This window comes from Bradyrhizobium sp. SZCCHNR1093, assembly GCF_032381175.1.
In the GTDB taxonomy this organism is placed as follows: Bacteria; Pseudomonadota; Alphaproteobacteria; order Rhizobiales; family Xanthobacteraceae; genus Bradyrhizobium.
The window spans coordinates 1-98440 of the sequence record NZ_JAUHJJ010000016.1 but is presented as its reverse complement, the minus strand read 5'-3'; the positions used below and the strand labels follow the sequence as shown (position 1 = coordinate 98440).

Annotated in this window: 96 protein-coding genes, 1 tRNA gene and 1 pseudogene; 46 read left to right on the top strand and 52 right to left on the bottom strand. The window is 64.9% G+C overall.

Annotated features, from left to right (window positions below):
• Window positions 1-542: 542 nt before the first annotated feature.
• The gene (locus tag QX070_RS30920) at window positions 543-2093 is read left to right on the top strand and encodes an aldehyde dehydrogenase family protein (RefSeq protein WP_315740929.1); all 1551 of its coding nucleotides are present in this window, start codon (window positions 543-545) and stop codon (window positions 2091-2093) included.
• 76 nt (window positions 2094-2169) lie between these two features.
• Window positions 2170-2370 (top strand): DUF3606 domain-containing protein, encoded by a 201-nt coding sequence (locus QX070_RS30915; RefSeq protein WP_315740928.1) that lies wholly within the window; start codon window positions 2170-2172, stop codon window positions 2368-2370.
• A 2-nt stretch (window positions 2371-2372) separates the two neighbouring features.
• On the opposite strand, the gene QX070_RS30910 is transcribed toward QX070_RS30915, so the two are convergent.
• Window positions 2373-2573: a hypothetical protein gene (locus QX070_RS30910; RefSeq protein WP_315740927.1), complete on the bottom strand. Its 201-nt coding sequence runs from the start codon at window positions 2571-2573 to the stop codon at window positions 2373-2375.
• Between the two features lie 59 nt (window positions 2574-2632).
• Window positions 2633-2926, bottom strand: a complete 294-nt coding sequence (locus QX070_RS30905; protein WP_315740926.1) for a hypothetical protein — start codon at window positions 2924-2926, stop codon at window positions 2633-2635.
• A gap of 170 nt (window positions 2927-3096) precedes the next feature.
• Here QX070_RS30905 and pncA point away from each other — a divergent pair, with 170 nt between their 5' ends.
• Window positions 3097-3732 (top strand): bifunctional nicotinamidase/pyrazinamidase, encoded by a 636-nt coding sequence (pncA, locus tag QX070_RS30900; RefSeq protein ID WP_315740934.1) that lies wholly within the window; start codon window positions 3097-3099, stop codon window positions 3730-3732.
• 10 nt (window positions 3733-3742) lie between these two features.
• Here pncA and QX070_RS30895 read toward each other — a convergent pair whose 3' ends face one another.
• The 9 genes from QX070_RS30895 to QX070_RS30855 form a co-directional block, all read right to left on the bottom strand.
• A complete protein-coding gene (locus tag QX070_RS30895; protein WP_315740925.1) occupies window positions 3743-5296 on the bottom strand; it encodes a hydantoinase/oxoprolinase family protein in 1554 nt (517 codons plus the stop codon).
• A 2-nt stretch (window positions 5297-5298) separates the two neighbouring features.
• Window positions 5299-6387 carry a DUF917 domain-containing protein gene (locus tag QX070_RS30890; protein ID WP_409999189.1) on the bottom strand — a complete coding sequence of 363 codons (1089 nt, stop codon included), beginning with the start codon at window positions 6385-6387 and terminating at the stop codon, window positions 5299-5301.
• A gap of 93 nt (window positions 6388-6480) precedes the next feature.
• Window positions 6481-7569, bottom strand: coding sequence for an ABC transporter ATP-binding protein (locus QX070_RS30885; RefSeq protein ID WP_315740923.1), 1089 nt, complete (start codon window positions 7567-7569; stop codon window positions 6481-6483).
• Window positions 7566-8630, bottom strand: coding sequence for an extracellular solute-binding protein (locus tag QX070_RS30880; RefSeq protein WP_315740922.1), 1065 nt, complete (start codon window positions 8628-8630; stop codon window positions 7566-7568). Before QX070_RS30880 ends, QX070_RS30885 begins: the two co-directional genes overlap by 4 nt.
• Window positions 8631-8644: 14 nt before the next feature.
• Entirely contained in the window at window positions 8645-9523 is an 879-nt protein-coding gene (locus tag QX070_RS30875; protein ID WP_315740921.1) for an ABC transporter permease, read from the bottom strand.
• A gap of 8 nt (window positions 9524-9531) precedes the next feature.
• A complete protein-coding gene (locus QX070_RS30870) occupies window positions 9532-10407 on the bottom strand; it encodes an ABC transporter permease (RefSeq protein ID WP_315740920.1) in 876 nt (291 codons plus the stop codon).
• Window positions 10407-11189 carry an IclR family transcriptional regulator gene (locus tag QX070_RS30865; protein ID WP_315740919.1) on the bottom strand — a complete coding sequence of 261 codons (783 nt, stop codon included), beginning with the start codon at window positions 11187-11189 and terminating at the stop codon, window positions 10407-10409. The genes QX070_RS30870 and QX070_RS30865 overlap by 1 nt, the downstream gene beginning before the upstream one ends.
• 153 nt (window positions 11190-11342) lie before the next feature.
• Window positions 11343-14888, bottom strand: coding sequence for a molybdopterin cofactor-binding domain-containing protein (locus QX070_RS30860; protein ID WP_409998921.1), 3546 nt, complete (start codon window positions 14886-14888; stop codon window positions 11343-11345).
• A complete protein-coding gene (locus QX070_RS30855) occupies window positions 14888-15370 on the bottom strand; it encodes a (2Fe-2S)-binding protein (RefSeq protein WP_315740918.1) in 483 nt (160 codons plus the stop codon). The genes QX070_RS30860 and QX070_RS30855 overlap by 1 nt, the downstream gene beginning before the upstream one ends.
• Window positions 15371-15655: 285 nt before the next feature.
• Here QX070_RS30855 and QX070_RS30850 point away from each other — a divergent pair, with 285 nt between their 5' ends.
• The 8 genes from QX070_RS30850 to QX070_RS30815 all read left to right on the top strand — a co-directional run bounded on the left by QX070_RS30850 (window position 15656) and on the right by QX070_RS30815 (window position 23932).
• On the top strand, window positions 15656-17107 hold the full coding sequence (locus QX070_RS30850) for a 6-hydroxynicotinate reductase (RefSeq protein WP_315740917.1): 1452 nt from the start codon (window positions 15656-15658) through the stop codon (window positions 17105-17107).
• A complete protein-coding gene (locus QX070_RS30845; protein WP_315740916.1) occupies window positions 17104-17991 on the top strand; it encodes a UPF0280 family protein in 888 nt (295 codons plus the stop codon). Before QX070_RS30850 ends, QX070_RS30845 begins: the two co-directional genes overlap by 4 nt.
• A gap of 39 nt (window positions 17992-18030) precedes the next feature.
• A complete protein-coding gene (locus QX070_RS30840; protein WP_315715503.1) occupies window positions 18031-18615 on the top strand; it encodes an amino acid synthesis family protein in 585 nt (194 codons plus the stop codon).
• A gap of 26 nt (window positions 18616-18641) precedes the next feature.
• Entirely contained in the window at window positions 18642-19844 is a 1203-nt protein-coding gene (locus QX070_RS30835; protein WP_315740915.1) for an ABC transporter substrate-binding protein, read from the top strand.
• A gap of 183 nt (window positions 19845-20027) precedes the next feature.
• A complete protein-coding gene (locus tag QX070_RS30830) occupies window positions 20028-21914 on the top strand; it encodes an ABC transporter permease (protein ID WP_315740914.1) in 1887 nt (628 codons plus the stop codon).
• Entirely contained in the window at window positions 21911-22702 is a 792-nt protein-coding gene (locus QX070_RS30825; RefSeq protein WP_315740913.1) for an ABC transporter ATP-binding protein, read from the top strand. The genes QX070_RS30830 and QX070_RS30825 overlap by 4 nt, the downstream gene beginning before the upstream one ends.
• Window positions 22699-23403, top strand: a complete 705-nt coding sequence (locus tag QX070_RS30820; RefSeq protein WP_315740912.1) for an ABC transporter ATP-binding protein — start codon at window positions 22699-22701, stop codon at window positions 23401-23403. The genes QX070_RS30825 and QX070_RS30820 overlap by 4 nt, the downstream gene beginning before the upstream one ends.
• Before the next feature lie 13 nt (window positions 23404-23416).
• Window positions 23417-23932 (top strand): MarR family winged helix-turn-helix transcriptional regulator, encoded by a 516-nt coding sequence (locus tag QX070_RS30815; protein ID WP_315740911.1) that lies wholly within the window; start codon window positions 23417-23419, stop codon window positions 23930-23932.
• 272 nt (window positions 23933-24204) lie between these two features.
• Here the strand turns inward: QX070_RS30815 and QX070_RS30810 are convergent, their stop codons facing one another.
• Complete coding sequence (locus tag QX070_RS30810; protein ID WP_315740910.1) at window positions 24205-25401, bottom strand: amidohydrolase family protein; 1197 nt, start codon at window positions 25399-25401, stop codon at window positions 24205-24207.
• Between the two features lie 318 nt (window positions 25402-25719).
• Here QX070_RS30810 and QX070_RS30805 point away from each other — a divergent pair, with 318 nt between their 5' ends.
• The 3 genes from QX070_RS30805 (at window position 25720) to QX070_RS30795 (ending at window position 28348) form a co-directional block, all read left to right on the top strand.
• The gene (locus QX070_RS30805; protein WP_315740932.1) at window positions 25720-26601 is read left to right on the top strand and encodes an aldose 1-epimerase family protein; all 882 of its coding nucleotides are present in this window, start codon (window positions 25720-25722) and stop codon (window positions 26599-26601) included.
• 316 nt (window positions 26602-26917) lie between these two features.
• Window positions 26918-27337: a hypothetical protein gene (locus tag QX070_RS30800; RefSeq protein WP_315740909.1), complete on the top strand. Its 420-nt coding sequence runs from the start codon at window positions 26918-26920 to the stop codon at window positions 27335-27337.
• A gap of 189 nt (window positions 27338-27526) precedes the next feature.
• Window positions 27527-28348, top strand: coding sequence for an aldo/keto reductase (locus tag QX070_RS30795; RefSeq protein WP_315740908.1), 822 nt, complete (start codon window positions 27527-27529; stop codon window positions 28346-28348).
• 80 nt (window positions 28349-28428) lie between these two features.
• Here the strand turns inward: QX070_RS30795 and QX070_RS30790 are convergent, their stop codons facing one another.
• Together QX070_RS30790 and QX070_RS30785 are read right to left on the bottom strand one after the other, a co-directional pair.
• Entirely contained in the window at window positions 28429-28656 is a 228-nt protein-coding gene (locus tag QX070_RS30790) for a hypothetical protein (protein WP_315740907.1), read from the bottom strand.
• Window positions 28657-28794: 138 nt separating this feature from the next.
• Complete coding sequence (locus tag QX070_RS30785; RefSeq protein WP_315740906.1) at window positions 28795-29244, bottom strand: hypothetical protein; 450 nt, start codon at window positions 29242-29244, stop codon at window positions 28795-28797.
• Between the two features lie 170 nt (window positions 29245-29414).
• On the opposite strand from QX070_RS30785, the gene QX070_RS30780 reads away from it, so the two are divergent.
• Window positions 29415-30695: an amidohydrolase/deacetylase family metallohydrolase gene (locus QX070_RS30780; RefSeq protein WP_315740905.1), complete on the top strand. Its 1281-nt coding sequence runs from the start codon at window positions 29415-29417 to the stop codon at window positions 30693-30695.
• Window positions 30696-30706: 11 nt separating this feature from the next.
• Here the strand turns inward: QX070_RS30780 and QX070_RS30775 are convergent, their stop codons facing one another.
• Window positions 30707-31945, bottom strand: coding sequence for a PLP-dependent aminotransferase family protein (locus QX070_RS30775; protein ID WP_315740904.1), 1239 nt, complete (start codon window positions 31943-31945; stop codon window positions 30707-30709).
• Between the two features lie 176 nt (window positions 31946-32121).
• Between QX070_RS30775 and ribB the strand changes: the two genes are divergently transcribed.
• From ribB to QX070_RS30760, 3 genes are all read left to right on the top strand, one after another.
• On the top strand, window positions 32122-33198 hold the full coding sequence (ribB, locus tag QX070_RS30770; protein ID WP_315740903.1) for a 3,4-dihydroxy-2-butanone-4-phosphate synthase: 1077 nt from the start codon (window positions 32122-32124) through the stop codon (window positions 33196-33198).
• A gap of 64 nt (window positions 33199-33262) precedes the next feature.
• Window positions 33263-34477: an acyl-CoA dehydrogenase gene (locus QX070_RS30765; protein ID WP_315715517.1), complete on the top strand. Its 1215-nt coding sequence runs from the start codon at window positions 33263-33265 to the stop codon at window positions 34475-34477.
• Window positions 34478-34696: 219 nt separating this feature from the next.
• Complete coding sequence (locus QX070_RS30760; protein WP_315740902.1) at window positions 34697-35611, top strand: MBL fold metallo-hydrolase; 915 nt, start codon at window positions 34697-34699, stop codon at window positions 35609-35611.
• A 93-nt stretch (window positions 35612-35704) separates the two neighbouring features.
• On the opposite strand, the gene QX070_RS30755 is transcribed toward QX070_RS30760, so the two are convergent.
• The 3 genes from QX070_RS30755 to QX070_RS30745 all read right to left on the bottom strand — a co-directional run bounded on the left by QX070_RS30755 (window position 35705) and on the right by QX070_RS30745 (window position 39676).
• Window positions 35705-36565 carry a DUF1499 domain-containing protein gene (locus QX070_RS30755; RefSeq protein WP_315715519.1) on the bottom strand — a complete coding sequence of 287 codons (861 nt, stop codon included), beginning with the start codon at window positions 36563-36565 and terminating at the stop codon, window positions 35705-35707.
• Between the two features lie 133 nt (window positions 36566-36698).
• Window positions 36699-37916 (bottom strand): MFS transporter, encoded by a 1218-nt coding sequence (locus QX070_RS30750; RefSeq protein WP_315740901.1) that lies wholly within the window; start codon window positions 37914-37916, stop codon window positions 36699-36701.
• 131 nt (window positions 37917-38047) lie between these two features.
• Window positions 38048-39676 (bottom strand): fatty-acid--CoA ligase, encoded by a 1629-nt coding sequence (locus tag QX070_RS30745; RefSeq protein WP_315740900.1) that lies wholly within the window; start codon window positions 39674-39676, stop codon window positions 38048-38050.
• Window positions 39677-39796: 120 nt separating this feature from the next.
• On the opposite strand from QX070_RS30745, the pseudogene QX070_RS30740 reads away from it, so the two are divergent.
• A pseudogene (locus QX070_RS30740) lies at window positions 39797-40861 on the top strand (extensin family protein); the annotation flags it as partial.
• A 579-nt stretch (window positions 40862-41440) separates the two neighbouring features.
• Here QX070_RS30740 and QX070_RS30735 read toward each other — a convergent pair.
• On the bottom strand, window positions 41441-42121 hold the full coding sequence (locus QX070_RS30735; RefSeq protein WP_315740898.1) for a L,D-transpeptidase: 681 nt from the start codon (window positions 42119-42121) through the stop codon (window positions 41441-41443).
• Window positions 42122-42467: 346 nt separating this feature from the next.
• Between QX070_RS30735 and QX070_RS30730 the strand changes: the two genes are divergently transcribed.
• Together QX070_RS30730 and QX070_RS30725 are read left to right on the top strand one after the other, a co-directional pair.
• Complete coding sequence (locus tag QX070_RS30730; protein ID WP_315740897.1) at window positions 42468-43445, top strand: magnesium transporter CorA family protein; 978 nt, start codon at window positions 42468-42470, stop codon at window positions 43443-43445.
• Window positions 43446-43763: 318 nt separating this feature from the next.
• Window positions 43764-44081 (top strand): hypothetical protein, encoded by a 318-nt coding sequence (locus QX070_RS30725; RefSeq protein ID WP_409999188.1) that lies wholly within the window; start codon window positions 43764-43766, stop codon window positions 44079-44081.
• 275 nt (window positions 44082-44356) lie between these two features.
• On the opposite strand, the gene QX070_RS30720 is transcribed toward QX070_RS30725, so the two are convergent.
• Both QX070_RS30720 and pdxH read right to left on the bottom strand, forming a co-directional pair.
• A complete protein-coding gene (locus QX070_RS30720; protein WP_315740896.1) occupies window positions 44357-45109 on the bottom strand; it encodes an SDR family oxidoreductase in 753 nt (250 codons plus the stop codon).
• Between the two features lie 140 nt (window positions 45110-45249).
• Entirely contained in the window at window positions 45250-45900 is a 651-nt protein-coding gene (pdxH, locus tag QX070_RS30715) for a pyridoxamine 5'-phosphate oxidase (RefSeq protein WP_315740895.1), read from the bottom strand.
• 125 nt (window positions 45901-46025) lie between these two features.
• Here pdxH and QX070_RS30710 point away from each other — a divergent pair, with 125 nt between their 5' ends.
• Both QX070_RS30710 and QX070_RS30705 read left to right on the top strand, forming a co-directional pair.
• Window positions 46026-46430, top strand: a complete 405-nt coding sequence (locus tag QX070_RS30710; protein WP_315740894.1) for an RT0821/Lpp0805 family surface protein — start codon at window positions 46026-46028, stop codon at window positions 46428-46430.
• Between the two features lie 112 nt (window positions 46431-46542).
• The gene (locus QX070_RS30705; RefSeq protein WP_315740893.1) at window positions 46543-47502 is read left to right on the top strand and encodes a DnaJ C-terminal domain-containing protein; all 960 of its coding nucleotides are present in this window, start codon (window positions 46543-46545) and stop codon (window positions 47500-47502) included.
• A 370-nt stretch (window positions 47503-47872) separates the two neighbouring features.
• On the opposite strand, the gene QX070_RS30700 is transcribed toward QX070_RS30705, so the two are convergent.
• Window positions 47873-48646, bottom strand: a complete 774-nt coding sequence (locus tag QX070_RS30700) for an anti-sigma factor (RefSeq protein WP_315740892.1) — start codon at window positions 48644-48646, stop codon at window positions 47873-47875.
• 91 nt (window positions 48647-48737) lie between these two features.
• Window positions 48738-49226: a sigma-70 family RNA polymerase sigma factor gene (locus QX070_RS30695; RefSeq protein ID WP_315740891.1), complete on the bottom strand. Its 489-nt coding sequence runs from the start codon at window positions 49224-49226 to the stop codon at window positions 48738-48740.
• Between the two features lie 205 nt (window positions 49227-49431).
• Between QX070_RS30695 and fabI the strand changes: the two genes are divergently transcribed.
• From fabI to aroC, 3 genes are all read left to right on the top strand, one after another.
• Window positions 49432-50265 (top strand): enoyl-ACP reductase FabI, encoded by an 834-nt coding sequence (gene fabI, locus QX070_RS30690; protein WP_315740890.1) that lies wholly within the window; start codon window positions 49432-49434, stop codon window positions 50263-50265.
• 26 nt (window positions 50266-50291) lie between these two features.
• Complete coding sequence (locus QX070_RS30685) at window positions 50292-50891, top strand: histidine phosphatase family protein (RefSeq protein WP_315740889.1); 600 nt, start codon at window positions 50292-50294, stop codon at window positions 50889-50891.
• 114 nt (window positions 50892-51005) lie between these two features.
• The gene (gene aroC, locus QX070_RS30680; protein WP_315740888.1) at window positions 51006-52091 is read left to right on the top strand and encodes a chorismate synthase; all 1086 of its coding nucleotides are present in this window, start codon (window positions 51006-51008) and stop codon (window positions 52089-52091) included.
• Here aroC and QX070_RS30675 read toward each other — a convergent pair whose 3' ends face one another.
• Window positions 52092-52853, bottom strand: coding sequence for a hypothetical protein (locus QX070_RS30675; RefSeq protein WP_315740887.1), 762 nt, complete (start codon window positions 52851-52853; stop codon window positions 52092-52094).
• A 400-nt stretch (window positions 52854-53253) separates the two neighbouring features.
• Between QX070_RS30675 and QX070_RS30670 the strand changes: the two genes are divergently transcribed.
• Window positions 53254-54444 carry an adenylate/guanylate cyclase domain-containing protein gene (locus tag QX070_RS30670; protein WP_315740886.1) on the top strand — a complete coding sequence of 397 codons (1191 nt, stop codon included), beginning with the start codon at window positions 53254-53256 and terminating at the stop codon, window positions 54442-54444.
• Window positions 54445-54453: 9 nt separating this feature from the next.
• Here the strand turns inward: QX070_RS30670 and clpS are convergent, their stop codons facing one another.
• Window positions 54454-54759 (bottom strand): ATP-dependent Clp protease adapter ClpS, encoded by a 306-nt coding sequence (clpS, locus tag QX070_RS30665; RefSeq protein WP_315740885.1) that lies wholly within the window; start codon window positions 54757-54759, stop codon window positions 54454-54456.
• Between the two features lie 225 nt (window positions 54760-54984).
• On the opposite strand from clpS, the gene QX070_RS30660 reads away from it, so the two are divergent.
• Window positions 54985-55839 (top strand): DUF1194 domain-containing protein, encoded by an 855-nt coding sequence (locus QX070_RS30660; RefSeq protein ID WP_315740884.1) that lies wholly within the window; start codon window positions 54985-54987, stop codon window positions 55837-55839.
• 67 nt (window positions 55840-55906) lie between these two features.
• Here the strand turns inward: QX070_RS30660 and QX070_RS30655 are convergent, their stop codons facing one another.
• Window positions 55907-56749 (bottom strand): nucleotidyltransferase domain-containing protein, encoded by an 843-nt coding sequence (locus QX070_RS30655; protein ID WP_315740883.1) that lies wholly within the window; start codon window positions 56747-56749, stop codon window positions 55907-55909.
• A gap of 199 nt (window positions 56750-56948) precedes the next feature.
• Here QX070_RS30655 and QX070_RS30650 point away from each other — a divergent pair, with 199 nt between their 5' ends.
• Window positions 56949-57521 carry a septal ring lytic transglycosylase RlpA family protein gene (locus QX070_RS30650; RefSeq protein ID WP_315740882.1) on the top strand — a complete coding sequence of 191 codons (573 nt, stop codon included), beginning with the start codon at window positions 56949-56951 and terminating at the stop codon, window positions 57519-57521.
• Between the two features lie 105 nt (window positions 57522-57626).
• Here the strand turns inward: QX070_RS30650 and QX070_RS30645 are convergent, their stop codons facing one another.
• The 7 genes from QX070_RS30645 to QX070_RS30615 all read right to left on the bottom strand — a co-directional run bounded on the left by QX070_RS30645 (window position 57627) and on the right by QX070_RS30615 (window position 66522).
• Window positions 57627-58862: a class I SAM-dependent RNA methyltransferase gene (locus tag QX070_RS30645; protein WP_315740881.1), complete on the bottom strand. Its 1236-nt coding sequence runs from the start codon at window positions 58860-58862 to the stop codon at window positions 57627-57629.
• Window positions 58855-59592 (bottom strand): TlyA family RNA methyltransferase, encoded by a 738-nt coding sequence (locus QX070_RS30640; protein WP_315740880.1) that lies wholly within the window; start codon window positions 59590-59592, stop codon window positions 58855-58857. Before QX070_RS30640 ends, QX070_RS30645 begins: the two co-directional genes overlap by 8 nt.
• 392 nt (window positions 59593-59984) lie before the next feature.
• Window positions 59985-60545, bottom strand: a complete 561-nt coding sequence (locus QX070_RS30635; RefSeq protein ID WP_315740879.1) for a nucleoside 2-deoxyribosyltransferase — start codon at window positions 60543-60545, stop codon at window positions 59985-59987.
• A 32-nt stretch (window positions 60546-60577) separates the two neighbouring features.
• Window positions 60578-62503 (bottom strand): 1-deoxy-D-xylulose-5-phosphate synthase, encoded by a 1926-nt coding sequence (gene dxs, locus QX070_RS30630; protein ID WP_315740878.1) that lies wholly within the window; start codon window positions 62501-62503, stop codon window positions 60578-60580.
• Between the two features lie 947 nt (window positions 62504-63450).
• Complete coding sequence (locus QX070_RS30625) at window positions 63451-63702, bottom strand: exodeoxyribonuclease VII small subunit (RefSeq protein WP_315740877.1); 252 nt, start codon at window positions 63700-63702, stop codon at window positions 63451-63453.
• A 102-nt stretch (window positions 63703-63804) separates the two neighbouring features.
• The gene (locus QX070_RS30620; RefSeq protein WP_315740876.1) at window positions 63805-64734 is read right to left on the bottom strand and encodes a histone deacetylase family protein; all 930 of its coding nucleotides are present in this window, start codon (window positions 64732-64734) and stop codon (window positions 63805-63807) included.
• Window positions 64735-64845: 111 nt separating this feature from the next.
• Window positions 64846-66522, bottom strand: coding sequence for a bifunctional metallophosphatase/5'-nucleotidase (locus tag QX070_RS30615; RefSeq protein ID WP_315740875.1), 1677 nt, complete (start codon window positions 66520-66522; stop codon window positions 64846-64848).
• Window positions 66523-66629: 107 nt separating this feature from the next.
• Here QX070_RS30615 and bla point away from each other — a divergent pair, with 107 nt between their 5' ends.
• On the top strand, window positions 66630-67517 hold the full coding sequence (gene bla, locus QX070_RS30610) for a subclass B3 metallo-beta-lactamase (protein WP_315740874.1): 888 nt from the start codon (window positions 66630-66632) through the stop codon (window positions 67515-67517).
• Between the two features lie 12 nt (window positions 67518-67529).
• On the opposite strand, the gene solA is transcribed toward bla, so the two are convergent.
• The gene (gene solA / locus QX070_RS30605; protein ID WP_315740873.1) at window positions 67530-68723 is read right to left on the bottom strand and encodes an N-methyl-L-tryptophan oxidase; all 1194 of its coding nucleotides are present in this window, start codon (window positions 68721-68723) and stop codon (window positions 67530-67532) included.
• 19 nt (window positions 68724-68742) lie between these two features.
• Window positions 68743-69504 carry a crotonase/enoyl-CoA hydratase family protein gene (locus QX070_RS30600; protein ID WP_315740872.1) on the bottom strand — a complete coding sequence of 254 codons (762 nt, stop codon included), beginning with the start codon at window positions 69502-69504 and terminating at the stop codon, window positions 68743-68745.
• A gap of 251 nt (window positions 69505-69755) precedes the next feature.
• Between QX070_RS30600 and QX070_RS30595 the strand changes: the two genes are divergently transcribed.
• Window positions 69756-70571: a hypothetical protein gene (locus tag QX070_RS30595; protein WP_315740871.1), complete on the top strand. Its 816-nt coding sequence runs from the start codon at window positions 69756-69758 to the stop codon at window positions 70569-70571.
• Between the two features lie 26 nt (window positions 70572-70597).
• On the opposite strand, the gene QX070_RS30590 is transcribed toward QX070_RS30595, so the two are convergent.
• On the bottom strand, window positions 70598-70972 hold the full coding sequence (locus QX070_RS30590; RefSeq protein ID WP_315740870.1) for a hypothetical protein: 375 nt from the start codon (window positions 70970-70972) through the stop codon (window positions 70598-70600).
• A complete protein-coding gene (locus tag QX070_RS30585; RefSeq protein ID WP_315740869.1) occupies window positions 70972-71301 on the bottom strand; it encodes a hypothetical protein in 330 nt (109 codons plus the stop codon). Before QX070_RS30585 ends, QX070_RS30590 begins: the two co-directional genes overlap by 1 nt.
• A gap of 462 nt (window positions 71302-71763) precedes the next feature.
• On the opposite strand from QX070_RS30585, the gene QX070_RS30580 reads away from it, so the two are divergent.
• Window positions 71764-73032 carry a DUF892 family protein gene (locus QX070_RS30580; RefSeq protein WP_315740868.1) on the top strand — a complete coding sequence of 423 codons (1269 nt, stop codon included), beginning with the start codon at window positions 71764-71766 and terminating at the stop codon, window positions 73030-73032.
• A 424-nt stretch (window positions 73033-73456) separates the two neighbouring features.
• On the opposite strand, the gene QX070_RS30575 is transcribed toward QX070_RS30580, so the two are convergent.
• From QX070_RS30575 to QX070_RS30565, 3 genes are all read right to left on the bottom strand, one after another.
• Complete coding sequence (locus QX070_RS30575; RefSeq protein WP_315740867.1) at window positions 73457-73714, bottom strand: hypothetical protein; 258 nt, start codon at window positions 73712-73714, stop codon at window positions 73457-73459.
• 288 nt (window positions 73715-74002) lie between these two features.
• Complete coding sequence (locus QX070_RS30570; protein WP_315740866.1) at window positions 74003-74377, bottom strand: hypothetical protein; 375 nt, start codon at window positions 74375-74377, stop codon at window positions 74003-74005.
• A 250-nt stretch (window positions 74378-74627) separates the two neighbouring features.
• Window positions 74628-74921, bottom strand: a complete 294-nt coding sequence (locus tag QX070_RS30565; protein WP_315740865.1) for an HdeA/HdeB family chaperone — start codon at window positions 74919-74921, stop codon at window positions 74628-74630.
• Between the two features lie 315 nt (window positions 74922-75236).
• Between QX070_RS30565 and QX070_RS30560 the strand changes: the two genes are divergently transcribed.
• Window positions 75237-75641 carry a nuclear transport factor 2 family protein gene (locus QX070_RS30560; RefSeq protein ID WP_315740864.1) on the top strand — a complete coding sequence of 135 codons (405 nt, stop codon included), beginning with the start codon at window positions 75237-75239 and terminating at the stop codon, window positions 75639-75641.
• Between the two features lie 869 nt (window positions 75642-76510).
• On the opposite strand, the gene QX070_RS30555 is transcribed toward QX070_RS30560, so the two are convergent.
• On the bottom strand, window positions 76511-78289 hold the full coding sequence (locus QX070_RS30555) for an acyl-CoA dehydrogenase (protein ID WP_315740863.1): 1779 nt from the start codon (window positions 78287-78289) through the stop codon (window positions 76511-76513).
• Between the two features lie 288 nt (window positions 78290-78577).
• Here QX070_RS30555 and QX070_RS30550 point away from each other — a divergent pair.
• A tRNA-Gln gene (locus tag QX070_RS30550) sits at window positions 78578-78652 on the top strand.
• A 24-nt stretch (window positions 78653-78676) separates the two neighbouring features.
• Here the strand turns inward: QX070_RS30550 and QX070_RS30545 are convergent.
• The 4 genes from QX070_RS30545 to QX070_RS30530 form a co-directional block, all read right to left on the bottom strand.
• Window positions 78677-80005: a hypothetical protein gene (locus QX070_RS30545; RefSeq protein ID WP_315740862.1), complete on the bottom strand. Its 1329-nt coding sequence runs from the start codon at window positions 80003-80005 to the stop codon at window positions 78677-78679.
• Between the two features lie 249 nt (window positions 80006-80254).
• On the bottom strand, window positions 80255-80680 hold the full coding sequence (locus QX070_RS30540; RefSeq protein WP_315740861.1) for a hypothetical protein: 426 nt from the start codon (window positions 80678-80680) through the stop codon (window positions 80255-80257).
• Between the two features lie 37 nt (window positions 80681-80717).
• Window positions 80718-81872 (bottom strand): DNA-directed DNA polymerase, encoded by a 1155-nt coding sequence (locus QX070_RS30535; protein ID WP_315740860.1) that lies wholly within the window; start codon window positions 81870-81872, stop codon window positions 80718-80720.
• 103 nt (window positions 81873-81975) lie between these two features.
• On the bottom strand, window positions 81976-82659 hold the full coding sequence (locus QX070_RS30530) for a LexA family transcriptional regulator (RefSeq protein ID WP_315740859.1): 684 nt from the start codon (window positions 82657-82659) through the stop codon (window positions 81976-81978).
• Window positions 82660-82939: 280 nt separating this feature from the next.
• Here QX070_RS30530 and QX070_RS30525 point away from each other — a divergent pair, with 280 nt between their 5' ends.
• The 10 genes from QX070_RS30525 (at window position 82940) to QX070_RS30480 (ending at window position 92021) form a co-directional block, all read left to right on the top strand.
• Window positions 82940-83314, top strand: coding sequence for a helix-turn-helix domain-containing protein (locus QX070_RS30525; protein WP_315740858.1), 375 nt, complete (start codon window positions 82940-82942; stop codon window positions 83312-83314).
• 58 nt (window positions 83315-83372) lie between these two features.
• Complete coding sequence (locus tag QX070_RS30520) at window positions 83373-84104, top strand: ATP-binding protein (protein WP_315740857.1); 732 nt, start codon at window positions 83373-83375, stop codon at window positions 84102-84104.
• Window positions 84105-84145: 41 nt separating this feature from the next.
• Entirely contained in the window at window positions 84146-84772 is a 627-nt protein-coding gene (locus QX070_RS30515; protein ID WP_315740856.1) for a hypothetical protein, read from the top strand.
• 109 nt (window positions 84773-84881) lie between these two features.
• A complete protein-coding gene (locus QX070_RS30510) occupies window positions 84882-86015 on the top strand; it encodes a hypothetical protein (RefSeq protein ID WP_315740855.1) in 1134 nt (377 codons plus the stop codon).
• Window positions 85999-86262 carry a hypothetical protein gene (locus QX070_RS30505; RefSeq protein ID WP_315740854.1) on the top strand — a complete coding sequence of 88 codons (264 nt, stop codon included), beginning with the start codon at window positions 85999-86001 and terminating at the stop codon, window positions 86260-86262. Before QX070_RS30510 ends, QX070_RS30505 begins: the two co-directional genes overlap by 17 nt.
• Window positions 86259-86906 (top strand): MT-A70 family methyltransferase, encoded by a 648-nt coding sequence (locus QX070_RS30500; protein WP_315740853.1) that lies wholly within the window; start codon window positions 86259-86261, stop codon window positions 86904-86906. The genes QX070_RS30505 and QX070_RS30500 overlap by 4 nt, the downstream gene beginning before the upstream one ends.
• A gap of 45 nt (window positions 86907-86951) precedes the next feature.
• A complete protein-coding gene (locus tag QX070_RS30495; RefSeq protein WP_315740852.1) occupies window positions 86952-88895 on the top strand; it encodes a DEAD/DEAH box helicase in 1944 nt (647 codons plus the stop codon).
• 12 nt (window positions 88896-88907) lie between these two features.
• Window positions 88908-89174: a hypothetical protein gene (locus tag QX070_RS30490; RefSeq protein WP_315740851.1), complete on the top strand. Its 267-nt coding sequence runs from the start codon at window positions 88908-88910 to the stop codon at window positions 89172-89174.
• Window positions 89155-89511: a DUF6511 domain-containing protein gene (locus QX070_RS30485; RefSeq protein WP_315740850.1), complete on the top strand. Its 357-nt coding sequence runs from the start codon at window positions 89155-89157 to the stop codon at window positions 89509-89511. Before QX070_RS30490 ends, QX070_RS30485 begins: the two co-directional genes overlap by 20 nt.
• Window positions 89512-89522: 11 nt before the next feature.
• Complete coding sequence (locus QX070_RS30480) at window positions 89523-92021, top strand: bifunctional DNA primase/polymerase (RefSeq protein WP_315740849.1); 2499 nt, start codon at window positions 89523-89525, stop codon at window positions 92019-92021.
• Window positions 92022-92153: 132 nt separating this feature from the next.
• On the opposite strand, the gene QX070_RS30475 is transcribed toward QX070_RS30480, so the two are convergent.
• The 7 genes from QX070_RS30475 to QX070_RS30445 form a co-directional block, all read right to left on the bottom strand.
• Entirely contained in the window at window positions 92154-93629 is a 1476-nt protein-coding gene (locus QX070_RS30475; RefSeq protein WP_315740848.1) for a hypothetical protein, read from the bottom strand.
• 263 nt (window positions 93630-93892) lie between these two features.
• The gene (locus QX070_RS30470) at window positions 93893-94147 is read right to left on the bottom strand and encodes a hypothetical protein (protein ID WP_315740847.1); all 255 of its coding nucleotides are present in this window, start codon (window positions 94145-94147) and stop codon (window positions 93893-93895) included.
• Between the two features lie 347 nt (window positions 94148-94494).
• Window positions 94495-94968 (bottom strand): transglycosylase SLT domain-containing protein, encoded by a 474-nt coding sequence (locus tag QX070_RS30465; RefSeq protein ID WP_315740846.1) that lies wholly within the window; start codon window positions 94966-94968, stop codon window positions 94495-94497.
• A gap of 11 nt (window positions 94969-94979) precedes the next feature.
• The gene (locus QX070_RS30460) at window positions 94980-95327 is read right to left on the bottom strand and encodes an HNH endonuclease signature motif containing protein (protein ID WP_315740845.1); all 348 of its coding nucleotides are present in this window, start codon (window positions 95325-95327) and stop codon (window positions 94980-94982) included.
• Window positions 95324-95551, bottom strand: coding sequence for a hypothetical protein (locus QX070_RS30455; protein ID WP_315740844.1), 228 nt, complete (start codon window positions 95549-95551; stop codon window positions 95324-95326). Before QX070_RS30455 ends, QX070_RS30460 begins: the two co-directional genes overlap by 4 nt.
• A 2-nt stretch (window positions 95552-95553) precedes the next feature.
• Entirely contained in the window at window positions 95554-95793 is a 240-nt protein-coding gene (locus QX070_RS30450) for a hypothetical protein (RefSeq protein ID WP_315740843.1), read from the bottom strand.
• A gap of 11 nt (window positions 95794-95804) precedes the next feature.
• The gene (locus QX070_RS30445) at window positions 95805-96308 is read right to left on the bottom strand and encodes a hypothetical protein (protein ID WP_315740930.1); all 504 of its coding nucleotides are present in this window, start codon (window positions 96306-96308) and stop codon (window positions 95805-95807) included.
• 356 nt (window positions 96309-96664) lie between these two features.
• On the opposite strand from QX070_RS30445, the gene QX070_RS30440 reads away from it, so the two are divergent.
• Together QX070_RS30440 and QX070_RS30435 are read left to right on the top strand one after the other, a co-directional pair.
• A complete protein-coding gene (locus QX070_RS30440) occupies window positions 96665-97522 on the top strand; it encodes a hypothetical protein (protein WP_315740842.1) in 858 nt (285 codons plus the stop codon).
• Between the two features lie 129 nt (window positions 97523-97651).
• Window positions 97652-98440: DUF2971 domain-containing protein (locus QX070_RS30435; RefSeq protein WP_315740841.1), on the top strand; the 789-nt coding region annotated here is incomplete at its 3' end.

Sequence of the window (98440 nt, the reverse complement as noted above, 5' to 3'; positions counted from 1 at the left end):
GTCATAGGCGCATTCTTGTGGACGTCCATCTGGTCTCTCCTTGGAACACTGAAGCTTCGCAACCTCAGCTTCCTCGGATCAGACCGGATGGACAACCTCCTGGAAGACCACAGCTAAAGAGCCGCACACCGGGGAGATCACGATATAATCGTGAAGACCATCGCGCGGGGAATGCCGGGATGTCTCGGCTGAACCTGTGGTTCCTGCCGCCTGCATTTTTTTTCGCAGGCGGGCCATGGGGGCGGCCAGCTCCCGGCATTCCATGCGCCCTCGTGTTTCGCGAGGGCTCATCGATCCGATCAACCCGGGCGCGCTGCGTCGCGGGATCTCGGCGATGCGCGCCAGAAGGCTCAGCCGGCGCGCGCGAGGCAGAACGAGCGGGAGGACGCCTCCGTGCGCCGACGAGCGACCTTCCCAGTGGCCGTTTGCCCAGCGCCCGGGTGCTCGCGCCGCAGCCGGATTTGATCTACACGGGGGCGTTTATGATGGACCATTCATGACGTCTCGCGCGCATCGGCGCGGGGGACAATCCGGAGTTGCATATGTCGCCCAGCCAAGCATCGCCCCTGACCCTCGTTGCGGAAACGGCCGAGATCCTGACCTCGCTCGGCGTTGCGCCGGAGCGGCTGCGCGGTGGGACGCGCGCCGCGCGTTCGCCCGTGACCGGCGAGGTGTTGGCCCATGTGCACGACGACACCAGGGCGGATGCGACCGCGGTGATCGCGCGCGCCCATGCCGCGTTCTTGCAGTGGCGCCTCGTGCCCGCGCCGAAGCGTGGCGAACTGGTACGGCTGTTGGGCGAGGAGCTGCGCGCCCACAAGGCTGCGCTCGGCCGCCTGGTCTCGATCGAGGCCGGCAAGATCGTCTCCGAGGGGCTCGGCGAGGTCCAGGAGATGATCGACATCTGCGACTTCGCCGTCGGCCTGTCGCGCCAGCTCTATGGGCTGACCATCGCGACCGAGCGCGCCGAGCATCGCATGATGGAGACTTGGCATCCCCTCGGCGTCACCGGCGTGATCTCCGCCTTCAACTTCCCAGTGGCGGTGTGGGCCTGGAACGCGGCGATTGCGCTGGTGTGCGGCAATAGCGTCGTCTGGAAGCCGTCGGAGAAGACGCCGCTGACCGCGCTCGCGACCGACGCGCTGCTGGCGCGCGCGCTGCAACGTTATCGCCGCGAGGGCGGTGAGGCGCCGGAGGGGCTTGCCGGCCTGCTGCTCGGCGGCCGCACGGTCGGCGAGATGCTGGTCGACGATGCCAGGGTGCCGCTGGTGTCGGCGACCGGCTCAACCGCCATGGGCCGCGTCGTCGGCGCCTGCCTTGCCGGCCGCTTTGCCCGCGCCATCCTCGAGCTCGGCGGCAACAATGCCGCGATCGTCACGCCCACGGCCGACCTCGATCTCACCCTGCGCGCCGTGGCGTTCGCGGCGATGGGTACCGCGGGCCAGCGCTGCACCAGCCTGCGCCGCCTGTTCGTGCATGCCGACGTCTACGCCCAGCTCGTGCCACGGCTGAAGCAGGCCTACGCCTCGGTGGCGATCGGCAATCCGCTGGAGCAGGGCACCCTGATCGGCCCGCTGATCGATCGCGGCGCCTACGACGCCATGCAGGACGCGCTGAGCGCCGCGCGCGATCACGGCGGCCGCGTGTTCGGCGGCGAGCGTGTCGCCGTCGGCGGCTTCGAGCAGGCCTATTACGTCCGGCCGGCGCTGGTCGAGATCGAAGCGCAATCAGGCCCGGTCGAGCGCGAGACCTTTGCGCCGATTCTCTACGTGATGCCGTATCGTGATCTCGATGCCGCGATCGAGCTGCACAACGCCGTGCCGCAGGGCCTGTCGTCGTCGATCTTCACCAATGATCTGCGCGAGGCCGAATTGTTCGTGTCCTCGCGCGGCTCCGATTGCGGCATCGCCAACGTCAATATCGGTCCCTCGGGCGCCGAGATCGGCGGCGCGTTCGGCGGCGAGAAGGAGACCGGCGGCGGCCGCGAGTCCGGCTCGGATTCGTGGAAGGCCTATATGCGCCGCGCCACCAACACGGTGAACTACGGCCGCAGCCTGCCACTGGCGCAGGGCGTCAAGTTCGACGTCGGCTGATCGATGCGATGGGCCTTCCTCATCGGCGGAACCGCTTCGATGGGTCGCGCGTTGCGCGCTGAGAAGGAGATGCACCATGGCAACGAAGAAGAAGGCCTCGACCGCAAAGTCAGCGCGCGGACGCAAGCAGGATCGCGCCCGCGTCGCGGGTGGACAGGACTACGAAGTCCGCTACGAAGCCAAGAAAAGCGGCCGCTCGGCGTCCGCGGTGAAGAAGGCGGTCAAGAAGGTCGGCAACAGCCGCAAGAAAGTCGAGCGCAAGCTTACGCGCCAGTGACGTCAATGTTGCTTCGGCCGCTCCGGCGGCCGAAGCGATCCCCTCGCCCAGCGGAGCGCCTTGGGCGAGTGCAGCGGATCGGGCCCATCGCAGGTCGGGCAAGTAAGCTCGCGGCGCCCGCCCTTGCCCTCGCGCACCGCGAGCGCGCGACCGCAGGTCGGGCATGGCTTGCGCAGCAGCCACGGGACCGGATGATTCGGCATGATGGCGTCTCCCGCTGGAGGCCTCAGGCTAGGGCATCTTGGGGTAGCTGCGGAATCACTTATTTGAATCGCGGCGGATCTTCCGGCTCTCCGTGCCGTGAACAATCAGGGCAGGTGTCGCCGGTCGCGGCCAGGACGTCCTCGATCGCCGCGACCGCGTCCGAGCTACGCAAGCCGCGTGGCGGATCGTCGCGTGCGATGCGAAGCGCAAGAGACAGCGCATGCGGATCGCCGCGCTCGCGCATCCAGCCGTGCTGTTCGCATTCGACGATCGCGCCGGCCTCGCGCAGGGTGGCGACCGCCCAGCGCTCGAGACGCTGGCTCTTGGAATGGTGTGTGACGGCAGTCTGCATCGGCCACGCTCTCCCGCCGGGAGAATCCATGAATCGGCGGGTGTTTCCAGGCCCATCCTGCAGGGCAGGGATTCCAAAATGGAGGGGCTGGCTTGCCGCGGATTGTTCGGCGGTCCGGCTTGAGATTGCCGCGGGCTGGGGCCATCCTTGACGGAGTACGCGTGAAACGGATGCAGACCGGAATGCAGATCAAGGCCAACGAGGATTTGCTGCTCATCATCGATGTGCAGAACGATTTTTGTCCCGGCGGCGCGCTCGCCGTGGCCGACGGGGATGCCGTGGTGCCGGTGATCAACCGGCTGAGCGGGAAGTTCGATCACATCGTCCTGACCCAGGACTGGCACCCGGAGGGACACAGCTCGTTCGCCTCGAGCCACCCGGGAAAGACGCCGTTCGAGTCCGTCACGATGCCCTACGGGCCGCAGACCTTGTGGCCGGACCATTGCATCCAGGGCACGCCGGGCGCGGCCTTCCATGCCGATCTTGCGACCGACAAGGCGCAGCTCATCATCCGCAAGGGCTTTCGTGCCGCGATCGATTCCTACTCGGCGTTCTTCGAGAACGACAAGACCACGCCCACCGGCCTCGCCGGCTATCTGCGCGAGCGCGGCCTGAAGCGGGTTTTTCTCGTCGGTCTCGCCACCGATTTCTGCGTGCACTATTCGGCGGTCGATGCGCGGCGGCTCGGCTTCGCGGCCATCGTCGTCGACAACGGCTGCCGGGGCATTGACCTCGGCGGCTCGATGGCGGCGGCCAAGGCGCAAGGCGCGGAGGCCGGGGTCGAGCGGATCGCCGAGCTGGCGTGATGACAATGGACTACGCCGCCGCGCCGATGGTCGGCTCGGCGATGGCGCCGGCGACGCGAACACGGACGCGCAGCGCGTTGCCGGGGAGGTAGGCGATGGGCATGTCCTCGACGTCGACCGTCTTGAGCGTATCGGGGGCGGCGCCGGCTTGCACGGCGCGTGCCTCGGCGATGCCGCGCGCGGCGGCGATGGCCTCGTCGCGGGTCAGGTCGCGGAAGACCTGGTCGGCCTCGCCGGAGACCTGGGCGATGGCGGCGCCGACCGCATTGGCGCAGTCGCCATGGTCGACGCGGACGATGTTGGAGATGCCGGCGAGGCGCTCCGGCACCAGGAAGGCACCGCCGCCGACCGCGAGCAGCGGCACGTCGCCGGCCTCGGTCTTCATGCGGTCGATGTCGCCCTCGAGCTTGCGGTGGGCGTCGGCGAGCGCGGCGTCGATCAGGCCTTTCGGCAGATGCGCGACGCGCGATCTGTCGCCGATGTCGATCAGCCCCGCCGCGACCGCGATGTCGGTCGCGGTCAGACGGTCGCCGCCAAATACCAGCGCGTCGGATGTCAGCCGGTATCCGACGCTGAGCGGGCCGACGCGGACCGGATCCTGCTCGACATGGCTGCCGCCACCGAGCCCGATCGAGAGCAAATCGGGCATGCGGAACAGCGTGCGGACGCCGCCGACCTCGACGACGGCGTTGGCCTCGCGCGGAAAGCCGTGGCGCAGCTGGCCGATGTCGCTGGTGGTGCCGCCGACGTCGACGACCATGGCGTCGTCGAGGCCGGAGAGATACGCGGCGCCGCGCATCGAGTTGGTGGCGCCGGAGGCGAAGCTCATGACCGGGAAGGCGGTCGCGATCTCCGCCTGCATCACGGTGCCGTCGTTCTGCGTCAGGAACAGCGGCGCATCGATGCCGGACTCCGCGATCGCCTTGCGGAAGGCGGCGACCGTCGTGACCGCGAGGTCGTGGAGCGCGGCATTGAGCAGGGCGGCGTTCTCGCGCTCCAGCAGTCCGATGCGGCCGAGGTCGTGCGACAGGGTGACGGCGACCTCGGGGCAGATCTCGGCCAGGATCTCGCGCGCAGTGTTTTCGCAGCTCGGGTCGAGCGGCGAGAACGACGAGGCGACCGCGACCGCGCGCAGGCCCTTGGCCTTGATCGCGTGCGCGGCGGCCCTCAGTCCGGCCGTGTCGAGCGGCATGAAGGGGCGGCCATCATAATCGTGGCCGCCTTCGAGCATGAAGGTCTCGGCGCTGACCAGCGCGGCGAGATCGGCCGGCCAGTCGCAGAACGGCGGCAGCGAGGCGGAGGCGGGCATCCCGATTCGGATGGCGCCGATCCTCTGCAGGTGCCGCCGCTGCACCACCGCATTGATGAAATGCGTGGTGCCGATCACGACCGCGTCGACCGGCACGGCCGCGGCGGGATTTTCTCGCAGCGCCCTGAGCGCGGCGAGAATGCCGGAGGTGACGTCGGCGGTGGTTGCGCTCTTGACGGAGTGGACGACCTCGTCGTCGGCAATCAGGACGGCGTCGGTGTTGGTGCCACCGACGTCAATGCCAATCCGCTTCATTCTCAGGGAGCTCCAGGGGTCGCAAACAGCGACCGGAAATCGAGGTCATAGCCGAAGGCGCGCGGGCCGACGAATTCGAGCCCGCGCGGGCTGGTCAGCACGGACGGTGCGGGCAGCGCGATCACGGTAACGCGCTGGCCGTAGCGCACCGTCTCGGTGCCGATGCCGTGGCCGTTGACGCTGTCGAGCACGCAGATCAGGTCCGGCGACATTGCGATGGCTTTGCCATCGCGCCAAGCCACGATCCATTCGTTCTGGAACGACAGCTTGAGCCGGGTGCCGCGATCGTCGTCGCTGCCCTCGATCACGGCGCTGCCGCGCAGAAATCCTTCGGTGGTGCGGCGTTCGACGTCGACGATCTTGCCATTGAAGAGCCGCTGCCCGCCCTCGCAATCGAGGATCGCCGCGATCGGATCGTGGTGGCTCCTGTTGGCGGCCTCGACCGCGCGGCCGATGGCGATGGCCTTGGTGGTGGTGAAATGGATGCCCCAGTCCTTGACCTCGCGGCCGGTGCGCGGCGCCTTGCTGGTCGAGGCGATCGAGCCCATCTCGACGCAGATCTTGCGGCTGGCGCGCTCCATCCACTTCCAGCTCGGCACCTTGGTCACGACGGCCTCGATGCCGCGCGGATCGTAGAGCGTGCAGGGATAGGGCTTGAGGTCGCCGATCGCGACCGACGTCATCTGCGCCTCGGGAAAGGCGCGGCCCATGCAGTCGGCGTCGACCACGGGAATGTTCAGATGCGCCGCCGCCATCAGCGCCTGCATGCCGTTGCCGCCGCCGATCTCGACCGACATCACGGCGCGAAATGTGATGCCGTTGATCTCCTCCTGCATGCGCACCGCACGCGCGATGCTGCGGCTGTCGGCCAGCCGTTCCTGCCCGACCAAGGGGGCGCCCATGTTGGAGACCACCGCGACCCAGTCGTCGTCTGCGAGGTCGAGCGGCGACATCATCTGCACGCGATGTCCTTCCGCATAGAGCCGGCGCAGGTTGAGCAGGCCGAGATAGGGACTGCCGCCGCCGCCGGTGCCGAGGATCCAGGCGCCGACCGCGAGCGACTCGATGTCGTCGAGGCTGATCGTCTCCATGCCGGCCGCGCTCACGGCACGAGCTCCTCGACGGTGCTCTGTGACTGCGGCGCACGGTACTGCTGCGGGAATAAGAATTTAACGTTCACAATATCAATCCTCGAGAATGACGAGATCGGCCGGACGCCAGTCGAGCGTGACCGTTTGACCCGGCGCGTGGAGCGGACCAGCCCCGGAATTCGGCTGTTGCGCCAGCACGTGCTGTCCGCTCTCCAGGGCGATGCGGTACAGCACCGCGCCGCCGAGGAAATTGGTGCTGTCGACGGTGCCGCGCACGGACATGCCCGTCCGCTTGGCATCGGCCACTTCGGCTGGTGACACCGATATCTTCTCCGGCCGCAGCGCGACCGACAGAACCTCGCCCTCGGCTGCTGCGACCGTGTCCGCCAGGGCCAGCACCAGACCGTTGCCGGCGGCTATGCCGACGCCATTGTCCAAGGTCACGCGCTGGCCGCGAAAAATGTTGGTGTCGCCGATGAAATCCGCGACGAAACGCGTTCGCGGCTGATCGTAGATCTCGACCGGGGTACCGATCTGCTCGATGCGGCCGGCGTTCATGACCGCGATACGGTCCGACATGGCCAGCGCCTCTTCCTGGTCGTGGGTGACGAACACGAGGGTGAGGCCGAGCGTCTTCTGCAGCTGCTTGAGTTCGAACTGCATCTGCTGGCGCAGTTTCTTGTCGAGCGCGCCGAGCGGCTCGTCGCAGAGCAGCACGCGCGGCGAGATGACGATGGCGCGGGCGAGCGCGACGCGCTGCTGCTGTCCGCCGGACAGTTGCGCCGGCCTGCGGTTCTCCAGGCCTCCGAGTTCAACCATCGCCAGCGCTGCCTTCACCTTCGCGGCAATCGTCGCCTTGTCGATCTTGCGCATGCGCAGGCCGAAGGCGACGTTCTCGGCCACGGTCCGGTGCGGAAACAGGGCGTAGTTCTGGAACACCATCGCCATGTCGCGCTTGTGCGCCGGCACATGGGTAATGTCGGCGCCGTCGAGGCGGATCTCGCCGGCGCTTGGGCTGTCGAAGCCGGCGATCATGCGCAGGGTGGTGGTCTTGCCGCAGCCGGACGGGCCGAGCAGCGAAAAGAACTCGCCAGGCCTGATGTTCACGGCAACCGCATCGAGTGCGCGTACGCCGCCGTCATAGATCTTGCTGACCGCGGCGATCTCGATGGCAGCGCTCATGCGCGGAAGATCCGGTTGACCCGGCTGTCGATCTCGTCTTTTCGTGCATTGTACCACTTCCAGTCGACCTGGATCAGCTTGCTGACCTTCTCCGGTGTCGTCAGCAGCTTGGCGTCATACTTGGCGTCGAGCTTGACCTTCTTGTTGGCCGGCGAATACCACACCGTCTCGGCGAGGCGCTTTTGGACCTCGGGGCGCAGCATGTAGTTGATATAGGCGTTGGCGAGCTCCTTCACCTTGCTGCCGGGCGTGATGCTCAGCACTTGCTCGAGCGACAGCACGCCCTCGTTCGGCGTGACGAAGTCGACCGGCTGGTTCTGACCGTCGTAACGATAGATGCCGGAATCATGCAGGATGCCGAGGCCGACCTCACCGGACAGGATCAGCTTCTCCATCGCGCCGGTGAAGTCGACCAGCTTGATCGGCTTCAGCTTCTCCAGCGCTCCATAGGCGGCGTCGAGGTCGGTCTGGCCCTTGCCATACAGCGCGCCGCACATCATCACGAACGCCTGTCCCAGGCTATTGGCTGGGATCACATAGCCGCCGCGCGCGCCATTGAATTTCGCATCCCAGTAGTCTTTCCACGACGTGACGCTCCCATAGCCCTTGTCGGTGCGCATGCCGAGACCGATGGCGCTGGTGAAGATGCAGACGCCGACGATCTTGTCGCTGACGGCGTAAGGATAGACGTCGGCGATATTCGGAACCAGCTTGGGGTCGACCTTGGGCTCGACGAGACCCATCGCCACGGCCGCCCACTGCTCGTTGGAGTTGGTGTGCAGCACGTCGTAGACCGGGGCCGAGCGTGAGCTCGCCTGCAGCTTCGGCAGGAACGGCAGCGCGGTGTCGGTCTTGAGCTTGCACTTGAACTCGCTCTCGAAGGCCGGGCCGATCTCGGCCTTCATCACGTCACCCCATTTGCCGCCCCAGCCGGTGACGTTGAGAACGGGCTCGTCCGCACGCGCGACATAGGGAGCAGCGACAACGCCGGCGCCGAGCGACGCAGCCGCGGTCAGCAGGCGGCGGCGGCTCAGAGGAAAACGACGCGATGAGGCGGTCATGTCCGGGATCTCCCTTAGAGTTTGACGTAGGAGCGAAGACCTACGGTGCGGTCGAGCGCGATGACGACGATGAAGGCGAGCAGGATCGAGACCACCGAGGCCGCGCCGATGGTGCCGTCGAGATCGAACTTCAGATAGTTGAACAGCGTGATCGGCAAGGTCTCGCTACCCGGCGCGACCAGGAACAGCGACACCGGAAACTGGTCGAACGAGACGATGAAAGCAAAGATCGCGCCTGCCAGAACGCCGGGCTTCACCAGCGGCAGAGTGATCTCGAAGAAGGCCCGGGTGGGGCTGGCGCCGAGATTTTGCGCGGCTTCCTCCAGCCTGACATCGAAATTATGCAACACCGCGAGCGTGGTGCGCACGACGTAGGGAATCGTCACCAGCGTATGGCCCGCGACGAGGCCCCACAAGGGACGCCCGACATCGAGCAGCACGTAGGACTGGAACAGTGCAAGACCGGTCAGGATCGCGGGCAGCATCAGCGGCGACAGCATGGTCGCCACGATCAGCCGCGAGCCTGGCAGGTTGCCGCGGGCGATCGCCAGCGCGGCCGACGCGCCAAGCACGGTGGCCGCGGCCGTGGTCATGGCCGCAACTTCGATGCTGAAGAGCAGCGCGTGCATGAAGTCGCGCGAGGCGAAAAACTTCTCGAACCAGCGCAAGGAGGCGCCGACTGGCGGAAACTGGATGAAAGGCGTGGGGTTCAGAGCGAACACGATCACGATCGCGATCGGCGCCAGCAGGAAGGCGAGGATGCCGGTATTGGCGGTGAGATAGAGCCTGCGACCCCACCGGAGCGGCCGCGTCTTGCTGCGAAGGGCAGGTGTGGCCGCCAGATCGATCGGCGCAGCAAGCGGCGGCCGCGATCCTGGAGCAAGGCTCGTCATATTGGCCCTCATTGCAGCTCGCGTTGGCCCGAAACGAGGCCGAGCACGTGATTATACGCGACAACGAGCGAGAGCGAAATGATGAGCAGCACCATGCCGAGCGCAGCCGCGAATCCGACGTTGAAGTTCGCGGAGATCTGCTGGTAGATCAGGATCGGCAGGGTCATGATCTGGAAGCCGCCGAGCAGGATCGGCGTGACGTAGGCGCTGATCGCGAGCGCGAAGACGAGCAGCGAACCGGCGAGGATGCCGGGCAGGCTGAGCGGCAGGGTGATTTCGAGAAAAGCGCGCCACGGGCTGGCGCCGAGATTCTCCGCCGCCTGCTCCAGCCGTTCGTCGATGCGGCCGATCACGCCAGTCAGCGTCAGCACCATGAAAGGCACATAGATGTGGACGAGGCCGATGATGATGCCGGTCTCATTGTACATCAGCTGCAACGGCCTGGTGATCAGCCCGAGCGAGGTCAGGATCTGGTTGATGACACCCTTGTCGGACAGCAGCGTCATCCAGGCGAAGGTGCGCACCACGATGCCGGTCAGCATCGGCGCCAGCACGGCCATCAGCAGCAGCGCATGGCCGGTGCGGCTCTTGATCCGCGCCATCCAATGCGCGAGCGGGTAGCCGATCACGAGCGCGGCCAGGGTCGTCCAGAGGCCGATCCGGATCGTGGTCCAGATCACCTCGAGATAGTAGCCGTCATCGCCCATGCGGGCATAGTGCTTGGCGGTGAGGGCGACGTTCGGCATGACCACGGGGTTGCCGGTCAGGACGCTCATCAGCGCCATCAATCCGATCGGCAGGAAGAAGAACAGCGCGAACAGCAACGCGCTCGGCAGGATCAACAGCGCCATGCTGTTGACGCGCGGCGCGCTGCTGCTCGTCATCAGGAGGCCAGTCCGGCCAGTTGCTCGATGGTCTGGCCGAGCGGATCGCCGGTCATGCGCCGCAGCTTGGCTGCCATTGCGCCGAGCTCGCGGCGGACGTTGGCGCGCTCGATCTCGGTGGTCGCCTGCACCGAATAGGAGACGGCGATGCCGATCAGCTCACCGCTCTCGCCGCTCGCCAGCGCAAAGCCCTGCGAGCCGACGCCCTCGATGGCCTCGTCGGCGGCGTCCGAGATGCCGGTCCGGCGGATCTCGTTCAGCCGCGCCATCAGCTCGGTGAAGTTCTGCGGCGAGTTGGCCGGGACCTTCGGGTAGTCGAGCGGCACCCGCGCCCGGATCTCCTGGTCTGACAGACGCGCCAGCATGGCGCGGCCGTTCGAGGTGATGATTGCCGGCGTGCGCTGGCCGGGCGGGTTGACGACGCGCAGCGGATTGGAGCCGGGCACGATCCGCAGCACCACCTGCTGATAGCCGTCGAGCACGGCGATGTAGCCGGTGTGGCCAGTGCGCGCGCAGACATCGCGCAGTTCGCCCTCGGCGGTGGCGATCAGGTCGTCATGGGCACGGTGAAGCCGCCCGAGCTCGAAGGTCAGCAGGCCCGGGCGGTAGCGTCGGCTATGCGGGTCCTGCTCGAGCAGGCCGCAATCGCGCAGCGAGCGGAGCAGACGTGAGGTCGAGCTTTTCGGCTTGCCGGTCAGGACCTGGACGTCGGCAAAGGAGAGGTCGGGTCGCGCGGTCGAAAAGCAGCGCAGGATGTCGATGGCGTTGGTCAGGGCGCTCATGATGATACCGTTTGTTCCATTTTTTGGAACATAGTCTCAAATTCTAGAAGCGGCAGGGCGACTGCCGCAAGGCGAAATTACTGGCAAGGAGGTGCCCGAATGCGCGTCAGGGTGGTGGTCGGGGCGCCGGGCGCTGAAGGAGCATGCTCGGCCTCACTGCGCCACGGCGGACCTGATGCGACCGAGGGCGGCGTCAACGCCCGTCCAGGCCGGCTTGTCCGGGGCAAATTGCTGACGGAGATAGGCGACGAGTTCGGCGAGCTGGACGTCGCTGAGATGCTCCTTGAACGCCGGCATGTAGCCGAGGTCGGACGAGGCCGGCTTCATGATCCCGTGCAGGATCACCTGGATCAGATTGTCGGGTGTGGCGCTGTGCAGGTTGCTGTTCAGCGCCAGCGAGGGGCGGCTGCCGAACATTGGCAGGCCGCCGACCTCATGACAGACCGCGCAGGCGCCGAGATAGAGCCGTGCCGCCGGAGACGGCGTCGAGGTCACCTTGGTGCGCGCTTCCAATTCCGCGGCCATCGCCTCCAGCTTCGCTGCCTCGGGCGAGGGCGTCTGGAACGAGGCGAGATAGATCGCCATGGCCCGAATGTCGGCATCGGGCAGCGTCGCGAGATCCTTGACGATCGGTGCCATCGGACCGGCGGCCACGCCATGGAAGCGCGACTGACCGGAGCGGAGGTAAGTGTAGAGTTCGTCCTCGGTCCACGGGATCGGGGCACTCGAGAGCGAGGTCAGTGCCGGGGCTTCCCAGCCATCGGCGAAGCCGCCAGCGAGATATGCGTTGCGTTGCTCGGCGCCGAGCGCGTTGCGCGGCGAGTGACAGGCGCTGCAATGGCCGAGGCTTTCGACGAGATAGAAGCCGCGATTCCAATGCTCTGATCGTGTTGGATCACGCCTGAACGGCTGCGTGTCGTGAAACAGTGCATTCCACCCGGCGACCAGCGGCCGCAGGTTGAACGGGAAGCGCAGCGCGTTGTCCGGCGCCTGCTGTCGGACCGGTGCCTGTGCCATCAGGTAGGCGTACAGCGCCTGCAGGTCGGCATCATCGGTTCGTGCGAAATGCGTGTAGGGGAACGCCGGATAGAGCTGCCGGCCGTCGCGATGCACGCCCTCGCGCATCGCGCGCTCGAAGGCGGGATAGGACCAGGCGCCGATCCCGGTCTCGACGTCGGGCGTGATATTGGTGCTGAACAGCGTGCCGAACGGCGTCTCCAGCGCACGGCCGCCGGCATTGATCAGGCCGCTGTCCGCGGTGTGGCAGACTGCGCAATTGCCGAGCGCCGCGAGCGCCTCCCCGCGCGCGACCGTCGCAGCGGAATAGACCGAGGGATCGGGGCGGGGGATCGGCGCGATGGCGCGCCAGGGCAGCACGGCTGCCGCGACGCCGATCGCCGCGGCGCAGGCCGCGACGGCGGTGGCGATCACGCCGCCCCGCTTGGCAAAGGGCTTGAGCCACGTGGTCGCCGGTCTTTCGGGGGCGGGCAGCGACTGCGGCGCCGGCGTCTCCACCCGTTCGCCGCGCAGTCCTTTCAGGATGCGCTCCGGCGTGAATGGCGGCTCGCGGAAGCGGACGCCGGTGGCGTCGTAGATCGCATTGGCGATCGCGGCGGCGCTTGGCACGGACGCTGACTCGCCGACGCCGAGCGGCGGCTGATCCGGTCGCGGCAGCATCAGCACGTCGATCTCAGGCACGTCGGGGAAGGTGATGATCGGATAGGCGCCCCATTCCCGCGCCGCGACCTTGCCGCGCGTGAAGGGAATCTCCTCCATCAGCGCCCGGCTGGTGGATTGGATGACGTTGCCTTCGATCTGGTGGCGTACCCCGTCCGGATTGATCATCAGGCCGGAGTCCTGGCCTGCGATCACCCGCGTGACGCTGACATCGCCGGTCGTCGTATTCACGGCGACATCGGCGATCCAGGCCGACCATGCCGCGCCGTAGCCGGGAAACTTGCTGTGGACGTAGAGCGCGTAGGCGAAGCCGCGGCCATGGACGACGCCGTTCTCGGGCGTCTTCTCTTCCCGCACGGGGCGCGGCGTCCAGCCGGCGCGTTCGGCCACGGCGTTCACGAGATCACGCGCGCGCTCGTCTTTCAGATAGCGCAGCCGGTATTCGATCGGGTCGACGCCGGCCTCCGCAGCGAGCTCGTCGATATAGGACTCGTGCGCGAAGGTATTGGGCAGCGCCGAGACGCCGCGGATCCAGGAGGCGCGCACGATCGGCGGCATGTCATGCGCTGTGATGCGCATATGGTCGTAATCATAAGGCGGAATCGCGGTGCGGTCGCCCATCTCGAACACGGCGGGCTCCGGCGCGATGCGGCCGGTGAGCAGCAAGGCCAGCGTCGGCGCGCCGTTCGAGGGATAGCGCGTGGCGAATTCATAGGCCGCAACCGAACCGTCGGCATTGAGGCCGCCATTGACGTCCATCAGCTGCGCGGTGCCTTTGGGCTCCCACAGATGCTCCTGCTCGCGCGTCAGCTGCACGCGCACCGGGCGGCCGACCGCACGCGCCAGCAGCAGCGCATCGGCCGTGACATCGTCGGCGCAGTTGCGGCCATAGCAGCCGGCGGCCTCCAGCCGGACCAGCTCGATGTGATCCTCTGGACAGTCGATCAGCATGGCGAGATCGCCGCGCAGGATGTGCGGATTCTGCGTGCCGGAATAAATGCGGATCTGCCCGTCGCGATAGTCGGCGACAGCGCAGGACGGCCCGATCGAGCCGTGCATCTGATAGGGCCAGAGATAGGTCCTCCGCATCGGCTTGGCGGCGTCGGCGATGGCGGCGTCGACATTGCCCTTGTCGAGCAGCCGGCGCGGAGCGGACGGATTGGCTCGCAGCGCGTTCTCGACATCGTCGAGATCGCGCAAGGTCGGCACCGGCCTCCAATTCACCTCGAGGCGCTCGGCAGCCAGGATCGCGTTCTCCTCGCGCTCGGCGACGACGCCGATGAAATCGCCGATGACGACGACGTCGACCAGACCCGGGATGTCGCGCACCGAGTCTCTGTCGACGTCAAGCAGGCTGGTGCCGATGAACGGTCCGGCATCGACGCCGGCATAGGGTGGGCGCACGACGCGGCCGTGCAGCATGCCGGGCACGCGCACGTCATGTACGTAGATGAGCTCGCCGGTCGCCTTCGCCGGCAGATCGACGCGCGGCACCGAGCGGCCGACGACCTGATAGTCGTTCACCGACTTGACGATGATATCGTCGGCGAGCGCGAGGCTGATCGTCTCATCGCCGATCAGTTCGCCATAGCTGAGGACGCGGTTGTTGGGCCCGCGGATCAGCCCGTCCTCGACCGTCAAATCCTGAACGTCGAGGCCGAGCTGCGTGGCCGCTCGCGCCAAGAGGAAGGCGCGCGCCTGCGCCGCCGCCTTGCGCAGGGGTACGGCGGTGATCTGAATTGTCTCGCTGGCGATGGTCGCGCCCTGGTTCGGCACGACCGCGGTGTCACCGAGCACGACCACGACGCGGGCGAAGGAGACGTCGAGCTCTTCTGCAACGATCTGTCCCAGCGCGGTGCGGATGCCGGTGCCGAGATCGACATGGCCGTTGAAGGCCGAGACCTCGCCTGCCGCCGTGATCCGGATGAAGGTTTCGAACCGGCCATTGTTGCCGGCCATGGGACGCTCGACGACCAGCCAGCCGCGAGGCATGTCTTCGTCCTTGGTGAGGCGATCGTTCATCAGTCCAGCGCCTCGAGCGTGTGGCCGGCCGCCCGCATCGCCGCGCGGAGGATCTCGACATGGGCGCCGCAGCGGCAGAGATTGTAGCGCAGCGCCTGCTTGATCTCATCGCGCGACGGATCGGGCTTGATCGCCAGCAGTGCCTTGGTCGTCATGATCATGCCGTTGAGACAATAGCCGCATTGCGCAGCCTGCTCGGCGATGAAGGCCTGTTGCACCGGATCGGGCGCCTCGCGCGAGCCCAGCCCTTCCAGCGTGGTGACATCGCGGCCGATGCAGCCTTCCACCGGAATGACGCAGGATCGGGCGGCGCGGCCGTCGATCAGCACGGTGCAGGCGCCACATTCCCCCAGGCCGCAGCCGTATTTCGGACCGTTCAGGGCGAGGTCGTTGCGCAGCACATGAAGCAGGGGCGTGCTGGGCGCGGCGGCGACGTCGTGCACCCGTCCGTTCACGGTCAGCCGAATCGTTGCTGGCGTCATGCCCTTCTGTCGTCCGCTATGCTATCGTTAACGAGGATGCGATGGCGATCGCTCCGAGCGTATCGTTTGTGTACTAACATGCAAGTGCCACGTTTTGCGCTGCAGCGTATGCACGATTTGTCGTCATTGTGCAGGGCAAACTGATCGTTTATCCGGCAATCGTGCTTTTCGTTCGCGGTGGCGCTTGACAGCCGACGGAGGGGCGCGACATCATTCGTATACGAACGAATTGCCGCGGCGTGTGGACGTTTGCCGCCAGCTCCGCTTCAAGATAGGCTTCTCTGCATGGTGACCGAAACGGCGAGCGACGGTGCCGCGGACAAGATCCGCTGCGATGCCTGTCCGGTGATGTGCTACATCAAGCCGGGCGCGGCAGGTGCCTGCGACCGTTATGCCAATCAGGACGGTGTGCTGGTGCGCGTCGATCCGCATATCCTGCTGGAGCGCACGGTGTCGCATGGCGGCAAGCTGGTGCCGTTCCAGGCGAGCGGCGACTGGGACGGCAAGATCGTGCATCAGCCCGAGCTGTTCGTTACCGCGATCGGCGCCGGCACCACCTATCCGGACTACAAGCCGGCGCCGTTCATTGTGTCGTCGGTGGTCGATGGCGTCGACATGGTCACGGTCGTGACCGAGGGCATCTTCAGCTATTGCGGCGTCAAGGTGAAGATCGACACCGACCGCTATCTCGGACCGGAAGCGGCGACGGTGCGCGTCGACGGCGAGGCGGTCGGTCACGTCACGACCAGCGAATACGGCTCGCAGATGCTGTCGCTCGGCGGCGTGCATCATCTCACCGGCGGCTCCAAGAAGGAGGGGCGTGTCACCTGTGACGCGCTGATGGACCTCAGCAACCGCAAAGCCGTGGAACTCGTGGTCGACGGGGGCTCCAGCGTGATCGTGCAGGCGGGGCAGCCCCCGATCGTCAACGGCGTCAAGGAAGAGCGCATGCGCGTCGGCTGCGGCTCGGCCACGATCGGCATGTTCGCCAAGCAATGGCAGGGCAAGGTCGACGAGGTCGTCGTGGTTGATGATCACATCACCGGCGTTCTGTCGGAGCACCAGGCCGGCAAGCTGCTCGACATTCCTGCGACCGGCATCAAGATGAAGGGACGCCGCTCGACGCCGGGCCGCTACTTCCAGGTGGCGCAGCCCGGAACCGGCTGGGGCGGCACCGACATCTCCGATCCGCTGTCGATCCTCGGGCCGTTCGATCCCAAGACGGCGAAGCCGGGAACGACGCTGCTGATGGTGTCCACGACGGGCGAGCATGCCGGATACTACGTGCTCGACGAGTCGCTCAGGCCGGTGCAGCGCGAGATGCCGCCGGAGCTGCAGTTCTCGGTCGAGCGCATCCAGGAGAACTGCGAGCCGGCGCTGTGCACCGTGCTGTTCATGGCCGGTGCCGGCGGCTCGCTGCGCGCTGGCGTCACCGACAATCCGGTGCGGCTGACGCGCTCGGTCAAGGATACGCTGACGCGGGTGACGAGCGGCGGTGCGCCGGTCTATGTCTGGCCGGGCGGCGGCATCACCTATATGGTCGACGTGACCCAGATGCCGGCCGGCGCCTTCGGCTATGTGCCGACGCCGGCGATCGTCGCGCCGATCGAGTTCACGCTGAGGCTATCGGACTATGCGGCGCTCGGCGGGCACATGGACTACGTCCAGCCGCTCGCTTCGCTCAAGGATGTCAGCAAGGACATCCGCCAACTGCCGTGGCCGAGGCCGGGCGCATGAGCCGGCGGCCACAGATCGCCTTGTTGCCCGACCGGCGGCTGCATCTGCAGGACGGCCCGATCGATCTGATCATCGGCGCAGATGCGGCCGATGGCGATATTGGTGCGGCCTATCGTGCGGCGGCCGAGCGTTTTACGGGGCTGCTCGACGAGCTGTGTGTGGAACTGTCCGTGCTGCGCAGAGGGGCCGATCAGGATCGCTGCCCGTTGAAGGGCGTCGTCGCGCAGCGGATGCATGCCGCCGTGGTGCCGTTTGCGCGCGAGATGTTCATCACGCCGATGGCGGCTGTCGCGGGTAGTGTCGCCGAGGAGATTCTCGGCGCAATGCGCGGCGCGGCGAAGCTGACGCGGGCTTATGTCAACAATGGCGGTGACATCGCACTCCATCTGCGGGATGCCGCCACGTTCAGCGTCGGGCTGATGGACCGTCCCGACGGCGCGGGCGTGATGCGGAGGATGACGCTTCGTGCTGCCGACGCGATCGGCGGTGTCGCCACATCGGGCCGCCACGGTCGCAGCTTCTCGCTGGGCATTGCCGATGCGGTGACGGTGCTCGCGCGTAGCGCGGCGCAGGCCGATGCGGCTGCGACGGTGATCGGCAACGCGGTCGACCTTCCGGGTCATCCGGCCGTGCTTCGCCGACCTGCGTGCGAGCTGCAACCGGAGAGCGATCTCGGTGACCGCCTCGTCACATGCGAGGTCGGAGAGCTCCGTGATGTCGAGGTTGCCGAAGCGCTGGCCGCGGGCGAGCATCGTGGGCAGTCGCTGCTGTCGGCTGGTCTGATCGAAGGCGCTGTTCTGCAGCTCCGCGGCAACATTCGCGTTGTCGGCCCGCGCGCGGTCGAGATCGTCCGTCGGCCGCAGTTGCGGGCGGCGGCGGCGTGAGGTTTGATGCATGATGTGCCAGAATACGAAGGGTCGACGATGAGCGCCGTCATCAGGAAGATCGTGACCGTGGTCGAGGAAGTCCATCAGGAGATGGGCCGGTCCGTCTCGCCGCCGACGCGGCGGGCTGCGGCAGTGGCGGTGATCGAGAATCCGTTTGCCGGCCGCTATGTCGAGGACCTGTCGCCGCTGATTGCGATCGGCGAGGAGCTGGGCGAGATGCTGGCCAAGCGCGCCGTGGCCGCGCTCGGCATTGAAGGACCGGCCGCGCACAGCTACGGCAAGGCGGCCGCCGTCGGCAGCGACGGCGAGCTGGAGCATGCGGCCGCGATCCTGCATCCAAAGATGGGGGCGCCGGTGCGCAAGGTGCTCGGCAAGGGCGCGGCGCTGATCCCCTCGTCGAAGAAGCGCGGCGGCGTCGGCTGCACGCTCGACATTCCGCTCGGCCATAAAGATGCGGCCTTCGTGCGCAGTCATTTCGACGGCATGGAGGTGCAGATCAACGACGCGCCACGCGCCAATGAGATCATGGTCGCGCTCGCGGTCACCGACAGCGGCCGTCCGCTGCCGCGCGTCGGCGGGCTCACGGTCGCCGAGATCAAGGGCGAGGACGGTCTACGGTAATTCGACTCAACATGGAGGCTGAAGGGATGCGACGGAGAACGATGCTTGCGGCAGGCCTGGGCCTTGCCGTCGCGGGACTGACGGGCGCGGCGCGCGCCGAGGACGTCATCAAGATCGGTGAGATCAACAGCTATTCGCTGCTGCCGGCGTTCACCGAGCCTTATCGCAAGGGCTGGCAGCTCGCGGTCGAGGAGGTCAATGCAGCCGGCGGCATCAACGGCAAGAAGCTCGTCGTCGTCTCCAAGGACGACAGCGGCAAGCCGGCCGATGCGCAGACCGCAGCCAACGAACTGGTGTCGAGCGAGAACGTCGCGATGCTCGCCGGTACGTTCCTGTCGAACATTGGCCTCGCCGTCAGCGACTTCGCCAACCAGAAGAAAGTGTTCTTCCTGGCGGCCGAGCCGCTGACCGACGCCATCACCTGGGCGAAGGGCAACAAATACACCTTCCGCCTGCGCCCGTCGAACTACATGCAGGCGGCGATGCTGGTGGAGGAGGCTGCCAAGCTTCCCGCCAAGCGATGGGCCACCATTGCGCCGAACTACGAATACGGCCAGTCGGCCGTCGCGGTGTTCAAGAAGCTCTTGTCGGAGAAACGGCCCGACATCCAGTGGGTGGACGAGCAGTGGCCGCCGCAGGGCAAGATCGACGCCGGTCCGGTGGTGCAGGCCGTCGCCGCCGCCAATCCGGAGGCGATCCTCAACGTCACCTTCGGCGCCGATCTCGTGAAGCTGGTCCGCGAAGGCAACACCCGCGGCCTGTTCAAGGACCGCAAGGTCGTCAGCTTCCTGACCGGCGAGCCGGAATATCTCGATCCGCTCAAGGAGGAGACGCCCGAGGGCTGGATCGTCACCGGCTATCCCTGGTACTCGATCAAGACGCCCGAGCACGACGCGTTCCTGAAGGCGTATCAGGCCAAGTACAACGACTATCCGCGGCTCGGCTCGATCGTCGGCTACCAGACCATCAAGTCGGCGGCCGCCATTCTCGCCAAGGCCGGCTCGACCGATACCGACAAGCTGATCGCCGCGGCCGAGGGACTGTCCGTGCCGTCGCCCTTCGGTGAAATCACGTTCCGTAAGATCGACCACCAGTCGACGCTCGGCGCTTACGTCGGCAAGACCGCGCTGAAGGACGGCAAGGGCATCATGGTCGACACCGTCTACCGCAAGGGCTCGGACTATCTGCCTGGTGACGCGGAAGTCGGCAAGCTCCGGCCGAAGGACTGATCCACACGATCCTGCTTCTCCCTCTCCCGCAGGGGGAGAGCGGGCGGGGTGAGGGAATACGACGCCTGATCTACAGGTTCGGGCCGAGATCCCTCACCCCACGCTTGCTCGTCAGCTCTCTGAAGGAGCGCCCGAGCGCAAATGCGGCTCATCGATTCGACGATCTCCTCACGCGGACCGCCCATGGCCTTCTACTTCGTCCAGTTCCTGACCGGCCTTGCCAGTGCAGCCTCGCTGTTTCTGGTGGCGTCGGGACTGTCGATCATCTTCGGCGTCACCCGCATCGTGAATTTCGCCCATGGCGCGTTCTACATGCTCGGCGCCTATGTGGCCTTTTCGCTCACCGAGCGGCTGTCCGGTCCGCTCGGCTTCTGGGGCGGCATCATCGTGGCGGCGCTCGCGGTCGCCGCCATCGGCGTGCTCGTCGAGGTCGTGCTGCTGCGCCGGATCTATCACGCGCCGGAGCTGTTCCAGTTGCTCGCGACCTTCGGCTTGACCCTGATGGTCGAAGATCTCGTGGTGCTGATCTGGGGACCGGATGATCTGGTCGGCCGCCGCGCGCCGGGATTGAAAGGTGCGGTCGACTTCTTCGGTCAGAACATCCCGAGCTACGACCTGTTCCTGATCGCGCTCGGTCCGATCGTGCTCGGTGTGCTCTGGTTGCTGTTCCAGCGCACTCGCTGGGGCATCCTGGTGCGCGCGGCGACGCAGGACCGCGACATGGTCGCGGCGCTCGGGGTCAACCAGAAGTGGCTGTTCACCTCGGTGTTTGCCGTCGGCGTCTTCCTCGCCGCGCTCGGCGGCGCGCTGCAGATCCCGCGCGACGCGGTCCATCACGCGATGGATCTGCGCATCATCGTCGAGGTGTTCGTGGTCGTCGTGATCGGCGGCCTCGGCAGCATCCTCGGCGCCTTCGTCGCCGCCGTGCTGGTGTCGGAGCTCAATGCCTTCGGCATTCTCATCTTCCCCACGATCTCGCTGATCCTCGTGTTCCTGGTGATGGCCGTCGTGCTGGTCGTGCGGCCTTGGGGCCTGTTTGGCAAGAAGGAGGCGCCGGCGCGGCGCACACCCGGTCTCACCGTCATTCCCTGGCGTCCGCTGAGCTCGGTCGAGCGGCTGGCGTCTCTCGTCGCGCTGGCGCTGGCGGCGATGCTGCCCTTCATCGCCGGCAACTACGCGCTGACCGTCGGCGCCGAGATCGCGATCTTCGTGATCTTCGCGGCGTCGCTGCATTTCCTGATGGCGGTCGGCGGCCTCGCCTCGTTCGGTCACGCCGCCTATTTCGGCCTCGGCGCTTACGGCGTCGCCTTCCTCGCGAAGATGGCGGGGCTGCCGATGATCGCCTGCCTCTTGCTGGGGCCGCTGCTCGGCGCGCTTGGTGCGGCCGTGTTCGGCGCCTTCGCCGTCCAGCTTTCGGGCGTTTATTTCGCGATGCTTACCTTGGCCTTTGCGCAAATCGTGTGGTCGATCGCGTTCCAATGGGTCGCGGTCACCGGCGGTGACAACGGCATTCTCGGTCTCTGGCCGGAGAAATGGGCCGCGTCGCCGTCGCATTTCTACTGGCTCGCGCTCGGCGTCTCCGCGTTGGTCGTCAGCGTGCTGCGTCTGATCACCTTCTCGCCGTTCGGCTACGCCTTGCGCGGAATGCGCGACTCTCCGCTGCGCAGCGAGTCGATCGGCATCAACGGCAAGCGTATCCAGTGGACGGCGTTCATCATCGCCGGCACGACGGCCGGCCTCGGCGGTGCGCTGTTCGCCTATCTCAAGGGCAGCGTCTTTCCGGACAACATGGGCATCTCGCTGTCGGTCGATGCCCTGGTCATGGTGCTGCTGGGCGGCGTCGAGACGGTGCCCGGCGCGATCTTCGGCGCCATCGTCTACAAGGCGCTCAACATCTGGCTGGTCAGCCAGACCGACTGGTCGAAGCTCGTGCTCGGCATCTTCATCGTGCTGATCGTGGTGGTGTTCCCGAAAGGCATCGTGGGCGTGGTCGAAACCGTCATGCATCGGCGCCGCGCAGCGGCCCCCAAGGGGACTTCGCTGTCGGCCAAGATGGAGGGCGCACAATGAGTCTCGGCGTGTCGCTGCTCTCCGTCGAAGGCCTGTCGAAATCCTATGGCGGCATTCACGCCGTCCGCAACGTGTCGTTCACGCTGCAGGCCGGCGAGATCCTCGCGCTGATCGGTCCGAACGGCGCCGGCAAGAGCACCTGCTTCGACATGCTCAACGGCCAGAACGTGCCGGACAGCGGCCGCATCACCGTGATGGGGCAGGAGACCACGGGGCGCAAGCCGCGCGAAGTCTGGCGGCTCGGAGTCGGGCGGACCTTCCAGATCACCGCGACCTATCCGACCATGACGGTGCGTGAGAACATCCAGGTCGCGCTGGTCTCGCATCATCGCCGCCTGTTCGATTTCTGGAGCCCGATGCTTGCCATCGAGCGGGACGAAGCAGATCGCCTGCTCGATCTCGTCGGCATGGCCGGCTATGCCGAGCGTCCCTGCGGCGAGCTCGCCTATGGCGACCTCAAGCGGCTGGAGCTCGCGATCGCGCTCGCCAACCAGCCGAAGCTGCTGCTCATGGACGAGCCGACCGCCGGCATGGCGCCGCGCGAGCGCGTCGAGCTGATGCGGCTGACCGCCGGAATTGCGCGTGAGCAGTCGATCGGCGTCCTTTTCACGGAGCACGACATGGACGTGGTGTTCGAGCATGCGGACCGCATTCTCGTGCTCAATCGTGGCAGCCTCATTGCCGAGGGATCGCCAGCCGAGGTGCGGGCCAATCGCGAGGTGCAGGCGATCTATCTCGGGGAAGGCCTGCTGTATGATGCCGATCATCGCGAGGGAGCTCCGGCATGAAGCTGTCCGTCGCCAATCTCAACAGCCACTACGGTCCTGCGCATATCCTGTTCGACATCGGCCTCGAGGTCGGCGAGGGCGAGGTGGTGGCGCTGCTCGGGCGCAACGGCGCCGGCAAATCGACAACCTTCCGCTCGATCGTCGGCCTGGTCGAGCTGCGCGAGGGCCAGATCATGTTCGAGGGCAAGGACATCTCGTCCGCGCCGACCCATGAGATCGTCCGCGCCGGCCTCGGCTATGTTCCGGAAGAGCGCAGAATCTTCACCGAGCTGACGGTGGAGGAGAATCTCGAGGTCGGGCGCCAGAAGCCGCGGCCCAATGCCCCGCAATGGACCCGCGAGAAGTTGTATCAGCTGTTTCCCAATCTCGGCGAGATGAAGAGCCGCCCGGGCGGCCGCATGAGCGGTGGTGAGCAGCAGATGCTGACCATCGCCCGCACGCTGATGGGCAATCCGTCGCTGGTCCTGCTCGATGAGCCCTCGGAAGGCCTGTCGCCGAAGATCGTGGAGCAGATGGTCGATGCGATCCTGACCATGAAGAAGGAAGGCGTCTCGCTGGTCGTCTCCGAGCAGAACCTGCATTTCGCGAAGCTGATCTCTGACCGCGCCTACATCATCGAGCGCGGTCGCATCTGCTTCTCCGGCACCATGGCCGAGCTCGACGCGCGGCCCGACATCCGCGACGCGCATCTGTCGATCTGAGGCGAGGAAAGATATGGCCAAGAGCGCCCCGCTGAAGCGATCGACAAAAGCGGCGACCAAGACGACGCCGAAGCCACAGGCCAAGCAAGCCGCGAAGGCTGCGCCAAAGCCGGCCCGGACGGCCTATGTGCTGGACGACCAGATCGGCTTCATCCTGCGGCAGGTATGGCAGCGCCACACCATGATCTTCGCGCGCGATATCGGCAGCAACCTGACGCCGACGCAATGGGCGGCGCTGTCGAAGCTGGTCGAGACCGGACCGTGCTCTCAGAACCAGCTCGGACGGTTCACGGCGATGGATGTCGCGACCATCAAGGGCGTGATCGATCGGCTGACGGCGCGCGGTCTCACTGAAACCAGCCCGGACCCGCAGGATGGTCGCAGGCTGTTAGTCAGCCTGACCCGCGCCGGCCAGCAGCTCGCGGAGAAGACCGCACCGCTCGCGCTGGCGATCTCCAAGGAGACACTGGCGCCGCTCGATGCGAAGGAACGCGAGACGCTGCTGGGGTTGTTGAACAGGCTGCGGTAGTCGCCACGAGCGCAGGTCGTGTGGGGTGGGCAAAGACGCATTCGCGTAGCGAATACGTCGTGCCCACCATCCATGCTGCGACGAAGACGCTGGGTGCGTCGCACACGGCGCTGGCGCGTCGCGCGCGCCTTTGCCCAACCTTGCTACGCAATCTTCATCAAACTCACGGCGTCATTGCGAGGCGCCCTTGCGCCGAAGCAATCCAGAGCTTCACATGCGGCCCTGGATTGCTTCGCTGCGCTCGCAATGACGGCGGAGAAAGCCGGTCGATCCTACTTCGCCACGATCTCCGGGATCTTCGTGGCCGGCGGCGTGTTCCGGCTGCGCTGGGTGCGGACGATGCCGTCGATGATGGTCATGCCGATGCCCGGGAGGTCGCCGAGCTGGACGCTGTCGAGCAGCGTCTTGGCCGGCGAGTGCTGCGCCTTGTCCATGATGACGAAATCGGCGGAGCGGCCGATTTCGATCAGGCCGCAGTCGAGCTCGCGCATCCGCGCGGTGTTGCCGGTGGCGAAGCAGAACGCGATCTCGGCCGGCACGTCGCCGAGCGAGGACAGCAGCGACACCATGCGCAGGATGCCGAGCGGCTGCACGCCGGAGCCGGCCGGCGCGTCGGTGCCGAGGATGACGCGGTTGAGCTCGTTCATCTCGCGCGCGGTGCGCAAGGTGAACAGCGCCGAGCGCTCATTGCCGTTGTGCACGAGCTCGAGCCCGGCCTTGCAGCCCTCGCAGATGCAGCGGATCTGGTCGTCGGGCAGGGCGGTGTGGCCGCCATTGATGTGCCCGATGACGTCGGTGCCGGCCTCCAGCACCACGTCCTTGTCGATCAGGCCCGAGCCGGGGATCGACGGACCGCCGGTGTGGATGGTGCTCTGGATGCCGTATTTGCGTGCCCAGCCGACCATCTTGCGTGCGGTGGGGCCATCCTTGACGCCGCCGAGACCGACCTCGCCGAGCAGCTTGACGCCGGCCGCGGCGAGCTCCTTGAAATCGTCCTCGACCATCTCGCATTCGATCACGGGCGCGCCGGCATGCACCTTCACGCCGCCGGGCCGCAGCGTCCAAAACGCGCGCTGCGCGAAGATCGCCATCGCCTTCAGGCCGACGACGTCGCGCGGACGGCCGGGCATGTGCACCTCGCCGGCGGAGATCATCGTAGTGACGCCGCCATGCAGATAGGAGTCGATCCAGTTGGTCTGGTTCTGCCGCGGCGTCCAGTCGCCGGCGACGGGATGGACGTGGCTGTCGATCAGGCCCGGCGCCACCGTCGTGCCATGGGCATCGACGATCGTGGTCGCACCTTCGGTGTCGACGTCCTTGAAGCGGCCGATTCCCGTGATCTTGCCGTTCTCGGCGACGATCGTGTCGGCATCCAGGATGGGCCGTTCCAGTGCGCCGGACAGCATCAGGCCGATGTTGCGGATGACCAGCTTGCTGGGACCGGTTGCTTGCGGCGCGTCATGGGCCATCGGGATATCCTTCTCTCCTGGCAAAGCATTTGCGGCAGTTTGCGCCTGCACGCGGCGCAGCATCAAGCCGGTTTCGGTCATTCGTACACGAATGATCGGGGCCGGCAAGCTGCGGCCTGCACGAAGATTTGGCGCGGGTTGCCTACCCTTCAGACACAGCGCGGGCCCTATGAGTGCGGCTTCGGTCGCGTGTTCGACATTCCCGTCCCCTGTGCTTGTGGCGGTGGTCTACGCGCTGGTGATGAACCGCACCCCTGGACGTTGCTGCCGCAATCCGGCATCACCTCGTGCGATTCTTTTGCGACGTCGGTGACGGCAATGAGCGACGACCTTCACACGATCAGCGCGGGCGGCATCACTGCCGCGGTCAAGGCTGATGGCGCCGAGCTGTGCTCGTTGAAGACGGGCGGGGGCCTGGAGTTGCTCTGGCAGGCCGGAGCCGTCTGGCCGCGCCATGCGCCATGGTTGTTTCCGATCGTCGGCCGACTCAAGAATGACCACCTCCACCACCGCGGCCAGACCTATCCGATGACGCAGCACGGCTTCGCCCGCGACCTCCGATTCACTTGGCTGGAGCCCGGGGCCGAGTCATGCGTGTTGCAGCTGACCGACAACGAGACGACGCGGGCGCGCTATCCGTTCGCCTTCCGTCTCACGGTGAGCTACCGGATCACCGCTGATGCGCTGGACGTGGCGGTCGAGATCGCCAACCCCGGCGCGGAGGTTCTGCCCGCCTCGTTCGGATGCCATCCCGCCTTCAACTGGCCGCTGCTCCCCGGCCAGCCGAAGGAGAGCTATCGGCTGATTTTTGCAGAGCCGGAGCCGGCGCCGATCCGCCGTCTGACTGGCGGTTTGCTGCGCGAGCGGCCGGAGCCCTCACCGATCGAGGGGCGCGTTCTCCCGTTGAGCGAACGTCTGTTCGACGACGATGCCGTGATCCTCGATCAGCCGGCCAGCCGTTCGGTTCGCCTCGTCGGAACCACAGGACCGGCGCTTGAGTTAACTTGGGATCATTTTCGTCAGCTTGGAATCTGGTCGAAGCCCGGCGGCGTGCCGTTCCTGTGCATCGAGCCGTGGCGCGGTTTCGCCAGTCCGCTCGATTTCGACGGCGAGTTTGCGGCCAAGCCCGGCGTCATGCACATCGCCCCGGACTCTGCAGAGGCGCTGCGATGCCGCATCCGGGTCGACGGATTGCTATGACTGATGCTCGCAGCGCCCATTTGCGTGCACAGCGGTAACTGTGACTCGCAGTTTTGGGCCTGGAAATGACGGCGCCGTGACCTACATCAGAGACGAGCGCGGAACTTTGGCTATGATGCGTCGAACGACCGGCGGTTGGTGGGCGCTTTCTCCGAACTGATAACGGTCGATCACCGAACATGATATGCGGCGTGATGTCAGGCGCTCTTAGCTGGCTCTTGCAGCCGGGCAGCGCTGCGAGTTCGCCATCGGCCGGCGTGCAGAGATCTCGCGGCGGGGCGCGTAAGTGGCGTTACGCGGGGAACGGGAGGATGGGATGGTGTTGAGAGCTGTTATCGGCACGATTACATGCGCCGTGTTGCTCACGGCGAGCGATGCTGTGGCGGGGGCCTATCGGCCGGGTGACTTCCTCAAGCTTGATCTGTCGAAGGCCGTGTTGTCGCCGGAGCCGCTCGGCCCCGAGGCGCATTTCGAACCTGTGCCTATCGAAGCCAAATCAGATCGACCTGCGGTCGCCGTCCGTTCCGCGATCGACCCGGACGAGCGCTCCGCCATCCCGCGCGCCGTCGCCACCCGGCGCGCTCAAGGCACCAGGACGGCCGAGCGGCCCCGCGGCGCCGCTCGCACCAAGCTCGTCCATCGGCGCGGCAATCCGCTGGACGCGCAGGCGATGGATACGCGCATCCAGACCTGGCCGTGCCGGCCCGGCAGCGGCGGCATCTGCAACTGGCGCTGAGCAGACAGGCTCGGCGTGCGCCTGCACGCCGGAACCGACCTCCCGACATCTTGATTGAGGTGGATGCCGGCTCGCTTGAACTCCCAAGCGGAGCGAAGGCAAGCTGAGCGCTTCCCGCCAAGGTCTTGATGTTTCGAGGCTGCCGCCGGCGTTCGCTGGCGAGTGGTTCGCGCGATTCCAGGAGAATTCATGAACGCCATCGACACCCAGGGTATTCGTCTGCCCAAGCTCGGGCTCGGCACCTTTCGCATGCAGGGCACCGTCTGCCGCGAGGCCGTCGAGAGCGCGCTCGCGCTCGGGTACCGCCACATCGATACTGCCGAGATGTACGCCAACGAGGACGCGATCGGTGCTGCACTTGCGGCAACAAATCTGCCGCGCGCCGAATTGCACGTCACCACCAAGGTCTGGCCGGAGAACCTCGCGCCGGACGCGATCCGTCGCGCATTCGACACGAGTCTGAGGAAGCTCAGACTGGAGTTCGTCGACCTCTATCTCATCCACTGGCCGGCCAAGGGAATGGACCTGCCGGCTGCGCTGGAGACACTGTTGAAGCTGAAGGAGGAGGGGCGCACGCGCGCGGTCGGCGTCGCCAATTTCACCGTCGCGCTGCTGAAGCAGGCGGTCGAGGAGATTCGGGCGCCAGTGGCGTGCAATCAGGTCGAGTATCACGTGATGCTCGATCAGTCGAAGCTGATGGCTTACATGGCGAGCCGGTCAATTCCCCTGGTGGCCTATTGCCCGCTGGCGCAGGGACGCGCCGCCGCCGACGAGACGCTGGGGGCCATCGGCAGGAAGCATGGCGCCAGCGCCGCCCAGGTCGCGCTGAAATGGCTGTTGGACCAGGATGGGGTGGCGGCGATCCCCAAGGCAGCGCGCCCGGAAAGTCAGCGGGCGAACTGGGATGCGACGAAGCTTCAACTCGATGATGAGGATCGTGCCACCATCGCGTCCCTCCCGAAGGACAAGCGCTTCGTCAATCCGGCCTTTGCGCCGGACTGGGATCGCTGACGACCGTGCCATCGGGCCGGGGTGAATGGACCACAGAAAATGGCCCCTTGCGGGGCCATTGCTGCGTCGAAGTCCGCGGATCAGTCGCGCTTGATGATCACGGTGCGGTCATGATGGCGGTGGAGCGGCCGGACATAGTGGTGAGGCCGGTACTCACGATGCATGCGGTATTCGGCGTGGGAGCGATCCCAGCCGTGGTGGTAGTGATGGCCACCACGCTTGATGACCACCGTCTCGGCGTTGGCGATCGACGGTGCCGCGAGAGCGACGACTGCAAGGGAAGCGAGCGCGAGAGCGATTTTCTTCATGTTGTCCTCCAGAATGAAAGTGCGGGATCAACTTGAAGTGTGAAAGAACGTTCCGCAGGACCTTCCACGAAGTTGCTGAATACACGTTCAGATTTGGTCTTCACGCTTGCGGGCGAGCTGCGTCTCGAGCCTGCCGCGTCAGTCGCACTTCCTGAGCGCTGGCGTCGGCTTGCCGTTGGCGACGAAGCGCGCCTCGCGAATGGTATAGCTGCCGTCCTCGCCACGATTGAACACCGAGCGGATGCCGCCGTCCGTCGTCTTGATGATCCCATTCTCGCGCGTCTGGCGCGCCCTCGACAGGACGATCGAGAGGACTAGAGTCTGGTCGGGTTCGATCCGCGCGGTGGCGACCTCATTGACGTCGGAGGGATCATGGTCGCGGCGATAGACCAGGCTGCCGTCCGGCGAGATCTCGTAGGAGATGATGGCGCCGCGGCCTCTGACCGGAGGCGCACTGCAATCAGCAGCCCAGGTTCCGATCAGGCCCCACGCACGTGCCACCTCGGCCGTATCGTCCGCCGAGGCGGCCGGCGCAAAGGATGATGCGAGCAGGAGGATTGCGAGCAGGCGTTGGGAGATCGAGGTCATGGGGTCTCGCAGGAATGTCGTCCGTCCATCTTAATGCACCGCGTCAACGGCGCAATGTCGGACCTGCGAGATAGGCCCGAAGCGTCGATCTTCCGGTGCGGGTCTTGCCGGAGCCGCCGACAAGGCGCATGCTATCGGCAACTACAAATAAGATGTGGGGGAGGCTGAGCATGTCCGCGCTGTCGCGCCGTCATTTCCTGTTGTCTTCCGGAGCGGCCGCCATGGCTGCGGTGTCGGGCCCGGCTCACGCGGCGATGGGGCCGGCCGACAAGTTCGACCTTCTCATCAAGGGCGGCGACGTCATCGATCCCAGCCAGGCCCTGCGCGGCCGGCGCGACATCGGGATCCGCTGGGGCGTGGTCGAGGCCCTCGAACCGGACATTCCGGTCGAGCGTGCGCTGCGGTCGATCGACGCTGCCGGCCGGCTGGTGATGCCGGGCCTCATCGACCTCCACAGCCACGTCTATCCCTATGGCTCGGCGATCGGGATTCCGCCGGACGAGCTCGTGCAATTCCAGGGCACCACGACGGTCGTCTCGGCCGGCGATGCCGGGGTGAACAATCTGGCGGCGCTGCGCCGCTTCATCGCCGCCCAGTCGCGCGCCCGCATCTACGCCTTCGTGCATATCGCCAACAATGGTCTGTCGGCATTTCCGGTCGCGGAGCTCTATAACATCGACAACGCCCAGGTGGATGCCTGCGCCATGGCGCTGGCCGAGAACCCGGACTTTCTGCTCGGCGTCAAGGTGCGGATGTCGGAGAACGTGATCTTCAAGCATGGGCTCGAGCCGCTGAAGCGCGGCATCAAGGCCTGCGAGTTGTGCGGCTGGCCGGCGCGGATGATGGTGCATATCGGTGGCGTCGAGACCGGTGAGTTGATGTCGCAGATCCTGGACCTGCTGCGCCCCGGCGACATCCTGACCCATGCCTATTCCGGCGCGCCGAACATGGGCGGCGCCTTCACCAACATCGTCCAGGACGGCAAGCTGCTGCCCGCGGCGCTCGCCGCCAAGCAGCGCGGCGTGCTGTTCGATGTCGGCCATGGCGGCGGCAGCTTCGATTTCACCGTGGCCGAGGTCGCGATCCCCGGCGGCTGCGGCCCGGACACCATCTCCTCCGACATCCACGTGTTCTCCGGCAATAGCCCGGGCATGCCGTTCCTGCCCAACGTGATGGCGAAATTCATGGCGATGGGACTCTCGCTGGAGCAGGTGGTGAGCATGGCGACCTCGGCGCCGGCCAAGATCATCAACCGTGCGCCGAAGATCGGCAGCTTGCAGGTCGGCGCGCCGGCCGACGTCGCAATCATGGACCTGGTCGAGGGTCCCGTCAGCTTCGTCGATACCCGCGGCAACAAGCGCGAGGGCAAGCTGCAGCTCAAGCCGGTGCAGACGGTGATCAATGGCGTGCCGTTCGGACGGCCCTACCAGTCGCCATTTTCGGTGCGATGAGCAGCGCGCGATCACTCGATCGCGCGCGTCCGCTCCACATTGGACGAGCGCAGTGGCACGCCGAACTCCTCCCGGCAGACGTCGGCGAGCACCGCGATGCCCTCGCGGATGTCCTGATGCGAGGGGCTGGCGAAGCACAGCCGCAGGCGGCTCCGCGCATGCGCGGCGTCGGTGGACCATTCCGGTCCCGGATTGATCGACACGCCGCGCTTGAGCGCGGCCTGTGACAGCTTCATCGCGTCAACCTGGTCCGGCAGCTTGAGCCAGAGGAAGATTCCGCCCTTCGGCGCCTCGAACTCGGCGGCGATGCCGAACTCGGCGTTGAGCGCCTCGATCAGGGTGTCCAGCTTGGCGCGCAGGCCCCGCACCAGCTGCGGCACGTGGGTCGCGAAATGCGGCCTGCAATATTCCGCAAGCACCATCTGTTCCAGCGCGCCCGAGCCGGCATCGGTCTTGAGGGACAGCAGCACCGACATGATCTCCCAGGGGGCGACCAGGAAGCCGACCCGCAACGCGGGCGCGACCGACTTCGAGAACGACCCGAGATGGATCACCCCGCCATGGTCGGACATGCCGTGGATCGCGCGGGGCCGTTTGCCATCCCAGATCAGGTCGGCGTAGCAGTCGTCCTCGAACACCGGCACACCATAGGCGCGCGACAGCCATAGCAGCTCGGCCCGGCGGCTTTCCGGCATGATGGTGCCGGTCGGGTTCTGCACCGTCGGAATGGTATAGATGTATTTCGGCCGGATGCCGCGATCCCTTAGATCGGCCAGCACCGTCGCCAGCGCATCCGTTCGCATGCCGTCCTGGTCGAGCGGGATGCCGATGACCTTGACGCCCAGTCGCGCCAGGCGCGTCAGCGTGCCCTGGTAATTGTCCTGCTCGACCAGCACGGTGTCGCCGCGCGTGAGCAGCGCCTGGTTGACGAGGTCGAGGCCCTGCAGCGAGCCCGAGAGGATCATGATGTCGTCGGCGCGCGCCGACATGCCGGCGTCCCGCGTCAGCTTGGCGGCAAGGAATTCCCGTAGCGGCCGGTAACCTTGAGGCCCATGCGCGAGGCCGTAGGTAGCCAGCGCGCGTCCCTCGCGGGCGAGCACGGCGTCGGCGGCCGCGCGCAAGCCCTCCACGGGCACGGCATCGGCGTCGTTGTTGCCACCGACGAAGCTGTATTTTGCGAGTCCCGTCCAGCGCGCGGCCGGTGCGGGCAGGCCGGGGCTGAGGAGGGGTGCAAAATCGAATGCGGCCATGAGGCGCGGCTCCCTTGTTCTCGATTTGAGGCGACTTTAAACAGATACCGGGGCGCTTGTCCTCGCAGGGTAGGTCCTTTTCCCGGGGGAAGGCGACCTTCGAACGGCGGTTCCACCGCTCTGGCGCGCGCCTGCGATCCCGGCTAAAGCAGCCCGGAAAAGCAGCGAGACTTGCAATGGCCGACTCGATCCAGGAAGTTCTGTACGCCTTCGCCAAGGGTGAGATGGTCGTCGTGACCGATGACGACGACCGCGAGGGCGAGGGCGATCTCATCGTCGCCGCCTCGCTCTGCACGCCCGACAAGATGGCGTTCATCATTCGCCATACCTCGGGCATCGTCTGCGCGCCGATCACGGCCGACGACGCGCGGCGGCTGCGGCTCGACCCGATGGTCGCGCACAATGATTCCAACCACACCACGGCCTTCACCGTCTCGATCGACTACAAGCCGGACGGTGGCACCGGCATCTCGGCCGAAGAGCGCGCTTCCTGCTGTCGTGCGCTCGCCAACCCGAATGCCGGCGCCGCTGATTTCGCGCGCCCCGGCCACATCTTCCCATTGATCGCGCGTGACGGCGGCGTGCTGCTGCGCTCCGGCCACACCGAGGCGGCGGTCGATCTCTGCAAGCTCGCGGGGCTCCCGCCGGTCGGCGTCATCTCCGAGTTGATGAACGACGACGGCACGGTGATGAAAGGCGAGCAGGTCGTTCGTTTCGCCGCGGCCCACAATCTCAAGCATGTCACCATCGCCGATCTGATCTCGTACCGGCAGGCGCGCGAGAAGCTGATCGAACGGGTGTCGACCTTCACGACCGACAGCCCGATCGGGCCGCTGCAGGGCTTCGCCTACCGCTCGCCGTTCGATCCGATCACCCACGCCGCGTTCGTCTATAACGGCATCGGCGACGGCAAGAACGTGCTGACGCGGCTGCACAAGCCCAACATCGTGAAGGATCTGATCGCAGGTCCGCAGCGTATCCAGGCGGTGCTGCAGCACTTCAAGCAGGCCGGTCGCGGCGTGCTGATCTATCTGCGCGACGGGGCGGCCGGCGTTCCCGTCGAGCCGGTCGAAGAGCCGCACACCGCGGAGGCCGATCGCCATCGTCAGTGGCGCGAGGTCGGCGTCGGTGCGCAGATCCTGCGTGATCTCGGCGTGACCTCGATCCGGAACCTGACGTCGTCGGCGCATGACTACAAGGGCCTGTCGGGTTTCGGCATCGAGATCGTCGCCAACGAGCGGCTTGAAGGCTGAACTTCCAGGATTTAACCTCTAGACTGCTGCGACCCGTGCGCAGCGAGACGCGAAAGGACCATTCATGAGCGCGCGCCCTCAGGCAAAGGACAAGCCGGCCCAGTCGAGCTTCCAGTGGGACGATCCCTTCCTGCTGGACGATCAGCTGACCGAGGACGAGCGCATGGTGCGTGACACCGCGCGCGCCTACGCCCAGGACAAGCTGCTGCCGCGCGTGACCAAGGCCTATCTCGAAGAGAAAACCGACCGCGAGATATTCAACGAGATGGGCGAGCTCGGCCTGATCGGCATCACCTTGCCGGAGGAATATGGCTGCGCCAATGCGAGCTACGTCGCCTATGGCCTCGTGGCGCGCGAGATCGAGCGGGTCGATTCCGGCTACCGCTCGATGAACTCGGTGCAGTCCTCGCTGGTGATGTATCCGATCTACGCCTATGGCGACGAGAGCCAGCGCAAGAAGTATCTGCCGAAGCTCGCCAGCGGCGAATGGGTCGGCTGCTTCGGCCTCACCGAGCCGGATGCCGGCTCCGATCCGGCCGGCATGAAGACGCGCGCCGAGAAGGTCGCCGACGGCTACCGCCTGACCGGCAGCAAGATGTGGATCTCGAACGCGCCGATCGCCGACGTGTTCGTGGTGTGGGCCAAGTCGGCCGCGCATGACAACCAGATCCGCGGCTTCATCCTCGAAAAGGGCATGAAGGGCCTGTCGGCGCCGAAGATCGGCGGCAAGCTCTCCTTGCGCGCCTCGATCACCGGCGAGGTGGTGATGGACGGCGTGGTGGTGCCGGAGAGCGCGCTGCTGCCCAACGTGTCCGGTCTGAAGGGGCCGTTCGGCTGTCTCAACCGCGCCCGCTACGGCATCTCCTGGGGCGTGCTCGGCGCCGCCGAGGACTGCATGCACCGCGCCCGCCAGTACACGCTGGACCGCAAGCAGTTCGGCAAGCCGCTCGCCGCCACCCAGCTGGTGCAGAAGAAGCTCGCCGACATGGAGACGGAGATCGCGCTTGGCCTGCAGGCGAGCTTGCGCGTCGGCCGCCTGATGGACGAGGGCAAGATGGCCCCGGAGATGATCTCGATCGTCAAGCGCAACAATTGCGGCAAGGCGCTCGACATCGCCCGCGTCGCACGCGACATGCACGGCGGCAACGGCATTTCGATCGAGTATCAGGTGATGCGCCACGCTGCCAACCTCGAGACGGTCAACACCTACGAGGGCACGCATGACGTTCATGCGCTGATCCTGGGCCGCGCCATTACCGGCATCCAGGCGTTCTTCTAGTCTTCGTCGTTCCGGGGGCTCGGCAGGAGTCCCCAACTGTCATCGTCCGCCCCCGGGTCTCGCCTTTGGCGAGCTTGAGGACAGGCTCCAGCGGACGATCCGGTACTCGGAAACAACAGGATCAGTCGAGATGTCGCGGCGTACCGAATGCCCCGCCTGCGCGGGGCATGACGTCCGAGAAACGGGTCATCAAGTGCCCGTCGAAAGATGAGGCAAGTGATGGCCGAGGAAGACGTCCCGTTCAACCGTCATTTCCCGCTTCCCGCGGGCGTCGTCGAAGAGGTGCGCCCCGGCATTCGCCGCGTCCTCTGCAACAATCCGAGTCCGTTCACCTTCACCGGCACGGTCAGCTACATCGTGGGCACCGGCAACGTCGCGATCATCGATCCCGGCCCGGACAACGAGGCCCATGCGCAGGCGCTGCTCGATGCCATCAGAGGCGAGACGGTAACGCACATTCTGGTGACGCACACCCATCGCGATCACTCGCCGAACACCGGCCGGCTGAAGGCCGCGACCGGCGCCACCGTCTATGCGGAGGGCCCGCATCGCGCCTCGCGGCCGCGCTACGAGAGCGAGAAGCACAATCCGGAATCCGGCGTCGACCGCGACTTTGCGCCGGATGTCACCGTTGCTGACGGCGACGTGATCGAAGGGCAGGGCTGGCAGCTCGAAGCCGTGGCGACGCCCGGCCATACCGCCAACCATCTCGCCTTCGCCTGGGGCGAGCGCGGCACCACTTTCGTCGGCGATCACGTGATGGGTTGGGCGACCTCGATCGTGGCGCCGCCCGACGGCGCGATGGTCGACTACATGGCCTCGCTGGAGCGGCTCGCCGCGCGACCTGAGGAGCTGTATTTCTCAGGCCACGGCCCGGAAATTCCGGAGGGACCACGCTACACGCGCTTCCTGATGCGCCATCGCCAGGCGCGCGAAGCCTCGATCCTGCATCGTCTCGCCAAGGGCGAGGCTGACATCCCGACGATGGTGCGCGCGATCTACATCGGCATCGACCCGCGGCTCACCACGGCGGCGGGCTACTCCGTTCTCGCCCATCTGGAAGACCTCGTCGCCCGCGGCATCGTCGCAACGGAGGGCGATCCGGTGATCGGCGGGACGTATCGGCTGGTGTAGCGAATGGCGAACAGGAATAGCGAGTAGGGGAAGAGTGCGAGCCGGGAAGACTTCATTCCCTATTCGCTACTCCCTATTCGCCATTCGCCCCGCTCACTTCTTCACCGTCTTCGCATTCCCCTTCGCCGCCACCGGCGGCGGCGTGACCTTCTTCACCGGCTTCTGCGCCTCGGCCTCGCCGGCGTTGGACAGGTCCTCGATCAGCTTGGTCACGCGCGCGGCGTTGCTGCCGATATCGGACTCGAAATAGCGCGAGGCGGAGCGGACGTCGACGCGGGAATCCTCGCCGTCGGGCTGGATGCGGATCGAGATGTCCTCGCGGAAGCCCATGATCGGCGTGCGTGCGACCGCCTCGATGCGGCCGACGCGGCGCGGCGGCTGCGGCGCGCGCTCGTCGACCACGAACCATTTGCGCCGGTTGACCAGCTTCAGGGCGATCGCGTAGGCGCGATCGGGCGGCAGCTCGATCTGCACCGGCTCGATGTCCGGATAGAATTTCTGCTGCTGCTCGGCTGAATACAGCCCGGCATAGACGGCCGTGTTAGTGCCGTCGCCGTTGCGGAGCGGCGCCAAAGCCTCGAAGCGCGGCGGATCGATCGGGTCGGTGGTGATGTCGTAGATCTTCGGCAGCTTGCGGTACTGGAGCGCGAGGTAGGCCGGATAGGCCAGCACCACAGCGTCGATCATGAAGGCGAGCAGAATCCGGCTCATGCCGCGGCTGCCGTTGCGCCAGATCGCGACGAAGGCGGCAAGCCCGAGCAGGATCGACAGCACGGCAAGCCCCAGCGCGCCGAAGAACGTCGCCAGCGCCGGCTTCATCTCCAGAAAATCGAAGCGCAGGATCAGGATCGAGACCAGCACGGCGACGACCGAGAACACCGCCAGATTGCGGGTCCAGGTCGCGAGGCTGGAGATCGGCTCCGACAGATAGGGGGCGTGAAACCTGCGTGCCATCGTGTCAGGAACTGCCGGGTTGGGCCGCTGCCTGCATTGCGCCGGGCGGCCGGGTCATCCGTGTGAGACCACGCGGATGGGGTAAATTCAAGAGGCGTCTGGTCCGGAGAGGGCGGATGATCCGGAGACCGTCTCAGGTGCTTTCGCTGGGGCGGATACGCAAGGCCGTCAGCATCAACAGGACGGTCGTGATGGAGAATGCTGCGCCGGTCGTGAACGTCGCCCGCGGCCCATAGGCGTGCCACAGCCAGCCCGCCAGCAGGCTTGCGACGAGCAGCGCACCGCCGGTGACGAGGTTGAAAAGGCCGAAGGCGGTGCCGCGCAAGTCCGGTGGGGCGGTATCGGCGACCATCGCCGAGAGCAGCCCCTGCGACAGTCCAAGATAGAGGCCCCAAAGCGCGACGCCGATCGCGGTGCCGATCGGGCCGGGCAGGAATGCCAGCGTCAGGTCGGCGGCTGTCAGCACGACGAGGCCACAGGTCAGCACGTTGCTGCGGCCGATATGGTCGGAAAGGATTCCGGCCGGCATGGCCACGCCGGCATAGACCAGGTTCATCAGCACGTAGACCAGCGGGATCAGGAATAGGGGAAGGCCGTCGGCCTGCGCCTTGAGCACCAGGAACGCCTCGCTGAAGCGGGCCAGCGCGAATACCGCGCCGATGGCGACCACGATCCAATAGGCGCGTGGTAGCCGGCGCAGCTCGCGCGCATGGATCGGCCAATCGCGGCGCGGCACAGGCGCGGTCTCCACCGGTTCGCGCAGGCCGAACAGGATCAGCAGCACGGCGAGCGCGGCCGGCAGTGCCGACCACCAGAACACCGCGCGGAAGTCGTTGGCGTAGAGCGCCATCAGTGCCACGGCGAGGAGGGGGCCGGCAAAGGCGCCGACGGTGTCGAGCGCCTGGCGCAGGCCGTAGCTCGCGCCGCGGATGCCTTCCGGCGTCACGTCGGCGATCAGCGCGTCGCGCGGCGCCTCGCGGATGCCCTTGCCGATGCGGTCGACGAAGCGCGCGGCGAGGATCTGCCACGACGTGCTGGCGAGCGGAAACACCGGCTTGGTCAGTGCCGCCAGCCCATAGCCGATCCCGACCAGAAGCTTGCGCTTGCCGATCCGGTCCGACAGAGCGCCGGAGAACACCTTCGTGACCGCCGCGGTGGCCTCGGCCACGCCTTCGATCAGGCCGATGGTCACCGTAGAAGCGCCGACCACGGTCGCGAGGAAGATCGGCAGCAGCGCGTGGATCAGCTCCGAGGAGATGTCCATCAGGAGCGACACCAGCCCGAGCGTCAGCACCGTCGACGGCACGTCGCGCCACGTCGTGCGCGCGGTCCGTGGTCCTGTCGTGTTCATCACGGCATTGTAGCGATTGGATCTCGTCGAGCCTTGCGCCACGTCAACGCTGTATGCCGGCTGCAATGCAGAACGGCCTCCCCGGTGATGGAGAGGCCGCTCGAAGTGATGCGCCGTTGGACGTGGCCTGCTCAGGCCGCGGCGTTGGGGAAGCGATAGCTCTTGAACTGGTCGCGCAGCGCGGTCTTCAGGATCTTGCCGGTTGCCGTGTGCGGAATGCCGTCGACGAAGGCGACGTCATCGGGCATCCACCATTTGGCGATCTTGCCTTCCATGTATTTCAGGATGTCCTCGCGCGTCGTCGTCTGGCCGGGCTTCAACTGCACGATCAGCAGCGGGCGCTCATCCCATTTCGGATGATAGACGCCGATGACGGCAGCCTCGGCGACGGCGGGATGGCCGACCGCGAGATTCTCCAGGTCGATCGAGGAGATCCATTCGCCGCCGGACTTGATGACGTCCTTGGAGCGGTCGGTGATGCGCATGTAGCCATGTTCATCGACGGTGGCGACGTCGCCGGTGTCGAAGAAGCCTTCCTCGTCGAGGATGTTGCTGTCGACCTTGTAGTAGGCCTTCGACACCGCGGGACCGGAGACCTTGAGCCGACCGAAGGTCTTGCCGTCCCACGGCAGCTCGGTGCCGGCATCGTCGGTGATCTTCATCTCGACGCCGAACGGAGGGAAGCCCTGCGTCTGCAGCACGTCGAGCTTGGCGTCGCCGTCGGCGCCGAGGAATGGCGGCTTCAGGGTGGCGAGCGTGCCGATCGGGCTCATCTCGGTCATGCCCCAGGCGTGACGCACGCCGATGCCCATGTCGAGGAAGGCCTGGATCATCGAGCGAGGCATCGCCGAGCCGCCGCACACCACCATCTTCAGATGCGGCAGTTTGAGGTTATGCGCCTGCATGTGCTGCAGCAGCATCAGCCACACCGTCGGCACGCCGGCGGTGTAGGTCACCTTCTCGGTGTCGAGCAGCTCGTAGACGGACGCGCCGTCGAGCTTGGGGCCGGGCATCACCAGCTTGGTGCCCATCGAGGGAGCGGAGAAGGCAATGCCCCAGCTGTTGGCATGGAACAGCGGAACCACCGGAAGCATTGTGTCTGCTGCGGACGTACCGAGTGAATCCCGGCTATTGGCCATCAACGCATGCAGCACGTTGGACCGATGCGAATACAGCACACCTTTCGGATCGCCCGTGGTGCCGGACGTGTAGCACATCGCGGCTGCGGTGTTCTCGTCGAAGGTCCCCCAGGCGAAATCGCCGTCGGCCTCGCCGATCCACGATTCGTAGGCGACGGCGTTCTTGAGCGTCGTCTGCGGCATGTGTGCGGCGTCGGTCAGCACGATGTAGCGCTCGACGCTCGGCAGCTTGTCGGCGAGCTTCTCGAGGATCGGCACGAACGTCAGATCGGTGATGACGATGCGGTCCTGGGCATGGTTGATGATCCAGCCGATCTGCTCGGGAAACAGGCGCGGATTGACCGTGTGGCAGATCGCGCCGATTCCCATGATGCCGTACCAGACCTCGAGATGACGGCCGGTATTCCAGGCGATGGTGGCGACGCGGTCGCCCAGCTTGATGCCGTCGCGCGTCAGCTTCTGCGAGACCTTGAGAGCGCGGTCGTGGATTTGCCGATAGGTGGTGCGAACGATGGGGCCTTCGACCGAGCGGGTCACGACCTCCTGGGAGCCGTGGATTGTCGCCGCATGCTCGATGATCCGGTGACAAAGCAGGGGCCAGTCTTGCATCAAACCAAGCATCAGGTCGTTCCTCCGGTATTCGCTTGCAGCGAGGGTCTTTTGGTCTCTTTGGTCAATTTTAGCGCGTGCCGCACCCGACGCAAATGGGCTTGTGATGGCCACGACGTCGCGCCGGGCGTGATGGTTAGCGCTGTGGTCGTGGCGATCGCATTGAGCTGGCTCATGGCGGCGCAGGCGGCGGCCGCCAAATCAGCGCACCGCAGCCCGCCCGCGGCCTCTGAGCTCGCTGCGAAGCTGGCCGATGGCGTTGCCAAGGTGCCGCTTCCGCAGCCGCGGCCGGCCGACGCGCCGGCGCGGGAGGCGGCCAAGGGCGAGGATGCCGCTCTGCGCGACGAGGCCAGCACCGGTCCGAAGGTGGATGCCAAAGCCCCGCCGCCGCCTTCGGCTTGCAGGCTGGCCCTGACCGAAGAGGTCGCGATCGCGCCGTCGATTCCGCCGATCAAGGGTCCTGGCGGCTGCGGCGGCGAGGATCTGGTGCGGCTGGATTCGGTGGTGCTGCCTGACAAGCGCAGGGTGGCGCTGACGCCCGCGGCGACCATGCGTTGTCCGATGGCGACTGCGGTCGTCAATTGGGTGCGCGACGATGTGGCGCCGCTGGCCGAACGGCTCGGCAGCGCGGTCACCGCGCTCGACAATTTCGATTCATATCAGTGCCGCGGCCGCAACAATGTCAGCGGCGCGCAGCTATCGGAGCACGGCCGTGCCAATGCGCTGGACGTCCACGGCTTCAGGCTGGCCGACGGCCGCATGATCGATCTCACCGACCGCACCCAGCCGCGCGATTTGCGCGAGGCGGTGCTGCACGCGGTGTGCACCCATTTCTCCACCGTGCTCGGCCCCGACTCCGACTGGTACCACGAGGATCACATCCATCTCGACCTGATGGAGCGGCGGAACAATTACCGGATCTGCCAGTGGGACGTGCTCGACCCGCTGCCGAAGGTCGCGCCCCTGATGCCCGCGGCCCGGCCTGACGATGCGCCGCCGCGCGAGACCGAACAGGCCGGCACTGAACGCTCCAGGAAGACCGCGAGCACCCCGGCCGAGCGCAACGGCACCAGTCGCGGCGTCTCGGCGGAGATGGAGGCCGGAACGTCTACCGCAGCGGACGGCACCGCTCCGTCAGCTGACGAGGGGACCGAACGGTCCGCCGTGGAAGAGCGCTCTCCCGCGCAAAAACCAGCCGATTCGGCCCGCAATCGGCGCACGGCGTCAAAGCCGGCGCCCGAGCAGCAAAAGGTCGAAGCCGCTGCGCCAGAGGCGCGATCCTCGACCGCCAAGCCGCCGGCAGGCGGTCCATCCTCAGCGTCGGACAAAACCCGCGATGCAGCCGGGCGCGACCAGCGCGCGCAGACGAGCCAGAATGGGGAGCGAGCCTTGCCCTCGAAGCCGGCGTCGCGGAAGCGCCATCACAGTCGCCGAAGCTGGGATCCGTTCCGTGGATTGTTCTAGCGCGTGATGAGACGAGGTCTGGTTGCTAGCTGCGAACGAAGGTGCGCTCCCTCTCCCGCTTGCGGGGGAGGGCTGGGGTGGGGGTGTTGCCGCGATTGAGGCTGCCCGAGCGGAGAGAGCCCCCACCCGGCGCTTCGCGCCGACCTCCCCCGCAAGCGGGAGAGGTGAAGCGAGCCTGCGGTTAAGTCGATTCAACCAAGAGGCATCGCGCTCTAGCGCCCAAAACAAAAGAGCGCCGGTTGCCCGGCGCTCTCAAAGAAGGATGCTAAACGCGTTTCTCGGCTTTTGAATTTCGTCCGCCGCAGCCGAGGCTCACTGCATCGCAGCGTAGGTGCCGCCGCCCTGCAGCGCCATCTGCGGCTTGTAGGGCGAATCACCCTTCTTCGGATCCAGCACCACGACGATGGTGCCGACCTTCACCCGGTTATAGAGATCGATCGCATCCTCGTTGGTCAGGCGGATGCAGCCCGAGGAGATCGAGGCGCCGATATATTCCGGCTGGTTGGTGCCGTGGATGCGGAACAGCGTGTCCTTGCCGTTGGCATAGAGGTACATCGCGCGCGAGCCCATCGGATTGTCCGGACCGGCCGCCACGAAGGTCGGGACGCCCAGGCGCTCGATCTCGCTCTTGGTCGGATGCCAGGCCGGCCATTCGGTCATGGCCCCGACCTTGGCGATGCCCGACCACGCCATGGCCTCTTCGCCGACGGTGATGCCGTAGCGAATCGCCTTGCCGCCATCGAGCACGTAATAGAGGTAGTGGCTGTCGGAATCGACCACGATGGAGCCCGGGGCTTCCTTGCGGTGATAGTCGACGATTGCGCGCCGATAGGGCTCGGCCACCGGCGTGTTGGTGTAGCGGATCTTCGCGAGAAGCTCCTTGTCCTTCGGCTTGAAGGCCTGGGTGTTGGTCGCCTCGTACGTCGTGGCCTGCATGCAGCCCGACAGCATCAGGCCGGCGGCCAGGAGTCCGAGTTTCACCTTCAGCGACATGTCACCAATTCCAATCGACAGCTGACGTTGCAATGACACGGCCGCGCCACTGCAGCGCGATTCCACGTGTCCCATTATCGTCAAAATCGTTCTCAATTCCAGCCGCTACACGCACAGGTCACGCTGCAGCGCCGTGATTGTTGCTTTTTTGCCGCAAAGTTGCGGGCAGTCATCCACAGCTGTGCTCCGAATGGCACGGTCATGCCCCCCCCCTGGGCGCTGCGCGAGAGGCCGCGGAGCATGGGCCTGAAAAGTCCATGGACCGGGCCCGCAAGCTGCGTCACAAGGCAGCAGCATCCCACCGCTAAGTCCCCGAAATTCACGTTTCGCGATTCGGAGTTTGTCCATGTTCTCGGTGTTCGTCCCGTCGGAAGCCGCGCTGAAGAAGGTGGCGGTCACCGATCCCGCGGCTCTGCCCGAGAATGCGGTGTGGGTCGACCTGGTCAACCCGAGCAATGCCGAGGATCGGGCCGTCGAAAAGCTGGCCGGGATTGCGGTACCGACCCGCGAGGACATGCAGGAGATCGAGATCTCCAGCCGTCTCTACATCGAGAACGGGGCCCGTTACATGACGGCCACGCTGATGTGTCACTCGGATTCCGATATGCCCAGGACCACGGCCGTCACCTTCATCCTGGCTGGCCACCGTCTCGTGACGGTGCGCTACGACCAGCCGCGCCCCTTCGCCGTGGTGGAGGCCAAGCTCGCCCGCAACTGTGCGCCCGGGATCACCGGCGAGATGGTGCTGATGGAGCTGCTCGATGCGGTAATCGACCGCTGCGCCGACATTCTCGAGAAGGTCGGGGCTGATATCGACCAGGTCAGCCACGAGATCTTCGAGCCTAACAATGAGCGTCACGGCCATGCCAAGCAATATTCGCAGATCCTGATCGCGATCGGCCGCAAGGGCGACCTGACCTCGAAGGTACGTGAGAGCCTGGTGTCGATCGGCCGCCTCGTCACCTTCCTGTCTGCGGTGGTCGAGGGCGTGAAGTGGTCGAAGGACATGCGCGAGCAGCTCAAGACCATGCAGCGCGACGTCGCCTCGCTGACCGACCACGCGTCCTACCTCGCGAGCAAGATCACCTTCGTGCTGGATGCGATGTTAGGCGTCGTCAACCTCGAGCAGAACAACATCATCAAGCTGTTCTCGGTGATGGCGGTGGTGCTGATGCCGCCGACCTTGATCGCATCGATCTACGGCATGAACTTCAAGATGATGCCGGAGCTCGAATGGGTGCACGGCTATCCGATGGCGCTGGTGCTGATGCTGATCTGTGCGATCGTGCCGTACTACATCTTCAAATTGAAGAAGTGGCTGTAGTGCCGCTGGCCTGAAAATCCAGGCTCTACGCGAGAGGGACGAATCTGCGCGAGGCCTGCGGCATTGTGCCGTCATTCCAGGCGATGCCTCATTCGCGCCCTGTTGTTAGCAGCGGCGTAGACATGTCATTGATCGATCGTCATGCTGTCCGTCGCTATGCACTTAAGGTGACACAAGCGGTGAGATGCAACACATAATAGGAAATACTTGTTAGGCCGGCTGCAATGCCGCTGCAAAGCCGCCCCAATTCCTCAGGTAAAATTTGATGGGAACGCTGAACGTTTGATCGAAACTTCTCTGCGATAAATCTGCACCAGCATGACAAACAACGAGCGCCTCGGCGCGTGGCATGCAAGGCAGAGCTCGAGGGCGCGTTCATCGCGCCTTATCCAAGAGGCGGCGGCAATGGTTGAGAAACGCATAATGGCATCGAACAACGTGATCGATCTTGCCAGCTATCAGCGCAGCCGCGCCGACATTGTCGTGGCGTTGTCGCCGCGTACCTGCCGCTACTGCGGCGCCGAACTCGAGGACGACGAGCGCGATGATGATTGCTCCAGCGCTCTCAATGTCGAGTCCGACCGCCTGCGCTGGCGCGCCGCGCAGATTCTGCGCGGTTTGGTGTGCGAAGGCTGAACGACCGTTCTCGACCGGGCGGTATTCAGGCAATGCCGCTCGCGCAGCCAATGATCGGAAATCCAGTGCGCCGATCCCATCCCATGAACAGCGTTCCCTCCGGGAGCGCTGTCTTGTTTGTGGTGGTCGGTAGGTTCCGTAGCGATCTTCGGAGATGGCGTTAATCGCGCCTTCGTCCGGTCATCCGGAACTTGCCGAACGTGGCAAGCTGCTATGAACCAAATCGCCGCTATGAACCAAATCGAAGACGGGCAAGCGTCTCTGCGTCGATTGCCTCAGACGTGCTGGCCGCCGTTGATGTGGATCTCGGCGCCGTTCACGTAGGAGCTGGTCTCCGTGCACAGCACATAGATGATCTTGGCGACCTCGTCGGGCGTGCCGAGGCGCTGCATCGGGATCTGCTCCTGGACGATCTTCTCGGTGCCCGGCGACAGGATCGAGGTGTCGATCTCGCCGGGGGCGATCGAGTTGACGCGGACGCCGACCCGGCCGAAATCCGACGCCATCTCGCGGGTCAAGGCGGCCAGCGCCGCCTTGGAGGTCGCGTAGGCCGCGCCGGCAAAGGGATGCACGCGCGAGCCCGCGATCGAGGTGACGTTGACGACGGAGCCCCTGGCCGCCTTCAGCTCCTTGATCAGGCCGCGCGCCATCATGATCGGCGCAAAGAAGTTGACGCGGAAGACGTGATTCCAGGTGTCGAGGTCGGTGTCGACGGTGCCGAGCCGGGCGCCGCCGGCGCCCTTCGGCGAGATCGCGGCATTGTTGACCAGCGCGTGCAGCTCGCCGCCGTCGATCCGCTGTTTGATCTCGGCGATCGCGCGCACGGTGTCCTCGGGATCGGACAGGTCGACCTGGACATGGTCCTCGGGGCCGGCGCCCCACGGGCATTCTTCGGGAAAGGGGTGCCGTGAGCAGGTGAGGACGCGCCAGCCGGCAGAGGAGAAGCGGATCACGGTGGCATGGCCGATGCCGCGGCTGGCGCCGGTCAGCAGCATCGTGCGCCGTGGCTGGTTGGAAGAGGTCGGCATGAATTGCGTCTTTCACGATCCCGGACGGATCAACTTACCACAATGGTTGGTGTGTTCGGCGCCTGATTCACGCGCGCGATGGCGATTCGTTGGCGCGTCGGACGCCTAGAGGCCGGGCGCAAGCGCGCGCGGCGATCCCCCTACGGATACATCCGCACTTTGGTCCAGGGCTGGCCCGAAGCCTCGCGCCGGAATTCGATGCGGTCGTGCAGGCGGAATGGCCGGTCGTGCCAGAACTCCATGCTGACGGGCGTGATGCGCCAGCCGCTCCATCCTGGCGGGCGCGGCACGTCGCCGATGATGTATTGCGCGGCGACCTTGGCGATCGCCTGCTCGAACGCGAAGCGGCTTTCCAGCGGCTGCGACTGCTTGCTGGCCCAGGCGCCGAGCTGCGCCTGCTTCGGCCGGGTCGCGAAATAGGCGTCGGCCTCTTCGTCGGTCACCGGCGTCACGAGGCCGCGGATGCGGACCTGGCGGCGCAGCGACTTCCAGTGAAACAGCAGCGCGGCCTTCGGATTGGCGGCGAGCTCGCGGCCCTTCTGGCTGGCCTTGTGGCTGTAGAAGACGAAGCCGTCCGCGTCATAGCCCTTCATCAGCACCATGCGCACGTCAGGCAACCCACTGTCGTCGACCGTTGCCAGCGCCATCGCATTCGGATCGTTGGGCTCGCTCTTGCCGGCTTCGGCAAACCACGCCGCAAACAGCGCAAACGGCTCGCCGGCCTGGGTAAAATCGGCCGATGTACCGGATGTTAAGGTTGTCTGGTGTTTGATGCTCGTGGGGTCGGTCATGTGTATGGGGAGTCCGAGTTTTGCGTTCACCCGCGGCCAGGCGCGTGCAAGTCCATTCTGGTCCGGCCCTATATAGGGCATCGGTCCGGCTTGGCCTATCCGCGATCGGTCATGCCGGCACCGCTTTGACACTCATTCTAATCGGCTTGTCCGGCAGCGGCTGCAGCCTGTCGCACCCTGAAACGGCCTTTGCCAAGATGGACGATGCGGAGGTCACCGGCGCGATCAGCCCGCCGCCCGAGCGCGAGCCGACCGAAGCCGATCTCGCTTTTGCCCGCAACGCTGCGTCGGACGTGCTGACCAAGGGGACCAAGGATTCCAGCCAGCCCTGGCAGAATCCGCAGACCGGCGCCCGCGGCTCGGTGACGCCGATCGCCAAGTCCTACACCGCGGACAACGGCCGTACCTGCCGGGATTTCCTGGCGAGCTACGTCAACGGCAAGACCGAGCGCTGGCTGCAGGGGTCGGCGTGCCGGATCGAGCGGGGGCGCTGGGACATCCAGACGCTCAAGCCCTGGCAGCAAAGCTAGCTGGGATCGTCTGAAACCCGTTGCAAAAATACAACGGACTCCCCAGATGAAATGCAAAGCGGGCGGGGAGCCCATAGGTTAGTATCTGACTTTCTGTAAGGAGACGTGACGGATGCGCGACCCCTATGAGGTCTTGGGGGTGCCGCGAAGCGCCAGCGCTGCGGCCATCAAGAGCGCCTATCGCAAGCTCGCCAAGAAGCACCATCCCGACAGCAACAAGGATGATCCGAAGGCATCGGCAAGGTTTGCCGAGATCAGTTCTGCCAACGAGATCCTGGGCGACGAGGAGAAGCGCAAGCAGTTCGATCGCGGCGAGATCGATGCTGACGGCAAGCCGCGCTTCCAGGGCTTTCCTGGTGGCGGCGCCGGGCGCGGCGGTCCAGGGGGCGGCTTCGAGAACTATACCTTCCGCAGTGGCGGCGGGCCGGGCGGCGGCTTCGGCGGCGGCGGTTTCGAGGACATTCTGAACAGCATGTTCGGCGGCGCCCAGCGCGGCGCGCGCGGCGGCGGCAGCCCGTTCGAGTTCGACGCCGGCGGTGTCGGCCTCGACCTCGATCTGAAGGTTGCGATGTCGGTCTCGCTCGAGGAGTCCGTCAAGGGCGGCGAGAAGCGCGTGCGGCTGCCGTCGGGCAAGGAGCTCAACGTCAAGGTCCCCGCCGGCGTCACCGCCGGCCAGCAGATTAGGCTGAAGGGGCAGGGCGAGAGCGCGCCCGGACACCGGCCAGGTGATCTCCTGATCACCATCCAGATCGCGCCGCATCCGTTCTTCAAGGTCGAGGGCAGCGACCTCAGGCTCGATCTGCCGATCACGCTTTACGAGGCGGTCCTGGGCGCCAAGGTGAGGGCGCCGACGCTCGGCAGCGCGGTCGAGCTGTCGATCCCGAGGAACACGTCCAGCGGCCGGACCTTCCGGCTCAAGGGCAAGGGCTTGCCCAAGAGCGATGGCTCGGCCGGCGATCTGTTCGTCACCACCCGGATCGTGCTGCCCGACGGCAACGACGCCGAGCTCGAGGCGCTGATGACCAAGTGGCGCGATCGCCATCCCTACAATCCGCGCAGCAACCTCTCCTGAGGTTGCATATTGCGGACATGTAGGCTAGAAGTTGAAGTGCGAGCTGGAAAGCCGAGAAAAAAGTGCGGCCTCGAAAGGGGGACCAGCGCGGTACAAAACCCCAATCGAGGCCGCTTCCGTGTCGATCGGCGGATCGAACACTCCTCATTTTTTCGTGAACATTTGGCGCTATATTGAGACGTGCCGGTGACCGGATTCCAGATTTCCGGTGACCGAATTGCGGCGCCGACCTTGGCGTGTCCCCCTGCGCGGGAGGACGCAGGCACCGCTTCCCCTCGCTCATCTCCTGCAGCCTGCGAGCAAGCCCTTCAGATCGTATCGGGAATTGTGACGGTACTCGTGGGGGCCACAATCACCGGGCGTCTCGCCGCTAGCCGCCCGTCCGTTCGGACTGATCATAAACAAGGCGCGCAACCTGGGTGAGACGCGTCCGGTCGCTGCTGCCGCTGACGACGTAGCTGACGCCGCGCTCCGCCCAGGACAGCGCAGCGGTGGTTCCCTGCGCCGTATAGCGCATCTCGGCCGCCTCGATCCCGACCTTGGTCGCATACACCGTGAAGCGCTCGCCGGAGGTGCTCTCATACATCAGGAAGGAGGCCGGGCCGGCCGGTCCCGGCAGCAGCCGGCCACCGACGAGCTTCAGTCCGGTGGTTTCCAGCTCCGGCGCCTGCACGGTGCGACCACAGCGCCGCGTCAGCCATTGCTGCAGATGGGCCTTCTCGTCGCCGGGGACCTCGACCGGATGGCGCACCTCCACGACGTAGAGCCGGTGCGCATCGAGCGCCTCGCCGGCGAGGGCCTGCAGCGGCGACGGCGAGGACGCGGCGCCACGCGCGACCCAGCCGACCGCGCCGCCGACCGCGAAGGCCGCCACGCTTGCCGCCATCGCACCGATGACCCAGCGCCGCGGCCGGCGGTCCAGACCGTCGAGGTCGAGCCGCGGCGGCACCGGCTCGTTGACGATCGAATCGTAGCGGGCGTGAAGCGCCTCGGCCATGCTGCGCCAGGATTGCACCCGCTCGGCGTCCGCCGGATGCTCGGCCAGCCAGCGCTCGACGTCGCTGCGGCGCTCGGCCGGCAGCTCGTTGTCGACATAGGCGTGCAGCTCGTCTTCGGTGACGGGAATGGTCGGGTCGGTCATCATCGGGATCTCATGGCAATCGAGCGGCTGCGGCGATGCGCGGTCGCTGCAGGCTTGAGCAGGCGAACATGGCAGGGCGGCTTTTGTGCAGTGGTCATTTCACCCTCCGCAGCGCCGGCCGCTCGCCCTCGAGCACGGCACGGACATGGGCGCGAGCGCGGGCGAGGCGGGACATCACGGTGCCGATCGGGACACCCTGGATGTCGGCGACCTCGCGGTAGCTCATGCCTTCGAGCACGACGAGGAGAAGCGCTGCGCGCTGCTCCTCCACCAGGGTCGCCAGTGCGCGCTCGATGTCCCGGCCCTCGGCCTCGGTGCCGCTGGCGTCGGGATTGTCGTCCCGAAGCGGCATGAAGTGGGGCCGCCGCGCCAGTGAACGCCGGCGGTTCTTGTTCAGATTGGTCAGGATCGTGTACAGCCAGCTCCTGATGTCGCCGCCCAGAAACAGCCGTTCCGAGCGCAGCGCCCGCACCAGCGTGTCCTGGACCAGCTCGTCGGCCGCGTCCATGTCGCGCGCCAGCGCCCGGGCATAACGGCGCAGTGCCGGAATCATGGCCTCGACGCTCTGGCGGAACGCGTTCATGGAATGCCCTGCGGCTGTTCGCTGCGATGAGAAGGGCGCAGGCCGCAGCCTGTGCCTTGCAAAGATCATAACACCGCGATGACGCGCCTATTCCGGGCCGCAAGCCCTGCGGGGAGTTTGCCACAGAGCGGGCGGAATGGGGCTGTACCGGGCCAGACCGGTGGTGTACGTCCAGTCCTTAATAATCAGTTCGATGGGAAGCCGCATGGCGCAGATTTCAGGTTTGATGCAGGGCAAGCGCGGGGTCGTTCTCGGCGTGGCCAACAACCGCTCGATCGCCTGGGGCATTGCCAAGGCGGCGCGTGCGGCGGGCGCGGAGATCGCGCTGACCTACCAGGGCGACGCGCTGAAGAAGCGGGTCGAGCCGCTGGCGGCCGAGCTCGGCGGCCTCGTGCTCGGCCATTGCGACGTCACCGATCCCGCCACCATCGATGCGGTATTCGACGTGCTCAAGGAGAAGTGGGGCAAGATCGATTTCGTCGTCCACGCCATCGCCTTCTCCGACAAGGACCAGCTCGACGGGCGCTACATCGAGACCACGCAGGACAATTTCTCCAAGAGCATGCTGATCAGCTGCTACTCGCTGACCGCGATCGCGCAGCGCGCCGAGAAGCTGATGACGGACGGCGGCTCGATCATCACGCTGACCTATTACGGCGCCGAGAAATGGATGCCGCACTACAACGTGATGGGCGTCGCCAAGGCCGCGCTGGAGGCCAGCGTGCGCTATCTCGCCGCCGATCTCGGCGAGAAGAACATCCGCGTCAACGCGATCTCGGCAGGACCGATCAAGACGCTGGCCGCCTCGGGCATTGGCGACTTCCGCTATATCCTGAAGTGGAACGAGTACAACGCGCCGCTGCGCCGGACCGTGACCATCGACGAGGTCGGCGACAGCGCGCTGTATCTCTTGTCCGACCTGTCGCGCGGCGTCACCGGCGAGGTGCATCACGTCGATTCCGGCTATCACGTCGTCGGCATGAAGCGGCCCGAGGCGCCCGACATCTCGCTCAGCAATTCCGTCGGCGCCAAAGAATAGCGTTCAAGGAATAACGTCAACGCGCAATGCCACGGCCCACGATCTACTACATCCGCCACGGCGAGACGGAATGGAATGCGCTCGGCCGACTGCAAGGCACGCAGGACATTCCGCTGAACGCGCTCGGGCAGGTGCAGGCGGTCCAGGCTGGCAACATCCTGGCCGAGATCGTTGCGCGCAACGGCCATGATGCGGCGGGCCTGCCTTACGTCGCGAGTCCGCTCAGCCGCGCCCGCGCGACCATGGAGCTGGTGCGTGAGACCCTGAGGCTGCCGGCCGAGGGCTATGCGCTCGATGCCCGGCTGCGCGAGATCGGCTACGGCAAATGGGAAGGGGCGACGCTGCCGGAAATGCAGGCGGCAGATCCCGCCTTCTATGCCAAGCGTCTGACCGACAAATGGTCGCTGGCGCCCGAGGGCGGCGAGACCTATGCCGACGTCGAGCGACGCGTGCGCGACTGGTACGATGGGCTGTCTGGCGATATCGTGGCGGTCGCCCATGGCGGCACGGCGCGGGCGCTGATGGTCGCCTTGGGCTTCGAGACGCCGCACGGCGCCGTCGACCTGCCGATCCAGCAGGGCGCGGTCTATGTGTTCGGCGAGAACGGGTTCGAGAAGTACAGTTAGTTATCCCCGTCATTCCGGGACGCCTCGCAGAGGCGAACCCGGAATCTCGAGAGTCCGGGTCTGGTCCTTCGGACCATCCCGGAATGACGGTTTTTCCGATTGGGTGATCAGATCATGTCCTTCAACACCTTCGGCCACATGTTCCGCGTCACCACCTTCGGCGAGAGCCATGGCGTCGCCATCGGCTGCGTCGTCGACGGCTGTCCGCCACGCATTCCGCTGACGGCCGAGGAGATCCAGCGTGATCTCGACCGCCGCCGGCCCGGCCAGTCGCGCTTCACCACCCAGCGCCAGGAGCCGGACCAGGTGAAGATCCTGTCCGGCGTGATGGCCGATCCCGACACGGGAGCGCAGGTCACCACGGGCACGCCGATTGCGCTCCTGATCGAGAACACCGACCAGCGCTCCAAGGACTATTCCGAGATCAAGGACAAGTTTCGTCCGGGTCACGCCGACTTCACCTACGAGGCCAAATATGGCCTGCGCGACTATCGCGGCGGCGGCCGCTCCTCGGCGCGCGAGACCGCGACGCGCGTTGCGGCCGGCGCCGTCGCGCGCAAGGTCCTGCCGGACGTGAAGGTGCGCGGCGCGCTGGTGCAGATGGGCCCGCACAAGATCGACCGCGGCAACTGGGACTGGGACGAGGTCGCGCGCAATCCCTTCTTCTGCCCCGACAAGGACAAGGCGGCGTTCTTCGAGGACTATCTCGACGGCATCAGGAAGTCCGGCTCGTCGATCGGCGCCGTGCTCGAGATCGTCGCCGAGGGCGTGCCGGCGGGACTTGGCGCGCCGCTCTACGGCAAGCTCGATGCCGAACTCGCCGCGGCGATGATGAGCATCAATGCCGTGAAGGGCGTCGAGATCGGCGCCGGCTTCGGCGCCGCCGAGCTGACCGGCGAGGAGAATGCCGACGAGATGCGCTCGGCCAATGACGGCACGCGCTTTCTCTCCAACAATGCCGGCGGCATTCTCGGCGGCATCGCGACTGGACAGCCTATCGTGCTGCGCTTCGCGGTCAAGCCGACCTCGTCGATCCTCACCCCGCGCCAGACCGTCGACCGCTCAGGCCAGGAGACCGAGATCCTGACCAAGGGCCGGCACGACCCGTGCGTCGGCATCCGCGCGGTTCCGGTCGGCGAGGCGATGATGGCCTGCGTGCTGGCCGATCACCTGCTGCGCCATCGCGGCCAGGTGGGGTAGCTAGTCGCTCTCGCCGTATACATACGATGCCTTCAGTCCGAAGGTGACGATCGAGAGCGTCACCCAGAGTCGCAGCATCGCGAACGAGAAGATGAAGACGAAGAAGATCAGGTTCTTGGCGAACTGGGTGGCGTCGGTCTGTCCGAACGTCCAGATCATGCTGCGCACGGCATTCTGACCGTGGCTCAGTCCGATGTTGACCAGGCCCAGCACCAGCACGGCGGTGCCGAGCCATAGAACGCGCCGGGCGAACTCACCGAGTGCCGGGAAGAACGCAGTCCGGCCGTTGTTCCGCTCGGCTTGAAGGATCATCAGCAGCATCAGGGCTGCGATGAATGCGCTCCAGAACCGGCCGAGATGAGTTAACTGGTCGAAGGCCATGCCATCCAGCCCGGCCATCAGGTGATGGCTCCGCGCTGCATAGGGCGTGAACGCCAGCGCCAGCGTGGCGATGACCATGAGCAACGCGATCCGCCACAGCACCGCCAATGAGAGCCTGAACTGCTCGCCCAAGGTCAGGTCGCCCAGGCCGCTGGTCCCGCCGCTTGCCTCGATGCAACGCTGCGCCGTGACGATGAAGGCGTGCAGCACCGCGACCGCTGCAACGATCAGGGCGGGCAGGCTGGCGGGGCCGCCAGCGAAGGCGATCACCCGCATCGCCGCAGCAAGGATCAGCCATGGCAATGCGGGCAGCAGCCGGAGCGGTCCGAAGGAGGTCTGAGGAACGATGGTGGATGGCGCGCTGCGGAGGCTCTCTTTCATGCCGCCATGATACTGCGTGGAGCTGAATGCCCGTTCTCGCCAATGAGTAAAATTGTCAGCACGCTGAGCGCGGCCCCGATGTCCGCATGAGCTATCGGGCTCGCCGCTCTTGGCCTGACCTTGCGCCATGGACCGGACCACGTATCTGGAGTTCATCTCCTGGCTGATCGCCAGCGCATGGTCTGTGCACGAGCCGAGCGAAACGCTCGGCCCGTGATGCGCTTCGCGGTCAAGTCGACCTCCTCGATCCTGAAGCTGCGCCAGGCGAGATGCCCATGGGCGAGGCGATGATGGCCTGCGTCCTCGCCGACCATTTGCTGTGCCATCGCGGTCAGGTCGGGTAGGGATGGGCTCGCCTCGACAGTTTGCCGTCGTCACGCCGCTCGCCTAATGTAGGCCCATGGACACGTCCAAGCTGCAGGAGATCAAGGACTGGCTGGTCGACGGTGCGCGTTCCGCCGCGACGCCGGGCCAGATGATGTCCGAATGCTGCGAGCGGCTGGTCGGGCTCGGTGTGCCGTTGTGGCGCGTCGGCGTGTTCGTCCGCACCCTGCATCCGGACATTGCGGGCCGCAGCTTCATCTGGCGGCCGGGAGCGGAGGTCGAGACCTCCACCGTTGATTTCGGCTTTGAGAGCCGCCCGATCTACAGGAGCAGCCCGCTCGCGCTCGTGTTCGAGAGCGGGGCGGAATTCAGGGCTGATCCTCGTCGCTCGGAGGCCGAGCGCTTTCCGATCCTGATGGATGTGCGCGCCGAGGGGGCGACCGACTATCTCGCGCTGCCCTTGACCTTCGTCGATCGGGCGATCCATGCCTCGAGCTGGACCACGAGGGATCCCCGTGGCTTCAGCGAGCAGCACGTGAACGCAATCCGGTCGCTGATGCCGGCCCTGGCACGCTACACCGAGATCGTCACGCTGCGCCGGACTGCCTCAATGCTGCTGGACACCTATGTCGGCAACAGCGCCGGCGAGCGCATTCTCGGCGGCCAGATCCGCCGCGGCCATACCGATACGATGGATGCGGCGATCTGGCTGTCGGACCTGCGCGGCTTCACGCCGTTGTCGGACCGGCTGCCGGCCGAAGACGTGGTCGAGATCCTCAACAACTACTTCGACTGCCAGGTTGCCGCGATCCGGGAGCAGGGCGGCGAAGTGTTGAAGTTCATGGGCGACGGTCTGCTCGCGGTGTTTCCGATTCCCGAGCAGGACGGTGATCCGAGCGCGGTCTGCGGGCGCGTGCTCTCGGCGGCGCGGACCTCGCGCGCCAGTGTCGATGCGCTGGAATATGCGGTTGGCGGCCGGGTCGAGCGCTTTCGCTTCGGCGTCGCCCTGCATGTCGGACGGTTGCTCTATGGCAATATCGGCGGCGGCAACCGGCTCGACTTCACCTGCATCGGCCCGGCCGTCAATCTCGCCGCACGGTTGGAGAAGATGGCCGCGCGGCTGCAGCGGACGGTGGTCGCGTCCGAGGCCTTTGCCGGCGCCTGTCCCGAGCCGCTGACCGATCTCTGGACCGATCTCGGTGAATTTCCGATCGCTGGCCTCGCGACCGCACAACGTGTGTATGGGCTGCGTGAGGAAGGGAATTAGTTCGCCGGCTCAGGTCTCCGGCTCGGTGGTGAACAGCAGCGGATATCCCTTGGCGCGGCCGGCATCGGTCGCGCGGGTCGCCTTGGTCTCGGCAACGTCCTTGGTGAAAACGGCCACCACGCAGACGCCGAGCTTATGCGCCGTGATCATGACCTTGTAGGCCTGGTCCTCGGTCATGCCGAATTCCGCCTTCAGGATCATCACCACGAAATCGCGCGGGGTGAAATCGTCGTTGACGAGGATCACCTTGTAGAGCCGCGGACGCTCGGTCTTGGTGCGTACCTTCGTCTTGGGCTTGGTGACGGCATCGTTCATTCTAAGGGCGCGCCTGTGTTCCTGATGCGGCAGTCGGGCCACGATACAGGCTTCGGCTGCTCCGGGAAACCACGGGCTGCATGCCTTGCGCGATGGGCGCACGCAGCTGCCTGACATCCGGGCAAACCCCGGGGACTAACCGGAATGTGAATGGATGTGTGCGTTCCCGCTTTGCGCTCTGCGGATTGCATGTCACCATCGTCAGACGCGATTGGAGGGCAGCTCATGCGCTGGTGGATCTCGATCGGGGTGGCGTGTCTGGCAGGCGCCTTGGCCGGCGGCGACGTCGCCACCGTCGTGGCAGCGCCGAGGGCCCAGCCGGCTCAGCAACTGAGCGAGAAGGAAGCGTCCGTCGACGTCGAACTGATCCTCGCCGTCGATGTGTCCTACTCGATGGATCTGGACGAACTGGCGATCCAGCGCGAAGGCTACGCCCAGGCGCTCAGCTCGCGCGAGTTCCTGCAGGCACTGAAGAGCGGCGTGCACGGCCGCATCGCCGTGACCTATTTCGAATGGGCGGCCTCGAGCGACCAGAAGATCATCATTCCATGGCGCCTGATCGACGGACCGGAAAGTGCCGACGCCGTGGCCGCCGAGATCATGAAGACGCCGATCCGCCGCGCGTCGCGCACCTCGATCTCCGGCGCGATCTACTTTGCCATGCCGCTGTTCGATGAGAACCCCTATCGCGGGCTGCGCCGCGTTATCGACATCTCCGGCGACGGGCCCAACAACAATGGTCCCTCACCGGTGACGATCGCGCGCGACGAGGCCGTCGACAAGGGCATCACGATCAACGGCCTGCCGATCATGGTCAAGGAGCCGTCCTACTCGACGATGGATATCGAGAACCTCGATCTCTACTACAAGGATTGCGTAACCGGCGGCCACGGCTCGTTCGTGGTGACGATCAAGAGCCGCGACGAATTCAAGGAAGCCATCCGCACCAAGCTGCTGATGGAGGTCGCCGGACGGGTACCGCCGCCGCGCATCGTGCCGGTCGCCGACGATGCCGACAAGGAGCCGCGCGTGTCCTGCACGATCGGCGAGAAGATCTGGCAGGACCGCTGGGGGCGGTGACCAGCAGGCCCGGGCTGCCGAGCAGACGAGCGCGCGGGGAGGCTTGATTGGTAAGGCGCCGCCGATCTCAGCCGGCCGTCGCAGCATGGACCAACGCCTGTTTCAATTCGGCCTCGACCTCCCGCAGGCTGCGGAGCGCCGCACCGAATTCGCCATTGCCGATCGATTGCCAGATGAACTCCACGCGCGCCGCGAGACCGCCGAGCGCCAGTCCAAACGTCGCGGCCTCCTTGAGCGCACCCTTCTCGTTGATCAGGTAGCGCCCGTTGACCGCAAACAGCACCTGCGCAAGGCAGGCGAGGGCGCGATAGGCGCAGCCCGCGACGTGGGTATGGTCGCCACGCCCGACAGCCAACTCGGCATTATCGATGCTGAATGCGATCTCCCACTGGAAGCGCGCAATAATCGCGTCGCGCAGGCGGCGCGGATAGGGCGTGCAGCGCGACTTCAGTCTCGCCAGCAGTTGCGCGGGATCGTGCAGCGGGCGGCAGAGCGCGACCTCGCCCATCCAGATCGCCGAGACGAAGCCATGCGGATGGCCTGGCTGGTAGTGCATCTCGATCCGCCCTTTCCGGCAGTCGTCGATCACGCCGCCGACCGCATCGATCTCGCGATAGAGCAGGTCGACCTTGTGCCCGTCGATTCTGAGCCAGCCGCCGCCGACGACCCACTGTCCCCAGCCGCCGACCGCCGTCAGTTCGACCGTTTGCGGGGCGTCGACGAGCCGCCGCACTGCTTCGCGCAGCGCGTCGGTGTCGAGGTCGTGCCTGGATGCGATGTAGAGCCCGACGTCGTAGTCCGAGCCCGCCTGCGCGGTGCCGCGCGCACGTGATCCACCGAGCGCGATGGCGCGCAGTCCCGGGACATCGGCAAGTTCGCCAACGATGCGGGTCAGCAGCGGGTCAGGCATTCACGTGTTCTCCCAGGATCACAGTATGAAGTTCTTGCGTGGAAAAACTCCACAGGGCCGCCGTTCAGGCTGATCTGTTGCCATTAAGCCACAATCTTCCAAAAACCAGGGGTTGCACCTCTCGCAAATTTCCCTTTGCCACCGTGCTGCCGCGATTGGGCCGCGACCATGAGCGGGTTGAGGCGGAGGCGCACAGAACATGCGTATCATCGACCGGACAGCCCATCCCGCGCAGCGCGTCAGGCGCTCGTCAGTCATCCAAGGTCCGCGTGCAGGGCTCGCTTGCCAACTTCTCAGGGCAGCGCTGGTGTGTGCGGCGGCGGCTTCGCTCGCAGCCTGCGCGCAATCATCGGCGGTCCGGCAGGCGCGCTGGGCGGCGCCGACGAAGCAAGCCGGAGCCGAATTCCGGCCGCAGGTGCAGCGTGCGGAGACGGCGCCGGAGTCAGTGGTGCGCGTCCGGCGGGCCGAGCTCAGCCCGCCGCCGGCGCACTCCGGAGCGTCCGGTCTCGCCAGCTACTATTCGGAAGGCCAGAAGACCGCGAGCGGCGAGCGCTTCAATCCCTCCGAGCTGACGGCCGCGCATCGCAGCCTGCCGTTCGGCACCCGGCTGCAGGTCACCAACGTCAAGACCGGCCGCTCCGTGGTGGTGCGCGTCAATGATCGCGGACCGTTCGTGCAGGGGCGGGTGGTCGACGTGTCCTACTCAGCCGCGCAGGCGCTCGGCATGGTCAACTCCGGCGTCGCGCCGGTGAAGGTCAGCGTGGTCAGGTAGACATGTCCTCGTCATCGCGAGCGTAGCGAAGGATCCAGGGCCAAGAAGAATGCCTGCGTTGCTTCGCCGCTTCGCTCGCGATGACGTGCAGGCATCGAGATCAGCTCACCGCACCAGCCGTGCCACCAGCTCCACATGCGGCGTGTGGCGGAATTGGTCGACCGGCACCACGGTCTCGAGCCTGTAGCCGCCGTCGATCAGCATGCGCACATCGCGCGCGAACGTCGTCACGTTGCAGGACACCGCGACGATCACCGGCACCTTGCTGGCCGCGAGCTGCTTGGCCTGCGCCTGAGCGCCCTGGCGCGGTGGGTCGAATACGACAGCGTCGATGTCGCGCAATTCCGGCGGCATCAGGGGACGGCGGAACAGGTCGCGCGTTTCGGCCTTGATCGGCTTCAGGCCGGGCGTACCGGCCGCCTTCTGCAGCGCCGCGACCGAGCCGGCATCATTGTCCATGGCGGTGACGCGCACCCGCGTAGCGAGCCGGAGCGCGAACGGGCCGACGCCGCAGAACAGGTCGGCGACGTGCTTGGCTTTGCCGATCCGCTCCAGCACCAATTGCGCCAGCGTCTCCTCGCCTTGCACGGTGGCCTGCAGGAACGAGCCGGGCGGCAGCGTCACCTGTGCCGTACCCATCGCGACCACGGGCGCATTGCGCATCAGCACCAGCTCGCCATGGCGGGTCAGCCGCGCCAGCCGGTGCTGTTCGGCGAGGCGGGACAGGGCCGCGATGCGCGGCGGCGGCAGCCGGCCGGAGCCGCGGATGTCGATGTCGAGGCCGTTGCTTGTCGCGGTCGCCTGGATGTCGAGCGGCTTGCCGGTCGGCTTCAGCGCCTCCGCCAGCGCCCACGCGGCTTCCAGCGCACCGTCCAGCGCGGGGTCGAGGATCGGACAGCGGTCGATTGGCACGATGTCGTGGCTGTTGGCTGCCGAGAATCCGACGCGGAGAACCTCGTGCGTGCCCATCCGGGCGTGGAAGGTGGCCCGGCGGCGGCCGGCGCCGTGGGCATCGATCAGATCTGCCACGTCGCAATCGACCTTGGCCGCCCGCAGCGTCTCGACGATGATGTTGCGCTTCCACTGCTGATAGGGCTCGGGCGCCCAGTGCTGGATGGCGCAGCCGCCGCAGACGCCGAAATGCGGACAGAACGGCGCGATCCGTTCGGGGCTCGGAATTTCCACCGCGAGCAGCTTGCGGCGATCGGGATGGCCGGGGACGACGGCCGCCTCGACGGTCTCGCCGGCGAGCGTATAGGGCACGTAAAGAGCCTCGCCCGATGACAGCGAGGCGCCGTCGCCGCGATGGCCGACGTGGTCGATGACGAGACGCTCAACCATGGCGGCGTGCTCCCAGGAAGAATTCGGCGTTGCCGTCGCCGCCCTTGATCGATGATGGGAAGATCTCGATGTCACTGCAGCCGAGCGAGGCGGCGAAGGTGGCGATGTCGTCGCAGACGGCGGCATGCACCGCTGCATCCTTGATGATGCCGCCCTTGCCGTGTGCGCCCTTCGCCTCGAATTGCGGCTTGATCAGCGCCAGCAGGCTAATCGGCGAGGCCGCGAGCGACAATGCGACCGGCAGCACTGCCTTGAGCGAGATGAAGCTGCAGTCGATCACGACGATGTCGGGGCGCTGCGGCAGGCGCTTGCCGTCATAGCTGCGGATGTCGGTCTGCTCCATCGACACGATCTTCGGATGATTGCGCAGCGAGGGATGCAATTGGTCGCGGCCGACATCGATGGCGAATACGACAGCCGCGCCATTGGCCAGCAGCACCTCGGTGAAGCCGCCGGTGGAGGCGCCGACGTCGAGGCAGACATGGTCCTCGACCTCGATGCCGTAATGCTCCAGTGCTGCCGCAAGCTTGACTCCGCCACGCGACACCCAGGGATGCGCCGGCTCCGCCTGCAGCACGGAATCAACTGGGATGCTCTCCGAGGCTTTGCCGACCTGCTTGTCGTTTGCGAACACGAGCCCAGCCTCGATCGCCGCCTGCGCCCGCGCGCGGCTCTCGAACAGGCCGCGTTCGACGAGCAGGATATCAGCGCGTTTGCGGGCAGGGGGCATGAGTTTGATCAGTCGTCATGAATTGTTGAGCACGCACACCAAATTCAGTGTCGTCCCGGGCAAGCATCAGCGCGCATCGCGCGTTGATGCGCCGACCCGGGACCCATAACCACAGGACTTAGTTTGTAGGGAGATGGCAACTACGAGTCTGCCCAACATGACGTCCTGTGGTCGGGTCCCGGCGCCGCGTGCGCAATTGCGCACTAGGCCGGGACGACAGTGGTGTGAGGCGAGATCGCGCCTCATATAGTGAGTTCGTAGGGTGGGCAAAGGCGCGTGCACCGGCCGCTCCGCAAGCTCGTATCGCAATTGACGCGCCGTGCCCACCATTTCGATTGTGGGCGCGGATCCACGGTGGGCACGCGTCGCCTGACGGCGCCGCTTTGCCCACCCTACGGCGTCTTGCCGAGGAGCCGCTCCGCCGCCAGCTTCACGCAGATCTCGAACGCCGCCAGGTCGTGCCACACATCCCCCGACCGCTCGCGCGGGAGGACCAGCGGGGCACCGTACAGGTCGAGCGCGTGGATCATCATCAGGTTGTCGGGCAGGCCGAAATCCTCGACCGTCAGGCCCTCGGCATCGACCAGGCGGCCGTCCTGCTCCGTCACCGTCGTGAAGCGGCGGGCGCAGTCGGCATAGACGGCGGGATCGTTGCAATAGCCCAGGCAGAGCTTGCCGCGGCCCGCCATGTAGCCGAGCTCGTAGACGGTGCCGGCATCGGCGCCGGGCCCGCGGAACGGCGTGAGATTGGCGATGATGGCATCGGCGTCGTCCATCATCGCCTCGTTGCCATGGAAGATCTGGCGCGAGGCGTCGGAGGAGGCGAGGTCAACGCTGTTGTCGAGGGGGTAGCGGCCGATCAAGCCATGGCGATCGCAGATCGCGACTTTCCGCCGGCCGATTTCAATGGCATCCGGCAGGAACACGTCGGGACCTGCCAGATAGATCTTCATGGCTCACCACCACGGCGGGACGCAAGCTCGCCTCAGGCGAGCTTGACCGACTCGGTCGTGTAATCCTTGCCGAGCGCCTCGAACACCTTGCGGACGATGCCCTTGGCGTCCAGCCCGGCGCGGGCGTACATCGCCGCCGGCGTGTCGTGGTCCTGGAACTCGTCCGGCAGCACCATGGTGCGCATCTTCAGGCCGCCGTCGAGCATGCCCTGATCGGAGAGATACTGCATTACGTGCGAGCCGAAGCCACCGACAGAGCCTTCCTCGATCGTGATCAGGATGTCGTGCTCGCGGGCGAGCTTCAGCACCAGCTCTTCGTCGAGCGGCTTCATGAAGCGCGCATCGGCGATCGAGGCGGACAGGCCGTGTGCGGCGAGCTCGTCGGCCGCCTTCTCGCACTCGGCGAGCCGGGTGCCGAAGGAGAGCAGGGCGACCTGCTTGCCCTGGCGGATCATGCGGCCCTTGCCGATCGGCAGCGGAACGCCAACCTCGGGCATTTCGACGCCGCGGCCTTCGCCGCGCGGATAGCGCACCGAGCTCGGCCGGTCGTTGATCGCGACCTGGGTCGCCACCATGTGCACCAGCTCGGCTTCGTCGGAGGCCGCCATGATCACCATGTTCGGCAGGCAGCCGAGATAGGCGTTGTCGAAGGAGCCGGCATGGGTCGCGCCGTCGGCGCCGACCAGGCCGGCGCGATCGATCGCGAAGCGGACCGGCAGGCTCTGGATGCAGACGTCGTGCACGATCTGGTCGTAGCCGCGCTGCAGGAAGGTCGAGTAGATCGCGCAGAACGGCTTGTAGCCTTCGGCCGCGAGGCCGGCGGCGAAGGTCACGGCATGCTGCTCGGCGATGCCGACGTCGAAGGTGCGCTTCGGGAACGCCTTGGCGAAGATGTCGATGCCGGTGCCCGAGGGCATCGCGGCGGTGATGCCGACGATTTTGTCGTCCTTCTCGGCTTCCTTGACCAGGCTCTGGCCGAACACGTTCTGATAGGCCGGCGCGTTCGGCTTGGCCTTGGCCTGGGTGCCGGTGGCGATGTCGAACTTGGCCACCGCGTGATATTTGTCGGCCGCCGCTTCCGCGGGCGAGTAGCCCTTGCCCTTCTGGGTCACGACGTGGACCAGGATCGGGCCGGTCTCCATGTCGCGGACGTTCTTCAGGACGGGGAGCAGATGGTCGAGGTTGTGGCCGTCGATCGGGCCGACGTAATAGAACCCGAGCTCCTCGAACAGCGTGCCGCCGTCCATCATGAAGCCGCGGGAATATTCCTCGACGCGGCTGGCGCGGTTGGCGATCACCTTGGGCAGATGCTGGCCGAGCTGCTTGGCGGCGTCGCGCAGGGTGCGGTAGGTCTTGCCCGAGTAGAGGCGGGACAGATAGGCCGACATCGCCCCGACCGGCGGCGCGATCGACATGTCGTTGTCGTTGAGGATCACGATCAGGCGCGAGTTCATCGCGCCGGCATTGTTCATGGCTTCATAGGCCATGCCGGCGGACATCGCGCCGTCGCCGATCACGGCGATCACGTTGTTCTTGCCGCCCGACAGGTCGCGCGCAACCGCCATGCCGAGGCCGGCGGAAATCGAGGTCGACGAGTGCGCGGCGCCGAACGGATCGTAGTCGCTCTCGGCGCGCTTGGTGAACCCGGAGAGGCCGCCGCCGGTGCGCAGGGTGCGGATGCGGTCGCGGCGTCCGGTCAGGATCTTGTGCGGATAGGCCTGGTGGCCGACGTCCCAGATCAGGCGGTCGCGCGGGGTGTCGAACACGTAATGGATGGCCGTGGTCAGCTCGACCACGCCGAGACCCGCGCCGAAATGACCGCCGGTTACCGAGACCGCGTCGATGGTCTCCTGGCGCAATTCGTCGGCGACCTGCCGGACCTGCTCGACCTTCAGCCGGCGCAGATCTTCCGGAGTCTTGATGGTGTCGAGAAGCGGCGTCTTACTAAATGTGGTCACGGTGACATTCCAATTTTGCAGGTCGGGTTCAAGGGCCGACATCTGAGAGGTTCATCGTAACGGGCGGCGAAACCTGAAGTCTTGAAGGTGACATCCGCGCGGATCGAAGCCGCAGTCCGGAGACTAGCCGGGTTTCGGATCGATCTATGTGATGTAAGTCACTCTTGGTGGCCTTGCCGTCCTCGTTAGTCGCCCAAGATCGCCAAGTCGTTCAGCCAAGTCAGTTTTGCTAGCTCCTGCAAGCGCTTAGTTTCCTCTCTCCAGAGAGGATAAACACTTCCAAAAACCCGCAGTTGCGAGAAGCTTTACACCAAAGTGCGTCTTAAAGCCAACCCGATGGGAGTTGGCAAGCCCGCAAACGGTACCCTTGCGCCACCTCTCAACCGCGGCGGCGTGCCGGAGGTTCCATTCAACTGCTCAAATCGACGGCAGCCGGCGCTCCGGAATAGACCGGGGAAGCCGGCTCGGTCCAGGCCTTTTCCCGCGGCGCAAAATCCGCCGATGCGGTGATTGCGCACGCCGCGGCGCCGTGAGCCATGCGTTCGCGTAAGGGATTGGTCCGTAGACGATCATGAAGAAGTCGTCGGCGTGCGGCCTTTCGTTGGCCGTCAAGTCGATGCGAAAGAGCTGCGAGCGAAGCACGTCGTCATGATTGCGCCGGATGATCGCGGACCCCGAGCGGCACGATCACAGGATCAGGGGCGAACTGCCGATTCAAATCGTGTCGCATGGTAAACGAAGGACGCACCTCTGGGTCTCAAGTGGCCAACGCGGCGGCCGAGACTTCGCCGAGGGCCACCTCGCGGCCGAGCTCTTCGATGCAGTTGCACCGATCTGCGGCTGAATTGCACGATTGAGAGGCGCGCTTTGCCCGCGTCAACTCGCGCCCGGCGGTAGCGAAATAAATCCGGACTGTTGCTCGGAGAGGGCCGTTCAGCCGCAAGCCGCTATTGCACGTCGAGCGGCACGGTTCCCGTCGCATGGCCGCTGGCGTCGGTCGTGATCTTCTCGACCCGGGCCTCCGCCTGGCGCAGCAGCTCCTCGCAGCGCCGCTTCAGTGCTTCGCCGCGCTCATAGATCGCCACCGACTCCTCGAGCGGCACCTTGCCGTCCTCGAGCCGCTTCACGATCGATTCCAGCTCCTCGATCGCGCGCTCGAACGACAGCTTCTTGACGTCGGTTACGGTGTTGTCCGCCATGCGGGTTCCCTGCAGCTCACTCAACTCCGGGGCCGTGCTTTTACACCCCGGTCGCGGCCATGTCAGGCCCCGCCGAGGGTGGGATCGGCTGGAACCTGGGGATCACGCCCCGGTCAGGGCCGCAACGTGGGCCGAGACGGATTCTTTAAGCCCCTGAAGGTCATAGCCGCCTTCCAGGACCGAAACGACCCGCCCGCCGGCGGATTTGTCGGCGAGATCCATCAGTTTGCGGGTGACCCAGCCGAAATCCTCCGCCCGCAGGTTCAGCGACGCCAACGGGTCGCGATAATGGGCGTCGAAGCCGGCCGAGATCATCACGAGCTCGGGGCTGAACTTGGTGAGCTGCGGCAGGATCAGGTTTTCGAAGGCGGAGCGGAACTCGAGGCTGCCGTCCTCGGAGGCCAGCGGCGCGTTGACGATGGTGTCGTGCTCGCCGCGCTCGCCGCGGGCGCCGGTGCCCGGGAACAGCGGCATCTGGTGGGTCGAGCAGTACATCACGCTCTTGTCGGCCCAGAAGATGTCCTGGGTTCCGTTGCCGTGGTGGACGTCGAAATCGACGATGGCGGCGCGCTCGATGCCGAAGGTGCGCTGGGCATAGCGTGCCGCGATCGCGACATTGTCGAAGAAGCAGAAGCCCATCGGCTTTGCGATCTCGGCATGGTGCCCGGGTGGGCGCACCGCGACGAAGGCGTTGCGGTGGCGGCCGGACATCACGGATTCGGTTGCCGCGACGGCGCCGCCGACGCCGCGCATCACGGCTTCCCAGGTGCCCGGCGACATCGAGGTGTCGCCGTCGAGATAGATGATGCCCGAGGTCGGGGCCATCTGGCGCAGCTCGGTGACGTAGTGCTCGTTGTGGCAGAGCAGGGCCAGCTCGATATCGGCCTCCGGGGCCTCGTCGCGGTCGAGCAGGGCGAAGCGCTCCTCGGTCAGGGCCTCCTCGACCGCCCGCAGGCGGTCGGCGCGCTCTGGGTGGCCGGACGGCGTGGCGTGATCGAGGCAGGCTTCATGAGAGAGATACAGCGTCGACATCAGGGCTCTGCCACTCGCGCGTTGCGGGAGTGCCCAATCTATGCGCTGAACGCAGCCTCGGAAAGAGCCCCGCGGGCGATATGACCGGCTTTCCGGCGGGCGCGGCAGGCGTCACGAAGCCTTGTTGATGATGCGGCCGCGCGGCGGCGGGGCCAGCGGGCTATTGGACTTGAGATAGGCGAACAGCGCCTCGTCGTCATAGGGTCCCGTGATCGGATCGCGGCCGCTCTTGAACGCGGTGAAGCCGTCGCCGCCGAGCGCAAGGTAGTTGTTGATGGTGACCCGGTAGGACGCGGCGAGGTCGATGGCCTTGCCGTCGAGCATCATGCTGGCGGCGTCGATCCGAGCGCCCGCGGACTGTTTCGCATCGAAGGCATAGGAGAAACCGCTGGAGACCTGCAGGATGCGCGGCCGCGCCGGGTCGAGCCATTGCTGCTCCAGCGCGGCCTTGATCTCGGCGCCGGTCAGGGTGACCGTCGTCAGCTGGTTGCGAAACGGCTGGCTCGCGAACACGTCGGCATAGGTCACCGCGCCGCCGTCGCGGCGAACGAGATCGGTCCGGATGCCGCCGGGATTGGTCATCGCGATGACCGCGCTTCCCTTGTCCGCCGCGGCTGTCGCTGCGAGTTGGGCATCGGCGATGACGTCGCCGAGCACGCTCTCGCCGGAGGCGTTCGGCAGCCGCGACAGTGTCGCGGCGAGCACGCCGGCGGGGCGGTTGGCGTAAGGGGCGGAGAGCTTCTCATAGGCGTCGATCAGCGCGGTCTGCGCCGGATCCTTCGGCAGGGTGGTGTCGACGACGATGTTCGTCGCGGTGGCGCTGATCACGTCGCGCGTGGTGCGGTCGAGCTTGACGTCGATCGCCGTCACCAACGTGCCGAACTTGTCGCCCGAGGTGACGAGCCGCTTGTCGATGGTGCAGACATAGGCCTGATGGGTATGGCCGGAGATGACGATGTCGACGGCGCTGTCGAGCTCCTTGACGATGTCGACGATCGGTCCGGACAGTCCGGGGCATTCGTTCATGCCGCCCGAGGGCCAGCCGCCCTCGTGGATCAGCACGACGATCGCCTGCACGCCCTTGGCCTTCAATTCCGGGATCAGCGCGTTGACGCTCTCGGCCTCGTTGCGGAAGTCGAGGCCGGCCGCGCTCGCCGGCGAGATGATGCCGGCGGTCCCTTTCAGCGTCAGCCCGATGAAGGCGACCGGGATGTCCTCGAAGGTGCGGATCTCATAGGGCGGAAACACCGTCTTGTCGGTGCCGGCGAGGAACGTCGACGCCGCGAGATAATGGAATTTGGCGCCGGTGAACGGCTGCGGCCCGCCGCAGCCATCGGTCGGATGGCAGCCGCCGTTCTGCATCCGCAACAGCTCGGCCTTGCCCTCGTCGAACTCGTGGTTGCCGACCGCCGACAGCGCGAGCCCCATCTGCGACATCGATTCGATGGTCGGCTCGTCGTGGAACATCGCCGACAGGAACGGGCTCGCGCCGATCAGGTCGCCGGCGGCGACGAAGATCGTGTTGGGCTGGCCGTCGGCGAGCAGCTTGACGAGGCTCGCCATGTGCTCGGCGCCGCCGGCAGGAACGACGGTGGTCTTGGTTGGATCGGCGGGATCGGCGACGCGGATGCCGGAGGCGGGCGGCTTCAGATTGCCGTGGAAGTCGTTGATGGCGAGGATGCGCAACGCCACCGGCTCGTCCTCGGCCGATGCCGGCGGGCCGGCGATGCTTGCAACGGCGGCACCGGTCAGCAGGCAGGCGAGGGCGAAGCGGGAGAGACGGCTCATGGCAGGGTCACGTGTGATGAAGGGGCCGCGGGACGAAGCGCGATTGCCCCGCCGCGGTCGCAATGACATAAAATGATTTCATAACAACAATACATCGGGAGGCCGGAATGAAAAGAATGATGCTGCTCGCCGCCACACTGTCGCTCGTGGCCGGCTCCGCTGCAGCGCAATCGCTGCCGGACCTGATGAAGCAGATGGTCGCGGCGTGGAATAAGCCGACCGAGCCGTTCAAGGTGATCGACAACGTCTACTATGTCGGCACCAACGGGCTCGCCTCCTACCTGATCACCACACCGCAGGGCCACATCCTGATCGATACCGTGATGCCGGAATCGACCGCGCAGATCGAGGCCAGCATCGGCAAGCTCGGCTTCAAGGTCGCCGACATCAAATACATCCTGAACACCCACGCCCATATCGACCACACCGGCGGGCTGGCGCAGGTCAAGCAGGAGACCGGGGCGCAGATGGTGGCGGGCGCCAGGGACGTTCCGCTGCTGGAAGGCGGCTTCTATCCGGGCCGCGAGGAGGAGCGCTATCTCGGCTTCCCGCCGGTCAAGGTCGACCGCGCTGTGCGCGAGGGTGACACCGTGACGCTCGGCGGCGTCACCTTGACGGCGCACGAGACGCCGGGCCATTCGCCGGGCTGCACCAGCTGGACGACCGACGTGAAGGATGGCGACGCCACCCGCAGCCTGATCTTCTTCTGCAGCGCCACCGTGGCGCTGAACCGGCTGGTCGGCCGTCCCACCTATCCGGGCATCGTCGACGATTACAGGAAGACTTTCGCCTGGGCCAAGACGGCGCATCCCGACATCCTGCTGGCGCCGCATCCGGAGATGTACGACATGGCCGGAAAGCGAGCGAAGATTGCCGACGGCGCGCCCAACCCGTTCGTCAAGCCGGGTGAATTCAACGCCTATCTCGACAAGCTCGAGACGCAGTTCAACGAAGGCCTCGCCAAGCAGACGGCTGCGCTGCAGTCCGCAAAGTAGTTGCGGCGTCCGCTATGCTGGATCGGCGGCGGCGAGCCGGTCCAGTGTGAAGCCGTCGAGGTCGACGCACGGCGTCTCGCCCCGGGCCATCGCCGCGAGCGCCTCGCCGACGGCCGGCGAATGCTTGAAGCCGTGGCCCGAGCAGGCCGAGGCGTAGATCACGTCGGCGTCACCCGGATCGTGGTCGATGACGAAGCGGCCGCCCGGCGCGTTGGTATAGAGGCAGACCTCGCTGCGCAGGCAGCGCGGGCCGAGATCCGGCACGAAGGAGCGGACATAGGTCTCATAGGTCGCGGCGATTTCGTCCGCGGTCACCTCGCGCGCCACGTCGTCGGGATCGGTCTCGCCGGTCATCACTTCATTCGCGATCTTCACGCCACTGTCCTGCGAGCCCAGCCAGGGAAAGCCATAGATGTCGGAGGCCGCGCGATCGCGGCCGGCGACGTCCCAGATGAACACCGGCGTGCCCGGTCCAAAATGCTGCGGATTGGACAGGAGCTCGAACCAGTACAGCACCTGCCGGGTGACGTGGACGCGGCGGCGCAGCGGCGCGATCATCTCGGTGATCCATGGTCCGGTGGTGACGATCAATTTGTCGGCCGACGCCGTCGTGTCGTCGTCCATGGTCACGGTGAGGGCGCCCGCGGCACGGCGAAACGCTGTCACGCGCCGGCCGGTCAGCAACTCGGCGCCATGGCGCGCGGCGACCGCGAGCTCGGTGCGCACGCAGTCCTCGACCAGCAGATAGCCGCCTTCTCGATCGAGAAAGGCGCGATCGCCGGGCGCGGTGGCAAAGGCCGGATAATCCGCGCGCAACCGCTCCGCGGAAAGCGTCTCGCCGTCGACGCCGTGCAGCCGCGCCGCGGTTTCAATATTGCTGAAGAACTGCGCGCTGCTGACGCCGTGGACCTCGCCGCCGTGCTGGCTCGGAATGAACAGGCAGCCGCATTGTTCGAACAGCCGCGTGCTGGTTTCTCGCTCCAGCGCGCGCCAGATCGCGTGCGAGCGCTGCGCCAGCGGCGTGTAGTCGACGCCTTCGCCGATCGCCGCGCGGGTGATGCGGGTCTCGCCATGGGTCGAGCCGAAGCGGTGCGGCGGCTGGAAGCGGTCGATGCCCAGCACGCGCCTCCCGGCCTTGGCGAGATGCAGCACGGCGGCGCTGCCGACCGCGCCGCAGCCGATCACGATGACATCAAACTGCGCCATGCGCCCGCCGCGGCCCCGCTCATTTCTTCTTGCGCGACAGGAACGCCTTGAACGCGCTGACCGCCTCCTCGGAGGTCATGCGCTCGGCGAACAGATAGGCCTCCTGGTCGATGCGGCGGGTCAATTCGTCCGGCACGGTGCGGATCAGCTTGCGCCCGATCGCCACTGCCTCGGCCGGCAGCCGGCAGATGTCGCGCGCCACCTTGTGCGCCTCGACCTCGGTGTGGCCCGGCGCCACCACCGTGTTGACGAAGCCGGCGATCTGCGCATCCGTCGCCGTCATGGTGCGCCCCATCACCAGCATCGCGAACGCCCGCTGATAGCCCATGGTCTGCGGCATCAACAGGCTCGAGGCGCCCTCGGGCACCAGGCCGAGATGGATGAAGGGCGTCGAGAACGTCGCCGTGGTGGAGGCCAGCACGTAGTCGCAGTGAAACAGCATCGTCGTGCCGATGCCGATCGCGACGCCGTCGACCGCGGCGATGATCGGCTTGACGTTATGCGCCAGCGAATACAGGAACTTGGTCGCCGCCGAGGTGCGCGCGGCGTCGTTGCCGGCCGACCCCGCATGCAGGAAGTCCTCGAGATCGTTGCCGGCCGTGAACACGCCGGAGCCGCCGGTGATGATGATGCATCGCACCAGCGGATTGTTCTGCGCGGTGTCGATCGCATCGCTCATGCCGAGATACATGGCCTGGGTGATCGCGTTCTTCTTCTCCGGGCGCCTGAGCTTGATCGTCCGCGTCTCGCCCTCGTCGGTCACGATCAGATGGTCGGTCATGGGCCCCTCATGCGTGTGCGCCGGCGGCTGCGTTGCCGCCGATCATTTGTCCAGTCTTGCATCTCGCCGCAGCCTACATCATCCGCTGGTCGCGCCAAGGGCTGAAGCGGTCATTGGTCGCGGAGGGAATGCGGGCGTGATCGCAGGCGAGCGCTCGCCATGATTCTCGTCGTGGTTTACGACTGGTTTGCAACAGCATCGGCGTCCGCTATCGTCCCGCGCAGAACGGCGATCTTTTGCAAGGCAATTCGATGACCAAGGTCGTTTCAGTGCTGCTGTCGCTGCTGCTGCTCTGTCATGCCTTCCCGGGGATCGCTGAGGCTGCCGCCACCAACCGCGCGCTGCTGTCGCTGTTCTGCGCGCCCGGCGCGATCGCGGGCACCACCTGCAAGCGCGCCAGATCCTATCCCGACTCCGAGGGGCGTCGCTGTGACGTCACCCTGAAGCCGGAGCGGCAGCAGGGACGTTTCCTGGCCTCCAGCAATCCGCTGCTGGTCGTGAGCTATGGCAGCGGCTGCGAGCCGCACGCGACCGATTTCGGCGGCGCGGTCGTGTTCGAGCAGGTCGGCGACGCCTACAAATTTCGCGGCTTCCAGCCGGGTATGCAGGTGAATGAATGCGTCATCTCCACCATCAGGGACGAGGCGCAGGACGTGCTCGTCTGCCTGACCGGGCATATGGGGCAGGGGGTGGTCGAGACCGGCGTGGCGCGCGTCGGCTTCGCCAGTGCCAGCGGCGGGTCCATCGAAATGTCCTACGATTTTCTGCTGCAGGCCGAGGACACGACGGGAGCCTACCTGACCAACATCGTTAGCTGTTCGGAGCAGCTCAAATATTTCGGCCTGTCGAAGCTAGCGGCCGGGCCAACCCCCGGCAGCGTGGTCGCCGCCGTCAGCTACGCCGATCGCGAGACGATCAGCACGGCCTGCGCCAAGGGCTTTCCGAAGCCGAAGGACGCGGAGGACATGCGCGAACTCGCACCGGGTGAAGCCTTTGTGCCGGACGGTTACGCCAAGAGCGGCAGCGTCATCATCGAGATTGCAAGCCGCTCGGCAAAGTTGCGCTGAGTCTGCCGCGGTCCAGTTGTCGCGCCTCAGCGTGATCCGTCCGGGCGGGGCGGGGCAGCCGGAGGGCGCAGGCCGGCGGCCGGCGATGCCTGCTGTCGGACAGCCTCGCGCCGCAGTGCCTGCTCGAGCACGATCAGCCGCGTCGCCATGCGGGTCAGCTCGTCATGCACGGAGCCCTGAACGCCCTGCACGGCATGCTGCACCTCGCGCAACGCGTCGCGCTGGGTCTCCGCCTTGAGCACCCTGAACTCGGCCTCGATCGAGGTCAGGCGGTTGTTGACCGCCCTGATCGCCTCGGCGATCTCCTTCTGGCCGTCCTGCAGCGCGCGGACGTGATCGACCAGCCGCAGATGATCGGTCAGCTCCTCGACCGTCTTGCCGATATTGCTGCGGCCCCACATTACTTCACCGACCTCAGCAGGGTCCTGATCGTCGCCAGATGGTCCTCCGGCGATCCGAGCCGCGCCGAGATCGCGCTCATCAGATCCTTGCGCAGTTCCGACAGTTCGTCCTCAGGCACGATGCGCTCGACGGGTTCATCATAGGCCATCCGCCGCGGCTCGACCTCGACGGGGCGCGGCGCGGCGTCGAAATAGGGTGGCCGCTCGTACACCGGGATGTGCGGCGCCTGACGCGATGACGTGACGCGCGCGAGACTCGGAAACCGTGGTGGCGGCGTGCGCGCCGGACGTTCAATCTGATCGATCAGCGCCGCCAGCGCGACGTCCATATTGCTGTCGTCAGGCTCATCGTCGACAACGTAGGACGGCTTCCGCAGTGTCGCCCCATTCGCGTGCGATGATGACGTGAATGACGATGCGTGGTCGCGGAGTCGCGCGATGACCCGGCGGACTCGCGCGCCGAGACCTGGCTTCTCCCTGGCCGGTGTTCGCATCAACATGTCACTCTCCAGCTGAACAGCTTAGGCGAGCAGGGAAAAGCTTAGCAAGAGGCAGTCGTCGAGCTGCCAACAGGATGTATGGCGGTAGCCGGCGCAGATGCTTGCGCGCGCCGGTCCCGCAGGTCCGTTGCCGGGGTGTCGTCTGCGCCCGCCTATAGTGCGACAGTGTGCATAAGAAGCGACCGGCGCAGGCAGCCGGCGCTCGGGTTCCGGGGCGAGAGGTAAGGAACAACCGTGTGGTCGGGCCGTTCGGACATGACTGCGTCCCCTCCAACGCTCCGAGGTCCCCCGATGTATCACCACGTCAAGAAGCTGATGTTCACCGTTCGTGTCGACGAGCCCGATCCGCGCTTCGGCAACATGCTGCTCGAGCAGTTCGGCGGCGCCAATGGCGAGCTCGCCGCCGCCATGCAGTACTCGATCCAGGGCCTCAACTGCGAGGATCCCGACCGCAAGGACCTGTTGATGGACATCGGCACCGAGGAGCTCAGCCATCTCGAGGTCGTCGGCACCCTGGCGCGTCTGCATCTGAAGCCGTCGAAGTTCGATCGCGAGGCCGCCGAGGCCGATCCCTTGATCGCGATTGCCGGCGGTGGCGGTGTGAACCTGTTCAACTCGCAAGGCAATGCCTGGACCGCCGATTATCTGAAGATCACCGGCGAGCTCGACGTTGACCTGCGCAGCAACATCGCCGCCGAGGCGCGCGCCAAGATCGTCTACGAGCGGCTGATCAACTTCACCGACGATGCCGGCACCAAGGACGCGCTGCAGTTCCTGATGACGCGCGAGATCACCCACATGAAGGCGTTCGCGGTGGCGCTCGAAAGCATGGGCAAGCCGGCTTTCAGCATCGGCCGCCTCGCGCCGACGCCGGGTCTGGTCGACCAGTTCTTCAACGATTCCACGGGCTCCGGCGATCATGGCGAGATCGATACCCGCGGCCCCTGGAACGAGGGCGGCGACTGGGTCTTCACGGAGTCGCCGGCGATCCAAGCCGGTGAGCCCGGCGCGGCGTCGTCGATCGTCACCGAAAGCTCGCCGCCGGCCGACGAATCCGGCCTGAGCGATCTGCTGATGGACGAGCTGCGCGACATTCTCCATGCCGAGAAGCAGCTTACCAAGGCGCTGCCGAAGATGGCCGAGGCCGCGCGCTTCGATCAGCTGCGCGAATTGTTCGAGCAGCATCTGGTCGAGACCGAAGCGCAGATCGAGCGCATCAACGAATGCTTCGAGCTGCTCGGCAAGACGCCGCGGGCAAAGCCCTGCAAGGGCATGATGGGCCTCATCGAGGAGGGCCAGGAGATCATGACCCAGGCCGAGGACAAGGAGGACGCCGCCGCCGATCTCGCGCTGATCGGCGCCGCGCAGCGCGTCGAGCACTACGAGATGTCGGGCTACACGACCGCGCGCAATCTCGCCTCCCAGCTCCGCCACAGCGCCGTCGTCGCGCTGCTGTCGAAGTCGCTGGCCGAGGAGGAGAATGCCGATCAGCTCCTCAACCAGGTCGCGCGCTCCTTGATGTCGGTCGCCAAGATGCCGGCCGCGATCGAGCAGGCGTGAGGCGGGGAGCGGGACCTGCGCGGTGCTTGCGCCATGCAGGCCGCCGTGGCGCGCAGACGCCACCGTGGAGCGCAGCGCAGACATTGCGTCACAACAACTGTCATCGCCCGCGCAGGCGGGCGATCGAGTACTCCGAAACGGTCGACTTCAGTCGAGACGCCGCGGCGTACTGGATACCCCGCCTGCGCGGGGTATGATGACCATTTTCAGGGCGCCGCGTGTGCCCTGAAGGAGGGGGCGAGCGTCACGCCTTCGGCCGATATGCTCTGCATCTTGCGATGCGCCGCTCTCTCCCCGGCCGTCATTGCCTGGCATTCACGCGCGAACGGCGCAGCCGTTCGACGCAGCGCGCGGGAGCCCGGAATCCATAACCACAGGCGATCATGGCCGGACGAGAGCCATCCCTTGCGAATCTTTCGCCCGCTTACTCCGTATAGCTGTGCACCCGCTCCGCCCTGCGGAAATGGTTCGTCGACAGGCAACGCCGCGCCCGGCTGATCTGCGCATCGGTGGCGCCGCGGCTGCGCGCATACATCTCGGCCACCTCGGCCGTGTATTTCTCCACGTAGTAGCGCACCTCCGAACAGGACATCCGGGTCTCAGGACCGGCCTCGTTGGCCGCCTGTACCTCGGACCCCATCGCCAGGATCAGAATCCCCGCACCGATCACACCCCGCAACATCGACATCCTCCCCATTGTCGCAGCTGCCTGCTAACAGGCGTGACTCGGAGCGAGGGCGCAAATTAACAATGACACGCGCGTGACATCATCAGCGCAGTGTGGCTTCGCGGTGTCACCGGACGTGACGGTTGAGCATCGCTTGCAACCGTCGCCGGGCGGAATGGCCTGTCCCCCGTGCCGCCCTGACAGTGTTGAGAGATCGAACGGTTCCGGCTTCGGAACCTACGCCTCCGGTCGAGACGGCATCATCAGCCCTGAGCGAAGGCGTGTCGCGCGTCCTGCGAGGCCTCAGGTCGTCACGGTCGTGCTCGCCGTGCCCGCGCTGCCCGAGACGCCGTTGCTCACGGCGCTGTTGGTCGCGCCTTGCGCGTTGTAGGTCTGCGCGCCCTTGCTGCTGCCGTCCGAGCTGGCGGCAGTCTTGGTCACCTCGGTCGAACCGTCGGAATAGGTGATGGTCGTGGTGGTGACGCCGTCGAGCGTGATCGAGACCTCGCTCACGACGGTCTTGCCCGACGACGAGCCGCCGCTGCCGGAGGAGCTCTCCGACGTGCTGTCAGCCGAGCTCGTGGCCGACGAGGATGACGTCGCCGAAGTGGATGATGTGGCCGAGGTGGTCTGCGACGAAGGCGCCGCGAGGGGCGTCGTGACGGAGCTGATCGACATGGGACTCTCGCATGAAGAAAGGGCAGGTGCCGCACGGGGCGCGGCACGCTTCTTCAACGCAGCCTCCGCGCCAAGCTGGCGCAATGAGTTGCGTCTGAGTGTGTCCGGATGCTGCGGTCTTCATGCGGGGTCATCGAAACTTGCGGCCAGCCGCGCCGTCCGCGCAGCCGCAAAGTCATCTGCGGTGGCACGCGGGCGGAAAGCGCGTTCATTCGCCTGCGCGCTGACGATCCGCAGCCATCCCATTTGCCTATTTGCCGAGGATCTTCTCCGCCGCGGTGACGATGCTGACCGTCGGATGCTCGGCGCAGTACTTGCCGAACTTCTTGGCGTTCTCGACGAACACCTCGGTGTCGAAGATCGCCTCGTCCTGGTCGCCCTTGTACCAGCCGTCGAGCCAGATCAGCACCATCTTGATACCGTCGTCGCCGCTCTCGACGAACTGCTTGCAGCTCATGGTGGAGAGATCGAGAACGACGGCCGACGCCGGCGCGGACGACAGCATCAGGGCCGCGGCAAACAACGTCGCAACGACAGATTTCATATTCTTGCTCCGAATGGATTTGGTGAAAAACAACGAACTATGCAGAGGCTTCGCGAATGAGGAGCCGAACTGCGTGACCATGGTCGAGCCGGCACCTGAGCAGATAGAACTGGCTGGATCGATGGCGGAAGTCAAGAACGGCAGCGGCTTCAATCAGAGGAAGCGCGGCGGGCTACGCCTTCGGCTAGCTGGCCCATGCTCGCTCCATCTCTCCGAGGTAAGTGAGCACAGTTGAAGGCGAAGTTTTCGATTGACTCAATTGCAAGTAGATCAATGAGCAGCTAAGGTCTTCGTGCTGAACTTTGGGAGGTGCCGATGGAAAATCGCGAAGTACTCCTCGAGCAGGTCAGGCGCGCATACAAGGCGCGCGACACGGGGGCGTTGGACGACCTGATGGCAGAGTGTCATCCGGACGTGGTGTTCACACTGGCTGGCGACCGGAACGCCACCAAAATGTTGGGGTGCATGTGTGGTCACCCCCAAGTCAAGGAGGGCTTGGCCAAGCTCATCGATACGTTCGAGTTCGCGCAGCGAAATATCCTGACCGAACTGGTGGACAACGATCGCGTGGCCGTGCGTTCCCGCCTCACCGTGCGAAGCTGTCCGACGAATATGACGCGGGAAACCGAGATACTCGACCTCTTCAGAATTCAGGATGGGAAGATCGTCGAACTAATAGAGTTCGCCGACACGGCGCTCATCCAGACGATGGCGTCGTAAGCCGGTTGAGCGCTGCGTGGCGACCACCAGAGCGGCTCGCACTGCGACCTGCGTGGTGCGGCGTCGGATCATTGTCCCGGAAATGAACATTGTCCCGGAAGTGAATGGCTGACTGGGGCAGGGCTTGAACTTTATCGGCAATCGACCTGGTTCCTTCCGGTTTGCCGGAGCGCAGGGAAGCGCGCTTCCGACCCGTCGGCCAAATCAGCTCGGTCGGGCCAACCCCTGTCAAGTCGTTCTGAAAAACATAAATCGCTTTGCGGCTTGCCAAAATCAGCATTATGGTTCGCGCATCCCGTTGCACGGTAGGGGACGGTTCGCGGTCGTCACGGACGTTGGCAGCGGGATGCGGTGGACGCGGGCGGCGCAGTGCTGTTGGCACGGACGAACGTTAGCCTGCGGACGGTGAAGGCGCGTGGTTCCGATACTCCGATGCTAGTATCCAGCGCAATGCGCGAGAAGCGCATTGTCGCGACATGGTGGCCAGAAAGCCCGGTGCACCAGGAAGAGCGCGCTATAGCCCGTTAAAACCATCGCGCGGGGAAGGCCGGGTGTTCTCGGCCAGACCTGTGGTGACTGCCGCCTGCTTTTTTCTGCAGGCGGGCCACGGGCGCGGCCAGCGCCCGGCCTTCCCTGCGCCCTCCACTCGGTGAGGGCGGGTTTCGAGAGCATAGCTCGGGCGCGGAATGCGTCGCGAGGACGCGGATGCTCATCTCATCGCGACAGGCTGTTCGGATAGATGTTTGAGATGTGGATCAATGAAGCGGCGAACTCGGGACACCCTCCCCCTCCAGGGGAGGGCGGGAGCCCGGCAGCGAGCTTTGGTGCGGGAGGCTGAACTCGCTGGTCTGGGTCGCGACGCTCGCCGCTCACGCCACCAGCACGGCCTCCGCCGCGAGCACGGCGTCGGCGCCGTCGGTGACGGTCTTTTCCAGGGACGGGGCCTGCACCGCGAAGGTCTCGGCGAAGAACCGGGCGAGCGCGACGTGACGCGCCCCCTCGGTCTCGTTCTCGCTGCGCGCGGCCAGCGCCTCGTTGGCCAGCATGCAGCCGCCCAGCGCCGAGCCGAACAGGCGCAGGTAAGGCGTGGCGCCGGCGAGCGCATCGTTCGGCGCGGTGCCGAGCTTGTCCAGCAGCCAGCGGCTGGAGCGGTCGAGCGCGCCGAGCGCCTCGCGCAGCTTGGCGCCAGTGGTGCCGAAGGCCGGATCGTTCGAGGCCTCGACGCGGCGGACGATCTCGGTGAGCTCGTCGAGCAGCTTGAACACCGAGGCGCCGCCGTTCGCACCCAGCTTGCGGGTGACGAGGTCGATCGCCTGGATGCCGTTGGTGCCCTCGTAGATCGCGGTGATGCGCGCGTCGCGATAGTGCTGCGCGGCGCCGGTCTCCTCGATGAAGCCCATGCCGCCATGGATCTGCACGCCGAGATAGGCGACCTCGTTGCCGATGTCGGTGGAGAACGCCTTTGCGATCGGCGTCAGCAGCGCGCCGCGCGCGGCGGCTTCAGTGCGCACCGCCGGATCCTTGGCGCGCACGGACACGTCGAGTGCGACGGCGGTCGCGTAGCAGATCGAGCGAGACGCGGCGGTGAGGACGCGCATCTGCATCAGCATGCGCTTGACGTCGGGATGGGCGATGATCGCGTCCGAGCCAGTGCCCTTAGCTCCCACGGCGCGGCCCTGTTTGCGCTCCTGCGCGTAGGCCAGCGCCTGCTGATAGGCGCGATCGGCGACGCCGACACCTTCGAGGCCGACGCCGAGCCGCGCCTGGTTCATCATCGTGAACATGCAGCGCATGCCGGCGTTTTCTTCGCCAATGAGATAGCCGATGGCGCCGCCATTGTCGCCCATCGTCATGGTGCACGTCGGCGAGGCGTGCATGCCGAGCTTGTGCTCGATGCCGGAGGCATAGATGTCGTTGCGGGCGCCGAGCGAGCCATCGGCGTTGACGAGGAATTTCGGGATCAGGAAGAGAGAGATGCCCTTGGTGCCGGCCGGCGCGTCCGGCAGCCGCGCGAGCACGAAATGCACGATGTTGTCGGTCATGTCGTGGTCGCCATAGGTGATGAAGATCTTGGCTCCGGTGACGCGGTAGCTGCCGTCCGCGGCGCGCTCGGCGCGGGTGCGCAAGGCGCCGACGTCGGAGCCGGCCTGCGGCTCGGTGAGCTGCATGGTGCCGGTCCACTCGCCGGAGATCAGCTTGCCGAGATAGACGTCCTTCAGCTCCTTGCTGCCGTGGGCGTCGAGCGCCTCGATGGCCGACAAGGTCAGCAGCGGGCACAGGCCGAAGGCGACGTTGGCCGCGCTCCAGATCTCGGTGCAGGCGGCGTTGATGGCGAGCGGCAGGCCCTGGCCGCCATGCGCCTCGGGACCGGACACCGCGTTCCAGCCGGCCTCGGTCCAGCGCTTGTAGGCGTCCGGCCAGCCGGGCGCGGTGGTGACCTTCTTATCGGCGAGCTTGACGCCGTTCCTGTCGCCGATGTGGTTGAGCGGGGCGAGCACGTCGCTCGCGAATTTGCCGGCTTCCTCGAGCACGGCCGCGGTGATGTCGGGGTCGAAATCGCCGTAATGGCCGGCCTCGACCGCCGCCTTCAGCCCGGCGCCGTGGTTGAGGGCGAGCAGCATGTCGTTGAGCGGGGCGCGATAGGTCATGGCGTGTCCTCGGGGCTCGATGTGGCCGGTTTGGCCGCCGTCATCCCATGAAACCGGCCGGGTCTCAACTTTTTCGCGTGGCGCTGCGGCCGGGCGCCGCGGCGGCTTCCAACGAGCAGGATAAGGGCTTGCCGGCATTGACGAATTGGCCTGGGCGGCGGATCACCGGAGGGGCCTGCAAAATTCCTGCGGCGGCGCGGTTGAAATGGGCGGGCGCGCTCTGTAGACCACGGGCGCCGACCTGGAATCGCATGGCGCCCGCGCGCCACGTCGATCCGCCGGGCCTGATGGGGCGTAGCCAAGCGGTAAGGCAGCGGATTTTGATTCCGCCATTCGGAGGTTCGATCCCTCCCGCCCCAGCCAGATTAACCCAACAAAACCAATTGCTTATCTGTTCACGATTTTGTCATTCTGAATGGCGATTGCCTGCGTATTCTGAATGGATGTTTCCGGTGTGTTCGCCAGCACGTGCGCGCGACGCTTCCGGGTGGCTGCCAAGATACGCGGGGCGGTGCGCTTGGCATAACCCGCGTAGCTCTCCCGGGTGCGGTGGGCAGATAGCGCGCGGCCTTGTCCTTCAGTCAATTCCGCCTCTTCTAACTCAGTCATCCCACCGTGGCGGCATGCGTCCAGGGTGAACTCCGGAGGCAACCCGATGTCCTTCCGCAATCGCTGGACAATCTTCTGCATTCCCGAAAACGAATAGGGTTTGGCGAACGCCTTGGCGCCGGGTTTGACATGCCGCTTGTCGGTGGCCGGCAACACCTCGCGCAGGATCATGGGGATGCCCAATCGCGGCAGGCGCGCAAGGATTGCCTCTGCCTCGGGATAGAGCTGCACGGCGGTGCCGTCGTCTAGCACGTCTTCAAGCGGATGGTCGATCGTTGCCCCGGTCTTGTGGTGCTCGATCTGGACCGTTGGCGGGCCTTTCTTGTTCGCCCTGTAGCCGGTCCAGCGGATATGCCCCGCCAACACGTTTTCCGGGCGTTGCAGCCATTCAAAACAGATGACGGCTGCCGCCGCTGCGCCGATCTCGCCGCGCTCCACTGCACCGTTGGCAAACGTATAGACCTGTTCTCGGGTGACGGCGGACTTCGTTGCCTTGACGCGCGTCTTCATCGTTACGCCCGGCCACGGGTTCGGGACATCCTTCGCGAACTCGGCTGGATACAGGCGCTGAACCACACGCCATGCCTTCCGGCATAGGCCCACAAACTTTTCGCCGCGGCGGAAGAACACTTCTTGGCCGGCATCATCCTTGATGAACTTCTCATAGAGCAGATCGGCCGCGCGCGGGCTGATGCTCTTGATTGGCAGCGAGCCGATGCGCTCGCCTCTCTTGTTCAAGAAGTTGCAGATGGCCTGCATGCTGTGCTCGTAGCCGGGCCGCGACCGTTTGGAAACCTTTTCCAGATAGGCCTTCGAGCGCTTGTACTCGCGAAAGAGCCAATCGATCGTGCCTACGCGCGCGCCAGCGATGTTCTGCTCTACGGGCTTGCCCATGTGCGCGGCAAACCATTCGTCAAAGAGCGCATTCAGGACGGCTGCGCGGCCGCCAGTGCCATCAGCGCCGCATGCGGTGACGTAGTCGCCAAGCGGCTCATTGGGAATTGTGCAGCCGGCCTTGCGGTACTTGGACGGTACGGTGAAATAGAACGCCTGTCGGCCGCCCGAGAGCGTTTTGGGCAGCACGTAGCGGGGAAGCTTCAGCACCACGATTACAGATCCTCGGCGGCGTCGTATTCCCGCGATGCCGGCGCGATTGCCTTGTCCAAATCGTCGATCAACCATAGCTGGCGGCGTCCTTCCTTCACGCGGGGCCAAGGATACTCCGACCCGACGCGCTTTAGAAACCCTTCAACCGATGATTCCCCGACGTAGCCAGCCGCGAGCGGAGCTGGCATGCGGCGCGGCCACGAACCTTGCGGGATTTCTACGGGGCGGTGCGGGCGGCTCATGGGTCTTTCAATTCAAAAGGGCAAACTGGTCAGGATGGACTGCAGGCGGCTGCCTGCGTTTGGTGCGTGGTGGTGCCGGCCTGATCGCGGTGGGATCACGCAGGAACGGAAAGCGTTCGTGGATGCCGGCGACGATCTCGATCAGCGCCGTGATCGTCTGCGGCATCGTGAGACCGAGTTTGTCGGCGATGGGTTGAAGCTCTGCGCGGACTTCCTCGGGGAGCGCCTTCGCGCGGGGCACCGCGACGAAGTCCCAGCCCAGGAAGCCCAGGACGGCTTCGAGCGACTCCAGACCTGGCTTGTTTTTGCGACGCCACGCCTTGATCGATGCACGGCGAACGCCCGAGCCCTCCTCGGTCTCGTCATAGGTGAAGCGGAGGCGAGCCATCTCCGCGAACACCAACTTCACATGCGGGCCGACGCGGTCGGGCATGGTGACCGTGCGCCGGTTAGCCCGATCGCGCCGGTGACTAGTCATGCTTCGGACCCGCCGCCATCTCGGTCGAGATGTTCATCATGCCGATCGCGCCGATCAGCTCGGGCTCGTCTTCGGCCTGGAAGAGCACACGGCGATTCGTATGATCAGGGTGGAGCGCGATGGTGGTGACCTTGAATGCGTCGAGCATCGTCTTCAGGTACTGACCATTGAGGCCGAAGGACGCCACCTCGCCGTTGATGTCGGCCTCCACCACGTCAACGCCGCCGCCAGTCTGGCCGCCGACCGCCACGACGAACCCTTCGTCAGACCCGGCGCACTGAAGACGGTAGCCTTGGTCCTTCAGTGCGAACGGTTCGAGCAGGGCGACCGCGCTGGCGCACGCGTCGCGCTCCAGCTTGATACGCGTCTCGCTCGGGTTGGATACGAGCGGCGTGTAGTTGGGATAGGTGCCGAGCAGCAAAGAAGAGCAGAAGCGCGTCGTGTCGTTCGAGACGAAGATCGAATGCTCGTTGATGACGACTTGAACGTCTTCGGCGGCGCGGAACAAACGGATGATCTGCGACACGGTCTCGGCACTCAAGAGAATGCCGGGCCGACCGCTGCCATCCATCGGCATGTCTTCGGCCCCCTCGGGGGCCGGGATCGAGGTCATGATCAGGATCATGCCCGTGGTGCCAACGGCCGCGAGGCGCTTCCCGGTGACATGAAAGAACACGCCCTGCATCGGCGAGCTGGGGACGGTTGATAGTTCGGTGGCGGTGTGACCGAACAGCTTGACGAAATCCGATCCATCGATTTTGAAGGTCGCGCCTTCCTCCCGATACTGCCGGGCAGGCCAGTCCTTGGCGGGCAGGGTCGGGAAGCTCGTGCGGGAGCGGCCTGCCTTGACGATCATCTCGTGCTTGGAATCGTCATAGTCGATCGTGACCTCGGCGCCCTTCGGCAGCCGGTCCACCACCATCTTCAGCTTACCAGCGTTAACGGTGGCTGAGCCTTCGCGCTCCATGGAGCACTCGCCTGACGCCTCGACTTGCATACTGAAGTCGGTGGTGGCGACGTGCAGCATGCCGCCTTGTGCGATAATGCGCGCGTTGTTCGCAATGACGGCGGGCGAGTTCTTCGGCGCGCTCGATACACCGCGCGTCACGATCTCCGCGAGCTTGTCCCGATTAATCTTCAGTTTCATTGGCGACATGGTCCGTTGCCCCTCCCGTGAGCGTGCAACGGACCGTATTGATTTATATCCGTTAAGTCAACGGATATATTGTGCGAGAGAAGGGGGCTGCTGCCTAACCCAGTTCGCAGCTTCCTATGATGCGATCCAGTGCCTTCACTTGGGAACGAGGCAACTCGACGACTGTGCCGTCGCCCAGCATGCGGACGGTGATCTTGTCGATCGAGATCGTCACCACCTCGCGGATCGCGACCCGGCCGTCCGTTTGATGCACTACGGCAAAGCCTCCGTGCCCAACTTGCTTGTTGGGGTTGACGATCACAACCTCGCCAACTCTGAAGCGGGGAGCCATGGTATCGTCAGGAACCGCTATGCAATACACGTCATTGCTCAGCGGCATAACGAAGGGAGCTCTTCGCGAATCATTCAAAGCGAAGAAGCCATCGGGATCGGTAAGGCCTGTCTGGTAGAGAGTGATGGACTTCATCACCAGGGTGACGGGCTCAACGTTCTGAGGAAGTACGCCAGTTGCTGCAGTTCTCGGGGTATCCTGCTCGCCGACTAGGTACGCATAGTCGCAATCCAAGACCGGGGCCAATTTCGTAAGTCCCTCTTTAGTTGGGTTGAGGGACTTCCCGGAAAGCAGATCATTCAAATAAGAAAGACCGAGCCCAGCTCTACGGGAAAGTTCATTCCGTGAAGTCTTCAAGCCCAAAACGCGCTCTTCGACGCGCTCTTTTATGGTTTCGAGTTTTGGATGCACCCGATGCTTTCGGCCGGGCTGCACAGCCTTCGCCATAGTTCCATTCCCCGTACGACCGAAGCTCAATACCATATTCGCGGTCCCCATCACTTGTAGACATTGCCTGCCAATATCCAAAACAATTTCAAAGGCTAACGTCGCCGGATCGTTCGCCGCTTTCTCGGGCGTCGCAATTTACGGCGCTATATCCGTTTTATCCGTTGACTATTTGAGTTTCGTCCGTTAGACAATGTTCAGCCGCATCAGCGGAAACTCTCAATCGATTCGGCATAGAGCCGGAAAATCGACGGATGTCAAGCGGCGGCGACGGACATAAATGACCGAACTATCGAAGCAGGAGCTTGTGGTTAAGGTTGCCGCACTCACTGCGACCATCGAAGACATGCGTCGCTCTATGGTCCTCGCGGCATCCCTGCCTACGGGGTGGAGGCTGACTCCCAAAGAGCGCGATCTGTTCCTGGCCCTGATCTCGAACGAGACGGTCACGAAGCCCATGGCGATGGTCATCCTCTATGGAGCCGATCAGGACGGCCGTGAAACTCATTCCGTTGATGTCTTCATCTCGCGCATCCGTCGCAAGACTGAGGACCATTCCGTCACCATCGAGACCATTAGTCGGACCGGCTACCGGCTGGTCGATCGGCTCGTATGGGCGAAGACCTTGAAGCTCGACACTTGCGTCGCGCACTAAACCGGGGAGCCTGATGGCAATCTCACTCAAGAGCATCAAAAAGAAGACTGCGGCCGAGTTGCAGCCGATCTTCACGATCTACGGCGTTCCGAAGGTGGGCAAGTCGTCGCTCGCCTCTGAGTTTCCGCGTCCGATCTTTATCCAGACCGCCGAAGGCGAGAGCGTTCCGGCGGGGGTCGTCGCCGAAACGCTCGAAGTCCGCAACTATGCGGAGTTGTGCGAGGCAATCACGGTGCTCGTCTCGGACGAACACAACTACGGTACGGCGATCTTCGATTCGACGACCGGCCTGGAGAACATCATCCGCGCCGAGGCTTGCGCTCGCAACGGTTGGAAGAACATCGAAGACCCCGGCTACGGCAAGGGCTACAAGATCGCCGCTGGCATTTTCCTCGAATACATCGACGGCATCATGACCCTGCGCCGTGAGCGCAATATGTCGATCGTGCAGCTCGGGCACTGCGATATCTCGCGCTTCGACTCGCCATCGACCGACCCATATTCGCGCTATCGCATCAACCTCCACAAGGATGCGGCCGATATCGTCGAGGCGAACAGCGACGTGATCGCGTTCGTCAACTTCAAGGCCAGCATCAAGAAGGTCGATGCGGGCTTCAACAAGCAACTCACGCACGCAGAAGGCGGTGGCACCCGTTGGATGTTCCTCGAAGAGCGTCCCAGCCACATTGCGGGCAACCGCTTCGGCATGCCCCATGAACTCCAGTATCGCAAGGGTGAGGGATACAAGGCGCTCGCCAAGTATCTGCCGCCGGTGCGGGAAGCCGCCTAGCACCCATTCCATCAGCGCCATAGCATCCAAGGGAGCATCAAGTGGCAGACTTCGGCGTAAACCTCAACGACGTGGACGCGGCCAATAGCAACGCGTCGGGCGGTGGCGGTCCCATCATCCCGCGCGGTCGCTACGGCTTCCAGATCGTCGAGGGCGAGATCAAGCAAAACTCGAAGAAGAACGGCGACAACTACGCGTTCAAGGCCGAGTGTACCGACGAAGGCCCGTTCTTCAAGTCCTTCGTCTACGGCACCATCGTTCTGTCGAACCCGAGCGCCTGGGCGCAGAACAACGGCCACGCGCAGTTGCAGGCGCTCGGCATGGCGATGGGCTTTGGCAAGGGCGAGTTCACCAACACCGACATGGCGCTCTATCAGCCGTTCGTCGCTGACATCGATATCGAGATCTACAAGAAGGACGGCCAGGACAAGGAACGCAACGTCTTTGCCGCGTTCATCCACGAGGGTAACGCCAGCACCGAGCCGCCGTCCGAGAAGGCACCGGCCACGCCCGCTTCGAACGACAACAGCCGCGCGCAGACCAGCGCGGCGAACGCCAGCCAGCCGAGCCCCTCGACCGCCCGCCAGACGCAGAACGGCGGTTCGGCTCCATCCACGGGTGGCGGTGCCGCTGGTGGACGTGCAATGCCTTGGAAGCGCTCCGCTTAAGGCCCGCTGACCCTAAGCCGGGGCTTCGGTCCCGGCTTCTACCTCCCCTTCCCAACAGACTGCAGTCTGCCCAACGCGCTCTTCGGCGCGAACGATAGAGGCTTGCCCGATGACCGAGTTCCCGGTCCTCCACAATCCGACGACGGCCGCGATCTATGAGGCGTATGCGAAATCTCGCACCCAGGCTTGGGACTCGATGGGCATCTCGATCTCGCTGCTCGGTGAGGAGTGCGAACGAGCCCTTTGGTACGCGTTCCGCTGGGCCTCGAAGCCCGAAGTCATCGACGGGCTCAAGGCGATCACCTTCGAGACCGGCGAGATCGAAGAGACGCGTCTGCTCAACGCGCTGCGCATGATCGGCTGCGAGGTGGACGAAGTCGATAGTCGAGGGAAGCAGTATCGCGCCAGCGCCGTCGCCGGACACGTTCGCGGAAAGATAGACGGCAAGGTGCTCGGCCTCCCTGAAGCCCCCAAGACTTGGCACATCGTCGAGTGCAAATCGATGAAAGACACCTATTGGGACAAGGTGAAGAAGCACGGCGTTCGTGAGGGCTACCTCTCCCATTGGGTCCAGCTCAACACCTATTGCCATCTCTTCGGCTTCGAACGCGGCCTCTACATCTGCCGGAACAAGAACACCGGCGATGTCTACAGCGAGCGCATCCACACCGACCACGTCGAGGCGGTCCGTCTGCTTCGGCGCGCAGAGCGGATCGTCAAATACGCAAACCCGCCGATGAAGCTGCACAACGATCCGAAGGCCAAGGCCGCCTTCAAGTGTCGGACGATGTGCAGCCACAAGGCGATCTGCCACGACGGCGAGTTCGCCCGTGTGTCCTGCCGGTCGTGTCTGCATGCCACGCCCGAGCACTTCGGCGATGCCGCGTGGTCCTGCTCACGGTGGGGCAAGCCACTCACGCTCGCAGAGCAGAAGGCCGGATGCCCGGCGCATCTCTTCGTTCCGGCGATCGTGCCCGGCGAGGTCGTCGATTCCAACGAAGAGGAGGAATGGGTTCTTTACACGCTGCGCGATGGCCGTGAATGGCGCGACGGCTCTAAGCCGGTGAGCCGCTATTGGCACCATCCGGAAAGCAGCTCGCTGTTCACCACGCAATCAGACGAACCGGACCCTCGCGAAGGCGGCGGCGCTGATGCCGCGCTGGTCGAGGAAGTCTCAGCCGAGCAGTTCGAACAACTCACCAAGTACTACTCAACCGGGGAACGCCATGACGATCCAGCCTAACCGCGTCCGCTTCATCGACGCGACGCACCGCCAGTGCAAGTTCTTTCTGCCCGGCGAGTCCGGTATGGAGGGTTTCGTTTGCGGCGACCCAACTGGCATCGAACGGTCATTCTGCGACTGTCATCATCGCCGTTGTTTCAAGCTGATCTCGCCGGTGAGCCGTACCACGGCCCGGTACGATGACCAGTCCGTCTGCGAGGTCGAGATCGATGAGGGCGAGCTGGAGCTGACGGAGCTGGTCTCGTGAGGTTTCCGTTCATTTACGCCGATCCGGCATGGACATTCGAGACGTGGTCGGAAGAGGGCAAGGATCACTCGCCCGAGCAACACTATGACTGCATGTCGCTGGAGCAAATCCAGCGGCTGCCGATCATTGAGATCGCGGCCGAAGATTCCGCGTGCGGCATGTGGGTCGTTGACCCGCTGCTCGACAAGGGCATCGAGACATTGAAGCGGTGGGGCTTCGATTACTGCACGGTCCTGTTCTACTACGTGAAGCTCGGCCGTGCGCTGAAGCCGCACGTCGGCATGGGCTATTGGACGCGAGCCAACCCGGAGATTTGCATCTTCGGGACGCGCGGCCGTCCGAAGCGCAAGGGCAAGGATGTCCAGCGCTTGGTTCTCGATCTGGATCATAGCGAGCGAACGCTTCTAGCTCCGCGCGGCCAACACTCCGCGAAGCCGATCGAGGCTTACAGCCGGATCGAGCGACTGGTCGAGGGGCCTTACCTCGAAATGTTCGCCCGCCACGCGCAACCCGGCTGGCACCAATGGGGCAACGAAGTCGGTAAGACCGGCGGCACCCCGAACCTGTTCCATCTTCCCGGCTATCCGGCACGAGCAGCAAACGACAACACCTTCTTCGGAGGCACCAATGTCGGCGCTCATTGAGATTCTGCGCCTCGCCCGTCCGCATCTGCGTGGGGGTCTGCACTGATGCCAGTCAACCTCCGCGAATACCAGCGTAAGGCGTGTGATGCGCCCTACGAGTATTGGGCTGAGAAGCCCAAGGGCAACCCGCTCATCGTCGTCCCGACCGGCGGCGGCAAGTCCATGATCCTGGGCACGATATGTGAAGAGTTCATCGGCATGGAGCCGACGACGCGTATGATCATGGCTACGCATGTCAAGGAACTCGTGCAGCAAAACTTTGAGGAGTTGCTTGGTATCTGGCCGTTTGCACCGGCCGGTGTCTATGCGGCGTCGTTGAAGCGCAAAGAGCATCACAACCAGATCACCTTCGGCAGCATTCAGTCGATGTTTCGCGTTGCCGAGAAGTTCGGCCGCATCGACGTGTTGCTGATCGATGAAGCGCATCTCGTGCCGCCGGACGAAGCGGCCATGTACGGTAAATTTATCAAAGCGCTGCGCGCGGTGAATCCCGACATGCTGATCTTGGGGCTGACCGCCACGCCTTACCGGCTCAACTCGGGCATGCTCACCGAAGGCGACGACGCACTCTTCGATGACATCATCTATGAAATTTCGATCAAAGAACTGATCGACATGGGCTATCTGTGTCCGCTGGTCTCAAAGGCCACGCAGACGGTGTTCGATCTGAAGGGCGTCGGCCGGTCTGGCGGCGACTTCAAGATCGGCGCGCTCCAGGCGGCCGTCGATAAGCATCCGGTAACGGAGGCGGCGGTCAAGGAAGTGATCGCCTTCGCGAATAGCAACGAGCATCCGCGCAAGTCGTGGCTATTCTTTTGCTCGGGCGTCGATCATGCCCTGCATGTCCGCGACGAGGTCCGGCGACACGGCTATACGTGCGAGGCGATCCACGGCGACACCGATCCGGGCGATCGAGACGTTTGGATTCGGCAGTTCAAGGCAGGCCAGATCACGGCGCTGACCAACGCGAACGTGCTCACCACCGGATTCAACGCACCGCGCACCGATCTGCTCGCGATGCTGCGACCGACTGAGTCCACTGCGCTCTACGTGCAGATGGTTGGACGCGGCACCCGCTGCATGGGCAAGGACATCCACGAGTCGATCCGCAACGGGAAGGCCGACTGCCTGGTTCTCGACTTCGCGGGCAATGTCCGGCGGCATGGTCCGGTCGATCAGGTGAAGGTGCGGAAGCCCGGCAAGGGTGGCGGCGAGGCCCCGGTCAAGGAATGCCCGGAGTGTCACTCGCTGATCTTCGCGGGCCTGCGCGAGTGCCCGGATTGCGGCCACGCCTTCGAGCGCGATGTCGAGAAGAACATCAAGCAAACCGCGGACGCCGTGCCGATCCTGTCCACCTCGAAGCCCAATTGGGTGAAGGTCAACCGGCGCACGTTCTATCGCCACGATAAGCCGGGCGGCACGCCCAGCGTCCGCGTCGAGTATGTGTGCGGCTTCACCGTGCACAAGGAATGGATTTGCCCGGAGCACAAGGGCTTCGCGCGCGTCAAGTTCGAGAAGTGGTGGAAGGAGCACGGTGGCGGCGACGATACGCCGTTCACGATTCACGACACGCTCACGGCGGCAGGCAAGAGGGTGCTGCGCGAGACGACAGAGATCATGATCCGCGCCAACGGGCGGCACTATGAGGTGATCGGCCGGAAGCTGGGAGCGCCCAGCGAGTTGACGCAGGACAACTTCGTCTCGGTCCAGCCCTCGCGTGAAGAGATCGTCGCGCAAAACTATGAACTCAACGGGAAGCCGGAAGAGGCGGCTCGCTACCGGGCCCAGGTCGCGGCCAGGGCGACCGCGAATGACAACAAGCGCCCGGCGATGCCCGGCACGAGCCGCGCTCCAGCGGCGAAGACGTCGATGCCGGGGCATGCGAAGCCGGTGACGCAGCTCCGCACGAGCTGGGAGCCCAAGGCCGACAGGGACGTGTTCGCCAGCACATGGGGCAAGCACGATCTCGACGATGACATTCCATTCTGAGGAGACGGGGAAATGAGCGCACCGAACGCAAAGCGGCTGCTTCGCCGCAATGAAATCTATCAGAAGCTCTCGACGTACTGCGAGGCGCAAGGTTACCGCTACGAGCCCCTGATCGGCGGCAAGCATCATTACATTGAGGTCTACATCGGCGAGGGGAGGCGCGTGCGAATGATCTTTTCAGCAAGCGCCAGCGACCACCGGGCTGCGAACAATGCCCTCACGGTTCTGAAGCGTCTTATTCGCGAACGTCAGGCGAGCAATGACAACAACAAGGTTTGATCCAGAGCCGGTTTGCTGCGGCGTCTGCAAGCGGCTTGCGGTCGGGATCGGTTACGCGCCGAAGCAGGGCAGGCCGGTGCTTTGGTTCTGCACGGACGCGGCGTGCATTTCTTTGGGGGAGAGTGTTTTCAATATGGCACCAAAGTCTCTTAGTGCTCACGAGTTGTTCGCGCTTGACGAAGCTGGCGAGGCCGCGGGCGCGTACCTCGAAAGCCTCGGCAAGTTCGATCTCACGCAGTTGTCTCAGGCCGAGTGGATGGCGTTCCTGAAGACCATCCTCAATAGCTATGGCGAGCGGATGCGCGCGCGCCTGCTCGCCAACACCGCTCCGTTCTGAAGGCTGCCGCTATGTCCGAATCTCCGTTCGCCCAGGTTGGTCCGATCCTGTTCGAAAAGGGCTACTCGCCGATTCCGATCATGCCCGGCAACAAGGTACCAGGCCTTATGGTTGGTGACGAATGGCGCATGTTCAAGGGCTGGAATGAGTTCTGCGTTGAGCGACCATCGCAATTCCAGATCAACCAGTGGGCTAAATGGTCGGACGCGGGTGTCGGCATCGCCTGCGGCCGTGGCCTGATCTGCATCGACATCGATCAGGAAGAGATCATCGAGCCATTGCTCACGATCCTGCCGGTGTCCTACGTGCAGAAGAAGGGCCGGAAGGGCATCTCGCTCTTCTATCAGGGCAACACAGATGTCATCCGCTCGAAGAACTACCGGACGCCCGATCGCGTCGGCCTTGTCGATCTCCTGGCCGAAGGCAAGCAAACGGTGCTGCCGCCCTCGATCCATCCCGACACCGGCGAACCTTATTACTGGTGGACCGATGAGACGCTGCTCGATGTCGGCCTCGCGGCGCTGACCGAGCTGCCGAACGACATCGCCGACCAGATCGGCGAGGTGCTGCGCGCGTTCGGCTATGACCCGGACGGCGACCGGGCAGCCGATCCGGCCGGTTCGGCTCATCCTGACACGCTGAGCAGCCATACCTCGAACTTCTTCCGGAAGCTCAACGAGGACGCGCTGGCCCGGATCGAGGCATGGGCACCGAAGCTCAACCTCCCAAAGGGCCGCTTCCTTGGCCGCGTCTATCGCGCCGTGGCCCCGTGGCGTGCCTCGGGCTCGGGCCGCGCCATGAGCCGTCGTTCGGCGAACCTTTCGATCTCGCCGGGCGGCATTGAGGACTTCGGCACCGGCGAGAGCTTTACCGCGCTCAACGTCGTGATGAAGACGTTGCAGATCCCCGACTCCGAGTTGGACGCTGCCGTGCAGTGGCTGGGCGGCTGCCTTGGCTATGACTTCTCGCCGAACATCACCCTGACCATGGGGCCGAAGACGCTGGCGATCCTGGCCGAGCGCGAGGCCCGTGAGCGCGGCGAGGAGCCGCCGGTTCGCTCGGCGATCGAGGAGGCATTGACGCCCCCGCCGCATCCCGAATGGCATCCTGCTGCGGTTGCAGAGCATCCCGCCGGTGGTGACCTTACCGCTTACATCTCCACGCAGCCCAGCGCGCCCGCTGCGGCCCCAGCGGAGCCCGCTGGTGAGTTGGTGGAGGAAGCGAAGCCCGTCGCAGCGGAGAGCGCCTCAGCGCCATCTATGGCCGAGCTGGAGGCCCTTTGCCGTGGCATCCCCGGACTGGTCGGCGAGCTTGTCGAATGGATGGCCTGTTCGTCTTCGAGCCCGTCGCGGCCGTGCGCTCTCGGGCCTGCTCTGCTTTGGGTCGGGACGATCGCGGGCCGTCATCAGGCCGGGCCGACCGATCTGCGCACCAACCTCAACGTGGTGACCCTGGCGCCACCTGGTTACGGCAAGGACCACGCGCGGCAAGCGCTCTACCGGCTGGCGACAAAGACGGGGCTGTTCCGCTTCATGGCTCCGGAGAACTTCCTGTCGGACTCCGCGCTCCGCAAGACGATCGAGCAGAACCCGGTCATGATGTCGATGATGGACGAGTTCGGCGGCTTCATCAGCAAGATCATGGACCGGCGGGCGGGGGCGCATCAATCGAACCTGCGGCACATGATCCTCCAGCTCTTCACCACCTCGAACAGCGTCTACACGGGCGCGGCAGCCGCCCAGGAACAGGCGACGCCGATCCATCAGCCGTGCTTCTCGATCTATGGGACCACGACGCCGCACGACTTCTGGCCGTCGATGTCCGGCCGCGGCGTCGGCGACGGCTTCCTGCCGCGTTGGCTCGTGCTGCCGATCTCGGGCAAGCCATGGCTCGATCAGCCGGTGACGCAGCCCTATCAGCCGCCGGACCGGATCGTCGAGGCGAGCCGTGCCGTGTTCAAGCTTTCGCGCCGTGGTGCCAACCTGCCGGACATGGCGTCGCAGCCGGTGGTCAATCCGATCGTTGCCGAGTGGGGCGGGGACGGCTTCGAAGCCTTCAGGTGGTATCGCCAGCACTTCGCGAAGTGCTCCGAAGAGGCGAGCGAGGACAGCAAGGTCTTGTGGACCCGCTCGATCGAGATCATGCTGCGGATCGCTCATATCGTTGCGATCGGCATCAACCCGGAGCGGCCCATGCTCACCGACGAACTGGTTGATTGGGCGGGGCGGCTTACCGAGCTTTCGACCAAGTCCTGCATCGTCGAGATGAAGGACCGGCTGGCATCGAACGATAAGCAGGCGGAGTATCTATTCGTGCGGAGGCTGATCAAGGAAGCCGGTCAGGCGGGGATTACCACGGTCGCGCTGAAGCAACAGATCAACGGGCTCTTCGATAATGCCCGGTACGAGTCGATCATCAAGCAGCTTCAGGATGCGAATCAGGTGAGCGGCCGTATGGGGACGGGACCGAAGGGCGGGAGGCCCGCATTCCGCTACTACGCCGCTGCTTAGGCGGAGAACCCATAAACCGGCCGTGCCGGTGCTTTGCCAAAATCAGCTTGCACCGCATCGCCCAAATTCCGCCATGCGACAAAATGAGCTGATGTGCCATCTGCATCCTATAGCGAGACAGCTAGTGGCCTCTCAGAGTCTGCTCTCTTGCTCAGGTGCAGAAAAAGACTGGGCCATATCAAAAAGATTAAAGATGTCATCCAAGGATTTTCCAAGTTCTCTCGAACCGTACTTGGCCGACAACCCCGCCTGAAGCTTACTGAGCGGGGAGAGCTGCAAAGAGAAATCCCCCTTTATCCGCACGGCGTGTTGTAAGGCTTCAATCGCAGATTGTTCGGAACCATCTCCCGAAAGGCGACCGATGACAGCTCTCAATGCAAGAATGTTAATTTCCATCGGAGTGCCGGGGCGAATTTGCAGGCCACTCAACAAATTCGACGCTCCCGCAAGGTCTCGAGCCAAAACACAAGCCATCGCTCTGTTGAAGATTGAAAATGGACGCGATGCGCCGGCATCCAGTGCGTCCGAGTATCGAAGATAAGCAAGCTCGCCATCTCCGAGACTCAGTGCGTCGTGACCAAGGTTGGTGAGTTCGTTCGCTTGGCTTGCACTAATGCTTGAAGCTTCCGTCGCGATGTTGCCTTCAACGATCCTTTCACGAAGGTCCAAGACCGCGCGATTGTTGGGCTGCAATCTCTCAGCTTCCTTAATGTCCATCTCAGCGCCGGCGACATCACCGCTGAGGAACTTGGCCTTCGCGCGCCCCATAAAAAGGGTAACGCTCTTGGGCTGTTCAGCGATCTTTGCATCATAGGCTGCTATCGCTTCAGGATAGCGACCTTCAGCAACTAGATCTCGAACTCGCAAAACCTCGTCAAGGCTCCCCTCTGGAAGCGCAACTCCGTTCGCGCTGGAATTGCCAAAAGCTTCCCTGGTCAGGTCGGCCTCGAAATCTGACCTCACAACGTCTTTCAGCCGCTCAAATTCATTCTCAATGGCTAGGAACTCCCGGTCTCCAATTTCAAGGAGCCCAGCTAGCGAGGTAAACTTCCGTTTGATTGATTTCGGCAAGGCGCTGCTAGCCTTGTACTGAACCCCATGCTCAATCTGCGCCCACACGTGTTGAAGCACCGTTCGCACTTGGATTTCGCAAGTCATCCCCCCGAATCTGGAAAACTCAGGTAGCTCCAAGCGCTTAGAATTGAGTCGGCAAAGGTAGTGAATGCTCTGGTATCCGAATTGGCCTAGGTCTAAGCGTTCTTCCCCAATGTCCTTCTTCTCTCGAACGTCGAAATGCTTCTCCAAGAATGCACAAACCCGTTCGACGTCACCAAGCGTATAAGTGATTATTCGTGCTCCTGCCAGATCGGTAATTTCGGTCATTGGATCGGCATATTTCGGTGTGCCGGTCTGATTGATCTTTTTGCACTTTGCGTCAAAGCTATCGACAGTCTTGGCGCGACTTTCGATAGCTTGGTACTTGATTTCCGCGGCCGTTAGGGCATCCTCAAGGATGCGTCCTACTTCTTCAGCAAAATCGATGTACCTGTGGCGCGCTCGTTCAAATTCCTGAGCAGCTCTGCTTGTTAAATTGTACGACGACGACATGGGCAATGGTCTCCAGTAGCAGGTAATCAGCTTATACTCTAGGTCCCATGTAGCATCTATCGAGGCACCTTCGTCAAGACTAGACGCGGATCGGGAGGCGCTCTCGATGCATATAGGAGGGGGCAGATCGAACGTCTGTTCCGTCTGGTCGCGCTTTTACTTCAGGTCAGCCAAGCTCGCTCTGCGTTTGAAGGCTGGACGAAGGCGGCATACTAGCTTCTCAATTCACCGAAGCTCGTATCAAGTTCACGTTGGGAGGAGGATCAGCCGTCGTCATCGGTCGCAGCGGCTACGGCTGACTGAACCTCGATGCTGCTCGGTAGGCGATTGAAGATAAGCCTACTTGCCTCGGTTGGCGCGGGGGCTTCGAGCCACAAATGCGGGACTGGCAAGGCGTTGCCAAAAGCAATTGCCTTTGTCGACGAAGCGCCTTTCGCGACCGAGATCACCGGCGCTTCATAAGTGAAGGCGCACGCCCCCGTGAATACAGCCCACGACAGGGCAAGGAGCTGCACCATGCGGCGAAGCCTCGTCCGGCTCCTCTCTCTCGCATAGTGTCGTAATGCGGTGGCGCACATCTGACTGTCTGTCGGCCCCAACAACGTCTCTTCAGAACTACTAAGCGCAATGGCCAAAGCCAGTGCGTCGCCCTTGCTAGTCACTTTAGATCGTCTCCTTGAGCCGACTTTGGGCCGGCTATGCCCACGGCGGCTAATGCCCTAGATTGGTGATGGAAGTAAAATGTTACCGTGATGTATTTCTGTTCACGACTGCCCGTCAATTGGAAGCGGCCGGAATTGTTCGGGAAGGTTATGGAAGCGTGTCGTTGCAGCTCGGCTGACCCACAGTGCAGCCCACGGGAGGATCAACGTTTGTGGAAAGCGGCCGCCCGCTCCATCTGCAGTCCAGCCTCTTCCGCAGAATGCACGTTGGCCGCACGCAGAACCTTGCGACCATAGGCAGTGCAGATCGGCCGCCCATAGACGCCGCGCTGGTAGAGGCTGATGCCGGCGCACCCAACGCCGCCACGGCTGATAGCGATCCTCAGATAGAGAAGCCCGGCGCGCAGGCCGGTGCTGCAATCGTACAGATCCCCTGTGATGCCAACGGACCGCGCGGTAGCCGGCTTGACCTGCATGATCCCGCGCTCACCGGCGCGTCCAGTGAGGCGGCAGTTGTAATTGCTCTCCACGCGGATGACAGCATGCACGAGGCTGCGCGAGAGTCCGTGCTGGTCTGCGGCTGAATTGATCAACTCATCCAGTCCAGACCCGGCGAATGCAGGCATGGCAGTGGCGATCACGCTCGCGGCAGCGAGCGCGCTGATAAGGCGCTTCATGTCCAGTTCTCCTAAGCCGCGATCTCTTCGCAAGCGAAGCGGCGGGCCTCGTCGCGGCGACGCTGGTTTTCCTTGTGCGTCACCATCTCCAGATGATCCGCGTTCACGCAGCGGCGTGTGCGGCAGCGATGATCGAGTTGCTTGCGGGGAGGGATTGGACCGTGTTCGAGCACGTACATCACGATATGGACGGCCATGGTGCCGCCATCGAGATACATCCTCGGATAGTCCTTTCCCCGCCCGCTGCTCCCCGAGGTCGGCCCTGTCCAGATGTGGCAGGGTGTATCGAGCTCCGTCCCTTGAACGATATCGACGCGAGACATCACCTTGTCTCGGATGCGGTCGCGGCGCGTGCTCATTTGGATAGCCCTATGTGCGCCTCCTTCCGCGTCTGCCGCTGCTTGAACATCTGAATGTGGTACGCGCGATTGCCTGGCGTATCGGTCGTCGCGTGGTTGACACGTGAGAGCGCGGTGCGGGGCAGCCCGTCTTCGGTCCACGTATGGAGTAATTCGGTGAAGGGGTGGCCGTTGGCGGCCAGCCGTGGAACGATCTTCACGTCTACGTTGGTGAGCACGCGCATGATCAGGCGGCTTCCCGATTGCTGATGACGCCCAGGGCGGTCAGCTTCTCGTCCACGACCGCGATCTGCTGCTCGAAGACCAGCCTCATGTCGGGCAGCATGCGCTCCGTAAGATCGGGCCGAATGTCGTTGCTCTCGATCCTGACGCGGGGGCGGGAGCCACGCATAACGGAGGCGAGGCTGGACAGGTAGGCGCGTTCCTTGATCAGCTCCGCGACGGCGGCGAAGTCACTCAGTTTCATCGGTGCGACCCTCAACCGAACAAGACGTTCTGATCGGCGTGGACAGCGGGAGCACGCTTGATGCGGCTGACTCCCCGCGTGGCGGACTTGGAGGGCTTCAGACCTGGCTCGACGGCGGGCAGAGCCACCTCGGTCTCGCGATCCTTGTGGCGCAGAAGGTGAGCCGCCATGCCGCTCGCATTCGGACGACAATCCTTGGTCTTGACCAGCACCCCGGCCTTGACGAGCTCCGTGCAGCGGGGGCGGATCGCGAAGGGCGTCTCGCGCAAGCGTTCGGCGATCTCATCAGCGGTCAGCCTATAGCCGGAGAGCATCAGGTTCTCGATCGAGGCGCGCAGCATCTTGGCGCGCCCGGCGATCTTCTTCCCGGCATCCTCGGATGCCCCGCCGCCCTTCGATCCAGGCGTAGTCGGATAGGTCATAGGCAAAGTTCTCCCGTTCGCGCAGAAGGCGCGCTTCCAGACCAGCGATGTTTGGGTGGTGTCCCTACCTGCCACCGAGTCGGTGGCTTCCACTGCCAAGACGTATATCCGTTATATCCGTCAGGCAAGAACTTTGTGATGGATGTAGCAACGTCAAGCCGTGGATAAAACAGGGGAGGGCGTTCCGGGTGACCTTCAAAAGGTCCGTTATAGGAAATGCCAAAAGTCGCAAATTATAGGAATAGGTTTCGCGGAAAACCTCGGGGGTTTCCGGCGAAACCTTCCGCTATAGGGGTCGCAGAAATGGGGTTTTTGGGGTTTCGGGTTCATGATGTAAGAATCTAGTATTCTTGTAACTTACTTATATCCGTTGAAGTCTCAATAAGGGGGGAGTTATAACGTAGAAACCCGAAACCCCGGAAACCACTCCGCGACGGACATAAGAACGGATGAAATTGAAGGACGAGACGGCGCTGTGGGTGACCGCGATGGGCGGCATGGCGTTGCCGGGGGAGGGGATGACCTTGAGCGCCTTCGGCGCGGCCCTGCGGGTCTCGCCGGATCGGGCCGAGAAGGCAGCTCGGTATCTGCACCGCAAGCGGCTGGTCTTCGTCTCGAAGCGGCTCGGCCATGTCCGGGTCCTGCCATTGTCTGCGACGCGGCTCCGGGGGCGGCCGAGCGGCGTGGCGCCGATGGGGCCGAAGCTAGACCCCCGGCTTGTCGGGCTCCTCACCGAAGCCCATCCGATCTTTCTGTCGCTGAAAGAGATGCGCCGGGACATGCCAAGTGATTGGCGGGATCGCCCCGAGCTGCGTGCCGAACTGGCGGACGGCATCGCCGGCCAGTCCGATCGGATCATGAAGCTCTGCCGCCGCTTCCTGGCCGCCAACGGGACGCGCCTAGCAGGCCTCCGTGAGGCGCTGTGGCTCGATCAGGCGGACATCATGCCCCTGATCGTGCGCCGGCATCCAGCGCTCGCCCTGGGCGGCCCTGATGCCCTTCCGGCCCCGGTGGTGGACAGCCAGGCCAAACGGGTCTCGAAGAACCTGAGCCCCCAAGATCGCGTGCTGGCCTATGTCCGCCAAGCGGGGAAGAACGGCATCACGGTCTCGGACGTCAGCTTCAACTTTGGCAACCGGCTCAAGCGGCCCGTGCTCGACGACATCGTGGCGACCCTGGAGAGCGTCGCCCAGGTGATTGTGGTCGAGTGCCGCACGGCATCGCGCGGACGCATGGGCGTCCGCCTGTTCGATCCTGTGCACGGAGAGCCGAACGTCCTACCGGACGGACGGCTGGTAAGCCGGTGATATGGAAGATGTCGTGCGTAAGCATCTTAGCGTGGAGAAAAGGGGCTGACTGAAGCGCAGTCGGAGACGGCCGTCTATATCTAAGCTAAAAAGCTGATTGGTCTGATTCAATCAGTGAGATGCGTGGCAATGACCGACCAAGAAATCATGCAGACGTTTCTGCCTCTATGGGCTGACTTACGCCCGGAGGACGCCTTCGGCGTTAAGAAGCCACTGTTAGCTCACTATACTACGATCCAAACCTTGGAAAAGATTTTGGCGTCGAACGAGGTTTGGTTTTCCAATCCGCTTTTTATGAACGATCTTGAAGAAGTGCGGTTTGGAATTATACAAGCAAATGAGCTCGTATTGACGAGTAGTCGATTAGTAGACGCTTGCAGGACAGCGGAGAGAGCGGAACTGTTCAAGAATCATTTTACCGCGTGCTTCAATCGATTTGGCAACGAGCACGTATTAGATACCTATGTCTTTTGCCTTTCGAACCATTCGCCGGACGATGACGACGGAAGATTGTCGATGTGGCGCGGATATGGAGCTGACGGAAACGGCGCATGTATTGTCTTTGATACGGCTAAGCTAAACCCCGTTGAAAATACCCCATTGATAATGGCCCACGTCACGTACGCTAATACACAAACTCGAATGGATTGGCTTCGCACCACTTTGTCGAATTTTGAGGTGCTTTTAGCTGCGGCAAACATCCCGGACGACAAACTTTATCTGGCGGCGCATGCACTATTCGAGCGGATAAAGATATTCGCTCTTTTCACCAAGCACGTAGGCTTCAAGGAGGAGGACGAGTGGCGGATCGTATACCTGCCAGATCGCGATCGAGAGAAGCAATTGCAGCCGATGTTTCACTATTTCATCGGACCTCGCGGCGTTGAGCCAAAGCTCAAACTGAAGATCTCGCCGATA

Bases quoted from the DNA above. Each gene is read 5' to 3' on its own strand.
- QX070_RS30810 (WP_315740910.1), bottom strand. From the start codon at position 25,401: ATGGCCCATGACGCGCCGCAAGCAACCGGTCCCAGCAAGCTGGTCATC.
- QX070_RS30825 (WP_315740913.1), top strand. From the start codon at position 21,911: ATGAGTCTCGGCGTGTCGCTGCTCTCCGTCGAAGGCCTGTCGAAATCC.
- QX070_RS30780 (WP_315740905.1), top strand. From the start codon at position 29,415: ATGTCCGCGCTGTCGCGCCGTCATTTCCTGTTGTCTTCCGGAGCGGCC.
- QX070_RS30800 (WP_315740909.1), top strand. From the start codon at position 26,918: ATGGTGTTGAGAGCTGTTATCGGCACGATTACATGCGCCGTGTTGCTC.
- QX070_RS30865 (WP_315740919.1), bottom strand. From the start codon at position 11,189: ATGAGCGCCCTGACCAACGCCATCGACATCCTGCGCTGCTTTTCGACC.
- solA (WP_315740873.1), bottom strand. From the start codon at position 68,723: ATGGCGCAGTTTGATGTCATCGTGATCGGCTGCGGCGCGGTCGGCAGC.
- QX070_RS30595 (WP_315740871.1), top strand. From the start codon at position 69,756: ATGACCAAGGTCGTTTCAGTGCTGCTGTCGCTGCTGCTGCTCTGTCAT.
- QX070_RS30655 (WP_315740883.1), bottom strand. From the start codon at position 56,749: ATGCCTGACCCGCTGCTGACCCGCATCGTTGGCGAACTTGCCGATGTC.
- QX070_RS30590 (WP_315740870.1), bottom strand. From the start codon at position 70,972: ATGTGGGGCCGCAGCAATATCGGCAAGACGGTCGAGGAGCTGACCGAT.
- QX070_RS30735 (WP_315740898.1), bottom strand. From the start codon at position 42,121: ATGTCGCTGAAGGTGAAACTCGGACTCCTGGCCGCCGGCCTGATGCTG.
- aroC (WP_315740888.1), top strand. From the start codon at position 51,006: ATGTCCTTCAACACCTTCGGCCACATGTTCCGCGTCACCACCTTCGGC.
- QX070_RS30565 (WP_315740865.1), bottom strand. From the start codon at position 74,921: ATGAAATCTGTCGTTGCGACGTTGTTTGCCGCGGCCCTGATGCTGTCG.
- QX070_RS30905 (WP_315740926.1), bottom strand. From the start codon at position 2,926: ATGCAGACTGCCGTCACACACCATTCCAAGAGCCAGCGTCTCGAGCGC.
- QX070_RS30870 (WP_315740920.1), bottom strand. From the start codon at position 10,407: ATGACGAGCAGCAGCGCGCCGCGCGTCAACAGCATGGCGCTGTTGATC.
- QX070_RS30525 (WP_315740858.1), top strand. From the start codon at position 82,940: ATGACCGAACTATCGAAGCAGGAGCTTGTGGTTAAGGTTGCCGCACTC.
- QX070_RS30675 (WP_315740887.1), bottom strand. From the start codon at position 52,853: ATGAAAGAGAGCCTCCGCAGCGCGCCATCCACCATCGTTCCTCAGACC.
- QX070_RS30600 (WP_315740872.1), bottom strand. From the start codon at position 69,504: ATGACCGACCATCTGATCGTGACCGACGAGGGCGAGACGCGGACGATC.
- QX070_RS30745 (WP_315740900.1), bottom strand. From the start codon at position 39,676: ATGCTTGGTTTGATGCAAGACTGGCCCCTGCTTTGTCACCGGATCATC.
- pncA (WP_315740934.1), top strand. From the start codon at position 3,097: ATGCAGACCGGAATGCAGATCAAGGCCAACGAGGATTTGCTGCTCATC.
- QX070_RS30795 (WP_315740908.1), top strand. From the start codon at position 27,527: ATGAACGCCATCGACACCCAGGGTATTCGTCTGCCCAAGCTCGGGCTC.
- QX070_RS30570 (WP_315740866.1), bottom strand. From the start codon at position 74,377: ATGTCGATCAGCTCCGTCACGACGCCCCTCGCGGCGCCTTCGTCGCAG.
- QX070_RS30560 (WP_315740864.1), top strand. From the start codon at position 75,237: ATGGAAAATCGCGAAGTACTCCTCGAGCAGGTCAGGCGCGCATACAAG.
- QX070_RS30620 (WP_315740876.1), bottom strand. From the start codon at position 64,734: ATGTCGACGCTGTATCTCTCTCATGAAGCCTGCCTCGATCACGCCACG.
- QX070_RS30645 (WP_315740881.1), bottom strand. From the start codon at position 58,862: ATGGTTGAGCGTCTCGTCATCGACCACGTCGGCCATCGCGGCGACGGC.
- QX070_RS30790 (WP_315740907.1), bottom strand. From the start codon at position 28,656: ATGAAGAAAATCGCTCTCGCGCTCGCTTCCCTTGCAGTCGTCGCTCTC.
- QX070_RS30485 (WP_315740850.1), top strand. From the start codon at position 89,155: ATGACAACAACAAGGTTTGATCCAGAGCCGGTTTGCTGCGGCGTCTGC.
- fabI (WP_315740890.1), top strand. From the start codon at position 49,432: ATGGCGCAGATTTCAGGTTTGATGCAGGGCAAGCGCGGGGTCGTTCTC.
- QX070_RS30805 (WP_315740932.1), top strand. From the start codon at position 25,720: ATGAGCGACGACCTTCACACGATCAGCGCGGGCGGCATCACTGCCGCG.
- QX070_RS30720 (WP_315740896.1), bottom strand. From the start codon at position 45,109: ATGCCGACCTCTTCCAACCAGCCACGGCGCACGATGCTGCTGACCGGC.
- QX070_RS30730 (WP_315740897.1), top strand. From the start codon at position 42,468: ATGTTCTCGGTGTTCGTCCCGTCGGAAGCCGCGCTGAAGAAGGTGGCG.
- QX070_RS30650 (WP_315740882.1), top strand. From the start codon at position 56,949: ATGCGTATCATCGACCGGACAGCCCATCCCGCGCAGCGCGTCAGGCGC.
- QX070_RS30470 (WP_315740847.1), bottom strand. From the start codon at position 94,147: ATGGTGCAGCTCCTTGCCCTGTCGTGGGCTGTATTCACGGGGGCGTGC.
- QX070_RS30760 (WP_315740902.1), top strand. From the start codon at position 34,697: ATGGCCGAGGAAGACGTCCCGTTCAACCGTCATTTCCCGCTTCCCGCG.
- QX070_RS30765 (WP_315715517.1), top strand. From the start codon at position 33,263: ATGAGCGCGCGCCCTCAGGCAAAGGACAAGCCGGCCCAGTCGAGCTTC.
- QX070_RS30820 (WP_315740912.1), top strand. From the start codon at position 22,699: ATGAAGCTGTCCGTCGCCAATCTCAACAGCCACTACGGTCCTGCGCAT.
- QX070_RS30490 (WP_315740851.1), top strand. From the start codon at position 88,908: ATGAGCGCACCGAACGCAAAGCGGCTGCTTCGCCGCAATGAAATCTAT.
- QX070_RS30705 (WP_315740893.1), top strand. From the start codon at position 46,543: ATGCGCGACCCCTATGAGGTCTTGGGGGTGCCGCGAAGCGCCAGCGCT.
- QX070_RS30480 (WP_315740849.1), top strand. From the start codon at position 89,523: ATGTCCGAATCTCCGTTCGCCCAGGTTGGTCCGATCCTGTTCGAAAAG.
- QX070_RS30835 (WP_315740915.1), top strand. From the start codon at position 18,642: ATGCGACGGAGAACGATGCTTGCGGCAGGCCTGGGCCTTGCCGTCGCG.
- QX070_RS30670 (WP_315740886.1), top strand. From the start codon at position 53,254: ATGGACACGTCCAAGCTGCAGGAGATCAAGGACTGGCTGGTCGACGGT.
- QX070_RS30915 (WP_315740928.1), top strand. From the start codon at position 2,170: ATGGCAACGAAGAAGAAGGCCTCGACCGCAAAGTCAGCGCGCGGACGC.
- QX070_RS30460 (WP_315740845.1), bottom strand. From the start codon at position 95,327: ATGAGCACGCGCCGCGACCGCATCCGAGACAAGGTGATGTCTCGCGTC.
- QX070_RS30510 (WP_315740855.1), top strand. From the start codon at position 84,882: ATGACCGAGTTCCCGGTCCTCCACAATCCGACGACGGCCGCGATCTAT.
- QX070_RS30890 (WP_409999189.1), bottom strand. From the start codon at position 6,387: ATGGAGACGATCAGCCTCGACGACATCGAGTCGCTCGCGGTCGGCGCC.
- QX070_RS30580 (WP_315740868.1), top strand. From the start codon at position 71,764: ATGTATCACCACGTCAAGAAGCTGATGTTCACCGTTCGTGTCGACGAG.
- QX070_RS30450 (WP_315740843.1), bottom strand. From the start codon at position 95,793: ATGAAACTGAGTGACTTCGCCGCCGTCGCGGAGCTGATCAAGGAACGC.
- QX070_RS30575 (WP_315740867.1), bottom strand. From the start codon at position 73,714: ATGTTGCGGGGTGTGATCGGTGCGGGGATTCTGATCCTGGCGATGGGG.
- clpS (WP_315740885.1), bottom strand. From the start codon at position 54,759: ATGAACGATGCCGTCACCAAGCCCAAGACGAAGGTACGCACCAAGACC.
- QX070_RS30815 (WP_315740911.1), top strand. From the start codon at position 23,417: ATGGCCAAGAGCGCCCCGCTGAAGCGATCGACAAAAGCGGCGACCAAG.
- bla (WP_315740874.1), top strand. From the start codon at position 66,630: ATGAAAAGAATGATGCTGCTCGCCGCCACACTGTCGCTCGTGGCCGGC.
- QX070_RS30895 (WP_315740925.1), bottom strand. From the start codon at position 5,296: ATGAAGCGGATTGGCATTGACGTCGGTGGCACCAACACCGACGCCGTC.
- QX070_RS30455 (WP_315740844.1), bottom strand. From the start codon at position 95,551: ATGCGCGTGCTCACCAACGTAGACGTGAAGATCGTTCCACGGCTGGCC.
- QX070_RS30475 (WP_315740848.1), bottom strand. From the start codon at position 93,629: ATGTCGTCGTCGTACAATTTAACAAGCAGAGCTGCTCAGGAATTTGAA.
- QX070_RS30535 (WP_315740860.1), bottom strand. From the start codon at position 81,872: ATGAAACTGAAGATTAATCGGGACAAGCTCGCGGAGATCGTGACGCGC.
- QX070_RS30775 (WP_315740904.1), bottom strand. From the start codon at position 31,945: ATGGCCGCATTCGATTTTGCACCCCTCCTCAGCCCCGGCCTGCCCGCA.
- QX070_RS30440 (WP_315740842.1), top strand. From the start codon at position 96,665: ATGAAATTGAAGGACGAGACGGCGCTGTGGGTGACCGCGATGGGCGGC.
- QX070_RS30530 (WP_315740859.1), bottom strand. From the start codon at position 82,659: ATGGCGAAGGCTGTGCAGCCCGGCCGAAAGCATCGGGTGCATCCAAAA.
- QX070_RS30785 (WP_315740906.1), bottom strand. From the start codon at position 29,244: ATGACCTCGATCTCCCAACGCCTGCTCGCAATCCTCCTGCTCGCATCA.
- QX070_RS30830 (WP_315740914.1), top strand. From the start codon at position 20,028: ATGGCCTTCTACTTCGTCCAGTTCCTGACCGGCCTTGCCAGTGCAGCC.
- QX070_RS30540 (WP_315740861.1), bottom strand. From the start codon at position 80,680: ATGCCCGACCGCGTCGGCCCGCATGTGAAGTTGGTGTTCGCGGAGATG.
- QX070_RS30755 (WP_315715519.1), bottom strand. From the start codon at position 36,565: ATGGCACGCAGGTTTCACGCCCCCTATCTGTCGGAGCCGATCTCCAGC.
- QX070_RS30875 (WP_315740921.1), bottom strand. From the start codon at position 9,523: ATGACGAGCCTTGCTCCAGGATCGCGGCCGCCGCTTGCTGCGCCGATC.
- QX070_RS30640 (WP_315740880.1), bottom strand. From the start codon at position 59,592: ATGCCCCCTGCCCGCAAACGCGCTGATATCCTGCTCGTCGAACGCGGC.
- QX070_RS30505 (WP_315740854.1), top strand. From the start codon at position 85,999: ATGACGATCCAGCCTAACCGCGTCCGCTTCATCGACGCGACGCACCGC.
- QX070_RS30615 (WP_315740875.1), bottom strand. From the start codon at position 66,522: ATGAGCCGTCTCTCCCGCTTCGCCCTCGCCTGCCTGCTGACCGGTGCC.
- QX070_RS30635 (WP_315740879.1), bottom strand. From the start codon at position 60,545: ATGAAGATCTATCTGGCAGGTCCCGACGTGTTCCTGCCGGATGCCATT.
- QX070_RS30750 (WP_315740901.1), bottom strand. From the start codon at position 37,916: ATGAACACGACAGGACCACGGACCGCGCGCACGACGTGGCGCGACGTG.
- QX070_RS30850 (WP_315740917.1), top strand. From the start codon at position 15,656: ATGGTGACCGAAACGGCGAGCGACGGTGCCGCGGACAAGATCCGCTGC.
- QX070_RS30585 (WP_315740869.1), bottom strand. From the start codon at position 71,301: ATGGACGTCGCGCTGGCGGCGCTGATCGATCAGATTGAACGTCCGGCG.
- QX070_RS30465 (WP_315740846.1), bottom strand. From the start codon at position 94,968: ATGAAGCGCCTTATCAGCGCGCTCGCTGCCGCGAGCGTGATCGCCACT.
- QX070_RS30855 (WP_315740918.1), bottom strand. From the start codon at position 15,370: ATGACGCCAGCAACGATTCGGCTGACCGTGAACGGACGGGTGCACGAC.
- QX070_RS30880 (WP_315740922.1), bottom strand. From the start codon at position 8,630: ATGACCGCCTCATCGCGTCGTTTTCCTCTGAGCCGCCGCCGCCTGCTG.
- QX070_RS30685 (WP_315740889.1), top strand. From the start codon at position 50,292: ATGCCACGGCCCACGATCTACTACATCCGCCACGGCGAGACGGAATGG.
- QX070_RS30860 (WP_409998921.1), bottom strand. From the start codon at position 14,888: ATGAACGATCGCCTCACCAAGGACGAAGACATGCCTCGCGGCTGGCTG.
- QX070_RS30695 (WP_315740891.1), bottom strand. From the start codon at position 49,226: ATGAACGCGTTCCGCCAGAGCGTCGAGGCCATGATTCCGGCACTGCGC.
- QX070_RS30700 (WP_315740892.1), bottom strand. From the start codon at position 48,646: ATGATGACCGACCCGACCATTCCCGTCACCGAAGACGAGCTGCACGCC.
- QX070_RS30625 (WP_315740877.1), bottom strand. From the start codon at position 63,702: ATGGCGGACAACACCGTAACCGACGTCAAGAAGCTGTCGTTCGAGCGC.
- QX070_RS30495 (WP_315740852.1), top strand. From the start codon at position 86,952: ATGCCAGTCAACCTCCGCGAATACCAGCGTAAGGCGTGTGATGCGCCC.
- QX070_RS30725 (WP_409999188.1), top strand. From the start codon at position 43,764: ATGACAAACAACGAGCGCCTCGGCGCGTGGCATGCAAGGCAGAGCTCG.
- QX070_RS30840 (WP_315715503.1), top strand. From the start codon at position 18,031: ATGAGCGCCGTCATCAGGAAGATCGTGACCGTGGTCGAGGAAGTCCAT.
- pdxH (WP_315740895.1), bottom strand. From the start codon at position 45,900: ATGACCGACCCCACGAGCATCAAACACCAGACAACCTTAACATCCGGT.
- QX070_RS30660 (WP_315740884.1), top strand. From the start codon at position 54,985: ATGCGCTGGTGGATCTCGATCGGGGTGGCGTGTCTGGCAGGCGCCTTG.
- QX070_RS30920 (WP_315740929.1), top strand. From the start codon at position 543: ATGTCGCCCAGCCAAGCATCGCCCCTGACCCTCGTTGCGGAAACGGCC.
- QX070_RS30845 (WP_315740916.1), top strand. From the start codon at position 17,104: ATGAGCCGGCGGCCACAGATCGCCTTGTTGCCCGACCGGCGGCTGCAT.
- ribB (WP_315740903.1), top strand. From the start codon at position 32,122: ATGGCCGACTCGATCCAGGAAGTTCTGTACGCCTTCGCCAAGGGTGAG.
- QX070_RS30885 (WP_315740923.1), bottom strand. From the start codon at position 7,569: ATGAGCGCTGCCATCGAGATCGCCGCGGTCAGCAAGATCTATGACGGC.
- QX070_RS30555 (WP_315740863.1), bottom strand. From the start codon at position 78,289: ATGACCTATCGCGCCCCGCTCAACGACATGCTGCTCGCCCTCAACCAC.
- QX070_RS30910 (WP_315740927.1), bottom strand. From the start codon at position 2,573: ATGCCGAATCATCCGGTCCCGTGGCTGCTGCGCAAGCCATGCCCGACC.